This is a genomic window from Paenibacillus sp. FSL F4-0097 (assembly GCF_038593125.1).
Taxonomy (GTDB): Bacteria; Bacillota; Bacilli; order Paenibacillales; family Paenibacillaceae; genus Paenibacillus_AQ; species Paenibacillus_AQ odorifer.
Map to the genome: position 1 here is coordinate 3,344,945 of NZ_CP151965.1, position 115,343 is coordinate 3,460,287.

Below are 115,343 nucleotides of genomic sequence, written 5' to 3' on the forward strand. Positions count from 1 at the left end.
CAAGCATTTGCAGAGTAGACGAGGATTATTATCTGGTAAACAGTTCATTTGCCTATTCTCCGGGAATACCTATTTGGCACAGCAAGGATTTGGTGCATTGGAAGCAGCTTGGGTATTGTTTGACTCGTGAGAATCAGCTTCAATTTGATGAATCAGTGGTTTCCGGAGGTGTGTGGGCGCCGACTCTTCGATATTATAACGGTCGTTTTTATATGGTTACGACAAATCAGGATAGCGGAGGTCATTTCTACGTTTGGGCGGATGACCCGGCAGGTGAATGGTCGGATCCACTTTATGTGGAGCAGGAAGGTATTGATCCCTCCTTGTTTTTTGATGATGGAAAGGTTTATTTCACAAGCACAGGCTCCGAGCAAGGGATGGGGATCTACCAATGTGAGATTGATATTGAAACGGGCCATAAGCTTAGCGATACACGCTTGATCTGGACTGGCAGCGGAGGGAAATTCCCGGAGGGTCCACATCTTTACAAAATAAACGATTACTATTATTTGATGTGTGCAGAAGGTGGGACAGAATATGGACATATGGAGACTATTGCAAGAAGTAAATCGCCATATGGGCCTTATGAATCGTCTCCTCACAATCCGATTTTGACTCATCGAAGTTCAGATTACCCCATTAAAGCTACAGGACATGCCGATTTAGTTGAAGCACAGGATGGTAGCTGGTGGGCGGTATTTCTGGGGATTCGACCAGTAGGTTATCCTTACCGTCATCATCTTGGCAGAGAGACATATTTGGCTCCGGTTCAGTGGACGGAGGAGGGTTGGCCAATGATTGGGGATAACGGAGTGGTTGGATTAGAAATGGAAGCTGACCTGCCTTCACCAATGCCGTGGGAAGAAGAGCCTGAAACCGACGATTTTAATCAATCTGACCTAAGAATGAGCTGGAATTTCATTCGTAATGCTAATAAGGTGGATTGGTCATTGCAGGAACGGGGAGGGTGGCTAGCTTTACGTGGATCAGATGTGAGATTAAATGAGAAGGGAACGCCTGCTTTTATTGGCTGTAGACAGCGGCATTTGAATTGTGAAATTACCACCAAAATGGAATTTAGCCCTCTTGATGGTGACGAAGCTGGTCTTGTAGTTTTTATGGATCAGAAGTATCACTACGCAATTGGACTAACGCAGATGGAAGGTGAAAATGTTATTGCACTGCGCAGACAGGTAGGGAGCATAAGTGTTGCGGCATATTCTTCGCCTTTCGAAGGCGCAGGGGTAGAATTGAGAATCCAGGCATTACCTGAAAAATATATATTTTACTATCGAGGTGTGGATCAAATATGGCATCTGCTTGGCGAAGCCGAGACACACTTGATATCTACTGAAGTCGCAGGCGGATTTACTGGAGTATTTTTTGGTATGTATAACTACTCTCCTAATCAAACAACTGCTTATTATGATTGGTTTAGCTATCAAAAGAAATAAAAAGCGGTCGGCTACGTGTTCGTCAGAAAAAGCAGTGTTAGCTTGTGGAAAACACAAAGCAGCGATTCTCCAAGTATGGATGAATCGCTGCTTTGTGTTTTTTGGTTGTCGTTGGTTGTTTGCCTCAGCTTGTATTTATAAACCTCTTGGGCTTAAGGACTCAGAGGACGTTATTTGCGTATTTATCCCTTTTTGAGCTTAGTTTCGGACCCCATTGCAGCTATTACTTCGAAAGCGATTCAGATTGAGCGTTTTTTGAGCCAATAGCAGCTATGCGGTCCTTTAGCATCCCAAATGTGAGATATTACTGCGTTTAAGGTCCTCTGGGTCCGATAGTAATAAGCTCATTAGCGATAAACCCGATAGAATCAGCGTGTGCGCAAAGGTTACCTATACATGTTGGTGTTTAGCGGATAGTTCCCTATTATGAATGAAGCACGCTTTTATCCAATGAGCATATCTTCCTTCAAACGCTTGATGTCTGCTCTAGGTGGTGAACCGAACATCCGTGAATATTCGCGGCTGAATTGTGATGCACTTTCATAGCCAACGCGAAACGCGACATCCGCTGCATCCGCTGATTCAGATAATAAAAGGCGGCGAGCTTCCTGTAAGCGCAGATGCTTTTGAAACTGTATAGGACTCATGGCAGTTACCTCTTTGAAGTGTCTATGGAACGAAGAAATGCTCATACTGGCTGTTTCAGCAAGCTCTTCAATGCGCAAAGGTTTATCACAGTTCTCGATAATCTGTTCGATGGCCTCCCGAATGCGGTAGGTGCTGCTTCCTTCCATCGCAATCTGTGCGAGTGTAACTCCATATGGTCCCTGCAGAAGGCGGTATAGAATTTCATCAGTATAAATCGGAGCCAAAAACGGAATGTCCTTGGCATCATCCAGCAAACGTACCAATCTCAGGATCGCATCCAATAGTGATAACTCTATCTGCCCGACATACATAGCTCGCTTAGCATTTTCTTTCGGAGCGAGTTTAAATTCGGAATCATTTAGTACCTTCAATATCTGACTCTGCGTAAATTCTAGCTTAAAGCTTAAATAGGGTGCATTGGGAGAAGCTTTTATAATCTGACCGATAACCGGTAAATTCATTGATGATATTAGATAATTTGCGGGACCATACTCAAAACGGTCCTTGGCCAGTATGATCTCCTTTGTTCCTTGCGCAATGAAACATAAAGAAGGTTTGTATACTCTGTATACTGGCTCGGTCACGTTGGAGTTACGAATCACAAACAATGAGGGGATAGCGGTCTCATATACTCCATCCTGGCACGAATGATGTTCAATCAATCTGGCGAGTTCTTCTTTCCGCTCTAGTAATTCTTCAGACATGTGCTCCTCCTAATGTTTTATTCTTACTCAATTATAAAGTAAAAGCATCTTTTGTGTTAGTGCTAGTGAGAGGAATAGGCAATCATTTAAGATAATTGAGATAACGGTGTCAACTTCATACATCGCATAATTAGAACTAAGAAAGGGGTTTTGAAATTGAGCAATGTTTTGATCTTAGGCGCTAACGGTGGAATTGCTCGTCATGCGATTGATTTATTCTTGAACGAAACCGATGCTCAGTTAACTCTATATCTTCGCAACTCGGACAGATTAAGCTATATAACATCCAGCCGTGCTCGAGTAGTTGAAGGGGACGTTATGGATAGTGAGCAATTAAAAGAAGCGATGATCGGGCAAGATGTTGTTTATGCCAATCTGGCTGGTAATTTGGAAGGAATGTCTAGATCTATCGTAGAGGCAATGAATACAACTGGTCTTAAACGTTTGATTTTTATAAGCTCAATGGGCATTTACGATGAAGTTCCCGGAGAGAAGTACAGCAGTATATTGGATCCATATCGAAAATCAGTAGAAATCATTTGACTACGAAACAACTCAGAAAGGTGAACCTTTTAAAGGGAGAGAAGTGTCGCGAAAAAGTGTGGCTGCGTTAGTTGTTAAATTGGCCGAATCACCAGATATGGAAATTTGCCGCAGTTTAGGAGTTAACAAACCCAAAATCTAAAGGAGGCACAAGCTAATGGAATATATAAAACTTGGACGTACTGGTTTGGACGTATCTAGAATTTGTCTTGGCTGTATGAGTTACGGAGTACCTGAACGTGGAATGGCTCCGTGGTCGCTGAATGAGGAGCAGAGCAGACCTTTTATTAAAAGAGCACTGGAGCTTGGGATCAACTTCTTTGATACGGCTAATGTATACTCTGACGGAACTAGCGAAGAAATTGTCGGACGTGCCTTAAAAGAATTCTCTCGCCGGGATGAGGTAGTCATTGCGACAAAGGTGTTTTTCCGGATGCATCAGGGACCAAATGGGGCAGGACTTTCACGCAAAGCGATTATGACCGAAATAGACAACAGTCTAAGACGGCTGGGCACGGATTATGTGGACCTATACCAGATTCATCGTTGGGATAATGACACTCCTATCGAAGAGACCATGGAGGCACTCCATGACGTAGTAAAGGCAGGGAAAGTTAGATATATAGGAGCGTCCTCTATGTATGCATGGCAGTTCTTGCAGGCGCAGCATGTTGCTGAGCGAAATGGTTGGACTAAATTTGTCTCTATGCAAAATTACTTGAATCTACTCTACAGGGAAGAAGAACGGGAAATGTTGCCTCTTTGCCGGGAAGAAGGAATCGGTGTGATCCCATGGAGTCCGCTTGCTAAAGGCCGACTAACCCGTGATTGGAATGAACAAACAGCTCGTTCAGAGATAGACGAAGTCGGAAAGGCATTTTATGCAAAAATGGCTGAAGCTGACCGCAAGGTTGTTGAGGTAGTTGCCGAAATTGCGGCTAAGCGGGGGATTCCACGTGCACAAGTAGCGCTTGCTTGGGTTCTGCAAAAAAAGCCAGTAACATCGCCTATCATTGGTGCAACCAAACCTAATCATCTGGAGGACGCCGTTGCAGCGTTATTAGTGACGCTGGAGCCAAGTGATATAGCGAGACTAGAAGAGCCTTATGTGCCACACCCAGTTATAGGAAATCTAAGCTAGATAAAAAAGCGTGATGCCCTTTGGGATCGCGCCTTTTTTTATCTAAGTTAACTTTCATCTCTTATTTAGTGCCTTTAGAATCTTATCTTTAGTTTGGCTTAATCGTTGCTCAGCATCATGCGGGTGCAAGGGTTTGCTTAAATAGGTGAATAAGAAAACACATTCCAATCAATAAAAATGACATGTTAATTCTTCTTTAGCCAAGGTAATATGTATCCGACATGTGAGAGTGAATATAGAAAAGGAGGTGAACTCTTTATTATTAATTCCACGTTAAAGCATACGCACATGACTACTGAAATTGGTCAACCAGCTATCCTCAAGCCTAGGGAGGGTTATCCGACGGTTTCCTTCACATCGTGTGTTGACGGAAGGGTTGCCGGTGAATTGATTTTTGATAGAACGAAGCTGGTTGATAGTTTGCCTGAGACTCCTATGGTCAAAGACTCGTTAATGGAATGGACACCGTTAGGCACGGCAGAACAACTGGGTACTTATGAACTGCGAATGACCCTCAAGCAGGACGGAAAAGCTCCTCAGTATGACTCATATTATTTTACCGTGCTGGATCCAAAGAGCATCCCCGCGGGACAGAGCCCAATTGCTTTCCTTGGTAACGATGGAATGATGATGTATATCGGTGATTATCGAGGTAATCGGATCTTAGATTTTTCCAATGCGGGTTATAGGGGTGGCGGTGTTGAAATCCCGAATATCCCCGTTAAGTCGACCGTTCTACCCTTAGACGGAGACGCGACGGAACGTATTCAGGTTGCGATTGACCAGTTGGCCAAGCTCCCGCTCGATAAGAACGGATTCCGCGGAGCGATCCTGTTGAAAAAAGGCAGATATGAAATCGGAGGCACGTTATTCATTAAAGCAAGCGGGATCGTCCTTCGCGGCGAAGGTCAGGACAAAGAGGGCACAATTATCTATGGTACCGGAGCGAAACCACGAAATTTAATTGAAATTGGTGAAAATGCAGATCTTATGCTGGACAGCAACTCGAAACGGATGATTTCAGATTTGTATGTACCCTCAGGCTCGTGCACTTTCCATGTAGAAGACGGGAATGCTTATCGTGTAGGCGATCAGATCATAGTCCGCAGAATAGGTGATAAAAACTGGATTCACGAAATTGGCATGGATAACATATATAAGCGCCCGGGTGGAACCGTAACCCAATGGTCACCGTTCAATCTGGATTTTGACCGAGTCATCACTGCTATTGTAGGTAATGCGATTACGGTCGATGCCCCACTAGCGAATGCTATCGAACTTCAGTGGGGCGGCGGAGAGATCTATAAATATACAGACCATGCCCGCATTCAGCAGGTGGGGGTAGAGAATATGAGGGTAGAGTCCGATTTTGACCCGAGCATTATAGATATTAAGATGGATAACGATACAACGGATCCTTATTATGCGGACGAAAAGCATGCTGAGCGTTTTGTCGTATTCAACAGTGTGAAGAATGGCTGGGTTCGAGATGTGACGGGTTACCATCTGTCCTATTCTCTCGTTCAAATGAAGCGTTATTCCAAATGGATTACGGTTCAGGATTGTCAAATGTACGATATGATCAGTATGGTTACTGGGGGTCGCCGTTATGTCATACATCAGATGGGCCAGCTAAATCTCGCTCAACGTATTTATACAGAAACGGCGCGGCATGCTTTCACCGTCGATAGCTGGGTACCGGGGCCAAATGTATTTCTGGATGGGGAAGCTGTTAACAATTATAACACCAGTGAGCCTCATCATCGCTGGTCAGTCGGAGGCCTGTTCGATAATATCAAAGCTCCCATCTCTATTCGGGATAGGGCGTGGTTAGGCAGCGGACATGGCTGGGCAGGCGCGAATTATGTAACCTGGAATACGCAAGGAGAACTCACTTTACAGCGGCCACCAACCGCTCAAAACTACGCCATTGGCCATGTTGGTAGCAAGGTACCCGGACTGGTTCCTAACGATTATGATCCCCGGCCCCGTGAAGATGGATATTGGTGCAGTTGCGGTCAACATGTCGTCATTAATAGTCTCTACAAGCAGCAGCTGATGGAACGTTTAGGTCGAAATGCGCTCAGTAATATAAAAAAATAATTTACAGTAGGGTGCGGAATCTTCCGCATCCTTTTTAGTTTGGATCATAAAAAAACACAACCCCTAACAATCTATGCCATGGAGAGACATCAGAATCAAGAGTAGCATAAGAAGCGGAGTTACTGACGAATGATATGACCTGAAAATAGGAAAGGCCAGGTGAACAAGAGTTGAGTGAAAGAAGACGAGCGAAACAAGAGGTGGCATTACCGGCAACCATGCGGGAATCAGAACGTCTTCGATTATGGTATACAAGCCCGGCGTCAAATTGGAATGAGGCTCTTCCCATAGGAAACGGGCGCCTTGGGGCGATGGTGTCTGGTATGATCGGCCAAGATAAAATCCAGCTTAACGAAGATTCAATCTGGTACGGCGGCCCTGGACGCGCAGCTAATCCTGCAGCTCAGCCGTATTTGACGGAGATTCGGCAAATGCTGAAAGACGGCAGGCAGGCGGAGGCAGAACATTTGGCTCGAATGGCTATGACTGCTTCACCAAAATATGAACAGCCGTACCAGCCACTTGGCGATTTGATTTTGAAGTTTCTGGATTCCAGTGAGGTTATTGAAGAATACGAGCGGGAGCTCGATTTGGAGCAAGCGGTTGTTACGGTGTCGTACCGTTGTGGCGGGGTTCGCTATTACAGGCAATATTTTGTAAGTGAACCGGACGGTGTATTAGTAGTCCGATTGACAGCTGACAGACTTGGCAAGATCACGTTGGCTGCGAATCTTATGCGTCGTCCGTTCGATACCGGCTGTAGTACTGGTCCTGCAAACACAGTTCTAATGAATGGGGAATGCGGAGCGGATGGTGTTCGCTTTTGCACAGCACTAAGGGCAGTTCAACAAGGAGGCCGCCAGAGGCTCATAGGGGATTTCATCTCTATTGAGGGAGCAGACTCCGTCACCCTTATGCTGGCAGCGCAGAGTACCTTTCGTGTGGATCAACCTGAAAAAGCCTGTCTGGAGCAATTGGATCAAGCCACGGCTCAGTCTTTTGCAACTCTAATAAAGCGGCATAAGGAGGAATACAAGTCCCGGTTTGCTCGATTTTCAATCGATTTAACAAGGGATGGCGACCCGTACGCCGAGCTTCCTACCGATAAACGATTACTGCGGTTACAGCAAGCAAAAGATGAAAGAAGCAATTCCAATGAGTTTGGTGATCCAGGACTAGTTGCACTATATGTGCAGTATGGGCGCTACCTATTGCTTTCCAGTTCTCGACCAGGTACGTTGCCTGCTAATCTGCAAGGCATATGGAATGATAGCTTTACCCCGCCATGGGAATCAAAATATACAATTAATATTAACCTCCAGATGAATTACTGGCCTGCCGAAGTCCTAAATATGGCTGAATGCCATGAACCGCTGTTTGATCTGATCGAACGGATGCAGTTGAACGGTCAAGAAACGGCAAAAGAAATGTATGGCTGTCGCGGTTTTGTTGCTCATCATAACACTAACTTATGGGCGGAAACCCGACCTGAAGGCATCCTAATTACCTGTACGGTCTGGCCAATGGGTGCTGCTTGGTTATGCCTTCATTTGTGGGAACACTACCGGTTTGGACTGAACCTGTCTTTTCTCAAGGAAAGGGCCTATCCAGTGATGAAGGAAGCAGCGATTTTTCTGCTTGATTACATGGTAGAGGAGGGTGGTGTACGGATTACTGGGCCTTCGGTCTCCCCTGAAAACCGCTTCCTTCTTTCGGACGGAAGCAGCGGCAGCCTCTGTATGGGACCATCTATGGATTTGCAAATCGCATATGCAATGCTTTCCGCCTGTTCGGAAGCGGCATCAATAATTGGAGAAGCAGATACAATGTTTCTCTTTGAACTACATGAGACGCTTGAACACATTCCACAGCCGAGTGTGGGCAGTCATGGACAGATTAAGGAATGGCTGTTTGACTACGAAGAGCAAGACGCAGGTCACCGGCATATTTCTCAGTTGTTCGCATTACATCCGGGTGAACAGATTGACATGAGGCACACCCCTGAGCTTGCCGCAGCAGCCCGACGAACGCTTGAACGCCGTCTTGACGGAGGTGGAGGCCATACCGGCTGGAGCAGGGCATGGATCGTCAACTTTTATGCCCGTCTCGGTATGGGTGCGGAAGCCTACGAGCATTTACTTAATCTCTTAGCCTCCTCCACGTATTCGAATCTTTTAGACTGCCATCCACCCTTTCAAATAGACGGAAACTTTGGTGGAGCAGCAGGCGTAGCAGAAATGCTGCTGCAATCCCACCGAGGAGAACTTCGACTATTACCTGCCCTTCCTAAGGAGTGGGCTTCAGGCAGCATAAGGGGAATGAGAGCAAGAGGTGGTTTTACCGTTGATCTTTCTTGGAGCCAAGGAAAGCTTGATGAAGCGACGATTCACTCTACGTTAACCGCTGAATATCGAATTTGGTCTGCTGTTCCGCTTGATCTGCCAGAACAATCTCTTATTAGCGATGGTCAGGGATTTGAATATACTTTTTCTTCAGTTGCAGGGAAGTCCCGCAAGATTTGTGCACAATAGTCAATCGTAATAAAACACAGGCAAGCCGAAAAATCTCCATTTTGAAGACCTGGATATTGGATTAACATTAGCCATACAACAAAATCCAAACTGCAACCAAAGGAGCGATATTTATGCCACAACAAGTGCCAGCCGCATTGCCAGCGAGCAGGCCAGATCTTTCCCCATTCCAAAGAAGAATGACCAATTTGCGCAAATATAAGGCGCTATATCTCATTTCACTGCCGGGCATTATTTTTTTTATCGTATTTAAATACTTACCCTTGGCGGGTTCCATCATGGCCTTTCAAAACTACAACATATTCAAAGGTTTTACAGGCAGTCCTTGGGTTGGCCTTGATCAGTTCCGGCGGATGTTCACCTATCCAGAGTTTTTGAGAATTCTTGAAAATACTATCCTGATCGGCCTATATGATATGGTCTTTGCGTTTCCGGTTCCCATAATATTCGCCCTCCTTCTTAATGAAGTGAGAAAAGCTTTCTATAAACGGATTTTGCAGACCGTCGTTTATTTGCCCCATTTTCTCTCATGGGTCATTATTGGGGGGATTATGATCGGCATTTTGTCCCCAACGACAGGTATCGTGAACCAGATCTTAAATGCTTTTGGGCTCGACTCCGTTTATTTTCTGGGCGAGGACTCGTATATTCGTACCATCCTGGTTGGAACAGGCATATGGAAAGACAGTGGATGGGGAACTATTGTTTATTTAGCCGCACTCGCAGCTGTGAATCCCGAGCTGTATGAGGCGGCCCGGATTGACGGAGCAAATCGGTGGAAACAAACCTTATCCATTACGATCCCGACGATTTTGCCCACCATCATGATTATGTTCCTGCTTCATATCGGTAACTTCCTTGATTTTGGCTTCGAGCGAGTGTTTGTATTTATCAATTCGCTTAATGAGACCAATGGAGATATTCTCGATACGTATATATACCGAGTGGGTCTTATTGATCAGCAATACAGCTATACAACAGCTATAGGCCTCTTTAAATCGGTCGTCGGACTGTTGCTAGTCATGATCGGGAATACGCTTAGCAAAAAAGCATCAGGGGATGGACTTTACTAGAAAGGAGTCGAAGAGTAAATGAAAAATAAAGGTCGCCTGTTTGACGTTTTTAACTATATATTTCTGATGCTGGTCGGGTGCTTGATGATCTTCCCTCTGCTGCATGTGCTCGCCAAATCATTTAGCAGCACTCATGCCATTAATGCAGGCGAGGTTAAGCTATTCCCTGTAGATTGGACGCTTATGAATTATCAAGTTATTCTTGGGGATACCTCCATCTGGAGAGCTTTCATGGTAAGTATATTTATTACAGTTGTCGGAACAGTTATTAATCTGATTTTAACTGCATCACTGGCCTATCCTTTATCCAGATCCGAATATTCGATGCGCAAAGGAGTTCTGATTTTAATCCTAATTACGATGATATTTCACGCTCCGCTCATACCGAACTATATGGTCATCAAAAACTTGCACTTGATCGACTCTTTATGGGTATTAATCATCCCATCGGCCATCAGTGCATATAACCTGTTCATCATGCGTTCTTTTTTCTCAGCCCTGCCTACTGAACTGATAGACAGCGCGCGAATGGATGGAGCGGGAGAGCTGCGCACGATGTGGAGCGTCATCCTTCCTTTGTCCAAACCTGTTATGGCAACTATGGGCTTGTTCTACGCGGTATCCCATTGGAATTCTTATTCATCGGCGTTGTATTTTATCAATACACGAGCGCTTTATCCACTTCAGCTGCGGCTTCGGGAAATCGTACTGAGTAACGACCTTGGGCAAGCGGGCAGCTTATTAGAAAACGTAAATGAAGTATCTCCGGCAGGTGTGCAAATGGCAGTTATTGTCGTCTCCGTCATACCGATTATTATCGTGTATCCGTTTCTGCAAAAGTATTTTATCAAAGGGATGTTAATCGGATCTATTAAGTCTTAAATCAACCAGCTTGCATCATCCTTTAAAAGAAACAGCCATCTGCTTATCAAAATATGGTAAGATATAATCCAAACTCAAAAATGGAAGCGTTGCCAATGATCGCAACTTCAAATCAATTTCATACCACAAGACAACTGATTCTGATTCCATTCCGGAAGGGATTTGATACAAGTGCGAGTATTGATTGTAGAAGATGAGCCTGTCATTCAAAAAGGATTGGTGAAGATGGTCCAGCGTTATCCGGTCTCATTCACCGCGATTTATACAGCCGACGATGGCGAAGCAGCCTTAGAAACTATCCAAAAGCTAGAACCGCATTTAGTACTGACAGATTTGCGCATGAAGCGGATGGATGGCCTTGATTTATGTGAACGAATTCACCGTGATTACAGTCATGTCCAGGTGGCAGTCATTTCCGGGTACAATGACTTTCAATATGCTCAACGAGCAATGGCATACGGCGTTAAGCGATATTTGTTAAAGCCGGTTCTCCAGCAGGATGTGCATGATATGCTGAGAGAACTTATATCCGGAATGACAGGCAACATTATTCCTGTTCATAAATACGTGGATTGGGCCGAACAGCTGGAACAACATATCTGGCTGCTGCAACGTGATGAGACAAACCGTCTGCTTGATGACAGAGAAACATCCGGTTTATTTGAAGGGTTGAACGTCTTTAGCATGGATGCAGTCCTGAATGATTGTCTACAAATGATCGTAGATCGCTTGGAACGCCGAGGCTGGAAGCCTCAGTCCCGGTGCTGTGGAGATGTGAAAGCCGCCAATACGAAAAAAGAAACGATGTTAGCATTTGTCGCAATAATAAACGGTATACTTGCGGAGCTGCAACTTACTCGCAAAGGCAACTATAAGGACCCGGTTGAAGAAGCAAAAGCTTTCATTGATAAACATTTGGCTGAGGATGTGTCGTTAGAAGAAGTAGCCAAACGGGTGGGACTTGCCCGCACCTACTTCAGCGCATTATTCAAAAAAATGACGGGGGAAACCTTCGTACACTACCGGATCCGAAGAAGAATGGAGGAAGCGCGCAGACTTCTTGCCGTACCTACCATGACAATCAGTGATATCTCGATTCATGTAGGTTACGAGGATTATCCCCATTTTACGAAGACGTTTAAAAATCTCGTGGGTGTGTCACCTTCGGAATACCGTGCTTCGTTTGGCATTGAATAATGAGAGCAACCCTCAGCCGGAAGCTGCTATTTTATTTTACCATTGTCATCTTACTTTCCCTGTCAGCGCTGGGGATTTCCTTCTACAGCATTTCTGCCAAGCAATTGCAGGCAAGCACTGAAAACCAAATGATTCAGATCGTAAATAATGCAGTTCATCATACCAATCTCTATATTTCATCCTATCAACGGTCGACCGTGGCGCTACTAACGGATTTGAGAGTTAAAAGATATATTGACCTATCATCAGACCGTGAGGAATATGAAAATTACCGCTACACGACCGATATTCGCGATGCAATTGTCGAACCAGTATGGATTCGCAATCCCGAGATTGAAGCCTTATATATTATCGGGTATTCCGGAAATGCGCTTTATTATTATAATGGCGGTTCAGCGCCATCTTTTACACAGGAAGACACCGCTAGACAGATCAGGTATTTCAAAGAACATACAGATGTCAGTGGACAGTTGAATGTAATCAATTACAGTATCCGTGGGGATCAAACGCCGATGTTGACCTTAATCCGCAGCATTCGTGGCCTTCAGTCACCAGAGATGAAAGGATTTGTAGGCATCGAAGTCAAAGCGCAGGAGCTCTCCACGTTATGGAAAGGGATCGATCTTGGTCCCGAAAGCTATTTTTTTATTGTAGATGGCGAAGGCAGGATTCAATATCATAACGATCAAAACAAAGTAGGGACGTTGATTCCCGATAGTCTTGGCAAGCAAATTGAGTTAGCAGGAGATGCGATGTTCCGCAGCTCGGCAGAGGGAGTGGAAAAATCTTATATCAGCCGTAATGCGGAATATTCCGGTTGGCATCTGGTTGTATCCATTCCAGACACTCAGCTGCAAAAGCCGCTAATTACCATCAGGAATTATATTATTGCTGTCGCGATTTTGACATTTATGATAGCGCTGTTTCTGGCAAGCCGATTTGGTAAGTCTGTTACTACACCAATCCGTACACTGATGAAAGGAATGAGCCAGACCGAAAAAGGAAATTGGGAATTAATCTCCCTTCCGAAAAGCCAGGATGAGGTCACTGGGCTTATCGTTCGTTACAATCTGATGGTAACGCGCCTGTCAGAGCTTGTGGACACCGTGTATCAATCAGAACTGAAGAACAAGGAAGTGGAAGCCGAGCGGCAGAAGGCCGAATTCCAATCCTTACAGTTACAGATCAACCCCCATTTTTTATATAATACGCTCGAAACGGTGGTCTGCTATGCAGTAATTCAGGATTCAGATGAAATATCAGAAATTGTCGGAGCCCTGTCCTACATGCTGCATTATTCGGTGCGCACCAATCTTGAAGAGATAACCGTGGCCAATGAGCTGAAGCATGTCATCCATTATATGGTCATTATCAATCACCGGATCGGAAGGCCGTTTGATATCGATGTGCGGATAAAGCCTGAAATGCTTCTGCGCAAAATGGTCCGCCTGACCTTACAGCCACTTGTGGAAAATGTGTTCCAGCACGCTTTTCGTTATGGTGTTGAAGATCATCACACGATTACGATTGATGCTGGAGAGGATGGCGATATCTTCTGGGTCAGCATTACGGATAATGGCAGCGGGATGACCCCGGAGCGGCTTGAAGAACTTCGCCTCAAACTGAGCGAAAATCGACTCGCCGATGTGGAGGAAGGTAAAGGAAGCCCAGGCGGCATCGGTGTGCAAAATGTTCACCGCCGGATACAACTTGTCTTCGGGGAAGAATGCGGTGTTGACGTAGAGAGCAGTCCAGAATGGGGAACACGCATGATCATGAGAATGCCGATTTCCGGAAGGAAGGAACATCAAGTGCTTAACGCATAGGCGCTACTCGCCGAAGAGAACGAGGATCAAAAGGCTGTCCTGAGGTCCGAGCCGCGGACTTTTTGGGATGGCCTTTTTTTATAACGGCAACCGATCACAAAAAAACACATCCCATAATAATCCACCCCATGGGAGTGCTGATGATACAGCTTTATGATGGGTACAGGTAAACCAAATACCTTTTTATACTAATAAGGGGGATTATCCAGATGAAAAAATGGGTTAGTCTGATCCTATCCACGGCGCTTGTATCAAGTCTCGTCGCAGGATGCGGAGGCAATGAAACATCGGACGGTAACGCCGATGCAGCAGGCGAATCAAAACCGCTTAAATTTAGTATTTCGTTAAACACAAGCGGAAACGCTTACACGGAAAGTTCTAAAGACATTAACACCGATAAGTGGGTCAAGGAGTTGGAAAAACGGGCGAATGTCGATTTAGACATTAAGTTAATTCCTTTGAAGGACTTTGATTCCAAAATGGCTGTTATGTTCGCAGGCGGTGATATTCCGGATGTGGTTCAAAATGTCGGAGGGGCTACAGATAAATCGATGGCTGGATCGGTTCAGGCTGGTGTTTTTATGCCGCTAGATGATCTGCTGAAGGAGAATGCGCCTAACTTGATGAAGGTTGTCCCGCAGGAAGCATGGGATGAAGTCAGCTACGACGGAAAAATATATGGCATTCCGACTTGGCTCAGCAATCCGTCTCGACGTGCCACCTTTATCCGAACAGATTTATTGGAGAAAACCGGTCTCCCGGTACCTGTAACGATTGAAGATTTCTTGAATGTGCTACGCGCTTTTAAGAAACTCGGTGTGAGCGCGCCTTATCAGATGCGTGAGAACTTCAAATATGCAGATATCGCATTCGGTGCATATGACGCGCTTGGCTATCAGTTTACAGAGGATAATGGAGAGATCGTACCCAAATTTTATAATTCCGAGAATATGGAAAAAGCACTGAACGTATACAAAACGATGTATGACGAAGGCCTCATTCAAAAGGATTTTGCAACAATTCAGACGGCGCAGTATGGCGAAAATATTGCTGCAGGCAATGCAGGAATCTGGACAGCTAACGCGCAGAATCTACTGGATTTCCGGACCCAAATCGCCGCATCCAATCCGGAAGCGAAAGTGGATATTATCTCGTCGCCAACCGGTGACAATGGACAAAAAGGATATGGCTTGTATAGTTCGGTCAATACCTCACTGTATATCAACAATAAGGTCAGTAAAGAAAAGGCTGCCCGGATTATTCAAATGTTTGAATGGATGCAGACCCCGGAAGCCAGTAATTTCTATAGCTTTGGGATTGAAGGCGAGAATTACACGGTAAAAGACGGAAAAGTTGATTATAAGCTGCCAGAGAACAAGGCTGCCCAAGATGAAGAGAAATTCCGCACACAGCTGCGCTGGGTAGGGGACGGAACGATCAACCGCGAACGAACTGAACTGCTTACGGGTGGTAAAGATGTTTTGAAAGCATTGGATGAAACTCTGAGTAAAGAAGGCTTAGGGGGCATCGGTTTTGTACCTGATCTGGAGTCATTCAGCAAATTTCCTGATCTTGCCTCCAAACGTCCCGATCAGGCACCAAAACTGATCATAGACCATATGGTCAAAATGATTTATGGCAAAGAACCGATTAGCGATTTCCCAAAAGTCATCGAGGAATATAAGCAAAAGGGCGGCGAAGAAATCTTAAAAGAAGCAACAGAACGCTACAAAAACAATGAGGGAATCCTTAATCAGCAAAGCCGGAAATAGATAGATTCTTAGGAAGCCTCTTCATTCGAAGGGCTTCCTGCCAGTTAGGAGGGAGAACGATGAGTCAAACTTCATTGTGTGATGAAATCATGCGTCTGCCTGTAATCGATACACATACCCATCTCGTCGGCGATAAGCTAAACGCGGCTGACTTCTGGGAAATAGCCGATTATTTCTGGTTGAACCAAGAGCTTCAGTCAGCAGGATATCCGGCGGATGCGGACCAACTTTCGAAAGAGAAACGGGCTGACTCTTTTGTTAGCGCCTACCACGCTTCCCGTAATACGATGATGAATCGTGCTTTTACAGCAACCATGAAAGATCTGTACGGTATCTCCATCACAGATTCAGAGTCGGTGTTCAAAGCGGATATAACGGTTAAACAGCAAAGTCACGATCCCGGCTGGGCGCAGAACGTAGCTGACCGTCTGCATGTGCAGCGGTTTATTGTAAACCGTCCGGAACATGCCAACTTTGCACACATGAGGGAAAATGCTCTACTGATTCCTCGAATTGACTCTTGGCTGCCTGAGCTGGCAAAGAATATTGCAGATTCCTATGATCCCAGCCGGGAGGCTGCTTATGCTCAAGCGAAAAAATTTATTAGCGAGCAGCTGCAGTCTTATCAGACTATGGGCTGTCCAGGAATCATGACTACGTTGCCAGCTTTTGAAGCCAAAGCTCATGATGTTTACAATCTTAGCAACGTAACTGGACCGGATGAAATCATGATGCTGCTCTTTCATCATATTTGTTCGGAACTGCAAGCAAGAGGAATGTTCTTGCAGTTGTTTCTCGGCGTCGAACGCAGATGGTGTAATACATCAGCTGCGCCAGTTAACGATTCGCTACGGATTGTTAAACTGTACGGTTTATTCGAACGGTATTCCATTCCGTTTGAGCTGGTGGTGGCTTCGGAATTAAATAACCTGGATGTTGTGCAGGCTGCATGGAATTTCCCTAACGTTCATGTAGGCGGGATGTGGTGGTATAACTTCAGACCCAGTACCTATTTGCAGAGCATGCAGTATCGGTTAGAGGCACTCGCCCCGCTCAAGTGTTCGCTCATTGTCTCGGATGCGCGCTGTATCGAATGGACATATGGCAAGCTGCTGATCGTTAAAAAAATACTTGCGCGCTTTTTGGAAAGTCAAATAGCGGAAGGCTGGATCAGCCGGGATGAGGCGCTGGATATTGCTGCGGAATGGCTGCATGGCAGTGCTGCTAAACGTTATAGACTAACGGATGTTAAGCAATAAGCCATGGAGGGAGAAAATGACTTTTTCATTAATGGACCGAATGTTGCCTGCTCCTTTGAACGGAGGATTCCGTATGGAGGATTGGTGGGTGTGGTGCGGATCAGCTGTGCGTGGCGAGGATGGGCGTTTTCATTTATTCGCATCCCGTTGGCCGAAATGGCTGCCGATGCATCCGGGATGGTTACTTCGCTCAGAAATTGTCCGCGCATCTGCCGATAACGCGGAAGGACCCTATACGTACGAAGAAACCGTACTACCCGCAAGGGGAGCGGAATACTGGGACGGACGAAGCACCCATAATCCGCATATCCTTCGGTATGGCGATAAGTTTCTGTTGTATTATATGGGCTCAACTCATCCATTCGCTGAGCCGCAACCTAATGAAACAGTGGAACTTGACGACTATCGGGTGATTGCCGCTCGTGCCAACAAACGTGTTGGCCTAGCTGTAGCCGACAGTGTATTCGGACCATGGACAAGGATGGATGCACCTATTCTGCCTACACGTCCGGGCAGGTTCGACAGCTTCCTCACATCCAATCCGGCTCCTTGTATCCGCGAAGATGGCTCCTTGCTATTGGTATATAAAGCCCGCAAATACGAAGGCAATTCCTATGGACAGATGACGCTTGGCATTGCCGGTTCATCTAAGGACGAAGGGCCATATAGAGTAATTAACAACGCACCTCTGTTTCCACCAGAGCGGTCCCATATTGAAGATCCATTTATCTGGCGGTCCGCGGACGGGTACCAAATGATCGCCAAGGATATGGATGGCCGGATATGTGGAGAAAAGCACGGTGGGATATTTGCATCATCTACGGATGGAACCGACTGGCAGCTGGCTGATTCAACGCAATCGTATTCCCGGCGGGTTCTCTGGGAGGACGGCACTGTGCAGTGGATGGGCAGCTTTGAACGTCCGTTCCTATTATTTCAGGAAGGGGTTCCTACCCATTTATTCGCTGCAGTAGCAGATGGACCGGGAGGGTTCCGAAATGCGAAGCACACTTGGAATATGGTCATTCCACTACGGACAACGTTTTAAGAAATTGAATTTCATAAATATCATCAGTGTTAACAGGAGGAACTAAAATGGGAGAAGTACTACCAACTCAACAAACTCGCGAACTGCTGATTTCGGAGTCTACTCTGGAATGGGCGGATAGCGCATGGCAACAAATTGTAAATAAAGTGGAAAAGAATAGTAAGCGAATTGGTGTTAGTTTTCCGCATGCTTCCGTGAGCGGAGTATACGATAACATGCGTCCATCGTGGTGGACAGCAGGGTTCTGGCCGGGTATTTTGTGGCAGATTGCCGCAGAAGGTAATCATCCGGCACTGCAAGAAATCGCCGAGCAAATTGAAGAGAAATTGGATGAACCTCTTTATGCCCTTACCGTACATCATGATGCTGGTTTTATATGGACACTCTCAGCTTTGGCCAATTACCGAGTGACTGGTAATGAACGCTCCAAGCAGCGCGGGTTGATGGCTGCCGCTCAACTGGCCAGCCGCTTTAACCTGAAAGGGTCATTTATCAGAGCCTGGCATGACACGGAGAAGATAAACCGGGCGGGATGGTCCATCATTGATACTGTAATGAATCTGCCCTTATTATACTGGGCATCGGAAGTTACAGAGGATCCGCGTTTCCGGCATATCGCCGCTGCGCATGCGGAAACGGTAGTGGAGCATTTTTTACGTCCGGATGGATCAAGTTATCATATTCTGCAGTTCAACCCGGAATCAGGAGAAAAAATCGGCGCTATGGCCGGTCAGGGTTACGCGGAAGAATCCGCTTGGGCACGGGGCAGCGCATGGATGATTTACGGCCTTGCTTTGTCTTACCATTATACCGGAGAGAACAAGTTTCTATCGGGAGCTAAAAGAGCTGCGCACTTCTTCTTGGCTAATCTTCCAGAGGATCATGTACCTCACTGGGACTTCAGGGCACCTGTTGCAGGCGAAAAGCCGCGTGATACCTCTGCTGGTGCATGTGCGGCATGTGGCTTGATCGAGCTGGCAAAGATCTTACCACAGGCGGAAGCCTCTTTTTACCTCCGAGCCGCAGAACAAATCGTTCGCTCACTTTATGAGAGTTATGGGACTTGGGACATTCCGGAAGAGGAGGGATTGATTCTTTCTGGAACATCCAATCTTCCAGGGGGTGTGCACATCGATACGCCACTGATCTATGGCGATTATTTCTTCGTCGAGGCTGTATCTAAACTCCGCGGAGCCGTTCTTCAGTTATGGTAAGGGACGAAAAAACAACAGAAAACCTTCTCGATGATCCGTATAGTATACAGTCGGTCGATACTCCGATAGATAACGAGCAGGCTCGGCGTATGGAATGGTGGCAGGAAGCCAGGCTCGGCTTGTTTATTCACTGGGGCCCTTATGCCCTGCCTGCGGGTGAATGGAAGGGAAAAGAAATACAAGCTTCTTACAGTGAGCATATTATGCTACGCGCGAAGATCCCAGTTGCTGAATATGAGGAAATGGCCGCGGCGTTCAATCCATCAGCTTTTGATGCAATGAAGTGGGTGCGGACTGCCAAGCGTGCTGGCCTAAAATATATCATCTTTACAGCTAAACATCACGACGGCTTCGCGATGTATGACTCGAGTGTATCCCAATATTCGATCAGTAAGCACACCTCATTGGGCCGTGACCCCCTTCGGGAACTAATGGAGGCATGTCGTGCGGAAGAAATGGTACTCGGAATTTACTACTCCCATGCGATGGATTGGCATGATCCAGACTCTCAAGGGAATACCTGGGATTATCCACTGAATATCGGCGCTTATGATGACGTTCAAACTTGGTTAAATGATACCGATAAACACACCCGCTTTGAACGATATTTGCACAGCAAATCAATCCCTCAAGTCCGTGAGCTGCTGACGGACTACGGAAAAGTTGGTTTAATGTGGTTTGATTGCGGGGGCAAACTGACCCGTGAGCAAGGAGAAGCGTTTTTGGCGGCGGTTCATGCAATTCAGCCAGATTGTTTGGTCAATAGCAGAGTATGGAAAGCACCACTTGGAGATTATTCAAATACATCTGATAATCAACTTACGACTCGTAACCTTGGTAAGTACTGGGAGAATATTATTACGTTAAATGACTCATGGGGGTATAAGAGATCCGATCACCATTGGAAATCCCCTGTAACTATCATCCGCCAGATCATCGATGTTGTAAGCAAAAATGGGAATCTGGTTATCAATATCGGCCCAACAGCGACAGGGGAATGGGATCCAGTATCCGAATCCATTTTGCTTGAAGTAGGAGATTGGTTAAATACCAATGGGGATAGCATTTACGGTGCTGGAGAATCGCCCACAGCCAAACCGTCTTGGGGTAGATGCACTTTGAAAGGAAACACATTATATCTGCATGTTTTCGATCTTAAGAAGAGAAATAAGCTAATCGTTCCCGGTCTGAAGACCGCTGTTCAAAAGGTATTTGCTTTAGATGGAGGGGAGGAGCTGTTTTTCACAAAGCTATCTGAGCAGGATCTGGAAGTCGAACTCCCCAGCTTACCGAACTTTGCCGAAAATTCTAACAACATGCCGCTGGTCATCGCAATTGTCTGTGCAGAACCTGTAGAAGGTAATTCAGTCAAATTATTGGACTTTGGAGAAGATACCTTACTAGAATTGGGGGTATTTGAAAGCGAGATCTTTGGTCCAACCCTCCGTTACGATACAGGAAAAAAAGACCATGATAATTTGTTGGACTGGAAGGATAGAGAGGATACCACAGTTTGGCATGTCCGGACATTAGGTCCGGTAAGATTTCAAGTTAGTATCGCATATCGCAGCGAAGAAGGAGAGAATGGGGGTGGCGGAGTCTACCTCATCAAGGCTGCGGATCAAATTTTGCAAGCTAAAGTTATTTCTACCGATGAGGTTAATAATTTTCAAAGCTTTCAAGTAGGTGAACTGTATCTCCCCACGGCAGGAGAATATACGATTCAATTGCAGGCAGAGCTTATTACAGGGGGTTATTTGATGCAGCCTAGATGTTTAAAACTACTGCAACTATGATATTTTTATATTGTAATAATGAAAAAGAACTCAAATCACTTGGGTTCTTTTTTTTGTTGATTTAAGGATTGTTGTTGACATATTGCCCTTGGGTAAATATATTGTATATAAGAATAAATGTTTACCGAGGGAAACAAATTGAATCAAAGGAATCATTGTTTCTATTAGGAAATAAATTAACCGGGTGAACAGAACAGTGCTACATATGAACTTAACAGAGATAAGGAGTTTTTTTTATGATTGAAATCAGAAACCTAAACGTAGATTATTTCGGTAATTCTGCACTAGAAAATGTAAATATTGATATTCCCTTTGGGTATGCAATCGGAATTATCGGACCAAATGGTGCCGGGAAATCTACATTTATCAAGTCTTTGTTAGAGGTGATAAAGAAGAGAACAGGATCAGTTATGGTGGAGGGAAAAGATATTTCAGAGTACAAACGGAAGATCGCATATGTGCCGCAAAAGAATGACATTGATCTTTCTTTTCCAATCACGGTGAGGGATACAGTGCTGACTGGAACTTACCCAAATTTGCGAATCTTCCAGCGTCCCGGAAAAACAGAGCGGCAAAAAGTCGAGGAATGTATGGCGATGGTGGATATAAGTGATCTTGCGAATAAACAAATTAGCAATCTGTCCGGGGGACAACTCCAAAGAGTTTTTATCGCCAGGGCGCTTGCACAACAAGCAAATGTATTTTTTTTAGATGAACCTTTTGTAGGCATAGATTTAGTCAGTGAGAAAATCATTGTAAAGCTGTTAAAACAACTTCGCGAAGAAGGAAAAACCATACTCATCGTTCATCACGATTTGCATGAGGTCGAAGAATATTTTGACAAAGTCATCATTCTCAATAAGAAATTAATTGCTTTTGGTGATGTTAAAGACACCTTTACGCCAGAGAATATCCTCAGCGCCTATGGTGCCTCCTTAGGTAATCTGGTGATCAAAGGGATGGGGGCGACAGATCATGATTGATTATTTCTCAGGGGTATTAAACATTCCAATATATGCACTTAACGCGGGATTATCTGCTATCATTCTTGGAATTGTATCAGGGGTTTTAGGAAGCTTTATTGTACTTAGAAAGATGTCATTAATGGGAGATGCGTTATCACATGCGGTGTTACCCGGGGTGGCGTTATCTTATATCCTAGGCATCAACATTCTTCTTGGAGCTTCACTATTTGGACTATTAGCAGCAGTTCTCATTCAATTTATTACAAGTCGCAGCAATATTAAAAGTGACACTTCTATTGGCATTATTCTTAGCTCATTTTTTGCGCTAGGCATTGTCCTAATTACTTTCGCCAAAAGCGGGCTTGATCTAACTCACATTCTATTTGGTAATATTCTTGCCGTCCCACAGTCGGAGTTAATGCAATCCTTTATTATTATGCTTGTTGTTATTGCCATCATTTCATTGCTGTATAAAGAGCTTTTAATGAGTTCGTTTGATCCGGTTGTTTCCAAAGCCTATGGGTTAAAAACAGGGTTCTATCATTATTTATTGATGATGCTCCTATCTGTAGTTACCGTATCTTCGTTATCTCAAGTAGGAATTGTGCTTGTGATTGCAATGCTGGTTATTCCGGCTGCTACATCCTATCTCTGGACGAATAAGCTGTTCCACATGATTATCCTAGCTTCTACAATCGGCGCTGTATCCGGGATTATAGGTGTAATTGTAAGCTTTAAATTCAATTTACCTACAAGTGCGACGATTGTTCTGGTCGGCGTAAGCATGTTCGGAATTTCATTTATAATCTCACCAAAAAATAATTTTTTCAGGAAAGGGTTGAAACAAGGATGAAGACCATAAAAATACTCTATTTGACAATGTTTATCGTACTTCTTACCGCATGCTCAAAGGTTAGTGAAGGAGATGCAGACCATGATAAGCTGCAGATTGTTGCAACATACTCCATTATCGCTGATATGACCGAAAACATTGTAGGGGAGAAAGCTGAAGTTTACAGTATGGTACCCATCGGAACAGATCCGCATATGTACGATCCATTACCCAAGGATACAAGTAAGGTTTCTAGCGCAGATTTAGTGTTTTATAACGGTTTGAACCTAGAAACAGGTAAGGGGTGGTTTCAAGATCTTCTAGATGTGACTAATAAAAAGGATGTTGCTTTTGCAGTCTCAGATGAAGTATCTCCAATGTACCTAACAGAAAAAGGAAAAGAAACTCAGGTTGACCCTCATGCCTGGCTGGATATTCAGAATTCAATAAAATATGTAGATATTATCACTAAACGTGTAATCGAAAAAGATCCCGACAACAAAGAATTTTATCTTAATAATCAATCAGAATATGTTAAGAAACTGAATGAATTGGATCAATATGCAAAAGAAGCAGTCGAAAAAATTCCACAAGAGAAACGTATCCTTGTTACCAGTGAAGGAGCATTCAAATATTTTTCTAAAGCTTACGGATTTGAATCGGCTTTTATCTGGGAGATCAATACGGATAGTCAAGGAACGCCAGAACAAATGAAAAACATAATTAAGATCATTGATGAAAATCAAGTGCCTGCATTATTTCTGGAAACTAGCGTAAATCCAAAAACAATGGAAACTATCGCAAATGAAACGGGAGTACCGATACATTCTAAGATTTTCACCGATTCTTTAGCTAAGAAAGGCGAAGAGGGCGACACATACATTAAGATGATCAAATGGAATATTGATAAAGTTATAGAAGGTTTATCTCAATCCTAAATGCCTGGCTCAAAGCTTATATCAACCGACAGAAGGTTCAGTTTACAGCTGATTCCTATGTCGGTTTTTTATTGTATAAATGCTTCTATGGAGCCTCAAAATATTACGTTTACGCCTTAGGATAACCTGCTACAGGAAATATCTTCTTGTCTACTTTTCAAAAAAATCTTGGTAAGGTAGAGGCTAACACTTAATAAGAGGTGAAAAGTTGTCATGATTAAGAAACACTGTTTGTTCTGTGATGAGATTGTTTCCATTGAACCAGAAGGCGATAACGATAGATATATAGGCTGTTCTTGTTCACCAGGCGGGTTTTATAGTCTACGTAGAGACAGCTACGAACCCATTAATTCACTCCCGCATCAAAAGAAACGCGATATGCTGCATGTAGTATCGGCTTACATACGTGAGCTGACTGATTGTGATGAAAAGGTCACTATATCTGCTGATGATTTAGAGTCCATTGTAAATTCACCCAAAATACCTGTGAGCATTGAAGATAAAGGAAACCGTCTACTGCAATATTTATATAGACATTCTGAAGGCCCGGGGGAAGCGGTTGTCATTCAACCCCTCTCTAGCAGCTATAACTTGACGTATTCTCCCAATCTGCAAGAGCTGGTATATATCATAGACAAGTTGATAAGTGATCAGCTTCTGATCAGGGAAGGCATGACCTTTAAGCTTACTGAAACCGGCTGGAATGAAGCTGCGGAAAGCGCTGGAGGTAAGAAACTAAAACCTTGTCTCGTGCTCGTGTCGGATGAAGAGAATTTGTCTACAACATGGCTGGAGAAGTTATTGCCCAAAATAGAGCAGTGTGGTTTTCTTCCGCGCTTATTAACACATACGAAAACTCAGAGTGGTGAAAAATACGAGTTGGAACAAATCGCAGATAGCAAACTGATTATCGCAGATTTAACGGGACAATCCCCAGAGGTGTATTTCTCAGCGGGATATGCACTTGGTTTAAACATACCCGTATTATGGACCGTAAACAGTATTGAGGCGGATAAACTTTTTGTACAGCTTAAGGATATTCGTCCTATTGTGTGGGATTCAGCAGAAGAACTAGCAATTATACTACAGCAGAAGTTGAGTTAACCGCAAAATCATTGCCTATGACTCGATAACCTAGCTGAAATTCAAACAGGTGTCTTCTTAAATGAGGACGCCTGTTTCGTTTGGTACTGTAAGAACACTATCTAATTTTCTTAGGAAGTGATATTGTAACCGATATAAAAAAATGAGCAAATGTATGTAAATGTATGCTTCAGTTAATATTAGCTCATATTCATACTCTGGATAAGAAAGAGGGATAGAATTGTTTTCAAAAAGGCAAAAAGAAATACTTTTATATTTAATTAATTCTAATCAACCTGTCACAGCTGCATGGATTTCTAAAGAACTGAATGTTAGCGATCGAACGATCCGTAATGATTTAAAGGAACTACAAAATATATCTTCCGTATTAGGCCTGAAAATAGAATTGATTCGTGGGAAAGGCTTCGCAGCAAAAATTACTGATATAAATCTAATTCATCAGGAATTTGGTGATTTAACAAGTGATAAGATCAGTTATACTACGATTGACTTTTCTGAACAAGACAATAGGGTCTTTTATTTGTTGAACCGTTTTTTGTTGAAAAATAACTATATCAAATTAGCGACGAAACTATATTTGTGCGTTGGAAAAACAAAGTGAAATATTGGGCCACTATTAATGAAGTGAATGTGCTTGGAGGCTATTGGACTTTGGGGTTAGCTTCAAATAATATCAAGGAAGGAACCCATTCTAATCAAGGCGAAACTCCCCTCGCTGATGCAGGTGACAAATTACAATCTATCCATCATCTTATGGTTGCTTCGGCTTTAGCTAATAAACTGGCACGAACGATTAATCCTGACTTTAAGATGGGAGCTATGTTGGCATTATCAGGGATCTATCCAGCAACATGTCATCCAGATGATGTATTTGGGGCCTATGAATTCAGAAGAAAAGCGTTAATTTTCTCAGATGTAATTTTACGAGGCTATTATCCAAATTATGCCCAAGCCATTTTTGATGAATATAATTTCGAGTTAAAAACAGAGTTTGGTGATGAAGAGATCCTAAGACAGTATACTTCCGATTTTCTAGCGTTTTCTTATTACCGTACAACTGTATTTGATCGTTTTTCACCTAACACAACAACAACTGGTGGACAACAAGGTTCGCCTAACCCGTATCTTAAAGCAACACCGTGGGGTTGGCCAATCGATGCAAAAGGTCTACGTTTTGTATTAAATGAGCTATATGATCGTTATCAAAAACCTCTGTTTATTGTTGAAAATGGAATGGGCAACATAGATAAGGTTGAAGAAGATGGTAGTATCAATGATGATGAACGTATCGACTACTTAAAAAATCATATCAAAGAAATAAAAAACGCTATCGAAATTGATCATGTGGATCTGATAGGTTACACACCTTGGGGCTGCATAGACATTGTTTCTGCTGGAACGGGTGAAATGAAAAAGCGTTATGGCTTTATTCACGTCGATCTGGATGATAAAGGAAACGGGTCGTTTAAACGTTCGAAGAAAAAATCATTTTATTGGTATAAAAATGTTATCGCTACTAATGGAGAACAATTAGATTAATTATTAAATCGTAAAACGAAATGATTCATCTGGAGGCATTATCAGGAGCAGTCCTAAGCGGGACTTGCTTTTGGTAATGCTTTTTTTCACTGGATTGTTGACATGTGATCATTTGGTGTCTTATAATCAATCAGACACCAAATGGTGTCCTATTAGGTAATATTGATGGATACTCGGTGACATTACAGGAAATATTACGGAAAAGGTGGGGGTGGTTGTGAGCGACAATAGTCAAGTGAGGGATGTTTATGACGCTGTTGCGGATCCAACAAGACGAAAACTTCTTCAAATTCTGGCTGATGTTGATGAATTACCTCTGTATGAGATAACGATTCATTTTGAAATGGGTCGTACAGCCGTTTCGAAGCATTTAAATATACTTAAAGATGCTGGTCTCGTAATTGCTCGAAAGGTTGGCAGAGAGACGAGGTATCGGTTGAATGCCAATCCTTTGAAAGAAATTCAAGATTGGGTATCTTTTTATGAAGGATTCTGGAAGCAAAGAATTGATAAATTAAAACTTATATTGGAGGAATAACTATGAAACCAGATGTATCATTAGATTTTCAATTTACAAGTTCGATCGAGAAGGTATGGAATGCTTTAACGGATTCGGATACGCTTGCGAAATGGATCTGGAGTAATGATTTTAAACCCGTCGTTGGTCATAAATTTCAATTCCGTGCTGAGCCAAATGAATGGTGGGATGGAATTGTAGATAGCGAAGTACTCGTCGTGGATGAGCCTCATACGTTATCCTATACTTGGAATAGTGCGGGAGAAAGTACTACTGTTACTTGGACTGTGAGTCAAGATTCAGAGGGGAAGGTTAATCTCCATCTAGATCAATCAGGATTTAGTGAAGAGACGAAAGCCCGCCAAGGAGCCATCGAAGGTGCTAAATATGCCTGGACAAATATGGGTGGTCAGCTCGAAAAGGTATTAGCAGAATTGTAATTCAAGAATAGGGCGCTTTTCTGGAACAGGGAAAGTGCCCTTTTTAATGGAATAAATCATGGCAATACTAGATGAAGAGAATGGAGATGAGATGAGCTTACTATGAAAATAAATCAATTAATTGCGAACAATATTAACAGATTAGAAACGGTACTGCCAGTGGATGAGTCGTTAGGAATTGCTGGTTTGTCTGGATCTGGTAAAACAACTTTTTGTCAAACGATTGGGGAAGAATCAAAAAAACGTCTCGTTTCCTTATTGCCAAAAGCTGAATACCAGTATTTATTCCCCAATATTATGGAGACTAATTTCAGTGCGATCAAAATGGAAGCAATGCCCCTTGTTCTTTTTCTTGGTAGGTCATCCATATCTTCAAATCCTCGGTCAACCATTGGCACACATACAGGTGTGTTTACTGAAATCCGTGTCACTCTTGCTGAACAATATAATCTCTCTCCAGAGGTTTTTTCATTTAATAATGAATTAGGTTGGTGTCCTGATTGTAAGGGGCGTGGAACTACAAAAAATATCGAGTGTAAAAAGTGTCAAGGAAAACGCTACAATCAAGCAGCTGAACAATATAAAATTGAATTATTGGATCAAGCACAGAGTATTTCCGATCTAAACGACTTTAGCATCGAAACCATTTTTAAACTAGCAGAAAAGCTTAAGATAAGTGAGGGTAAACAACAAATCCTGAAAAATATAATCAATATGAATATTGGTTATTTAACATTAAATCGTATTATGGGTACATTGTCAGGCGGAGAATTAACACGGCTTTACTTGGCAGAATTCATGGCAACAAGTGAAAATACCGTGATTATCATTGATGAAATCTCCGTGGGTCTCGATCACCAAACCCTATTGAAGATTTTAGCGGAGATTAAACAATTGGGATATAAAAATCAAATTTGGCTCATTGACCATTCTGACACGGTGCTGGACACAGCGGATAAACACTTGTTCTTTGGACCTGGCAGTGGCAAATACGGCGGGAAAATTGTTGAGGAATCACCACGTCCTGAGCCCATCAATAAAGAACTAAATCAGGCAGCACCTGCAGAATATTATCAATTTCATGATCTTTATTGTCGTAATATTCAAATGGCTGAGATTCAGATTCCCCAAAATAGACTGGTTACTTTTACAGGTGAGTCCGGATGTGGTAAATCTACGCTGGTTAATGAATGTATGGTCAAAGATTTTCTAAAGCGTTATTCCAAAGATAAGCTGGTGATCGTAGGGCAAGATCGAAATCAGTCGATTACCAGTCGCTCGACCGTTGCCACTTTTCTTGATATTAAAAGGAAACTGACAAAATACAGTGAGGATATTGATGATATTTTTGAACGCTCGATTGAAGATATTATTGTTGAACTGCCAAATGAGGACATTGCTCATAAAAGACTAAGCTTATTGATCAAGCTTGGCCTTGGTTATTTGACGTTGGAGCGAAAAACACAGTCCTTATCCACGGGTGAATTTCAATGTGTCCATTTAGTTTCTGAGCTGTTTGCGGGCTCAAGAAATCCACATACACTTTTTATTTTTGACGAGCCTTCCAAAGGTTTATCACAAAATATTTTAAATCAATTCATTGACAGCATTAGGGACATTTTGCAGGATGAATCTGTCTCCATAATCATGATTGAACATAATTCTTATATGTTAGATAACTCTGATTTTATCGTTGATTTTGGCAAAAGACAGCTTGCACCTGTGGAGCATCTTGATGTTCTCAGTCATGATGATTATTATCGTCAACAAAACAGTGCAGATAGCGTGGCGCCTGCGCACATTTCTTCAACACTCCAGCAACAAAATGGAATTGACTATTTAAAAGAAGATCAGATCGCCTATTTTAAAAATGCAGAGAACATCTATAAAGGTGGCATCTTAAAAAGCTTATCCTCCATGGCCCGCCTGATTTATGGTGAATATCAATCGGATACGATTGCACCTGTCATCGCCATTGATCTGGAACGACACTTGTATAGTCAGTTTACTTTCCTTTATGAAATGGGTGGACTGATCAACCATATTGTGGCAACGCATCCCACTAATAAGGATACAAAAAGCTTTGATCTCTATCAATCAGACAATCATTGTCCAAGCTGTAAGGGCCGCCGTGTGATTGAAGAATTTGATTTTGATATTGTACTTCAGGACAAGAACGTCCCCTTTTGGGACGGCTCATTACATCCAGATGCGATGGAGATTCTGAAATTCTATCAATTACCAAAAATAAAATTCATCTTTGATGAGTTAAAGAATGAGCTCGGACAAGATATTAGCAAAAGTTATAATGAGATGACAGAAGCTGAAAAACACACCTTTTTATACGGGTATTGGGAAAAGTCCTTCTATGATAAAGCAGCTAAAGCCTCGAGAACTTGGGAAGGCTTTAATACCATTATCGGGAACTATATGGTCATTTCGAAATCAATTATTAAAGAGCATATTAAAGCGTCCAAAAAAATGATTACTTGTCCAATCTGTCAAGGAACGGTGTTAAATCATCATAAAAAGCTTAAATTCGGCGACACTGATATTCGCGAGATTATTGGGATGCCCCTTGATCAAGTCATTAGCACCGTTGGTGAATTACAGGTACTAGAAAAAATGAAAGCCATCGTGGGCGGAGATATGGTTTTGACAGAAGAGGTCTCTCTATTACCCAGGGAAACACAAGTCGCTCTAAAAATGCTTGAACTAGAGTTAGGAAGTTTTGCGCAATATGAAATGGTGTTACAAAATGCCTTGCCATTCTGGGACAGCATTAGCAGCAGTATCGAATCCATCAGCAGGAAAAACCAGATTACGATCTGTGATTTTGCCAATATCCACGAAACAAGAGAAAATATCATAGATAAGTGTTTCACTAATGGAAAATATAAAAAGCTGACTTATGTCTATGAAGCGTTTGGTTACAAAAAAATCGTCACCTTAATTAATAAGATTAAAGCAAGCCATCCATGTCCATTCTGTAAAGGAAAAAAAGTTATTTCGGAAGATGGACTTCATGATGGCGTATATAAATTAACGATTCCTTGTGTTAGTTGTTATGCGAGTGGCATCAATGATGAAGGGCGTAAGGAAGTCGTTGAAGGTATAGATGTGCAAACTTGGCTAACGGGTAAAGTAAGTGACGTTGTTTCTAAAAGCTTAAACATTGAGGCTGTAGCTGATATTCCAATTTTCAATCGTATTCGTGAGTTGAATAAACAAGAGATGATGGCAGTTTACCAATTTCTTGAGCAATAGAGTTTAGTTTTCTCAAAAAGACGATATAGAAAAGTAACGCATCGAGTCCATAGACCCGATGCGTTTTTTTACAATTGATTATAAAGCTTACCATCAACAGGTTCTAACCATTCTGTTTCTCCGGGTGAAATGGCTAAGTGAACAAACCAGCTGTCTTTTGTAGCACCATGCCAATGTTTTACGTTCGCTGGAATATTCACAACATCCCCGGTTTGGAGGAATTGAGCTGGTTTGCCTTCTTCTTGATACCAACCCTCACCACCGGTAACTAATAATACTTGTCCGATTTTATGGGAGTGCCAGTTATTGCGAGCTCCCGGGGCAAAGGTTACGTTCCCAATAGGCGCATTCAAAGGTGTCGCGTCAGTATAAATCATCTGCAAGTATGCATCACCTATAAAATTAGCTTCAACCTTTTGTCCGAGTGGAAAGATAGTACTGTTGCTTAGTTGCTCATTAGCCATAATAAAAAACCTCTTTCGTTTAATTTTTATAAATTTCTTTGGCAATATTAAATGCCGACCAAGCTTTAGGCCACCCTACATAAAACGAAATTAACTGCTTCAAAATGAAGTATAGACCTTAAAGTACACTTTAAGGCAAGCCATAAAAATGGATTCATACTCCGACATTTGGTTTTTTATTAGTTTAAGTATATCCTTTGGATAGAAACAAAATTAGAAATGGAGGTGGGGATCATGCCTTATTCCATTGGAGAATTTGCAGAAATCGTCGGTGTTAACAAGAGCACGCTCAGATATTACGAAATGGAAGGATTACTTACTCCACATCGAAGTGACAATAATTTACGCGAATATACAGATCAGGATATAGGTTGGGTTCAATTTTTACTTCATTTAAAAGATTCAGGAATGACGATGGCAGAATTGAAGCAATATACCGAGTGGCGGGCTATGGGGGACGAGACAATTCCTGAACGGAAAAATTTACTTGAACAGCGTAAGCAACAAGTGGAACAAGAAATTAAGGCATTGCAACAAAACTTAGATATACTGAACCGTAAAATTGTATTTTATAATGATCAACTAACGGGGAATAAATACGAATTCGTCCTTTATCACAATGAATAGATATCACATCAAGAAGAAAAGTAGATTCCTAACAAGTTAAGAGGCAGATGAACAACCTTTGATAATCAAAAGTTGTTCATCTGCCTCTTGTTCATGATTTTGTCCATTTAGCTGGATTCGTGTCATCCGGGATTACCTGATTGATAATATCTAGATAATGATTGGCTTTGTCTTCCATATATTTGACTTTAAGTTTGGCCTCTTCCAACTGAGCTGCAGCAGCGGCTTTATACTCCATTATGATTTGATAACGATCGTGGATGGTAGAATCGCCTAGTAAACACAAGTCTACATAGCTTTTAATGTCTTCTACTGACATCCCACATTGTTTGAGATATTTTACACCTGTTAGCCAATTAATGGAGTCATCATCAAAAAGACGAATGTTATTTTTGTCCCGTTGTATCGTTGGAACTAAACCCTTATCCGTATAATAACGGATGGTATGTTCAGTCAAACCCAGTAGTTTGGCAACTTCCTTCACAGTATACATTGTAATTCCTCCTTGAAAATGGATGCGAAAAGAACTCAGCATCGCTTGACTTCGTGTTACTCGAACCTGTTAGGCTAATTATTGTAATCTTAATCACAGAACATGTAAATAGGAGGATTTCATATGCAAACAGTAACTCTGAACAATGGTGTAGTGATGCCTATCCTTGGTTTTGGTGTCTATCAAATGAATGATGCTAGCGAATGCGAGCAGAGCGTTTATGAAGCTATTATGGCAGGCTATCGCCTGATTGATACTGCAGCAGCTTACCAAAATGAAGAAGCCGTCGGTAGAGCCATCAAACGCAGTGGTGTACCAAGAGAAGAAATATTTATTACTACTAAACTTTGGATTCAGGATGCCGGTTATGAGCGTACTAAGAAAGCCTTTGCCAAATCGCTCGATCGATTACAAGTGGATTATTTAGATTTATATTTAATTCATCAGCCATTTGGTGATGTATATGGTTCCTGGCGTGCTATGGAGGAATTGTACCGTAAGGGTAAGATCAAGGCGATTGGAGTCAGCAATTTTCAAATGGATCGTCTAATTGATTTGATTAGCCACAATGAAATTACACCTGCAATCAACCAGATTGAAACACATCCTTTTCAGCAGCAAATCGAAAGTGCGAATTATATGAAAGAGAAGAATGTGCAGATCGAGTCATGGGGACCTTTTGCGGAAGGACGAAACAACCTTTTCAATAATGAAGTATTAGTTTCTATCGCTGAAAAATATCAGAAATCCGTTGCTCAGGTAGTTTTACGTTGGTTAACTCAAAGAGGCGTGATTGCTATTCCAAAGTCTACGCATAAAGAACGGATCATCGAAAATTTTAATATTTTTGACTTCGAATTAAACCAAGAAGATTTAGAGACAATAGCTAAATTAGATACGAAACAGAGTGTTTTCTTCTCGCATAATGATCCCCAAATCGTAGAAGGACTCGCTAAACATAAATTTGATATTTAACATTTGTATTGCACATCCAAGGGGTGCCCTAAAAGCCATGAAAAGGCTAAGGGGCACCCTTATTTTATAAACCAGATCTAACTCCAAAACTTTATTGAGGGGATGATAATCTACTTGAGTAATCATATTGCATGATCCGGTCGAGATATTACATTCTCATTTATCCGTTTATTAATTATATTGAAGCTGTATTCGTTTAAAAAATCCCAGAGTAAAGGAGAAATTACTTTTGAGAAGAGAACTGAGGAAGGTTTTGTCTTTTTTGTTGGTTTTAGTGACAGTGGTTGGCACAGGGATTAGCTTTGATGGTAATATTGTAAACGCTTTCGGACCTAATGTCTTATATGTACCACCAGCAGATTCACCATCCTATGGGGCTTTATCACCTAGGGCAATCCAGCTTAAATATAGTGGCATCAACAATAATAAAATGTATGCTACATTTGAACAAACCTCTAATACCACACCTGTTTTCCCTATTTATGAAAGCGTTGACAATGGTGTCACTTGGAATCAGGTTGGAGAAGTGGAGGATACTCAAAACGGTTGGGGAATGTTAAATTGCCCTGAATTGTTTGAACTCCCCCAATCTTTAGGTAACATGCCTGCGGGTACTATGCTTCTTGCAGGAAATTCTGTGCCAAGCAACAAAGCAGCTACCAAGTTGGAATTATATAAAAGCAATGATTTAGGTAGAACATGGACATATGTAAGCACCATTGCTGAAGGTGGACGAAACGATATTGGTTACGATCCCATTTGGGAGCCTTTCTTTTTGGTTCACAACAACAAACTCATTGTTTATTATTCAGATGAACGTGATCCAGCCCATGCCCAGAAGTTAGTTCATCAGACTACGTTGGAGGGCACGAACTGGGGACCTGTGGTAGTTGATGTGGCATTTGCAGACAGTAAATTACGTCCAGGAATGCCTACAATCGCTAAGCTGGGCAATGGTAATTACGCAATGACCTATGAGATGGTCGGATACCCGGGCGTGCCCAATTATTTGAAAATTTCAGCAGATCCTGAGAGCTGGAATCCAACTGAAGTAGGAACTCTTGTAGGGTACGGAGGAAGTCCCTATATATCTGCTTTGGGAGATGGGAGACTCGTATTAAACGTTGCAGGAAAAAAAGAAGTGCTGATCAACTCTTCTAGAGTGGATGCATCCGGCAGCTGGGTTCCATATAATCCACCCGTAGACGCAGGGTATAACCGCCAACTACTGCCGCTTAGCAATGGCCGCTTATTTATCCCACAAGCCGGATTTTTTAGTGGGAAAAACACGGTGAAATACGGTGATATGTCCGTAGGTTACTACAAATTAATTAATGTGAAGAGTGGGAAGGCTTTAGGTGTATTGGAAGGCGGAACTGCGAATGGCAATCCGCTCGTGCAATGGAGCAGTGGGACTAATTCCTTGGATCAATATTGGCTCATTTCCACTGCGGAAAGTGGTTATGCTCCTAACGGTTACAAATCCATTGTGAATGCAAAGAGTGGTAAGGTCGCCGGAATATTAGAAGGATCAACAACAGAAGGAGCTAAAGCCGTTTTATGGACTGAAAACCATTCCGATGACCAGCAGTGGACTTTACAAGCCTCTGGTAACTACTACAAGATTGTTAACCGTAACAGTGGTCAGACGTTAGGTATAGCGCAGGGTTCTACTGAAGAGGGTACCCAAGTTATACAGCAGACTGATGCAGGCAGCACTGATCAGCTGTGGGAGTTGGTTCCAGATGAAGGACATATTATGGTGGACAGTTATCGATTAGTTAATGAGAACAGTGGTAAGGTGTTGGGTATCTATCAAGGTTCGATGGCGGATGAAGGGAAGGCGGTTCAGTGGACCAGCGGAATTTCATCCCATGACCAAAATTGGTTTGTAGTCAGCACAGCTGATGGCTATACGAAGCTGGTCAATACTAATAGTCGTAAAAACCTGGGCATTTTAGGAGGTTCATTAGCTAACGGTGCTCAAAGTGTACAATGGAATGATAACGGATCGAATGACCAGCAGTGGACTTTGGAGTCCTCAGGTGAATTTTACAATATTATTAATCGTAATAGTGGAAAAGTTCTGGCAGTAGATCAGGGTTCGACGACAGAGGGGGCAAATATTATTCAAACAAATAATACAGGTTCTGCTGGCCAGCACTGGAAACTAGTCTCGAATAGATAATTTATGTAACCAAAAGTCATCGACCTTAAATTAAGGGTGATGACTTTTTGTCGATATAAGCTTTGAATGACTAAATCGTCACCTTCAGTGTCACGGGAATGTCACTTTGGAGAGATATACTATTTCCATCGACATATGGAGGGAATTGTGAAGTTGTTATGGGAGTGAAATTACGAAAGATTCTTATTATAGGAACTATTTTGTATACACTGTTGATCTTATATTTTTTGTTTTTTGCTTTCAATAGAGTAGAGCATGCAACAAGCCAGTATGAATATACGTTTATGTTGATTCCAGAAAGTGTTCCGCTTCTTTTTCCTGATCTCTTTGACCTATCCTTTTCTTGGGTTTATGACTTTGGGAACATCGCTGCTTTTATTCCTTTTGGCGTATTATTCCCTTTGCTGTATCGTACACATTTTAAGAAGTTTATTTGTGTGTTTATCTTAACAATTTTTGTGCTGGAAAGTCTTCAAGCTTTAACTTTTTTGGGTTCCTTTGATGTAGCCGATGTCATCTCCAATACGTTAGGGGCAATGATCGGATTTTATGCATATAAGATTGGGTTTTCCCCGGAAATCACCAGGAGATCACTTTTTACTTCGGCATTATCTGTTGTTGTGCTATTGGTTGGAATCATGGGAATCTCTGAGATCATTGATTTAACTCTGAAGAAAAGTGAAAGACCTGTGCAGGGATTACAAACGTTGGAAAAGCTTACGGGAAGCATGCCTATCACGCATAATCTTCCCAGTTTCACTATCGCAGGTGAAAATATAATACCAAAAATGAATTTGTACAGCAGTGAAGGTGAAGATATTAAAAAATACACCTATACTTTGGGTGATAAAAAAGAGGTATGGTTATATTTCAGCTTTGGATTCCCGCAAAATGAAAATTCTAGCAGTGAACTAATGATTATAGCTGATGGTAACATGATCCTTCAATCCAGTGAACAATATAGTTCCCAAGCTGAACTCAACAATACGGCATTAGTTACCGTAAAAAAAATAACCTTTATCCTTAAAGGGAATGTGAAGTTATGGGATGTAGGATTTAGTGAAATGAAGCATTGGTGGGAATGAGGAACTAACCCTTCGTTAATTTTATTAACGGAGGGTTTCTTTTGCTGATCGCCTCATATACATATTCCGATATACAGCCGGGGTGAGGTTCTCGTATTTTTTGAAGGTTTTAATGAAATAGCCCGTGTCGCAAAAGCCCAAATCATCACTGACTTGATTGATCGGGGAATCCGTGGATTCCAGCAGTTGCTTAGCCCATTCAATCTTGAGTCTGGCAATGAAGATGGAGAAATTCTCTCCAGTTTCTTTAGTGAAAATACGGCTGAAATAACTGGGGCTGATATGACAAAGCTTAGCCATCTCTTTGAGGCTGAAATTCTCATTTTTGTGAGCATAAATGTAATTAAAAGCAGGCTGAAGCACAGAATTTACTGAGACGAACTTTTGTACACCATTCTTTAATTTGGTCTCGATCAAGGCCCCGGATAACTCCTGCTGTATGGATTGGATTTTTCGGTACGTACGGTCTGACTCGTCCATTGCTTCAGCAGAAGCGGGTTCTTCTATATTGGTGGTCAGAACCTTTTTGTACAAATCCACAGTAGTATGCTTTTGAATGGCTTCCTCCACGATATAGGTACTTAACTGCAGCAGCAGCTCAACACACTTTGTTACTTCATCGTAGGATAAAACAGGCAGTGCCTGGTAATCCTCTTTGAGTGCTTTAAATTTCATGTTCGTCTCCACATTCGGCGGGCGAGAGACAATTTGCTCCAGTTGTGGCACGTCAGGTTCACGAAGCTTGAGCTGTCCGGCCATAATTGCACCTAGATATTGATTATCTATAATGATCGGAATCGCGATATCTATAATATTGAAATGACATAAATAAATAAACGGTTTGTTCTGGCGAACCGCTTCAATCCCAGCGCGGGCATCACATTTTTGACAATATTGAGAGAGATGGGAGTCCTGGCGCACACCTTGACAGAATGGCTGGCAATAGCTGTGCTTGGTCACGGGAACACCCTTGTAATCAACAGTAAGAATAGCCATTTTGGTTACAAGAGATAAGGAATCCTGGAGCTTTTCCCATTTCTTCAAATCAATAATTTCTTCTAGATTGAACCGGGATTTTGACATCACAAAATTCTCCTAAGTAAGTTATAGAATCTTAATGAATATTATACAGAATAATTCAACACAATGACAAGAAAGTTCGATTTTTCACGATTATGACAAATAAATACGATAAGAAAACGCTTTAATAAGCTTTTATTGTTTCATGTTTCTTAAATTAGAGCAATCTATAATGATAACTATAAACAACTGAGGAGGAACGAAAAATGAGAAGAGCATTTATCAGTCCGACGAAATATGTACAAGGTGAGAATGAATTATTGAACTTAGGTTACTTCGTAAAAACCTTTGGTGATTCTGCTTTGTTAATTGCCCATCCAGATGATGTAACACGTGTGAAAGACAAACTGGAGTCAACTAAACAGAAATTTAATATAACTCTTGTTGAAAGCGGCTTCCACGGGGAATGCTCAAGACAAGAAGTCGCCAGATTACAAGCGCTAGCCAAGGAGCATCAATGTGCATGTACGATTGGCTTGGGTGGAGGTAAGGCGATTGATACGGCAAAATGTGTAGCTGAAGGAGAAGCACTGATTATCGTTCCAACGATAGCAGCAACTGATGCTCCGACAAGCCACTCAGCGGTGCTCTATACTCCGGAAGGTGAATTTGACGATTATGCTTATTTCAAGCAAAGCCCGAGTGTAGTCATGATTGATACAACAGTTATTGCCAATGCACCTACAAGATTTCTTGTGGCAGGCATGGGAGATGCACTTTCAACCTATTTTGAAGCAAGAGCTACTGCAAATTCGTATTCCAACGTGAATGCAGGTTTACCTTGCGGAGTTCGTGAAGGGGTTTGCGGTGAAGCTAAAGGGACAGTAACAGCGTTGGGACTTGCGAAGCTCTGCTATGAGACATTGCTTGAGAATGGATTCAAGGCGAAGCAAGCTTGCGATCTGAATATCGTAACCCCAGCTTTGGAGAATATAATTGAGACGAATATTCTTTTATCGGGTCTTGGCTTTGAAAGTGGTGGTTTGGCAGCGATTCATGCGATTCATAATGGTTTAACTGCTTTGGAAGGAACTCATCATTATTATCATGGTGAAAAGGTAGCCTTCAGCACGATTGCTCAACTGGTTCTTGAAAACGCAGACCGGACTGAATTAAAAGAAGTGTTGGACTTCTGTCTTTCGATTGGTCTCCCAGTATGCTTAGCGGATATTGGTGTTGAGCATGTAACCTATGAGGAACTGCTTGAGGTTGCTAAAAAAGCTTGTATTGCTGAGGAATCTATCCATTCGATGCCGTTCCCAATTACGGAGGATGCGGTTGCATCAGCAATTATGGCAGCCGATCAATTAGGCCGTCAATATAAATCAAGTAAGGAGCTTTAAAATGAAAAAAATCATAAACAAGCCGGAGACTCTGGTTAGAGAAATGTGTAACGGGCTTGTCTTGGCGCATCCCGAGCTGGATTTCGATCCTAAATTCAAAGTGATTTCTAAGAAAGAGATTAATCAAGATAAAGTTACCCTGATCAGTGGTGGCGGAAGCGGGCATGAGCCGGCTCATGCCGGGTTTGTAGGAACCGGGATGCTGGATGCAGCTGTATGCGGTGATGTGTTTGCTTCTCCATCCCAAATTCAGGTTTATCAAGCGATTCGCCGCACAGCCAGCACCAAAGGTTCGCTGCTTATTATCAAGAATTATAGCGGTGACATCATGAACTTTAAAAATGCGGCCCATCTAGCAACTGAAGACGGCATCGAAGTGGATTATGTCAAAGTAGACGACGACATTGCCGTTGAAGACAGCCTTTATACAGTAGGGAGAAGAGGCGTAGCCGGAACAGTGCTTGTTCATAAGGTAGCCGGAGCAGCAGCAGAAGCTGGATTGTCCTTAGCGGAAGTGAAAGAAGCGGCGCAACATACAATTGATCATGTGCGCAGCATAGGCTTCGCCTATACCTCTTGCACCGTGCCTGCCAAAGGTACTCCGACATTTCATATTGAAGAGAACGAGATGGAATACGGGGTTGGCATCCATGGAGAACCTGGAATACGCAGGGAGAAAATTGTACCCGCAGATGAATTAGCACAGCGAATGGTTACCTCTTTGCTAGACAACTTCCAAATGAATGATCAGAAGCAGGAGGAAGTAGCCGTATTAATTAATGGATTTGGCGGCACCCCGCTGCAAGAGTTATATTTGCTGAACAATTCTGTCATCCGCGAATTAACTGCTAAGAATAAACAAGTGTTTAAAGTGTTTGTTGGTAACTACATGACCAGCATTGACATGGCAGGTGCATCGGTGACGATAATGAAGCTGGATGAGACGCTGAAGAAATGGTTATCTGCGCCTTGTGATACACCAGCCTTGTCGATTAAAGGCCCCTTTGAGCCTGTGAACTATACTGAAGTAATCCAGGAAGAGAAAGCAGACAGCAATGTATCCTTTAAGAATAATACGGATGCTGCTGCAGCGGTGATTAAGAACAATCGGTTTACTTTGCAAAATATCGTCTATCTGCTCGATCAAATGAGCCAGGTTATTATTGAGAATGAAGTTCCGTTCTGTGAGCTTGACTCCCACGCTGGAGACGGAGATTTCGGGATGAGTGTAGCTAAGGGCTTTAAACAGCTGAAAGTCGAGTGGGAAGATATTTTAGCTCATCATCTCACTAATATCGGTGAGTTTCTTGACGCCTGCTCCATGGTCATTATGGAATATTGCGGCGGAGCATCCGGACCGATCTGGGGATCAGGCTTCCGCGCAGCGAGCAAAAATGTTCAACAGAAGGAAGAGCTGACCATTCAGGAGTTTGCTGATATGATGCAAGCTGTTGTCAAAGGGATTCAAGATACGGGTGAAAGATCTTTTGGCAGAGGGGCTGTTGTCGGAGACAAGACATTGATTGATGCGCTTGTACCGTTTGCAGATGCCTGGACCCAAAGTGCAGAACAAGGCGACGATATCAAAGTGGCGGCAAGTAAAGCAGCGGAAGCAGCTGTCCAAGGTTCTAAAAATACTATAGAAATCGTTGCCCGTATGGGAAGAGCCGGCACAGTAGGGGAACGCAGCATCGGTTATCCGGATGCGGGTGCTCATGCACTTGGGGTTATTTTCACAGAGCTTGCAAAAGCAATGAAATAAGAATCACACATAACCTGAATCCGAGGGATATCTACTCATGGGGTCTACTAATGAATTTTTCGGATTCAGGTTATTTTTTTTGCCCATTTTGTGTTACACATTTTGATTTGATACTTTTTTTGGGGGGGAGACCAGATGAAAAAGTTTCTGTCTACGAGATTAGCATTGAAATTTTTATGTGTCGCTTTATCCATGGTTTTGATCAGTTGTGTGGGAGCTTCTTTCTTGCAAACAGATTTCGGCAAGGTCCAGATTAGTAAGTTTAAGATTCCGTCCGATAATGGTACTTGGATTGAGGGAAATCTGTTCAGGCCTGTCTCAGCAAATGCAGAGCATAAAGTTCCACTCGTCATTACTAGTCACGGTTTTTTAAACAATAAAGAGATGCAGGATAGTACCGCAATCGAACTTTCCCGTCGGGGAATTGCTGTGATTGCAATGGATTTCTTATGGCATGGTGGCTCGAGCTCTCCTGATATGCCATTTTTCCCAACGATAATGTCAGAGAATAATGGGATGATTCCTTTAGTGGAATATGCATCATCCAGTCTTGATTATGTAGACTCTACAAAAATCGGCATTAGTGGTCATTCTATGGGTGGAATGATTACCTGGAGTACACTCCAGTATTATGGCCAACTTTATTTGGCGGAGCTCGAAGCGGCGAAAGATCCCTCTTCGGAAGACGGCGCAGTTATTACGGTAAGTGAACAAGCCAAGGCTGATGCTTCGAATAAAGTTGCATCCGCTTTCATTATTTCTCAGGTCGAACAGTCTACCGATGAGACTTTTCAAAACATCCATGCCAATGTAGGCATCAATGTTGGCAAATATGATGAAGGCGGCTCCGGATTTGCGAAGGGGAATGCCGATCTTTCGGGCGATGCCCCAGAATCACTAGCTGCTATAAATTCAGTAATGCCGGAGAATCAAAAAATAAACGCTGTGGAAATCGGCAAATATTACGGTAATGCAGCTGATCAAACCTTGCGCGTCGTGTACAATCCAGCGGAGATCCACCCTTGGCAACACTTTTCGGTGGCGAGCACTGGTTATTTAGCAGACTTTTTTACGAAAGCGTTTCAAATCAATAATCCGTTATCTGCCGGCAACCAATTATGGTTATGGAAAGAGATCTTTAACTTTATCGGCTTGTTAGGATCCTTTTTATTTATTGTCCCCTTTGCGGTATTGCTCCTCAAGCTTCCTTGTTTCAATAGTCTAATTCAACCTACTCCTGCCAAGTTACCGGAACCTAAGACCAGAAAAAGCAAAATTCTTTTTTGGGGCTCTTGGATAATGAGTTGGGTAATTTCCGCAATATCATACCTTCCGATCAGTCGCTGGAGTATTATAGCTGGACAGAATATCCTTCAGCCTCGTAGTTTATTTCCACAAACCGCCATGAACTTTATTTTAATCTGGGCGATCTTTAACGGCCTTGTGGGTCTATTGTTATTCTGGCTAACCACTCGTTTATCAGGAAAAAATTATAATGAGCACTCTGAAAGCTGGGGAATAAAAACAAATTTGAAAGAACTGCTGAAGACTTTTGCACTTGCGGTATGTATATTCACTGGATTCTATGCTTTGGTTGCATTTGCAGATTATTTCTTTCAGACAGACTTCCGCTTATGGGTACTGGCAATTAAAGTATTCACTCCGAATCAATTATTAATTGGCTTACGTTATATGCTTTTCTTCTTTATATTTTATGTTGCACAGTCAATTGCCGTGAACTCTACCACCCCAGTTGAAGGGCAGAAAGAATGGAGGGATCTGCTCATTAGCGGGACAGGCGGTGTACTTGGAATTCTAGTGCTCATTGGGGTACAATACGGAACGTTATTTTCAACAGGCGTAACTTTTTGGCAAAATCAAGATTGGCTCAGAATACTAGTCCTTTTCCCTCTCGTTTTCCAGCTTTTTATTGCAGCATATATTTCGCGTTACCTCTTTAAGTGCACAGGGAAAATATGGCTGGGAGCCATGGTGAATTGTATGATTATTGTGATGATGGGCGCAGCCAATACATTTACATTTTGAGAGATGCTTTAATCTATTCTTCTACAAAGAATATGCCTACGGCGTAAGAGGTTTAGATAGAAAAAACGTACTGCAGCTAATGCAGTACGTTTTTTGATTAAATAATAAATTCAACGATGTATTGTTGGCAAATGAGTTCATATCCCAGCGATTGATATAGAGAAATGGCTCCTACATTCTCCTCAAAAACATTCAAATATACGTTAGCTGAAATGGCATGTCCTTGGCGTGTTAGCTCTGCACAGACTTTTTTTCCATATCCATTTCTTCTCCAGGCCACATCCGTTCCGATATTTCCTAGTTCAACGTAATCCTCACTATATATGTGGTATCCTCCTACAGCAATCAGCTCGTCTTGTGCCATCACACCATAGAACGGATTCTGTAATTCTTCTTTTGAAAAAGCCATGGTTTGCAGCTCGTTCATCTTTGCTTCAATTCGCTGGAAATGAGCAGGTCCTAAGTGCATAACATGCTTGTCCGCTGTTGGTAGAACATCTTCATGAATATGTTTCATTAGAAGCAATTTTTGGGGAGGGCTGTAGAACTCAAGCTGAGAAGCAAAGACCTGCAGCTCTTGTTCGTTAATAATAAAGCTACCCACCGCATGGTTATGTAGATGTAATTCATCTTTCATGAACGCCAACATTGAGCTGAGACAAAAGGATTGCTGAACTGGATATACAGAAAAAGCATTAAACGGAAGGCCACTTAAAAAGGCTAATACTCCAAGCAACTCGCCCTGGTCAGAATACTGACCGTAATGCACTGTGTTTTGTCTGCGAAAAGTAAGGTATGAATAATATAAAAAATGCTGTTCCTTATTAATCGAGCTTAAAATAACATCCAACTCTGCTGCTGTTAATTTTCTATACATATACGACCTGCCTCCATTAACAATTGCTGTTGCTATTTCCTCTTGCCGAATTAGCACAACCTTTTCTAATATATCATAAATCAGAACTTTAATTGCTTTATTGCTGGGTTGAGCCAAGTATGATACTATTGTCCCCTTAGAAACATAAAATGAGATATGAAGGTTTTCTTGAGAGGATGATATATATTAAGGCAATCTTAGTTCGGTACTTCGGAAATCCGCAAGATCGAACCGCCATGTTCAACGCTGCTTCCTTAGTCATCGATGCTTTTATTGGTATAGGCAAGTTAATTCTTGGGTTATATCTATTGTCCGGATGGTTCATCACAAATGCACTTTATTATCTGATCCTTTGTATAGCCAAAGGACAGGTGCTTCATAAATATACATTAGCTAAAAAAGTCAGTTCAGCACAGCAAAGGTATTCACTGGAGCTTTACGTTTATAAGCGTGGCGGTGTTTTTCTTTGTCTTCTAGGGGTTTCTTATCTGTTGGTCTGCCTGCGGATTTATCTAGTCGGAGATGCTTTGGTTTATGAAGGTTACATTGTATATCTGGTAGCACTGATCGCTTTTACAAAACTTGGTTTTGCCATTCATGGAAATATTGTTAACCGTCATCTCAAAAATCCCATTATATCAACATTAAAAATGATTAGCTTTACTGATGCCTTAGTCTCCATTGTTGTCACTCAAATGGCTGTGCTTACAATGAAAGGCTCACCTCAGGCATTAAACGCCAGCGCGTTGTTTGGCATGGGATGTAGTGTTTTATTTTGTCTGGGGGGGATCTGGATGATGCTCCGTAAGACAAAGGTTCCAATGAAGGAAGTAGAATTAATTAAAAATTAGATGATATCATAACTTCCCCTTATCCCTTAGGATGAGGGGTTATTTGTATTTTTATGTCATATTATCAGCGTTGAATGCCGAAGCTTATAGAAAATTATATTTTTATGCAACCTAAACACTTCTTTTCCTACTTTATAAGTGAATGCTTAATCAAATCGAACGGAAGTGATGGAGTGGAAGATAGTGAAATCATACAATTGTATTTTGCACGTAATGAAAGGGCAGTAGAAGAAACATCGAAAAAATATAGAAATTATTGTACTCGGATCGCTCATAACATTTTGTCTAATGCTGAAGATTCGGAAGAATGTGTTAACGATACCTTTCTTGGTGCATGGGAAGCAATACCGCCGAAGTCTCCTGCAAAGCTGTCCTCTTTTCTGGGGAGAATCACACGAAATATTGCTTTGAACAAATACGATTATTACATGGCTAAAAAACGGAATAAAAAATTCGATACGATTCTTAATGAATTAAACGATTGTTTATCCTCTTCAGACAACGTTGAAACCCAATACGAGGAAGCACAAATAGCCGAATCTATAAGCAAATTTCTACACAACATTAAGGAAGATCAGCGGAATGTTTTTTTGAGGCGTTACTGGTATTCTGATTCTTTGGCCGATATTGCCGCACGCTTCTCAATCAGTGAAAGTAAAACCAAATCAATTCTTTTCAGAACACGCAAAAAACTCCAAATATATCTTCAGAAAGAGGGTTATTTCCTTTGAATAATAAAGAGCTCTTCAAAACAATCGGTTACATAGACGAAAATTTGATAGAAAAAGCCAACTCCGCGAGACGCACTAATAAAAAAACTTATGTAAAGTGGGGCTCATTCGCAGCTTGTGCTGCATTGGTGTTAGGTGTGGCCGTTTATAAATTTCCACAGACGCCGTTGCCTAATTCACCACAAATATCGCAGCAGACAGCAGTCTCGTCTCCCACAGGGGTTCGCAAAATTCTGAATTACAATGGATACCGTTATGCATTCGTAGCAGATGGCGCTCAGTTTAAGTTCACAGGTATGGAGCCTGACAAATCGCTTGGTGCATTAGAGTTTGATCTCAACCAAGAGCCCGGAAAGAAAGACGGGGATAAGAATGCGGAAAAGGATTATGCCGCTACGTTCGCAATTGGTGGAAAGCTGTATGAAATCCCAACATACCCATCCCATTTTCGTATTGCAGTTAAGGATGAGCAATATTTTTATCTAGCTGAAATTGTGGCGAAGGTAGACGATTCTGCAATGAGCGCGAAGGAGTATTTAGATCTGGCTAATCTGAAGGAGCATGCAAAAGATATCAATATTCTGAATCATGTGGGGAATGACGTGCAAAAGACTATCACTGATCATCCTATTGTTGTGTCCATTATCGAAGGTTTGTACAGCGCAAAAAAAACAGAGCTAAGCAATAAGGAATATGAAGCTCTTGCAGCGGCGCAATCCCAAGGGAAATCATATCAATTACAGTTCAACCTAAAAGACGGGACTTATATCGCCATGTATATCATTCCCGAATTAAAGGTGGTGTCTATGGGTGATGCTTATTATTATTTGCCTGATGCCTTTTTTGTTCAAACCAGCGACCTCTTTTCAGGGCTGACACAAGAGGTGCTACCGCTTTACTGAGGAGGCGGAGATAAGTGATCCTTACAAACTGTACATTGCAGGTTATCCAATATCTCGCATATAATGATCTAAATGATAATCGTTATCATTTAATAGAAGAGAAAAGGTGATCTGCTCATGATAAAACATAATATTGGGATTACGGAGTGCAGCTTACCTGCTGAGTGTATAACAGAATGACAAGTTCATCTATTCATAACATCTATAACGGGTATTTCGATGCTTTGTTTGAGGCTCCGTCTATGAGGGACACTACAGAGAGGAAACATTTTGCACAATCCAGTACCCAAGGATACGTCGATAGAGTGATCACACCCTCCGGGATCGAAATTGTTGATAGTGATTACCGTTTTGCTGATGATCGCCTAGTTCAGGTTCAATCCGAAGCAGCAATGATTGAGTTAAGCTTTTGTCTGCAGGGGAGCGGGGAAGTTCATGTTACAGATACTAGCCATGAGTTAATGCCCGATAGTTGTTCATTGCAGTTCATGCAGGATTTCCAGGCGGAATTTCACTATCGCAGTGCTGAACCTATCCGTTTATTGTCCATAGGTGTACCAGTTACACTATTTGATTCATGGATGGAGGATCAAGGCTTTTCACATGCTCGCAGCTTATCCGGACTGTTAGATTCACGTGCTTTTCGAATGTTCCGTATGCCTATTCTTCCAGAAACCACCCGATTATTGGTGCAATTGAGAGACTGTCCATATCATACCTCCATGCGCCGGTTGTACGTAGAGGGGAAGGCATTAGAACTCTTATCTGTATATTTTGACGTTTTTCTTTTTGAGCAAAAGCATATTAAACGCAGTTTGCATTTATCACGTAGTGACCGAGAAAACATTCGGAAAGCCAGGGATATCATCCTTGACCACATGGCAAACCCACCTTCGCTAATCGAATTGTCCAAGCTGGCAGGCATTAACGAATACAAATTAAAAGTTGGATTTAAGGAAGAGTACGGAACAACTGTATTTGCATATTTACGGAACAAACGTTTAGAAAAAGCATGGGAAATCATAAGTACCGGGGATATTAGTGTCAGCCAAACAGCGACGATGGTAGGTTACAACAACTTTAGTCATTTTGCCGAAGCTTTTCGGAAGCAATATGGAATTAATCCTTCAGAAGTAATTAAAAAACGATAAAAATTAAATAAATATCCGCCAAACCGTTATTCAATCCCTCTGCCGGTAGTTCTGTCCTATCAGCAGAGTGTATGATCGGACTTGCTAGAAGTGAGAATGATTATCAATAGATTGGAGAGGGTTGGAAAAAATGTTCAGTTTAAAACGGATCTCTTTTGTCGGAATCGCCTTAATCATGATGGTGATGCTGTACGGGTGTGGGAATTCAGGTCAGGAGGCTAAAGGAGATGTTGAATTACCGGTGAATCCGGTTAGAATTGCCGATGTATCCGGCTCAACGGAAGAACTTCTGGTGCTTGGATATAAACCTGTTATTACTGGGAATACAGATATGGCTAATTCATTAGAAATCACTCCTATTCTCAAAAAAGAACTGCCTGATGTAACTCCCGCTGGATGGTTTCAGACGGAAGTCAACTTAGAAGCGATCATTGCAGCAAGCCCTGATTTGATACTGGCAGGACCTACCCAAGAAAAAATCTATGATCAACTAAATATGATTGCTCCAACAGTGAGGGTGCCTTATGGCTTTAACGCTTTTAGAGAGCGATTTGCATTTGTTGCGGAGGTGCTTGATAAGAAAGCGGAAATGGAAGCGTGGTTGAAGGTCTATGATCAACGTGCTCTACTACTACATGATCAAATCACTGAGATAACCAAGGAAGAGACGTTTGCGGTAATCGAAGCTACAGAGAAAGAAATACGCATCTATTCCCGCACAGGTATTGCGGATATGATTTTTAATGATCTAGGATTACCCATCGCGCCAGGTACACCGAAGCCAGATCCATGGGGAGGGAAAGTGACAAGTCTAGAAGCACTGTCCACCTTTAATCCAGACCATATCATTTTATTATCCGATAATGACCAGAATGTTCTTGACCAAAGCAAGGTCTGGAGCAATCTGAAAGCTGTAAAATCGAATAATATATATCGTATGACAAGCAGACAAAATTATAATGAGGCTTTCTTTGCTTTAGGAAAAGAAGCATTGTTGGAGCAAATAGCCGAACAAATCAAGGAACATATCAAACAGTAAAGGATAATTTAATCTTTTCTCGAATAATCTCTGAGTTGCAATGATTATTATTTGAAGGGATGATTAAATTGAAGCAAGGGATATTAGTTTTTCTAAATGGAACTTCAAGTTCCGGAAAGACCTCCATATCGACTGAACTGATAAAACAGAAAGAGATTCCTTTTTATCATTTATCAATTGATGATTTTTTTAATAATTACAATGATTTTATTAATAATAAATTTCCAGATGAACCTACAAGAGAAATAGATCATCAAGTCGTTTCCCAAATATTGGATGATTCCATATTCTCAGTGTACCATTCGACAATTAAATTGTTATCAGAATTTGGTTTTAATGTAATAGTAGATACCGTAATCGACAACGATAAGAGGTTTAATGTGTTTCTTGATCAATTTTTCGATCACCCTACGTTATTTATAGGTGTAATATGCTCGAAAGAAGAACTCATAAGAAGAGAGCAAACAAGAGGAGATAGAATGATTGGACTAGCAGCTTCACAGTTTAGCAAAGTATATTGCTTTGAAGAATATGACCTCGAAGTAAATACGGAAGAGATGAATTCATTAGAATGTGCTGAAAAGATATTAAGTTTTATTAAGTCCAATAAGGAATACTCGGTATTTAAGAAATTAAGTAAAAGAAATGTTAGTGTTTCCTAGATGGTGTATCCAGATAACACCATATTCAAGCCTTGGGGCTATCACCCCTCGGGCTGCCGAGGGATTTCGGGATAAATACGGGATAAATCCCGGCAAGCTTGTGAAACAGTTTGCTTCTACTGTACTGTTGACTTCAAACCAAGAATCGAACCTTTAAAGAATACGGAGATAACAGTTGCAAATAACCCACCAGTCACGACTGGTGGGTTATTACATTTACATATGAAGATAAACGCAAATCCCTCAGAATTTATTCTATCTCTCGACTACTGTTTCTCCTTCAATCAACACAGGTTGATAATAAGTGTTGTTGGGAAGATCCTTTTTTCCTTGTAATTTTTTAATGACCCAATCCGCTGCATCACGGCCCATAGTTTCTTGGGGATGCGTCAAAGTGGTCAGTTTGATGTTCGCATTTTGGGCAATATAGGAGTTGTCCTGGCCAATAATTGATAATTCCTCTGGTATAGAAATGTTCAGCTGTCTGCAAGCATTGACCACTTCCAAACCAACCTCGTCGTTGTAGCAGACAATCGCAGAGAGGGTATCTCTATTTTTATTTAGGAAATCCTTCAAGTTCGTAGCTAAGGTTTGTTTGGTCTCGGTGTTGAACGAAAATATTTGCTCTGGATAGAACCGCAATTTAGCTTCTTCGAGGGCTTTGATATAACCCTTCATTCGATATTTGCCTTGTAAATCATCCATTTTTGCGATAAGTCCAATTTGAGAGTGGCCTTTGGAAATCAATTCTTTTGTTGCCAGATAACTGGACTGCACATCGTCAAGACAAAGGAAGGGGAGCTCTATTTCCTCATAAAAAGCATTAATCATAATGAGTGGAATATCTTGCTCCTTAAACGACAGATAATACGCAATATTGGGATTATACAGATTACTTTTCGTAGGTTCAATAATTAAACCATCTACACCGTAGGACAACATCATTTCGAGAGCTTTTTTTTCTTGCGCAACATCGTTATTGGTACTAGCCAATAATAGAGAATAGTTATCCTCATTCATTCGGCTTTCAATCCCCCGGATAATAGAAGGGAAGATGTAGTCAGAGATATACGTCGTAATTACACCGATCGTCTTCTTATGTGAACTCCCGCCGGTCTTTGTGCGATATTGGTTGCTGACATACGTGCCAGAACCTTTTTCGCTGCGGAGGAATCCTTCGTTGGATAGCTCTAAAATGGCTTTTCTAACAGTCTGTCTGCTAACCTCGTACAAGGACTGCAAGGCAGACTCCGTAGGAATTTGTTCGCCTACATTGTAATCTCCTGAAAGGATCTTGCTTTTTATATCCTCTATAATCACTTGATACTTTGGTTTCATGTAATTCCTCTTTCCATACTTGTTCGCTTTTTGATTCGTTCATTTCGTTAAGTTGTATGTACAAATTATAGCATGACTACGAATTAAATATAAAGGGGCTCTTTTTTTATGAAAAAATGTAAATATTTCGTACCTTTAGATCATCATAAACAAACTAAGTACGGAGTTAAATTATTATCATCTCCATATTTGTATGTATATATAACTATTTTATTGACAAATGTACGTACAAAAATTTATACTAAAGCTGTTAATTAAGAAAGCGAATTCTTTTATATTAAAAAAGCGCTGTCAGAGAGGTGACTAACGTGATATCGAATCGATTAAGCATCGAAGAAGCAATCAATAAGGGAGAAACTTCGCTAGGGATTGAATTTGGATCCACGCGTATTAAAGCAGTACTTATTGATCATAGTTTTCAAACGATCGCTTCTGGAAGTTATGAATGGGAAAATCAATTGAAAGACGGCTTTTGGACGTACAGCCTAGAAGATATTATCAAAGGTCTACAAGATGCTTATCGTGAGATGAAGCAAGAAGTTCAACAAAATTACGGAATCACCCTCCAAACCGTTGGTTCAATCGGGTTTTCTGCAATGATGCATGGATATATGGCTTTTGACGAACAGGATCAATTGCTCGTTCCGTTCCGGACTTGGCGTAATGCAACAACTGGTAAGGCAGCCAAAGAATTGACGGATGTATTTAAATTCAATATCCCGGAACGTTGGAGTATTGCTCATCTTTATCAGGCGATCTTAAACAAAGAAGAACATGTGCCGGAGATTCGGTTTGTTACGACGTTGGCAGGATACATTCATTGGTTATTGACCGGCAACAAAGCACTTGGTGTTGGGGATGCTTCAGGTATGTTCCCGATTGATGAATCCATAGGGAATTATAATGAATCCATGATACAACAGTTTGATGAGCTTATTGCTGGCAAAGGTTATTCGCTGAAGACCAGCGATCTTCTTCCTAAGGTGTATGTTGCCGGTGAGCAAGCGGGTCTATTAACCGAAGCAGGAGCCAAAATTCTGGATCCATCATTGCAATTACAAGCTGGGATTCCGCTTAGCCCTCCAGAAGGGGATGCGGGAACCGGTATGGTTGCTACCAATAGTGTAAGAAAACGTACCGGGAATGTCTCCGTAGGAACCTCTGTTTTTGCCATGATCGTATTGGAACAAGAACTTTCTAAGGTTTATCCGGAAATTGATATGGTGACTACACCAGACGGAAGTCCGGTAGGTATGGTTCATGCTAATAACTGTTCAAGTGACCTTAACGCCTGGCTCGGATTATTCCGTGAGTTCTATGAAGCAATGGGGCAAAACGTAGAAGCTGATAAATTGTACAGCGTATTGCTGAATAAGGCTTTGGAAGCAGACGCAGATGCGGGTGGATTGCTCAGTTACGGTTATTTCTCGGGTGAGAACATTACGGGGTTAGAAGAAGGCCGTCCGCTATTTGTACGTTCGCCTGAGAGCAAATTTAATCTGGCTAACTTTATGCGTGCACATTTGTTCAGCGCCTTTGGTGCTTTGAAAATTGGAATGGACATTTTGACGAAAGAAGAGAATGTAGCCATAGATAGTATTTTAGGACACGGCGGTATATTTAAGACTCCGGTTGTTGGCCAAAAAATGATGGCAGCTTCACTGAATGTTCCTGTTTCCGTAATGTCAACTGCTGGAGAAGGCGGCGCATGGGGAATGGCTATTCTTGCCTCCTACATGATGAACAAAAATCAGGAAAAAAGCTTGGAAGACTTCCTCGATCAAAAAGTGTTCAAAGATGTAAAGGGAGAAGAAATTCATCCCGATGCAACCGACATTAAAGGCTTTGAAACCTTTATCGAACGTTATAAAAAAGGTTTGGCGATTGAGCAATCCGCTGTTGATAATTTAGTCTGAAAATGGAGGGACCAAGATGTTAGAACAACTTAAAGAAGAGGTTTTTCAAGCCAATCTGGAATTGCCGAAACATGGACTTATCAAGTATACATGGGGAAATGTGAGTGCAATTGATCGCGAAAGTGGATTATTCGTAATCAAACCTAGTGGTGTAGATTATGAAACAATGAAAGCCAGCGATATGGTAGTTGTTGATCTGGATGGCAATGTGGTTGAAGGGGAGATGAGACCTTCCTCCGATACACCTACTCACGCAGTACTTTATAAACATTACTCCGAAATTGGCGGAATCGTGCATACACATTCCACTTGGGCAACTATTTGGGCACAAGCAGGACTTGACGTTCCTGTAATGGGAACTACGCACGCTGATACATTCTATGGCTCCATTCCTTGTGCGCGTTTCTTGACGCAAGAGGAAATCGATCGGGGTTACGAAGCGGAAACAGGTAATGTAATCATCGAAACCTTTGAACAACGCGGGATAGATATTATGGCGGTTCCCGGTGTTTTGCTTAAAGGCCACGGACCCTTTACTTGGGGGAAAAATGCAAAATCCGCTGTAATGAACAGCGTAGTGTTGGATGAAGTATCAAAAATGAATTTATTTGCTAGAGAGTTGAACCATTTTGCGGAAGAATTGCCACAACGTATTCTAGATAAACATTACTTGCGCAAACATGGGAAAGACGCTTATTACGGTCAAAAATAATCAAACTACAAAATGATGAAAAGAGGATGAATATGTCAACAGCAGTAGCAAAAGAATTTTGGTTTGTCGTAGGTTCGCAACATCTTTATGGGGAAGAAGCATTGGCTGAAGTTAAAGCGCACGCACAGACGATGACAGATGCTTTGAATAAAAGCGGAGTTTTGCCTTACCCACTAGTATTGCAGGATTTGGCTGTCAGCGCAGATAAAATCACCAACATTATGAAAGAAGTTAACTACCGTGACGAAGTTGCCGGTGTCATCACTTGGATGCATACTTTCTCACCTGCAAAAATGTGGATCCGCGGAACAAAAATGCTGCAAAAACCTTTGCTTCATCTAGCTACGCAATATAATGAAAGTATTCCATGGGCAACAATAGATATGGACTTCATGAATCTAAACCAAGCAGCTCATGGTGACCGTGAATATGGTTTTATTAACGCCCGTTTGAACAAACAAAACAAAGTGGTTGTAGGCTATTGGGAACGCCCTGAAGTTCAAAAGCAAATTGCAGAATGGATGGACGTAGCCGTTGCTTATAACGAAAGCTTCAATATCAAAGTTGCTCGTTTTGGTGACAACATGCGTAACGTTGGTGTAACTGAAGGAGATAAAGTTGAAGCCCAAATTCAATTTGGCTGGACGGTTGACTACTTTGGTATTGGTGACCTGGTTCAAGTCATTAATGAAGTTAAAGAAGAAGAAATCGATGGTTTGTTTGCTGAATATGCAGAGCTGTATGAATTCGACTATGGCACTAACAGCAAAGAAGCATGGGAAGCTAGCGTAAGAGTTCAAGCAAGCTATGAAATTGCTATCAAACGTTTCCTTGATCAAGGTGGCTACAATGCCTTCACCTCAAACTTCGAAGATTTACATGGAATGAAACAACTTCCAGGACTTGCTGTTCAACGTTTGATGGCACAAGGATATGGTTTTGCTGGAGAAGGAGACTGGAAGACTGCAGCTCTCGACCGCTTACTTAAAGTGATGAGCCATAACCAATCCACTGGCTTTATGGAAGATTACACCTATGAATTGACGGTTGGACAAGAATCTATTCTTCAATCCCATATGCTTGAAGTAGATCCAACTTTGGCAAGCAACAAACCAAAAATCATCGTGTCTCCACTAGGTATTGGTGGCAAAGACGATCCAGCCCGTTTAGTATTTGACGGTAAAGCAGGAGACGGTGTAGTGGTTTCCATGGCTGACTTCGGTACGCATTACAAACTTTTGATCAACGAAGTGACTGCTTTTGAACCAACTGTTCCAGCTCCAAACCTTCCAGTAGCTCGTGTGCTTTGGAATGTTAAACCAAACTTCCAAGACGGGGTAAAAGCTTGGATCGAAAATGGTGGCGGTCACCACACCGTTGTTTCTTTAACTCTTACAACAGACCAAATTATTGCTTACGCAAAACTTGTTAACTTGGAATATGTAGTAATTAAATAATAGCAAAGCTTTATTACGATTAATAGGACTCCATTCCTCGACCTTTTCGAGGAATGGAGTCCTATTGTTTTGTTCGATATACTTCAATAAATGCGATAGTTTCCACTTAGGGCTAGTAAACTAAAGAAGTACAGACAGTTATCATAATAACGACGTTGTCCAGTTCGCAAAGGTGTATCCCAAAACAAACGGACAAAATGCTCTGCCTCCGGGCCATCCGAAGCAAGCGAAGCCATGGCATTGGTCGCCAAAAGGCCTACTGGATGCAGCGCCGGTTCGTCGAATGCCTGTCCCTCAATGGTGTACCGCCGGTAATTGGAAACTTCGATATTCCTAAAAAAAGCTTGAATTCGGTTACATTGATTGACCTGCCAGCTGTCCTTTTGGAACCATACCCAGTCCAGACCGATATTAGCCGCAACCCGGTAAGCATCACTGAAAAAATGGCTGAAATCACCATGAGGCTGGGGTTCTGCCGGGGTGCCGTTAAAATTGGCATATTCGGGAGCGAGACCAGTTATAGGATGGCATGTAGTGTGTAGATATGTGCGGCTGGCTTCCGCCGCTTCTCGCCAAAATATATGGTCACCTTCATCAGCCCACAAAGCGAACAAATCATAGAAATGGGGGAGATGGTAAGATGGATCACTGAAGGTGGATTCCGGTACGAATTTAATCAGTTTCGTTTCCGCGTCCCACATTGAGTCACCAGCGCCTGTTTCAGTTTTATGTACACAAGCACGCAATATTATTCGAGCCTGCTCGGAATAATTATAAGGTGCCGGACCGTTCCCCCAACGTTTTGAGGCAAAAAACAAAGCCATGGCGAAAAACTCTTCCCCGTCCGGTGCGGGTCCTTGTGAAATTCTTGTACCGTCAGGCTTGCAGTGCCAAGCAAAGTAATCGGCATAACGGCCTTCTTTGTGCTGCATAAACGTCTTAGAGAAGTTCCATAAACGATCAAACTCATCTTTTTTATTCATTTGAACAGCCATCATCATCCCGTAGGACATTCCTTCAGACCTAACATCCAGATTACCTGTATCCAGAATATAGCTTTTATCCTCGTCCAGCGGATAGTAGATTCGTACGTTCGGATCTCCGTAAAACAAATCACTCCAAGTTTCTTCGAGTTTAGCGTTGATTTCATCTTCAGAAAAGCCAAACTCCTTAAATAAATTGCGATATTTCCCCGTATAAAAAGCACCTTGTTGTGTCATTGGCATGATATTTCCCCTCCTGTGCACTCCAGCATGCACTCCATTTCAATAAAAACTAAGGATGGATGGTTTGAATGGTGCCATCATCGTTGTATTTCAGCTCCGTATATTTTACAGATCGCTTGTTGTCAGCACCACCAGATAAAGAACTATCATGATAAAATAAATACCACTTCTCTTTAAACTGAACAATAGAATGGTGTGTTGTCCAGCCCAGGACGGGTGTAAGTATTTTTCCTTGATATACAAAAGGCCCAAGCGGATCTTTACTGATAGCGTATACAATATTATGGGTAGTTCCCGTGGAATAAGAAAGATAATAATAACCGTTATATTTATGAACCCATGGACCTTCAAAATATCTTCTCTCTTCATCTCCAGCAAGAATCGCATTTCCGTTCGTATCGATGATGGATATTTCTCTAGGCGCACCTTCAAAGCTCAGCATGTCCTCGCTCAGCTCCGCTACGATAGGTCCAAGAGCTGGTGCCGTTTCAGCCGGTCCCTCGGCATTCGCAACAAATGAGCCGGTTTGCCATTTTTCAAGTTGACCGCCCCAAAGACCCCCAAAGTATATATATGATTTGCCATTATCATCAACGAAAACAGCGGGATCAATGCTATAACTGCCGGGAATGTAGTTCGGTTCAGGTGTAAAGGGTCCGGAAGGTGAAGTTGAGGTGGCAACCCCGATTCGGAAAATATCATCATGGTCTCGGGCTGGGAAAAACAAATAGTAGGTATTGTTTTTGTATGCTGCATCCGGAGCCCACATTTGCTGTTTAGCCCATGAAACATCCTTCACATGAAGTACTTCACCGTGGTCGATACAAGGGGAGCCATCTCCATCAATAGACAGAACATGGTAATCCTCCATATTATATTGATCACCGTTGTCATTAGAGATCATATCGTGATCCAGGTCATGAGAGGGATAAATATAAATCTTGCCTTCAAATACATGAGCAGAAGGATCCGCAGTATAAATATGAGTTACGAGAGGTTCATTGGGTTGCACTGGCTTTGTCAAGTCATTTCCTCCTATAAAGTTAATCGCTTACAAAGTTAATGGTATAAGAACTTTAGGACTCTGTATATATAGCAACTATAGTTTATACCCCACAAAGTTTAGATGTTGCTTCTTGACCTTGCAGACCCTTTCCCATTTATGCTGCCTCGCAATATTTTCTCTAGATAATCTGGTACAATAGAAATCTCCAAGCTTTGACCTTACAAATACATTGAGGTGGGATTAACATAAGGGAATATAAATCATAATTTTACACAAGAATGAATGTTAGAGCGAAAGTCACCAAGTATTCTACATTATATTTATTAAAAGATGAGGTCAGCTTAATGCAAAAAATTCAAAATTCTAGAATCTACTTTATAGGTATACATGTGCTTTTGTTAATCTTATTGTTCACCTCTTTGTATGCTTATTCCCCCTGGATTCGCATTAAAGTAAAGGAAATTATCATGCCTGCGGATAAAGTATATACAATCGCTCACCGTGGTGCTTCAGGATATGCTCCTGAGAATACAATACCTGCATTCGAACTAGCTATTGATATGAAGACCGATTATATCGAGTTAGACATTCAGTTAACAAAAGATCATGTTCCTGTTGTTATTCATGATGGGACCGTAAATCGCACCACGAATGCTAAAGGGTATGTAAAGGATTTTACTTTAGAGCAGATCTCAAAATTAGACGCGGGATCATGGTTTAATGAACAATATCCCATGTTCGCTAGAGATAAATATGTAGATTTACGTATTCCGACACTAAAAGAGGTATTTGAAAGGTTCGGAAAAGAAGTGGACTATATGATTGAGATTAAAGATCCCACGTCGAATTCGAACATCGAGGCATTGTTAAATGAAGAAATCTTAAATTATGATCTGTCGGCTCATGTTGCTATACATTCATTTAGTGAAGCGAGTTTACGTAGATTCCATTCCATAAATCCAGCAGTCCCTCTTTATCAAATTGTATGGTATGATTTTCCTGTTTATAAAATATCAGAATCCTATGTGAATAGATTAAAAACTTATGCGGTAGGCATAAGTCCTAACTTTCAAAAAATAAATGCGGCATATGTCGCGCAGGCAAAAAATTCAGGGCTAAAGGTGTTTCCATATACTGTGAATTATCAAGTGAATATGGATAAAGCCGTAATTTGGGGTGTAGATGGTGTACATACAAATTTCCCTGACCGCTTTAGCGAAGTAATTAAGAATAATAAAAGGTAAAGGGATGTGAAATCACCCTTTTCTGGACATAAATAAAGCTGCCGAGACTTTCTCGACAGCCGAAGAACCTTTATCCGAAGGTTCTTTTTTTACGGAAAAATAAAATATTTTTGATTCTTCGTATTACTGAAGAAGTCTTTTCTCGTGAAATTGTAGATGAAGCTCCCGTACTTGTTCTGCAAGATCCGGTACAGGGCCATCTACGAACGCATCGTGAATAACCTCTTGAATCCTTAAATTACGGACGGGTGATGCTGCAATTCCCATATCATTTAACCACGCCGATAATTGCTTCGAGGAACTGGCATATACAATTCGTCCTAAACGAACCCAACCGTGTGCCGCTGCACACATAGGGCAATGTTCTCCGGAGGTATACACTGTTGCCTGCTTACGTTCTTCCAGTGTCATATTCTGAGCTGCCCAGCGGGCTAAAGCGAATTCGGGATGCTGAGTATGGTCACCGCTACCTACATGGTTGCGGTCTTCCGCCAGCACTTCTCCACTTGCTGATACAAGGACTGAACCAAAGGGTTCGTCCCCAGCTTCTAGTGCAATTCGGGCAAGTTCAATACAACGCTTGAGATGTTTGATATCCGTGTCGTTTATCATGATAGTAGAACCTCCTGGATTTTAATTTATAGATAAGTTTCATGAATAGTAGGCCTGAGCCTGTTTGTTCACCACATTCTTCTATGTTAGCATGTAAAGTATTCGATGAAAAATATATCATGCAATATCAAGCTAGGGAGGATATATAAAAATGAAGCACCCATTTGTATTGAACGCCGTATGGAACGGTGGCCGTAACAGTGACGGAACTATTGAAGCTGGACAGCTTAAGACTCAAATCTCCATTCCGAAGGAAATGGGAGGACCCGGTGTAGGAACGAATCCGGATGAGATGCTTTTGGGAGCAGCAGCAACCTGTTATCTCATTACACTTGCAGCAATGCTGGAGCGGGCAGGGCTTACGACTTCAGAGCTGACGTTAACCTCAGAGGCGACGGTCGATGTAACGAATAACATTTTTACATATGAAGCCATCAAACATTCACCCCTAATCACCCTTACCAAAGATGCGTCACAGGACGATATCGATAAAACCATCCGTATTGCCCATAAAGCAGAAGGCTCCTGCATGATCTCCAGAGCCGTTGCAGGAAATGTAGAAATCACGACAGAGCCAACGGTGCTGACTGCAAGCCTATAAAATTGAGTCCTAGGTAATCAGAGAGGAGACGTTAACTTTGAATGTTGAGTTATATAAGGATTTGATCAAGGATGATCGCGGAAATTATTACGTAGCTGTACAAAAAGAGGGCAATGAGCTGACTTTGGTAAACGCAATGCTAGAGCGGTCTTACCAAGAGCTGTGGGAGTTTAATGAAGCTTTCAAAAAGAAGTACGCGGAATACGAGCATCAGTTCATCGGCAAAATGATTATGGATAAGCTGCGGCACGATGTTGTTTTTGCCTCCAAAGAAGACGGCCATGGCCGAATGTATGATCTGGCCGCGGTTGCAGTTGATTACAAGCTTATTTTTATCGATATGATCGAATTTTACCGAAACCCTCGAGTAGGACTTAATCATGACAAGAACATCCATTAAGCTTAGTGTATTAGATCTCGTACCTGTTTTTAATACGGTGGATGCTATTACCGCATTGGGACAAGCAGTGAAGCTGGCTCAGACAGCAGAAAGACTGGGATATTCTCGTTATTGGGTTGCTGAACATCATGATATGCCGGGATTAGCATGTACCTCTACGGAGGTGCTTTTATCGCATATTGGAGCGAAAACAGCACACATTCGCCTTGGCTCAGGGGCTTTATTGCTGCCACATTATAAGCCGCTAAAGGTGGTGGAAGCATTTCATTTGCTGGCCAGTTTGTACCCGGGACGCATCGACCTTGGATTAGGCAGAGCTCCCGGCGGTACTGCTGAAGTAAGTTTAGCACTGAGTGGAAATTTTCTCGAAAATGTTTGGAAAATGCCAGAACTGCTTAAAGGCGTCACTGAATTATTACAGGGCAACTATTCCTATGAAGGACGTTCAATAACCGCCCGGCCGGTCCCACCCGTATCTCCAGAGCTATGGCTGCTGGGTACAAACAAGAAAAGCGCGGCATATGCTGCCGAGTTTGGAGCAGGTTATGTGTTCGGCCAGTTCATGAGCGATGTAGCAGGGGAGGAGGTTTTGCAAGCTTACCGTGAAACATTTACTCCTTCTTCACTTTCTCCTGAACCGCGGGCCATGGTTGCTGTTGGCGTCATTTGCGCCGAGACTGAGGAAGAGGCAGAGCGATTGGCCTCATCTGGTACGGCATTATTCCAACAAGAAGGTTCTGCCGAAGCGAAGTCTGAGCCCTTGGAACGCAAGCTGCTGGTAGGTACTCCGGAAAGTGTTAAAGGTAAGTTGGAACGGTTATCTCTTTTGTATGGAGTTAATGAATTCATTATCGTTACCATGATTCCAGATTATGAGAAACGATTGCATTCGTTCGAACTGCTTGCCCAAGCGTGCTGGAGTTCTTAATAAAGGAGGTCCATATGTATGAAGTCTCATACCTCTGATCAAATTAAAATCCCACCAGGATTTTGGGCTGGATTAAGTCAATTAGGGATAACTGCACAAGATGTAGCCAGCAAAGCAAATCTTCCACTTAGCCATCTCAGAGAGTCAGAAGTCACCACTGCTCAATATTTCGCAGTCTGGCAGGCATATAACGATCTCATTGGGGATACTGCCGAAGGAATCATTAAGCTTGCAACCGTCTTTGAAACCACACAATATCCGCCGACGGTTTTAGCAACATACCATGCTAAGGACTATCGCGATGCTCTTAACCGAATGGTACGATACAAACAAATGTGCCCTCCTAAAAGCTTGCGTATTACCGAGGAAGGCGAGCTATGTACAATCGAATTGGAATGGCAGCATCCCGGGCATTCTGGTCCACCGCTGCTGCTCGGCCTCACTTTGGCATTTCTTCTAGAACTCGGACGGCGAGGCACAGGTCTACCTTTGACAGCACAGCTTGTCGAGTTTTCACAGCCTATAGGAAATGTAAAGATTCTTGAAGCTTATTTCGGCTGCCGAATTCAGATAGATGCTCAATATAATCGTTTGACGTTGCGTCGAAATGATTTGAATCATCCTTTTATCTCGTACAACGAAGAGCTGCTGGAGATTCTGACTCCCGTTTTGGACCGGACGCTTGCTGAACAGAAGGGCACACGCTCTATAACCGAGAGGGTCAAATGGATCATGAAACGCAGCTTCAGCGGAGGACGCCCTGACATTCAAGCTGTTGCGAAGGTATTAAGTATGAGTGACCGTACCTTGCAACGCAGGCTTACTGAAGAAAACACAAGCTTCAAGCAATTGCTGACACAAGCTAGACATGAGCAAGCACGAGAGTATCTGGCAGATCCTTCGCTTGATATTAAAGAAGTGGCTTTCTTGATTGGATATGAAGACCAGAACTCGTTCTACCGTGCCTTTCGTCTTTGGGAAGGTGATACTCCTTCAAATTGGCGTAATGAACATTTAGGTTTAAACACGATACCCTCTTCATAAAGACAGTATTTTCAGAGTTTTATCATTGGCGTGTTAAACAAGAACTTTGGCGCAATCCGCTAGTTACTGAACAACCCCGGTACGATAATATAATCCTAGCCGGCACACAGGACTGTTCTTAAAATGACAACTACTCAGCACGCCGGGATAAAAGGAGAAATGTAATATGGATATGGGATTAAATAATAAAACAGCTTTAATTACAGGATCAACAAAAGGTATTGGTAAAGCAATCGCCATTGAACTCGCTAAAGAAGGAGTTAATGTACTAATTAATGGACGGAATTATGATCAGGTAGAACAGACTGTAAATGAAATAAAGTCGAATTTCCCGGCTACCTCTCCACAAAATGCTACAGCGGATATTGTGGATATTGCGCAAAGAGAAGCCTTATTCGAAAAATACCCTAATATAGATGTTTTAGTTAATAATATGGGTATCTATGAAATTATGAAATATGAGGACGTTGACGACGAAATATTTGAAAAATACATCCGTACTAATGTCCTTGCTGCGAATGGATTAACAAAATTCTATTTACCTAAAATGTTACAAAAAGATTATGGCCGAGTTCTCTTTATTGCTAGTGAAGAAGCCATTATGCCTTCAGGCCAAATGCCTCAATATGCAATGACCAAATCAATGTTATTATCATTGTCAAAAAGCTTATCTAAGTTAACGATAGGAACTGAAGTTACAGTCAATACAATCATGCCAGGACCAACACTTTCTGAAAATGTGCATCAAATTATTGATGGGATATACTCCAATGAAGATATGACTTTTTCAGAAAAAGAAAGAAAATTCATGACTACAAATCTTCCTCAATCTGAAATACAACGATTTACTAAACCTTTTGAAATAGGCAGACTAGCAGCATTTGTATGCAGTCCTTATGCCTCTGCATTTAAAGGTTCTCCAATTCGCATGGATGGGGGAATGGTGCCGACTATTTTTTAAGCTTACTCTAAAAGGATATAGATAACGATACAAAAAAGCCACTCCTTATGATAAGCTCCCATCATAGTAGACAGTAGAAAAAACAAAAACTTCTACTGCTACAATGATGGGAGTTTTTCTAATGTCTAATAGAAGTCCAACATCTTTAAAAGTAAAATTACATGTCGTAGGGCTGTGCCTTGAGCACAAGTCAAATCCAAACTATGAGGCAAAGCAGCTAGGTCTTAGTTCACACACAGTTAGAGAATGGATTAGGAAATATAAAGCAGATGGTTTGGACGGGTTGAGGGAATCGAGAACATGGAAATCATACCCAAAGGAATTGAAGCTTGCTGCTGTTAACGAAGTGTTGTCTGGTCGTTGCTCCGTTGAAGAGGTGACAAACAAGCATTATATTTCAAGCAGAAGTGTTTTGACAAAATGGATTACCAAGTATACTAATGAGATAGAATTGAAACCTACACATACAGGAAAAGGACTATCTCATATGAACCAAGGACGTAAAACAACTTTCGAAGAACGCATTGAAATTGCACAATATACCATCGCTAATGGATTGGATTATCAGAAAGCGATTGAAAAGTACGGAGTATCTTATCAGCAAGTTTACGCATGGGTTCGGAAATATCAAGTTGGCCGCGAGGAGGCTCTTCAGGACAATCGCGGTCGCAAAAAGCCTGTAGAAGAACTAGATGAGCATGACCGCCTTAAACTACGGATTAAAGAGCTAGAAGCGCGAAATGAATACCTAGAGATGGAGAATGACTTCGCAAAAAAGTTGGCGGAGATCAAGCGACGAAATACACGCTAACCCTCGTTCGACAAGTAAACTTGTATCAAGCGATTCAAGAACTGAACAAAGAAAAAGGTCACGCAATTACGAAGTTGTGTGCGTTAGCTGGGGTTGCTCGATCTGCCTATTACAAGTGGTTAAAATGGAAACCCTCTTGCATAGAACTTGAAACTCGTGCGTTAGCGAAAGAAGTAAAGCTACGATATGACAAGCGAAAAGGGATTCTTGGCTATCGTCAAATGCGCACGCAATTAAACCGAAAGCTCAAAAAGCAGTACAACAAAAAGCGTTATTACCGAATTATGTGTGCTCTTGGGCTTAAAGCAGTCATTCGCAGAAAACGAGCGAGTTATGTGAAAGCTACGGAGATCCATGTAGTTGAAAATGTAATGAACCGTAACTTTGATGCCAATTCTCCTAATTCAAAATGGTGTACAGATGTGACTGAACTGAAGTACGGGAATGGGCGCAAAGCCTATTTGAGCGCTATTATTGATGTATATGATAATTCCATTGTCTCATGGGTATTAAGCCATTCCAACAACAATAAACTCGTGATGGATACGTTGAAGAGGGCTTACGCGAAGAATCCTGGCGTATCCCCTCTTTTACAAAGCGACAGAGGCTTCCAGTACACGTCTCATGAGTACAACCGACTTCATGTAAAATACGGATTTAAGAAAAGCATGTCTCGTGTGAGTCGGTGTTTGGACAACCAACCTATTGAGCGTTTTTGGGGTACATACAAGTCAGAAAGCTATTATCTTACAAAGTATGACACCTATGATGATGTCCTCACAGAGGTTAGCAAATATATTCACTACTACAATAATTACCGCTACACAGAGTGTTTGGATGGCTTGTCACCTAGCGAATACCGACGAGCTGCATAACGAAGATACCTCAGTTCTGGCAATACGAACTGAGGTATCTAAACTAACTATTTTTGTTTTTTACACTGTCCACTTGACAGGGAGCACTTCATTATGGAGCGGCTTTTTTGCTTGAAAAGTTATCACTGTCCTCTGGTACAACAAAGGATACCAAGGTGCCTTCTCCAGGCTTACTCTGGATCGAGAGACCTTGACCATATAATTGACTTAACCTCCGATGGGTGTTGGCCAGCCCGATGCCACCTTTGCCTTCCATCATTGGCTTCAGCAGTAAAGAGAGGGTCCCGGAATCCATACCTTGCCCATTATCCTCCACCTCAATCTTTACAGCGTTGTGCAGACGGATAATACGTATTTCAACAGTCCCACCCTGTTGGCGCTTAAGTATACCGTGCTTAACAGCATTTTCTACCAACGGTTGGATGGATAGAGGAGGAATTAAGATGTCAATATTCGGATCTACCTTCCAGATAACAGATATCCTTTCTGCAAATCGAGTCTGTTCAATATAAAGATAAGATTCTACCAATTCCAGTTCATGGGAGAGGTTCACGAGCTCTCCGATATTTAAAAAGTCAAAACTGATTCTTAAGAAAGAAGTAAACGCACCAATGAGCTCCTGCATTTTTTTAGTATCCAAATCACTGAGTGCGGCAATAGAGTTCAACGTATTGAATAAAAAATGCGGTTGTATCTGTGCTTGTAGATAGGCTGCTTCTATCCGCACCCGTTCATTGAAGGATAGCTTCATTGCAGTTAAAGCCCGAATACGATATTTAAGCTCCACTGCGTCCACAGGTTTTGTGACATAATCATTGGCACCGGACAAAAATCCAGTATAAATATCCTCAGGCTGACTACGGGCAGTAAGCAGTAGAATCGGAAGCTCATATAAGGAGTAACGAGTACGAACCTTCTGTGTTAATTCGTATCCCGACATCTGTGGCATCATAACATCGCCAATAAGTAAGTCCCAGTTCCTTTTATCCAACAATTCCAATGCTTCATGGGCTGAGTTCACGGTAGTTATGATATAAGGTTCGGTTTCAAGAATACCCTTTAGTACATTCAGATTGACAGGATCATCATCTACCACCAGAATATTTACCTTAATCTCTGTAAAAAGCGGCGGAATTTTTTCAGAGTGATTACTTGGCTGATGTTCGGAAATTCCCCACTCAGCCATCTGTCTATGAATCTCATCTGCCATATACGAAACTGTAGGTTCCGTCTGTTTTATTATCTGTTCGCTGTAAGAATCGGCAAGAGAGAGTGTGAAACTAAAAGTTGAACCTTTACCAAGCTCTGATTGAATGCTTAGGCTGCTTCCATGCAGTTCTACCAGCTGCCGGCATATGCTTAATCCCAGCCCAATTCCACGCCCGTCATTTATTCCGTGAGGGCCTTGCTCATAGGGTAGAAATATCCGTGCCATAGTCTCTTCAGTCATGCCTACTCCGGTATCTGTCACATAGATAAGAACCTGTCCGTCCTGTTCCTCAGCCTTAACAGTTACAAGTCCTGCTTCGGTGTATTTGAGCGCGTTGTGCACCAGATTTAATAAAACCTGCACCAGTCTTTTCTCGTCCGCACGAACTGGCGGCATAGCTTCCGGGATATCCATAGATAGCTGTACTGGCTTACCTTCAATCATATATTGAAGCATACTAATCACACCGGGAACTACCGATTGAACCGAAATAGGTTCCTGTTGTAAAATAACACGATGCTCCTGAAGACGGACCACATCCAGTAGATCACCAAGCATATGAGACATACGGCGGCTGATTGTAATCAGCAGTTCCATATCTTGACGGCTACTTTCGTAAAGTCTGTCCTTTTCTTTTGTGACAATATTTTGCGCGATATTCATGATTCCGTGAAGCGGTGTACGCAGCTCATGTGAGGTATTAGCGAGAAACTGGTCCTTAAGTTTGTCTGCTTTTTTCAGCTGCTCATTTAGTTCCATGTTCTCTTTAGCATTTTGAAAATACTTTTTAAACCAATAAGCTGAGAAGCCCACGATGGCTGCGATAATATCCAAAGGATAATAGACAATTGAATAGTGTCCGTTACTATCCCACAAATTCCATAACAAATTAGAAACGATCGCCGCACCTGATAACAGCAGAAAAACAACATCTTTATCATCTTGCTTTTTGAACAATAAGCGCCCTAAGCTATAGAGCAACCAAATGAAGGGAATATACTGGAACACTTGAATGATTCCCAAATGAATGGATGTGCTGACTAAATAAGCAGGGACAATAAATATAAACAAGGTATAAAGGAAAAGACACCATGTGTAAGCACGTAACCACTTGTTGACTTTGGCACCTGAGGTGAATTTCCTGAAAACAAGCAGAATAAAAAGGTTTTGCCATAAGAAGGCGATCAAACGGATTTTTAAGGACCAAGTATAATTAATCGGCAGTAATGAAAGCACTAAGTTGTCATTTCGAGCTAAAAGGATTACAGCTACAGATAAGGTCATTAACCCTACAAGAAACAGAGCACGTTCTTTAGGATTAAATAAGTACAGAATACAGGCATAAAGCCCATGCAGTAGTAAGATAATTGCTGTAAGCATTTGAAATCCGACAGTGTAAAAGTATGTCCGGTCAATGAGTTCCTGAGAGCCAAAGAAAATAGGGCCTTTTATACCGCCCTTATAGGGGTGATCAAAGTTAGCTACGTGAATAAATACATCTATCACTGTGGTGTTTTTTGAAAAATAAGCTGCTGTATATGAGGTGGTTTTGGGTACATATGTATCGGCATCAAGAGCTATTACCCCATTATTGAGAATAGGAGTGCCGTTAATCTCCACACTGGAAGCGGAATAAATTTGTTTGATCCAGAAAGAGACAGGTTGCTGAAGCGGGTCTACCAAAATTCGCAGACGATACGTACCATAACCATAAGAAGAATTCTGATCGCTTCCCATAACATGGCTCCAATTTCCAGGAACTTGAAGCGAGTGGGATAGCTTTGGTATAGTAGAAGTCTTCGATGAAACGAATTGCGAAGGATAGAAGCTCCATTCACCATCCAGCCTGAATAAGTTAGCCTGCTCCAGATCCTGGCCGCGTAAATCCAGTACCCCATTGTTAATCACAGGTACAGTGTCGGAAACCTTAAATATACTCAACCAAATGCAGCGTAGGCCAAAGAGAATGCTTATAAAAAGTAGAATGATAGCTAATTTGTTTAGGATAGTTTTATTTTTCATGAGAACATTATAGCAAATAATTCTAATCTAGAATCTAAAATGAAGATTATTTACATAAGAAGGAGAAGTAGTGAGCAACGGACACTGCGTGGGGCTAAGAGGAATGTTCTCCACATGGAAGAAGCATGATGTATCTCCTTGAACATTTGCGTACTCGAATACACGAACACTCGAACACACGAACATACGAACACACGAACACACGAACACACGAACACACGAACACTCGGATACTTGATTGGTGCTTCTCTGTTGGGCGTCTGGATTACCGAATGTGCTATTTGGCTGCTGGTTTGGCGTTTGTGTTACCTAATTTGTGACTATGCTGCTGGTTTGGCGTTTGTGATACCGGATGTGCGACTATGCTGCTTGTTGTGCGTATTGTATTCCCACACGCTATCTTCACCATGAGCGATCGGACTCAGATGCAGCTATTCGGCTGAATTTTGACTTTTAAGAAGTGTTTCGGACCCCAGAGGCGTTATTTGTTCCAAACATGCGTGATATGAGGGCTTTTCGAGCCAATAGCGACTATAGAGTCCGATAGGTTCTCAAATGAGCCGAATTATGGTTAATAGCGACTATAGGGTCCGATAGACTTCACTCCTGCTTCTAATGCCATTTGTTATATGCTTGGCTTCTCGTTTATTGTGAATGTGATTTTGAATACCCCGTTAGTACTAACCTTCGGTGTAATGACTGGAGGTTAACGGTGGATTCTCCTTAATCCTAAAGGGTATATTATTAGAAAATTCAATGCAGACAGGAATGTAGATACGATGATTAAAGGTTTCGGAGGAATATTCTGGAGAACTAAGAATCTTGAAGCTACAAAAAAATGGTACAGTGAGGTGTTGAAGCTTGACATTGAGAATTGGAATGGGACTGTGATAAAACCTCAAGTGGGAAATGAGACTATTTTTTCTTTCTTTACCGAGGATGACAGTTATTTTCCAATAGAACAACAAGTGATGTTGAATTTCCAAGTGCATGATCTAAACGAGACGATTAAGCATTTTGAACAGATTGGTGTACCTCTTGCAAAGAAAATAGAGATTAGTGAATTTGGAAAGTTTATTTGGATTGAAGACCCAGAAGGTCGACTGATCGAGCTTTGGGAGAAATAAGGAGTTGCAGGTTATTATTAAGCTACCGGTGCGTTAATTTAATAATATAGCTAATTAACTTCTATCATCTTAGGTGCGGCGCTTGCGCTGCATGCATGGCTAACAGAATACTATTCTCACCCAAATAGGGAGCATACCATCTAGGTGTACTCCCTGTTTCATTGAAGGAACTGGAAAATTAGTGCAACATTTCACCTATTAATAAAGTCAATAAAGATGTTATGAAATAAAATCATAAGAGCAGGTGGTAAATTGAATCTTCGTTTAATCACGTTAATATGTTTATTTACATTCGCGTTCTTTATTGCAAATGGACAAGATGCTAAAGCTTTATCCTGTGTCGAGATAGGAAGTCCCCAAGAAGCCCTAGAGGTCTACGGTGGAGCTATTTATGGTGAAGTAAAACAAATAAAGGTTGATTTGAAACAAGAAGGATTTGCGGGGCCAAAAGAGAAAATCAGATATATATTAGTGGATGTTGAACGAAGTTGGAATACTGAAGTTGACTCTCAAATTATTGTGGGAACAGACTACACTTGGGGTTTTGATTTTAAGGAAGGTAATAAATACTTAATATACATTAGCGAAGTGGATGGCGTAACAAGCAGTAGTCCATGCAGTTCAACCATTGAAATGAATAACCTTAACCAAGCAACAGAACTATTCGGTGAAGGACTTCGACCCAAACAGCAAGTACACATAGAATACAAGATGTGGTTAATGTTTGAGCAGGATACTGATTTGTATATCGTAATTGCAATAGTACTAGTAGTGATTTCAGTCATTTACCTGAGAGCTATTGCACTAACGGTTAGGATAGTTCAAATAAAATTAAGAAAAAGATAGCTGAACTAATTACTATTTCATTCATAACATGTGAGGTGCGAGTTGAACTTAGTAGAAATGATCATAAAAAGATTTAACCTTAATGTATTAAGTATAGATAATGTTCCTGAGTCCTTTAGTTCACAAGTATACAAGCTGAATCTTACTAATGGAGAAACGGTGTATGCGAAGATCCCTTATAACAGGGATAAGCTATATCGCGAATATCGTATGCTTGAAATGTTGAGAGAGGTATTACCGGTTCCAAAAGTGTTAGACTTCTGGAGTGGGGATGACTTAATCTCTGGTGCATTACTTTTATCTGAGATTAAAGGTATACCATGTACAGGTGCTATTGACGATGAATTAGCATTTCAAATTGGGTTACTTCACGCAAACCTGCATGAAGTTAAAATGCCGGGATATGGTGTGGAAGGATTAGACGGTTTTCAATTTTCTAATCAGAACAATTGGAGACTTTATATAAGAAATAGCTTTGAAAAATTTATAGAACCTTGCAAGGAAGTCCTTGAGAGAGGACTTTTCGAAAAATGTATTAATTACTTTGAGGGTGCTTTCTCAGTTTTACCTCCTCCTGATGGCCCGTGTGTTGTTCATATGGATTTTCGACAAGGTAATATACTAACAAATAATAATATGGTTGTTGGAATTATTGATTTTGAGAGTGCACGGGGTGGATCCTCTGAAATTGATTTCACAAAAATTAACCGATATGTTTGGGAAGTGAATCCTCAAAGTAGAATTTCGTATAAAAAGGGATATTCAACAATTCGTCCTCTAATGGATTTGGAAACAATACTACCCTTTTATAATTTTTACGATGCTTTTAGTGCTGTTGTCTGGTGTAAAAATAGAGGGATTGAAAAGAACAGGGCGTTCCTAAAGGAAAGTATTTCTGTATTGCAGAAATCCGTAGGTTGTTGAAATTACGGGACACGTTAGTTTGCGAAGGATATTCCTTGTTTTACGGAGGAGATGATAATCTGAAACTATTTATTGATTGGCTAAACCGCAATCGAATACGTCGATGCGAAGCCTGCAACACTGAGCTTAATATTTATTCATATTTCTCCGATGAATCGCAGATTTTGTACTGTGTTGCATGCAATAAGTATTATATTAGGGCGGACAAAAGCTCTCCCATATTTAAGTATGAAGTTTCCGAGGGGCTTTTAAAGATATGGGAAATGGACCCTTATCATAGTTATTATACAGGGATTCCAATTAGCGAAGCATACGAGCCGAAGTGGATTAAATTTCTCCGTAAAATATTAAGATAACAGGAAACGATAGTTAAATAACGAGTTAAGACGACGAGCTACCTGCATTATGGGTAACTTTGTTACGTTAGCGGACATGATAGTGAATAAAGGATAGAATGATAGAGAAGGGCGAAGATTAGATTGGTAGTAGCTGTCGAATTGTAATGTTGCAACGATGAATATAATAGCCCAAGAAGATTTTCGTCCAGCTGGTTGAACTTACTCCAGCTGGTGCAGAAATATTGGGTGCTATCTACGAACAATATCCTGAGTGGAACCAGCATCTAATAACTAAACTTGTACTTGTACCAGAGCAATGGGATAAGATAGCAGACTCTATTGACAATTTCATGCTAACTTTTGAAAAAAACAGAAAATCGAAATGGGGAGTGTGTTTATGGAAAATATATACAACAAATTACATACCGCAGAAATACTGAGCCGTATCGAGAATTTAAGTCCAAATTCTAAACCGCAATGGGGAAAAATGAATGTTGCTCAAATGTTGGCTCACTGTTCTGCATTTCAAGACATCGCAATTGGAAACTCCTTTCCCCCTAGAAATTGGCTAGGAATGCTAATAGGAAGTTTTATAAAATCTATTTTTTATAATGACAAGCCGGTACCACACAATATGTCAACAATTCCGACCATACTTATTTTAGATGACAGAGATTTTGGGAAAGAAAAAGAAATACTGAAACAAAAGATTTTAATTTTTCAAAGTAACGGTCCGGAAAAATGTTCATCCCATCCACATCCTTTTTTCGGAAAATTCACTCCGGAGCAATGGGGTAAAGGGATTTATAAACATCTAGACCATCATTTAAGACAATTTGGTGGTTAGTATTTTTGCGCAATGAACAATAATATATTATTGACATAAAATCCCTATTACTTTATATTGTATCTAATTACATTGCAATCAAATGCGACGAAGAGGACAAGTAAATCCGGAAATGTCGATCAGAGAACTGCCGGTTGGTGCGAGGCAGTGGACACCCGAATCGAACAATCGCCTCAGAGCTGGCTCCCGAAATCATAGTAGGCGGGCCCGGGATTCTGCCGTTACAAAGAAGCATCGTTGTTGGACGATGGCAGAGAGGGTGTATTCACGAATACACTAATCAGGGTGGTAACGCGGAATCTACTCCGTCCCTAATGGGACGGAGTTTTTTGCGTTCATATAAATAAATAAGGAGGAGTAACGATGTTCCAAAAAATCAATGTTTCCGATCGCATACTAAGCCAGGATATGTTTATTGCTGATGAGGTTCAATACAACCTGATTCACCTTATTTGCGAGTCGAAGAGTTCTAGATGCTTAAAAGATTCTGGTGAAACAATGATCTATGCCCAGTCAACGGGACATAACGCATGGCTTTGGAGTTCTAAGGAGATTGCCGAGGATAAGAAGATCGTTCTCTACGAAGAACTTATAGAATTCCTTAAAGGGACAACATTATCGGGAGTATCTGGAGAACCAAAAACAACAGAACGTTTTGCACAGCTGTATTCTCAGGCAAATAATCTTCAATATGAGTCCACGATGACTATAGAATCTTATTTCTGTACAGATCCAAAGAAACCTTTGAACGTAAAGGGCATAATGCAACAAGCAACGAGAAAAAATGTGGCCATTGTAGCAGAATTTTTGGCGGGTTTCTCAGAGGGGGCTTATGGGATTACGGTGAACCCAGAAACTAAAATTCTAGATGCCAAGAGGATGATTGAGACAGGTGACTTGTATTTATGGTTTGTAGACGATAAACCTGTATCGATGGCGTACATTGCACATCGGTCGGCAAGATATTCTAGATTAAATGCGGTATACACACCTCCGTCTTGCCGGAAAAAAGGTTATGCAAGTGCACTAGTAGCAGAGTTATGTTCTGTTCTTTTATCGGAGGATTTAGTGCCCATGCTTTATGCTGATTTAAAGAATCCTGACTCCAATAAGGTTTATCGAAATATTGGTTTTGTGGAAAGCGGAAAGATTGTTGACATCAAGTTCAAATAGGCACGAAAGGGCTACCGCAAGGTAGTCCTTTTTCTATGATCAATATGTTACTTGGCATTACTTTTATACAATTTAACATAGTTTGTAAGTTCAGCTATCGCGAAAAATTGCTTCGTTAATTGAGAATTCAATTTTTGTAAGGCAAGCTGAAAGGATACCTCCACTTTTTTGTAGTTATGTGTTTCTATTTCATTCAAAAGCTGTTTCATATTCTCGATATAATAAACAGTTTTCCTTAAACTGCTGATAAGAATAATTTTTCTTAATTCCGTTAAAGTGAAGACTCTGTAGCCATTATCTTTGTTCCTATTCGAAGAGATTAGCCCTTCTTGTTCCCAATGCCGAATAGCTGATGGATTAACTCCTGCCATTTGTGCAACTTCACCAATCGTCATTGAATCTGTTACAGTTAAATCTTTGTATTTTGATAAATCAACATCCCGAAACATGCGTAAAACTTCCTCTAACCTTTCTTTTTCCACTTGGGTCTTATGTTGCTCTTGATTGATTGCCCAAAGAGCAGACTCCATCTGCTGGCCTTTAATCTTCCTCATCACATCGTACACAACCGGAATTTCATATCCCTGCAATAATGCCCGAATGGTAATAAAAGCTTGCACATGGATGGAAGTGTAACATCTGCGGTTGCTGGCGGTCCTTGGTACATCTGGAATTAAACCTTGATCTTCGTATCTCCTTAAAGTAGTGGTACTCACATTTAATTGCTTAGCTATCAGTGTAGGTGTATATATCTCTTCCATAATCATCATCGCCCCAAAACATTAAAGTTGAACCTTCAAGTGCTACAACAATATTAAATCGAATTTAGGCAGATATATCAAGGGAGGTAGAGGGATAAACCGAAAGATTGCATGAATGTTATATGATACTTTTATAGAACACAAAGGAGTGAGTTCATTGAAAAAGATAATACAATTAGCAAACCAATCAGAAATAGAAGTAGGTATGGCAGGGCTTCCAGATCGTCCAACCATCATGTTACCCATCGCTAAAAAATCTGTGTACAATCAAGAAGCAGAAAACTTAAAGCTATGGGGAGTAGATCCCGAATTAGGTAAACATTTTGTTGAAGGATTAGCGGACACTTTTCAAGTGCTTTATTTCGATTATGAAGGTCATCTATTTCAACATCCAGTGGAAAATCTAACAGCAGATCATATTGTGAAGGATCTACTCCACATTGCGGATGAAATGAATGTTACAAGCTTTAGTTACTACGGTTATTCCTGGCTTGCGTTGATTGGATTGCAAATGGCTATAAGAACAGATCGCTTGGAGAGTTTGGTAATGGGAGGTTTTCCACCCTGTAATGGCCCCTATCAAGAAATGAGGGTTGTGACCCATAAAACACATACACAAGCTTTGAGTAACCAAAATGAATCTGTAGAAAGCCCAACAGGATCGGAGAATCCAAACGAAATGGATTGGGACAATATAAAGGTTACCATAGATACCCATGTTGCAGCACAATTTGTCTCTCTATACCAGAGCCTCACAGCCTTTGATGATCGCAGTATTCAACATTTGCTTAATCTCCCAAAACTAGCTTTTGCAGGTGGAAATGATACGATCGTTTACGGTGAAAATTTCGGGAGCGTTACCGTTGACATCGTCGGGTTGTTAAAAAAGAATAAGGAGCAGTTGGCGGATTTAGGCTGGGATGTTGAAATCCTTTCGGGAGCCCAGATGGACCATACAAAAGCTATGCAGCCAGCAGTAGTTGTACCACTGATTAAGCCATGGTATATGAACGTGTTACTAAAAAATACTGGATTGTAATTGTGGCAGATACAAAAATCCAGTGAATTAGGTATCCCAAAAGAACAATACTTTTTAGGGTAAAATCTTTAATTTGAAGAGATTAAATAGTAAACGATCTATGATAAGATTCCATATGTAATCGCTTACATTAATATATATGGAAGGAAGTGGTGTTGCGAATCTGCCCCAACAAGAAATTGCTCGACTACTAGAAATACAGACAAGCAGTATGTAGGTATGTAGTGACAAAAAAATTTCAGGAGGTAGATTATGTTTAAATTTAACAAGAAAATCGTGACTGTAATTATGGCCGCTTCAATGAGTTTCAGCTTGTTTGCAGCAACCTCAAGTGCAGCGACAGACTATTGGCAAAATTGGACCGATGGTGGCGGGACAGTAAATGCTACTAATGGATCTGGTGGGAATTACAGTGTTACATGGTCAAATACTGGTAACTTTGTTGTTGGTAAAGGTTGGAATACTGGATCCCCATCTAGAACAATAAACTACAATGCAGGCGTCTGGGCACCATCCGGCAATGGGTATTTAACTCTTTATGGGTGGACGAGAAACTCCCTCATAGAATATTACGTCGTTGATAGTTGGGGCACTTATAGACCTACTGGAACTTATAAAGGTACCGTGACCAGTGATGGAGGCACATACGATATATATACGACTACGAGAACGAACGCCCCTTCTATTGATGGTACGGCAACCTTCACACAGTTTTGGAGTGTAAGACAATCCAAGCGAGCAACGGGAAGCAATGTCGCGATCACTTTTGCCAACCATGTTAATGCTTGGAAAAGTTACGGAATGAATCTGGGCAGCAGTTGGTCTTACCAGGTATTAGCGACAGAAGGATATCAAAGTAGCGGTAGCTCAAACGTAACAGTCTGGTAATAACAGGTTTTCTATAAGTAATCACTATCATTGCTAAGGTTGTCGGTCCACAGCCGGCAGCCTTAGATCATTCAGCAAATGATACTTAACTACATACCAGTGGTTGGAAAGGAGATATATCCATGAGAAAACTATTAATCTCTCTTTTAATAGTAGTTGCTATCAGCGCTTGTTCGCAAGAAAAGCCTGAACAGAAGGATACTTATGTATTGGTTAAAGGTGGAAATTTTATTAACACAAATTCCAACTACAAAAGTACAACTATATCAAATTTCTATATCGGCCAATATGAAGTTACTCAAAAAGAGTGGGTTGAAATAATGGGAAGTAACCCTTCAGCATTCAAAGGCGACAACTTGCCAGTAGAAATGGTTAACTGGTATGACGTAATAGATTACTGTAATAAAAGAAGTATAAAAGAGGGGTTCAAACCCTATTACAATATAGATAAAAATAAAAAAGATCCGAATAATAAGAGTGATAACGATACTTTAAAATGGACAGTAACGCTCAATGTTGGAGCTAATGGTTACCGATTGCCTACTGAAGCAGAGTGGGAATATGCTGCAAGTGGAGGACAGTTTAGCAAAAGTTACACCTACAGTGGAAGCAATAAAGCAGATGAAGTAGCATGGTATTGGCAAAACGCTGGAGACAAATACTTATCAGGAGATTGGAACTGGCCGATCATAGATAACAACCACAACAAAACAAAATCTATTGGTGGCAAAAAACCTAATGAGCTAGGTCTTTACGATATGTCAGGGAATGTTAGGGAATGGTGTTGGAACTGGTACGGAGATATAGATAGTAAGAGCGGTTCTTTCCGGGTTGTAAAGGGTGGCGGGTGGATCGGCGGCATTAACAACAACGAGATTTCATTTCGGGGAAAGTTCGAAGCGAATTGTATGGGTCCTGATCAAGGTTTTCGAGTGATTCGTGGTAAGTAGATGGGAACAAGACATACCAAGTCTAATCGAAAAAAGCTGAAAAGGGGTTGATTAATAAACAAGCTTTGCGCTCGAATATAATCAAACCCCAATATGTATGTTGCTACATTTCTTCGATCATTTGGATTAATTTTGACAACGCACTAGAAAAAACCGCGTTCCGGCGATACACAAACCATACCTGCAAATCTCGATATCCTTCAGGCAGACGGTGGGAAGTAATTACTCCCGCCTCTTCGGCCTTAGAGATCGAAGATTGGGGTAGCATAGACACGCCGAGTCCAGCGGAAACCCCACTTAGAATTACATCTAACGTTCCGTATTCCATAATCTTATAAGAGCTCATTCCGCTTTCATTTAGGAAACTCTCAGCTTTGGCACGATGTGTACATCCGACGTCGAAAAACAACATTGGCTTTGTAAGCAATTCGCGCATATCGCTCTTACCTGGTTGTGAGATAAGCACCAGCTCCTCTTCGAAAGCAACTACATGTTCTATATCAGGCTGGTCAATGGGTCCATAAACAAAGGCTCCATCTAGTTGGTAATCAAGCACTTTTTGTAAGAGTTTATGCGTTTCTCCCGTTATAAGCGATAGATTAACATCGGGATATCGTAAGTGATATTCGGTTAGCAGAGGCGTTAGATGAGTAGCCGCTGTTGTTTCGATGGAACCTAAACGGAGCGGACCAGTAGGGTGCTCAGAGTACTGTGTGGTTATTACAGCCTCGTCCATTAGTAATAATATTTTGTCTGTATATGCCAGTAAGTTCTCACCTGCCGGCGTTAACGTCATCCCTCGATTGGATCGGCGAAATAGGGGGATTTTCAGCTGAGCTTCTAGATACTGAATCCGGTTTGTCACATTTGACTGGACATAATTTAAGACTTGAGCAGCCTTCGTTATACTACCCTCGCGAGCAACCGCTTGAAATATTCTCAAATCTCCACTTTCCATTTCCTTTGCACCTTCTTGGTATGATGATTTATGATAGTCACCTTCAGTTTTGATCATTTTACTGGATTACACCCACTATGTAAAATTTATTATAGATTCATTAATAACAACTTGAGGAAGGGGCTTGGATGATGAAAGCCATTGTACATGCTGGAGAAGGTGGCCTGAAGGGCTTGAACTATAAAGAGATTATGGATAAAAGACCGGGGATTGGAGAAGTGAAGGTTAGGTTAAAGGCTGCAGGGCTGAACCACAGGGACTTGTTTATCATGGATGACAGAACAAAACAGGATACTCCTTTGATTATCGGCTCTGATGGCGCGGGGAGAATTGAAGCAATAGGTGAAGGTGTACTTGATCATAATGTTGGTGAAGATGTCATCATTAATCCGTGCATCGGATGGGAATATGCCGACAATGTTCCTAACGTTCCAGCCATTGTAGGGGGACCTTCAGAGGGTACATTCGCTGAGTCAATCATCATTCCAGCGCAAAATGCCGTCAGCAAGCCAGCTTACCTGTCATGGGAAGAAGCCGGCGTGCTGCCCTTATCAGCCTTAACAGCCTATCGGGCGCTGTTTACTAGAGGCCGCTTAAAGAAAGGTGAACACGTTCTTATACCTGGCATTGGTGGTGGGGTTGCGACATATGCCATGATGATGGCTTCAGCGGTGGGTGCACGTATCAGTGTCACTTCACGCAGTGAATCGAAAAGACTAGCTGCACTCGCTCATGGAGCTGACCATGCTTTTGACAGTCATAGCAATTGGAAGGAAAGCATGAATGGAGACACCGTTCATCTCATCCTCGACAGCATTGGGCCTGCGACGTTCCCGCATTACTTTGATATTATTAAACCCAATGGACGTATTGTCACATTTGGTGCAAGCTCAGGAGAACGAATGGAAATCCCGACGCGAGCCATATTTTTCCCGCAAATTAGTATTATAGGTACCTCAATGGGAAGTAGTGAAGAGTTTGCGGATATGCTTCAGTTTATGGAACATCATTCGATTCGACCTATCATTGATCGAGTGTATCCTTTACAAGACACAGTTCAGGCATTTCACCGAATGCAGCAGGGAGAACAATTTGGTAATATTGCGATAAGAATAGAATGAGCTGAGTCCCTTATAACTGGAATTCAAATGCCAAATATATCGATTTCGGAGACAGGAAACCACTTCTTCGAAGCCACATCTTTAAAAAACACTTGAATAGTGTAGGTGCCCTTTGTATTAAAGGAATATGTATACTCGTTGGTTTTGAACCAAAAGTTTTCTTCGCTGTTCTTAATTTGTTGAGCATCAATGGTTTCTGTTTTGTCCGCAGGATCGGTGATCACAACCTTAATATCTGAAATTTCTGCTTTTAAATGATCCACCTGTAATAGAGTAGAAAATGCAAAACGTGACGGGCTTTTTACTTTACCAAAAATCTCTCCATTATTATCGAGCATAACCATGTTTATATTAGGCTTGTAGATTCGAACCGTTTTACCTGATTCATCCAAGGCGAATAGTGCAAATAAATCTTTAGACAACTGTTCAGTCGTCAAGGAAATCGAACCTTCGGACAATATTGCGGGCTGTTTTTGAAGCACATTATTCAAATATAATGATACTTCAGATGAGCCAGCTGCAGCATAAATCACGGTTCCCGGTAAAATCATGATGCAAAATCCTAAAAGAATCAGCTTCCTTATTTTTCTCAATGATTTTCCCTCCTATAGAGCTTTATGTTAATTATACCCATAAGATGGAAGATAGTTTCTTTTACACCATTAATAAAATATAAGAAGGTCAGTAGAGGGAACTACCCTAACCTGATCTTCTTGGTGTTAAATGAAAGAGTTATTTTTTCTCAGGAGCCAGGATAAGAATGTAACAAAACATTGTGGCATAAAAATAGCATTGGGACTAGATTTCATTTGACAGAGGAGATGTGTTTGGTAAAATTATACATAGGTTTTATTAATAGGAGGTTAGCAATGGATATCGCCATTGAGTTAATTGAAAGTATGTTAGTCAAATTTAGATCGGAAAAGAAATGGACGCTCCAAGCAATCGAGCAATGTACCCAAGAGGATATTACATGGTCCCCAACCGTGGAAAGTAACAGTATTGCAAATTTGGTTGCTCATATTAGCGGGGCAGTACATTCACGAATTGAAACTATCCTTTTAGATATTCCGGATACTAGAGATAGGGAGAGGGAGTTTGAAAGAGGCCTAGAAATGACAAAAGAACAAGCCATAACCATGACCAGGGATGCTTTTGATATTATCATCCAATATCTTGAACGGCTCCAATCTAACCCGGAGTTATTGATGTCACAACCCTTTCTTAATTTACCACCACTTACATATAGCCAAGTAAATAACGAGACTACTGCTCTTAATCTCATGATAGCGATGGTGAGAGAAGTCCATTATCATACAGGCCAAATCATTTATGCAGCAAAAATAAGAAAGGGACAGCTTGTATGGCAATGATAGTTTAACTAGAGGAACGATACATACAATAACAAAGGACTGCCAAGAGGCAGTCCTTTGTTCACTCTAACTAGAATCCCCTTACACTGCTAGGTGTTACTTTTTTATGCTTTTTGAAGGTTCGGCTGAAATAGTAGATATCGCTGAAGCCAGTAGTGGTAGCGATTTCAGAAATCGTTAGCTGGGTATGGCGGAGCAAATAATCTGCACGGTCTAAACGGACAGCATTTACATATTCCGATATCGTATGCCCAGTGAGTTCCTTAAAGAGACGACTGAAATGGAAGCGGCTTAGCCCCGTTAGCGCCGCAAGTTCGTCAACTTGAATCGGTTCTTGGTAATGGGTATCGATATATCGCAAAACAGGTGCGAAGCGTTCAACGGTCTGAATACGCCTCTCTTGCTCAGCTTGTGAGAGTACGGTGACGATATGTCTGCGCAACAACAGCGTTAACAGGCGGTATAGCTCGGACTTGACGGCCAGCTCGTAACCAAATTCGCGACGTTCCAGTTCCCGAATAATCGCCAAAGCACAGTCAGTAATATGCTGATCCCCCCGGATATGGTTACGTAACAGCAGCTGGTTCCGCTGAATCGGGGCGATGAACTTGGTTTCGGCAGCGTCGCTTACCGCACTATGCAGCAAAGAAGTATCTGCAATAATCGCATAATACAATAAATCAGAAGAAGCGCTTACCCCATAATGCAGCTCGTTGCTGTTCACAGCAACTAAATCGCCAGCCCGAACGTTGATCGGTGTTCGTCCGCACTCAAAAACAGCCTCACCACTTTCAATAAATATAAACTCAAGATGCTCATGCCAATGATGTGGGAACAACATAACTCCTTCTTGGTGGAAACGCTGGGTATGTACTTTAATCGGAAACTCGGGATCCGGCATGTCCATGGGTTCCTGTAGATGTTTATCATAGTCCAACATTTATAGACTGCACCTCCTATAGCACAATTGTACAAATGAAACCGCAAGGCTCTGCATGGTGTTTAGGGTTGAAATCATTATAATACGAATCATAACCTATGCAAAATAAAGGAGAGAGTGTTAATGGATAAGATCAAAATTGGCGTAATAGGTACGGGCTCTATCTCCGGCATGCACTTAAGTGCTTATCGGAATAATCCGCAGACAACCATATATGCGGTATGTGATCTGAATGAAGAGCGTGCACGCGAAGTTGCTACAGAATATAACGTCGAGAAGGTATACACGGATTATCGTGAATTACTGGCCAATTCTGAAATAGATGCAGTCAGCATCTGCACATGGAACAACTCTCATGCCGAGATCAGTATCGCGGCGCTTGAGGCAGGCAAGCATGTGCTTGTGGAAAAGCCGCTTTGCCGTACGGTTGAAGAAGCGCTTCAGGTACAGCAAGCAGTGGAAAAGAGCGGCAAGATTTTGCAAGTAGGCTTTGTACGACGTTATGACTCCAATGCCCAGCTCCTTCAGACGTTGGTGGAACAAGGAGAATTCGGCGAAATCTATTATGCAAAAGCAACGACGTTCCGGAGACTAGGCAATCCCGGCGGCTGGTTCAGTGATATTGAACGCTCCGGCGGCGGACCGCTGATCGATATTGGTGTCCATGTGATTGATCTATGCTGGTATTTGATGGGCCGTCCGAATCCAGTATCGGTAAGTGCTAATACCTACCGGAAGCTCGGCAATCGTTCTAATATTAAGAATCTCTCATTCTATAAAGCCGCCGATTACGACGCAGCGAACAATACGGTGGAAGATTTAGCGAATGCACTGATTCGCTTTGAGAATGGAGCTTCGCTAATGGTCGATGTCAGCTTTACACTGCATGCCAAAGAAGACGAGCGTTCGGTACGCCTGTATGGTGACAAGGGTGGTTTTGAAATTGATCCTGAGATAGTCATTGTTAAAGAACAGGCGGATACGATCGTCAATACCTATCCGCAGACCGATAATAAGGGGTTTGAGTTCAACAGTGCATTCCAGAATGAAATTAATCATTTTGCTAGCAACATCAGTACCGGCTCTACACCAATTAGTCCTGTGCAAGACGGCGTTACAATCATGAAGATACTCGGCGCGATCTATGAATCCGCAGCCAAAGGTGAAGAGGTGAAACTATGAAGTTAGGAATTAGCACTTACAGTCTGCATTCGGCTTTTTCAACGGGTGAGCTCACGCTTGAAGGAGTCATTGAGACGATCGCCGATCTGGGCGCAGAACATGCGGAGATTGTACCTTTGGGTATCAATTTGGTTGAAAATCCTGAGCTAATTGATCAGATTGTACGAACAGCAGCGGGTCGTGGACTAGAGTTATCCAATTATGCTATCGGGGCGAACTTTGCCGGGCTGGAGACAGCGGAAATGCAGCGGGAAGTCGAGCGGGTAAAGCGGGAAGTAGACGTGTGCGCGGCATTAGGCATTCAGCGGATGCGGCATGATGTAGCCTCCTCAAACGATCTATCCATCACGCATTTTTTGGAAGAGCTTCCACGTTTGGCTGAAGCCTGCCGAGAAATTGCTGATTATGCCGCAGGTTTAGGCATTACGACCAGTGTGGAGAATCATGGATACTTTATTCAGCACAGCGATCGTGTACAGGCGCTGGTTCATGCGGTGGGTAGAGACAACTTCCGTACAACACTCGACATTGGGAACTTCCTGTGCGCAGATGAGAACCCGCTAATAGCTGTACCTAACAACATCAAGCTTGCTTCAATGGTGCATTTCAAAGATTTCTATATTCGTCCGCAAGACCGCCAGCCTGGCGAAGGTTGGTTCCAATCCTCCGGTGGGAACTGGTTGAGAGGTGCCATCGTTGGTCAAGGAGACATCGATATGCCGAGTGTAATTCGAATCGTTAAGGAAAGCGGTTACGATGGATATATCTCTGTAGAATTTGAGGGAATGGAAGAGTGCCGTAAGGGAACAAGACTGGGGCTGGAATACATCAAGCGGGTTTGGAACCAAATCTAATTCATTATACTGGAGGATTATGCCATGGTTAAACCAATTATCACTAATAAAATCGGTGTTATCGTAGACAGCTTTCAGGTTGGAGTGAAAGAGGGATTGCGCAAGGCAAAAGAAGCTGGGGCAGATGGAGTTCAGATTTATGCGGTACAAGGCGAATTTGATCCCGCTACTCTCTCTCAGTCAGCACGCCGTGAATGGAAGGATTACATTGCTTCGCTAGGTTTAGAAATCTCTGCCATCGTTGGAGATTTAGGCGGACATGGCTTTCAGGACCCTGCCCAGAACCGTGCCAAAATTGAAAAGTCCAAGCGCATTATGGAGCTGGCCAAGGAGCTAGGTACAGATATCGTAACTACACATATCGGTATTGTTCCTTCTAACCCTGCCAGTAAAATCTATGAAACCATGCACATTGCCTGTGAGGAACTTAGCAGATATGCACATGAGATGAATTCTTATTTTGCGATTGAGACTGGGCCAGAACCCGCTGCACGTCTGAAGACGTTCCTCGACGGTCTGGGTTCCAGAGGGGTTTCCGTTAATTTTGATCCGGCCAATATGGTCATGGTGACTGGTGATGATCCGGTGCAAGGTGTTCATACTCTAAAAGACTACATTGTACACACCCATGCTAAAGATGGTCTCAAGCTTGCCGATATCGATCCACGCGATGTTTACGGTCAATATGGTTATGAAGCACCAGCATTAGACCATGAGAAAATCGCTGAAATGGCCGAGACCGGCTCGGCATTCCGTGAAGTTCCGCTCGGAGCGGGTTCTGTTGATTGGAACAACTATCTGCAAGCACTGAACGACATCGGTTATACAGGATTCCTGACCATAGAACGGGAAGTTGGCACTAATCCGGAGGAAGATATCCGCCAGGCTGTGAATTTTTTAAAGGGTTTTCGGGTCTGAACACGGTAGTGATAAAGAATAAATAGTTCATCCAAACAGTCCCTGTGAAAAAAGATCCTACATCCATTGGGACTGTTTGTGTTATAGATTGTGCGGGAAAGACCTAGGACGGTAATGTTCTGAATTTGGAAAGAAGGTGTGACGATGACAGCAGAACGTTTGCTCCTCCGCCGGGCGAAAGTCCTGAATGGAGCGGAAGTGGACATTGTCATAGCTGATGGCAACGTAGTCCAGATTGTTCCCCGAGGCACCGCCGAAGACCATGGTTTCAAGGTCGTGGAAGCCAATGGGGCGTATGTCTCTAGCGGCTGGATCGACTTGCATGTACATGCGTTTGCAGAATTGAATCCGTATGGAGACGAGATCGATGAAATCGGAATCAAATGTGGCGTGACTACGCTCGTGGACGCAGGTAGCTGCGGAGCGGAGCGTATTGGTGAGCTGGCAGAGGCGGGGAAAAAGTCGGCAACGCAACTGCTTGCTTTTCTTAACATTTCAAAGATTGGCCTGATGCGAATTGACGAGTTGTCCCAACTAGAGTGGATTGATCATGAAAAGGTGCTTCAGGCGGTAGTTGCTTATCCTGAATTTATCGTAGGCTTGAAGGCCAGAATCAGCAAAAGCGTAGTGGGTGACAATGGCATTCAACCGCTTCAACATGCACTGGAGCTTTCGGAAAAGACCGGGCTGCCGCTGATGGTACATATAGGCTCCGCACCGCCGGATATCCGTGAGGTTTTACCGCTACTTCAACGCAACGACGTGATAACCCATTATCTAAATGGTAAAAGCAACAATTTGTTCGATAAGGAGAATCGACCGCTCCAAGTGCTGAGAGATGCTATTGAGCGTGGAGTTCACTTGGATGTGGGACATGGTACGGCTAGCTTCTCGTTCGCTGTGGCCGAGGCGGCCAAACAAAACGGTATTGATCCGGATACGATCAGCACAGACATATACAGAGGCAACCGTATCAATGGTCCCGTCTACTCCATGGCGAATCTGTTGAACAAATTCCTTGCACTGGGATATTCCCTTGAAGATACAATTGCACGGGTGACAAGCAGAGCAGCCCAGTGGCTGGGACGCCCGGAACTTGGGGAGATTCGGATCAATAACAAGGCGAATCTGACCCTTTTTCGTGTGACGGATAAGAAGATTGAACTGGTAGATTCTGAGGGGGAACGCCGGGTAGCACAGCAAACCATTCAAGCAATAGGAGTGATCATAGGTGACAAATACATGGAATGCGAAATACGGCCTGAAAAGAGTTATTAATGCAAGCGGCCGGATGAGCATCCTCGGGGTATCGGCACCGACCGATACGGTGATGGAAGCTATGCGTCAAGGCGGACAGAGTTATGTGGAAATCGCCGATTTGGTGGATAAAGCGGGGGATTATGTTGCACGTCATACAGGTTCTGAAGCAGCGGTGATCGTGAACTCGGCTTCCAGTGGAATTGCTTTATCCGTGGCGGCGCTGGTAACCCGCGGTAATATTCGTACAAGTCTACGGCTCCATCAGGATAGCATTTTTAGAAATGAAATTGTGATGTTAAAAGGTCATAACGTACAATACGGTGCACCAGTGGAAACCATGGTTTATCTCGGCGGCGGTAAAGTGGTGGAAGCAGGTTATGCCAATGAAGGACGGGCGGAGCATTTGGCTGCTGCGATCTCGGATCAGACTGCGGCTATCTTGTATGTCAAATCTCATCATGCCGTTCAGAAGAATATGATCTCTGTAGAGGAAGCTTGGGCTGTGGCTCAAACTCATAACGTCCCGCTTATTGTAGATGCTGCAGCGGAAGAGGATCTGCAGAAATACGTGCAAATATCCGATCTGGTCATTTATAGTGGCTCCAAAGCCATAGAAGGTCCAACATCCGGACTTGTGGCGGGAAAACGTCTTTATATTGAATGGCTAAAAGTGCAGCTTCACGGCATTGGACGCAGCATGAAGGTTGGTAAGGAAACATCCTTCGGCCTGATGCAAGCGTTGGATGAATATGCTCACAAACAGGATACAAGCGAAAAGGAAAAAGCTACGCTCCAATTGCTGATGCCGCTCGATGGGCTTCCCGGAATTCGGGTAACTATCGTGCAGGATGAAGCAGGCCGGGCGATTTACCGTGGACGCATCCATGTGGACCCGAATCAGTGCGCAATAACAGCACTTGAGCTGTCCCAGCAGCTTCAACAAGGTGAAGTGGCTATTTACACTAGAGACTATGGGGTAAGGCAAGGTTATTTTGATATTGACCCGCGTCCGCTAATGGGTGATGACATAGAAATGATTACAGCGAGGATAAGGGAATTGACAGGAGGGGCAAGCAATGTCTGAAATTAACAAGCGGTTCTATAAAGGTCGGGTGGCCTTAAACGTATTGGCTAAGGATATAGAAAATGCCAAAGAGGTGTTTGCTGCTGCCGAAGGTTATGTACTGGTCGGTGTATTGTCCAAAGACTATGCAACGGTAGAAGAAGCCGTGCAGGCGATGGAGGCATATGGGCGGGAAATTGACGGTGCGGTATCAATAGGACTAGGTGCGGGTGATAATCGGCAAGCTGCTGTTGTTGCAGAGATTGTCAAATCCTATGCTGGCAGCCACATTAATCAGGTATTCCCAGCAGTTGGTGCGACCCGTGCTAACCTTGGAGCGAAAGATAGTTGGATTAACAGCATGATCGCACCAACGGGACAACCTGGTTTTGTGAATATCTCCACCGGCCCGGCCAGTGCGGCACAATCTGTACCCGCTGTAATTCCCGTAAATGCGGCGATTGCATTGGTTCGGGATATGGGCGGAAATGCTTTAAAGTATTTTCCGATGCAGGGGCTGAGCCGTAAAGCGGAGCTAATCGCTGTGGCCAAAGCCTGTGCGGAAGAGGGTTTTGCGCTGGAGCCGACCGGCGGTATCGATCTGGACAACTTTGAAGAGATCTTGTCTATTATATTGGAAGCGGGAGTGCCGCAGGTGATTCCCCATGTCTATACATCGATCATCGATCCGCAGAGCGGAAGAACGAGAGTGGCGGACATACAACAGCTGTATCGGACGATGAAAAAGCTGGCAGATCAATATGCCTAAACATATCGCCGCTTTTGGTGAAATAATGATGCGGCTACAGGTACCGGGCTTTGAACTGTTATCTCAGGGTAACCTGCTGAAGTATTCGTTCTCCGGCACCGGAGTCAATGTACTGTCCGCATTGTCCCGATACGGACATCGGGGGACTTTGGTGTCCAGACTGCCTGCGAATCCTATTGGTGACGCAGCAACAGCCTATCTTCGGCGACTGGGCATCCAGCCGGAGCATATCCAACGCGGGGGCTCAAGTATAGGGATGTACTTTCTTGAAAACGGATTCGGGGCTCGCCCCTCCCGAGTGACTTATTCCGGTCGCCCGGAGAGCAGCTTCAATACTGCTCCTCCGGGTACTTATCCATTCGCAGAGCTGGCAGACCTCGCGGATGCTGTTCATTTCTGCGGGATAACACTGGCAATGAACGATGATGTGCGAAAAGCGATGAAAACTTATGCAAAAACGGTTAAGCAACACGGTGGCCTTGTCGTTTTTGACTGCAATTACCGCCCATCGCTTTGGGGAGAGAGAGGCTATGAGCTGGCGCGTTTCCATTACGAAGACATGCTGCATTTGGCCGACATCGTGCTGATGAATGAAAAAGACGCAATGCTTATCCTTGGTATGAAGCCCGAGGGAACTTCAAGGGAAGAACAACTCCAGGAGCTAATTCCCGCAGTAGCTTCACGTTACAGTCTATGTACGATAGCAGGAACGCATCGGTCCATCCATGAAGATAACCGCCATTCGTTGCGCGGTTATATCTTCAAATCCGGTCGCTTCGCATATTCCGAGACCTTAAGCTTTCCGGTGCTTGATAGAGTCGGGGCTGGAGATGCATATGCCAGTGGTATAATTCACGGAGAGCTGGAAGGTTTTGATCCTCAGCATACTGTAGCCTTTGCGGCCATGGCCGGTATGCTAGCCCACACAGTAGAAGGAGATTCTCCGCTGGCCACCGAGCAAGAAGTTATTGGTGTGCTGACAGGTGCTGTAAGAGATATATTGAGATAAAGAAGAAGCTGCCTTACAGGAGAACATGCCTGTGCGGTGGCTTTTTTTATCGCTACAGACACTGTAACTTTGCTCAGATCAAGAATCTGATCCAATGGCTACAGGCTAGATTTGGCTTATTTAGGTCTTTTTAAATAGGTGTAAAATCTCATTTTTTGCAACTTTATCCTCTAACCGGCGTCAAAGAAGAGAGAATAAGAAGGGGGAGCCTATATGAAAAAGTTAAATCTACTAGCCCTTTTAGCAGTTATTTCAATAATCTTTGTTGGATGTGTCAATACAGGGGATAAAGATAAAGCGAATCAAACGCTAATCGATCTGAGTTCTGTGGACTCCATTACAATCCATGATGATATCGGCGGATTAATAACCATAAAGGACCAAAAGCTAATAGAACGTTTCAATAAAGCTATACATACTGCTGAGTATGACAACGCGAAGCTTGATATTGCAGCACCTGAATATGAGGCTACTGTTGAATTGAAGAATAAAGAAAACGAAAAGTTCTCATTCTGGATTATGGGCAAGAATAATGGTCTTTTCACCAAATCAGGACAAAATGGGCATTACAAGTTATCCGAAACGGATAAGGCTGCTTTGCTTAACTTATTTGAATCAAATGATCAGCATGTAGAATCCGATAATCTAAAGATCGATGAGACCATCAAGCGAATCACATTAGCAAACTCTCTAGCACATGGTTCAGTGAATGCTAACATAAAGGATGAATACACAGATCATGAAACCATAGATACTTTCGTCCGAGCCATCCGTACCGCTGAACAAATACCAGGGAATTTAAATACCGCAACGCCTAACTACGATATCGTTCTAATTTCAGATAATAATAAATATGCCTTTCATTTATGGATTAACGAGACAAGCGAGCAAGGCATGTTAATGAATGTGAACGAAACGGATACAGGCTACACAATTACTAAGGAATCAACTGCTGAGTTAAAAAAAATTCTGTTCTCGGAAGCAAAATTTAATGGTTTGGAGTTTAATACAGAACGGAACTCTATTGGAGATCTGGTGGCCAAACCGATGGACCTATCCGAAAATAACTATCTATTAAATGGTGGAGCAGTAGTTGAACTGCAAGGGATCTCTTATCATACCATTCATCTTTTCTATGGCGACCACAATGCTGTCAACGCTTTGTTAGCCCATGATCCTGCTACGGATGAGGTGAAGGTGAAATGGAGCGACGAACTCAACGATTCCAATAATCGATGGAATAACGCTTTTATGAGCAACTATAATATGCTAATCCCGCTGGATGAGGATCATCTATTATTTCTGGAATCGGATGTGACGAAAAAAGCCGGGCAATATCATTTGTCCTCATATAATGTTGTTACAGGAAAGATTGAACGACTTCGGGAAAACTTCTGGCCGCTTTCTGATGATTATGATTACATTTATAAATTTCAATGGAAAGCTGATGAGCAAAAATTGTTTATGCAGAGTTATCTCGGCAATGTATGGATCTTTGATCTGAAAACAGGAAAGGACGATGTCCATCTTCTGAAATATCGCGTAATCCCACATTCGACGACCGGGGCGCCATCCCTGTTCCTCTCACCAACTTTTAAGAGATTTGTACATGATGATGAGAGCGGCGAATTAACCTTTTACGATAATAAAGGAGTTTCGCTACGTACTGTACCGTTACCACAAGAGCAATATGTACCTTCTGAGAAAATAAAGTGGAACCCGGCGGGCACGATTGCCTGGATGGATACAGCAGAAATCAACGAAAACCGAATTCTTGACATCGATATCGATTATCTGAAAATAGCTGCACAAAAAATTAATTTTTATAATCAGGATGGTCTTTCCATCGGATCCATTAAGACTGAAGGCAATCATGAAGATACGGCTATTGAAGTTGTGGGGTGGATGGACGCTAATGTAGCCGTGATAAAATCCTATACTGTAGAACTTATGCACAAGGATAATATAGGGCTTAATGTTAAGGGTGTTTCTTATTATCTCTATGATGTAAAAAAGAAGCAGAAGGGGGCAAGCTTTTCGTCCATCCCTTCCAGTGCTACCGTTACTACAGATCTTCGAATGGGCGATGCCGATAATACGGGCGAAATCACTGTGAGTTTTAAAGAAATTACTTATAAAAAAGAAAAATAAATAAGCCTCGGGAGTTCGCCGTAACGATCACACAAGATCATTGGGTAAGCTTTCCGAGGCTTCTTTTTATATTAAAAGACAAATATTTAAGAATTCTCGAATTCTATATTTGTCCCGCTGTAGAACGGACGGAGGACAGCAGGTCTAGTCGGAAGCTTTGTACCAAGGTGTCACCGTTCATAAGATCGGTCTCATACGCACGATTAAAGCCTAAGCGCTGGTACAGTTTGATGGCTGAAGACATCATTTCCGAGGTGTGCAGGTTCAAGGTGGTGGCACCCAACTGTAGTGATCTCCGTGCAGCATCGCGAATCAGAAGGGTTGCAACGCCAAGACCACGAGCGGATGGAGATACGGCTAGCAGACGTAGGATAGGGGAGTGAATCCCGAGCTCCGGTTTCCCGTAAGCCGTTTCCGAGGAACTGAACAAGAGTGCGCTACCAACGATTTTCTTGTCGATTTCAGCGATGATCCGAACGAGCGGGGTATCACCATGAACGGAATCAAGAAGCGATTTCCGATACTCCAGCCACAACGGCTCAGGCATGATCTCCGAATATTGGTGGTATGCATCTAACAGCAAATCGGCGATAGCATTTCGATCTTTATTCTCAGCTTCACGGATAATGATCTTTTGTGACATGTTTTCGCTATCCCCTTTCAGACAAATGTAATGTTCATTCGAATGAAATTATTATACATGATAAATCCTAGTGGAATAAGAGGGGTTTCATAATTCTGATTTAGGAATAGAAAAGTTCTATATGAAATAAACATGACTTTCAGTTCAAAATCCGATTGATTTACACGGAATTAATTGTTGACAAAAAATAGGGTGATGACTAAGATATAAACAAAATCTATAGGGTAGCATCGCTTTAATTCATTGTTTTTACATCGGAATAGTAAAATTAATAAAAGCATAGGGGGATTAGGGATGAACATTGAAAATATTGAGGCTTTTGTCTACATCAACCATTATGGAAGCTTCAATAAAGCGGCCGAAGTTCTATATATCTCACAGCCGACAGTAACGGCCCGGATTCAATCGCTAGAAAGGGAACTGGATTGCAAAGTGTTTGATCGGTTGGGCAAGCAGATTAACCTTACGGATAAAGGTAAACAGTTTCTTCCCTATGCCCAGCAGATTCTCCAGATCTATCAGAACGGTAAATATCAGGTTCAGGCTAAGGGACACATTCCAAATGAACTGAGAATCGGCAGTACGGTCTCGGTTTCCAATTATTTAATGCCCCATCTGATGCTCCATTTAAAGCGCAGGTATCCTCATATCACGATCAAGCTGATAACAGCTTCTACGGAAGTATTGACTGAAAAGTTGAAATCGAAAGAGCTTGATTTGGCTTTTATACGTAAGGTCGTAAATCCGGCAATTCAAACCTTTCCTTTCTGTGAGGACCCCATCTCACTGTATGTACATGAGGGACACCGCTTTGCTAAAGCACAGCGGGCTTCACTGGAGGATATCCGCCAGGAGACGTTGGTTTTTTTTGAATGTGGCTCTTTAGATTGGATGCGGCTGCATCGTGTATTTGAGAGCATGGAACAGCCACCGAAGATTGAATATCAGGTAGATAACCTGGAGACAGCCAAAAAGCTGGTATTGAAAAAAGCAGGCATCTGTTTCCTTCCCGCCCTCAGTGTGCAAGAGGAAGTGGCGACGGGGTCGCTGATCCGGGTGGATATTGCGGAGACGGAAGGCATCTCCTTACGAACCAGCTTGATTTCGCTAAATGGAGAGAACGCAGAATTCATCGAAACCTTGCTTGAACTGGGGATTGGTAAAGTCGGAGATCGACTAATTGTATAGATGTATTAAAAAACTCTATTAGCGCATGGACACATGCAGTGATAAAGTTAATTGCATATAATCACGACTAATTCGATAGGGATTATAAAATTAATTTTCGAAAGGCTGGAGGGCATGTGATGAGTGAGGTATACAGGCTGGCAGAACTGAAGGATGCGGAGCAATTGCTGGATGTTACATATCGTGCTTATCAGCTGATTCGTGAACTTGGGCTGCATTGGCCGGCGGCCACAGCCGACTTGGCGCTTATTGAAGACAATATAGCTACGAATGAGTGTTATGTGCTTGAAGTTGACGGAACGATAGTTGCGACCATAACCCTTTCAAAGGAAGAAGAGATTAAGAAGATTAGCCCACTGCCTTTTATTAAATGGTTTGCTGCTCATCCAGATTACAGTAACAGAGGTTATGGTGGAAAACTTTTGGATTGGGTGGAAGAGAACATTATTGCTGGACAGTTAGGTTCGGCTGCAGTCACGCTGGCAACGGCGAAGAAACATCCGTGGTTGGTTCAAATGTATGAACGCCGGGGGTACGAACGGTTTTTAGAACTGGATCAGCAGAACGGTGACGGCATTATGTATCTGCTGAAAAAAACACTTACAGACAAACCACAGTTCATTCAAAGGGGATAAAACAATGAAAAAGTCCATTTCACTAGTATTTGCTTCGATATTGACACTGGCGATTGCCGGCTGCGGAAACAACAGTAACAGTGCTAGCAGCAATCAGAATGGAAATACAGCAGAAGCTGCGGCACCGGCAAAGGATTCGGCTAAGGTAACTAAGATCATTGTGGGCACGGGTACTGCTTTTCCGAAAGTCTGCTTCATAGATGAGAACGGCAAACTCACCGGATTTGATGTGGAACTGCTCAAAGAAATCGATAAGCAGCTTCCAGAATATGAATTCGAATTTCAAACCATGGATTTCAGCAATCTGCTGCTGAGCCTGGAAACCAAAAAAATCGATTTGGTCGCCCATGTCATGGAGAAAAATCCGGAACGGGAGCTGAAATACTCTTTTAACAAAGAAGCCTATGCCCACTGGAGAAACCGCATTGTAGTGGCAAAGGATAATAATTCAATCCAATCGCTTGATGATCTCAAAGGGAAAAAGGTGCTTGTAGGTGCAACGAGTGCACAAGCACAAATACTCGAGAACTACAATAAAGAGAATGACAATGCGATTGATATCGTGTATCAGAATGGTGCAGCGAATGATACCGTCGCACAGATTAGTACTGGTCGTGTGGACGCAACGCTGGCTGCAGATTTTGTCCTGCCGATCATTGATCCGCAGAATCAGCTAAAAGCAACGGGCGACGAGCTGTCCTCCGCGGACATTCTCTATGTTTTCCGTAAGGATGATGCCGATTCACAAAAGCTGTCAGATGCGATTGACAGTGCGATTAAAGAGCTGAAGACAGACGGCACACTAGGCAAGCTTAGTACGGAATGGTTGGGTGCGGATGTTACAGCGGATTCGGTTAAATGATTGAGCCGGTGAGCACGGGAAGGGAGGGAATATATGGGCGCACAGTTTGATATCAGCTTTGTATTTTCGTTTTTGCCTAAGTTACTAGAGACTTTAAGCACCACGCTTCTGATTGTCGCCTGTTCTCTACTGACAGGAATTCTTGTCGGCTTTCTCGTAGCTCTGCCAAGACTTTATAAAGTGCCTGTGTTAAAAACCATCTCCGAAATCTATATTTCTTTTTTTCGGGGAACTCCGATTCTTATCCAGCTCTTCTTGTTTTATTATGGTCTGCCCGAAATTATGAAGCTGGTTCATGTCGATATGACCCGGACTCCCGTGCTTGTTTTTGTGATACTTACTTACGGGCTGCATACGGGGGCATACATGTCCGAAATGATCCGGGCTTCTGTAATGGCGGTGGATAAGGGGCAGGTAGAGGCTGCTTATGCTACAGGAATGACGGGGGTTCAAGCCTTTACGCGAATCGTGCTGCCGCAGGCGCTCGGAATCGCAGTTCCGGTATTCTCCAATCTGGTGATTGCTCTACTGAAAGATACGTCATTGGCCTTTACTCTTGGGGTGATGGAAATGTCAGGTAAAGCACAGACGCTAGGCAGCTTAACTCAGCATTTTATTGAAACGTATATCGCGCTTGCGCTAATCTATCTGGTCATCAGCTTTACAATCGAGAAACTGCTGCTTATAGCAGAACGCCGGCTGCTGCGGCATGAGAAACGGAATACACCGGAGAAAAAATCGTTCAAAATCAACAAAAGCTGGTCCTACCGCCGCATCATTGCTGAACTTGGACCGGGTAAAGGAGGTAGCGGATTATGAAGCTGGACCCATCTTTTATCTGGACTGCTCTGGTGCAAATTTTAAGTGCAATTCCTGTGACCTTATCTATTACTGTTGTCTCAGTACTCATTGGATTTGTGATTGGTGTGGCTGTAGCGTTGATCCGGATATACAGAATTCCGCTGCTGTATCCGCTGGCTGTCGGTTATGTTACGTTCATCCGCGGGACACCGATGCTGACACATCTTTTGCTCATCTATTTTGGGCTTCCCGTATTAATCGATGGTCTGGCGGTACAGTTCGGCTGGAGCTTCAGGTCGGTATCGATTCCCATGATCGGTTTTGCCTATATTTCGTTCTCAATTACAGCGGGAGCCTATATGTCCGAAGTCGTCCGTTCAGGTCTGCTTGCGGTGGATCGCGGTCAGCTGGAAGCGGCCCATTCTATCGGCATGACCACGCCCCAGGCACTGCGGCGGATTGTTTTTCCTCAGGCGCTGGCGGCGAGTCTGCCCAATCTGTCAAATTCGGTAATTGGTATGCTGCATGGATCTACCCTTGCTTTTACCGTTTCGGTGGTGGATATCAATGCTAAGGCGCAAATTGTTGCTTCAACGAACTGGAAGTTTTTTGAGGCTTATCTGGCGGCAGCACTGATTTTCTGGGGACTTACGTTCCTGATCGAACGCGTGACGTCGCTGATTGAAAAAAGAATTAATCTGTACAATCGAGGTGGAGTAGCATGATCAAGCTTGCGCAAATTTCGAAGTCATTCGGTCGGAATCAGGTGCTCAACAATATAGATTTAACGGTGACGAAGGGCGAGGTTGTCGTCATTCTCGGTCCCAGCGGCTCAGGCAAAACGACACTTTTACGCTGTGTGAATTATCTGGAGAAGCCAAGCAGCGGAGAGATCGCCATCGGCGATTTCAAAGTGAACTGCAAGCACGCCCGTAAAAAGGAGATTCATCTGCTCCGGCAAAAAACGGCAATGGTGTTCCAGCAGTACAATTTATTCCGCCATAAAACCGCGCTGGAGAACGTGATGGAGGGACTGTTGATTGTCAAAAAGCTTCTGAAGGAAGAAGCGAAAAAGCGGAGTATTGCTCTACTTGAAAAGGTTGGTCTTGGCAGCAAGCTGGACGCCTATCCAAGTCAGCTGTCCGGAGGCCAGCAGCAGCGGGTTGGCATTGCCCGTGCCTTGGCACTCGAGCCGGAGGTTATATTGTTCGACGAACCCACATCGGCGTTGGACCCAGATTTAGTGGGTGAGGTGCTGGCCGTCATCCGTAAAATTGCCAAGGAAGGCATCACAATGATTGTGGTGACTCATGAAATGGGCTTTGCTCGTGATGTGGCGAATCATGTGGTTTTTATGGACGGAGGCGTCATTGTTGAAGAAGGGACTCCGGCAGAGCTGTTTAACCATCCGCGCGAAGAAAGAACGAGGCAGTTCCTGAAGCGGATCACACCTGAATTTAACTATTCCATATAGGAGGAAAAACAATGGCTATTACAATCAGCGTACTTGATCAAAGTCCGATCTATCCGGGAGAAACGCCGGAGGAAGCATTCCAGCATACAGTCAAGCTGGCACAACTGTCCGAAGAGCTTGGATTCCACCGGTTCTGGGTTTCAGAGCATCATGACTCCGAGCAGGTAGCCGGCTCTTCCCCGGAAGTACTTATCTCACATCTTCTGGCTAAAACAGAGCGAATCCGCATTGGCTCCGGTGGCATCATGCTCCAGCATTACAGCCCGTATAAGGTAGCGGAGAACTTCAATGTGCTGTCTACACTGGCTCCTGGACGAGTGGATCTCGGTGTGGGACGTGCTCCCGGTGGACTCCCGCGCAGCACACAGGCACTGCAGCAGGGAAAAGCTGAAACCCCAGACCTGACGGGCAAAATCATCGAGCTGGAAAAGTATGTACATAACCGCCTCGAAGAAAACCATCCGCTGGCAGGGTTGAAGGCAGGTCCCCTTCCTGGTATTCCTCCCGAGTTGTATGTCCTTGGTGCGAGTGTAAGCAGCGCGGAAATTGCCGCTGAACTGGGGTTACCGTACGTATTCTCCCTGTTTATTAACAGCGATAAGGCGGTAGCGCTGGATGCCATTCGTGCTTACCGCAGCGGTTTTGCTTCTTCACAGGGCAGACAACCGCAAGCGATTATCGCTTTATCGTTAGTGGTGGCTGAGACTGAGGAGGGAGCGAAAGAACTGGCAGGTGCGCATAAGCTGATCCGGATTCAACTGGCGAGCGGGAAGAAGCTGACAGTAGGGACCTTGGAACAGGCGGGAGAATTTGCCCGCCAGAGCAATGAAGCCTACACGATTGAAGAGCTGGAACCGGAGATTACCAAAGGAACTAAATCATCTGTCCGTGAACAGTTGTTGGAACTTTCAGAGGCATCCGGTGTCGAGGAGTTCATCATAACGACGAATGTACAGCCCTTTGACAAACGGCTCCGATCCTTTGAGCTATTGAGCGAAGCAATCGCTGAAGTGGCGGCAGAGGCATAAAGCGGGCGGGCTCGGTATCACACAGGAAATCGTGTAAAGGAGGGTGACTGTATATGACAAGTAAAGCTAAAGAGTTAAGTGCGGAAGCGCTTGAAGAAGAATTAATCGGGATACGCCGTCATCTGCACCGGCACCCGGAACTGTCCAATGAAGAATATGGCACAACAGAATATATCATTTCCCTGCTGGAGCGGGCAGGAGTCAGGATCGTAGAATACGGTCTGTCTACCGGCGTGATCGCAGAGATTGGCGGCAAAAAGCCTGGTTTGGTCATCGCACTGCGCGCAGATATTGATGCCTTGCCAATCCAGGAGGAAAGCGGAGTATCCTTTGCTTCATTATATCCCGGCAAAATGCATGCCTGCGGGCATGATTTCCATACGGCTGCCTTGATTGGTGCCGCCTTTCAATTGAAACAGCGAGAGCAGCAATTACAGGGAACGGTGCGCCTGTTATTCCAACCAGCGGAGGAGAAGGCGCAGGGTGCACAGCGAATCATTGCTAGCGGGGCACTAGAAGACGTCCGGGCAGTGATCGGGCTGCATAACAAGCCAGACCTGCCAGTCGGAACCATCGGTATTAAGGGTGGTCCTTTAATGGCAGCAGCTGACGGGTTTGTGATTGAAGTGCAGGGTGGCAGTTCTCATGCTGCCGTTCCGGAAGCTGGCATAGACCCGATTGTAGCGGCTTCGCATATTGTGACGGCATTCCAGTCCATTGTAAGTCGCAATGTCAGTCCACTGCAGAGTGCGGTGGTCAGTGTGACGCAGATTCACAGCGGCAATTCATGGAACATTATCCCCGAAAAAGCCGTGCTTGAAGGGACGATCCGCACCTTTGATGAAACGGTGCGCAGCAAAGTGCTGAACCGGTTTCAGGAAGTGGCGGTCGGTGTAGCAGCGGCTCTTGGAGCAGAAGCTACCGTTCGCTGGATAGAAGGGCCACCTCCGGTTATCAACGACCCCTCCCTAGCAGCGCTTGGAGTTGAATCGGTCGAAGCTCTTGGTTACCGAGAGATTCAGCCAGAGCTTTCTCTGGCTGGAGAGGATTTCGCCTTCTATCAGCGCGTGGTACCCGGACTGTTCGTTTTTGTTGGTACTGAAGGAAGCCAGGAATGGCATCATCCGGCCTTCAATCTGGATGAACGTGCACTCCCTGTGGCAGCACGTTTCCTTGCGGATGTAGCTGTTCGTTCCCTAGTGCAGTACAGTCCCGATGGAGGTGCAGAATTATAGCTGAATATAACAGTTACGATGTAATTATCGTCGGCGCAGGCTCGATGGGCATGAGCGCCGGTTACTATCTTGCGAGGCGCGGAGTGAAGACGCTGCTAATTGATGCCTTTGATCCTCCACATACACAGGGAAGCCATCACGGGGAAACCCGGCTGATCCGGCACGCTTACAGTGGTGATCCCGCTTACATTGATTTGGCTCTGCGGGCAGATCGTTTATGGAAAGAAGCCGAGCAGTTGAGCGGAATAGAACTGCTTGTCCGCTCGGGCGTATTGAATCTAGCAGATAGTGCAGTGTATTCCTTCAGCGGTCGTCTCGCGGAAGCGAAGAAACGGAAGGTGCAGGTTCAGCATCTGGATGCCGGAGAGATCCGGCGGCGCTGGCCGGGATTGAACATTCCAGAAACATTCGCAGCAATGTATGAACCAGATGCCGGGTATTTGTACAGCGAGCGCTGTATCTCCGCCTACCGCCAGCTTGCCCTTGGACAGGGTGCGGAGCTGTTGACGAACACTTCGGTAGTAAACATCACCGCCCGCGAAGGCAGTGTGACAGTTCATACAACAAACGGCGATTATCACGGAGCGTCAGCTATCCTTAGTGCCGGAGCCTGGTTTGGTGCGTTGGCGCCTTTTGTGCATTTGCCAATCAAGGCGATCCGCAAAGTTGTGGGCTGGTTTGAGAGCTCACCTGCTTTTGCAGCCGGTAACTTCCCTGGCTTCACGCTAGGGGCTGAGGAAGGTGGCTATTATGGCTTTCCCAGCATTGATGGAACCGGTCTGAAGATCGGCCGGCACGATACGGGGCTGGAATGGAAACCAGGCACACTACTTGCTCCCTTTGGCAGTGAAGCCAGCGATGAGCAAGACCTTCGTAGAGTACTGGAGTCTTATATGCCGGGTGCAGCTGGCCGATTACTTAAAGGTTCTGTATGCAAATATGAGCATACGCCTGATGAAGATTTCATTATTGACCGCCATCCGCTCCACTCCAATGTGCTGGTAGCCGGAGGGTTCTCAGGGCATGGTTTTAAATTTTCTAGTGTTGTAGGTGAAATACTTGCTGATATGGCGACAAGTGGAGCTACCAACCACAACATCCAACCTTTTTCGTTATCACGTTTTGCACCTGATCATTCGCAAGCAGGCTTTATATTGGAGGGGATTTAATGAGCAAAGTTCAAATCAGTAATTTTTTAAGTACTTACAACCAGCTGGTGCATGCAACTGCAGGGTTAACAGAGGAACAGCTGAAATGGAAGGCGGAACCAACAAGTTGGAGTGTCACTGAGGTGCTGGCTCATCTAGCTGATCACAGCATTGTGGTTTCGTTCCGCATCCGTGATATTCTCGCTGCTACAACTGCGCAGCTGCCAGTCTTCAATCAGGACGCTTGGGTCAGCGGCCAGTACGCCAACAGTGGTTATGCTTCCGATAGCCTGGAGTTGTTCCGCAGCCTGCTTTATTATAACAGTCTATTGTTTGAACGGCTCAGCGCAGAGGATTGGGAGAAAAGCGGGATTAACTTCAAGGGGGAGATCGTGAAAATTTTCGATATCGTCCATAGCTTCACCGCACATGTGGAAAGGCATCTTGGCCAGATCGAGCGAATCAAGCAGGGCGTTGCCAATGCATCGTTCGTGCAATAAATGCTTATAAAGTGAGTTTTGCACAAAGTAAAACCTGGGAATCGTATGCTCACAAAACTTTTAGGAGGAATGAACATGACCAAACCAAAACAACTGAAGCTAGGCGCACTGCTGCATGGAGTAGGAGGCAGCACGTCGATGTGGCGCCATCCTGATGCTAAGCCGGATGCAAGTGTAAACTTTGAATTATACAAAGCGTGGGTACAGAAGGCAGAAGAAGGCAAGCTGGATCTGATCTTCATCGCAGACGGTTTGTACATTAATGAAAAGTCTATTCCGCATTTCCTTAACCGGTTTGAGCCGCTGACCATCCTTAGCGCACTCGCCGCCGTCAGCACCAACATCGGTCTGGTTGGTACCCTGTCCACCTCCTACAGTGAACCGTTTACTGTCGCGCGTCAATTCGGCTCACTGGATGTAATCAGCGGAGGCCGGGCCGGCTGGAATGTGGTGACTTCACCGCTGGAAGGCTCTGCCTCTAATTACAGCAAAAAAGAGCATCCTGACCATGGCAAGCGCTACCGCATTGCTACCGAATATTTGCAGGTGACGCGCGGATTATGGGATTCCTGGGAAGATGATGCGTTTGTCCGAGACAAGGAATCAGGTGTATTCTTTGATCCGCAAAAAATGCATACCCTGGACCATCAAGGTGAGTTCTTCTCCGTGAAGGGACCGCTCAATATTGCTCGTTCGAAGCAGGGGCAGCCAGTCGTGTTTCAGGCAGGTTCCTCAGAAGTTGGTAAAAATTACGCCTCAAAGGAAGCGGATGCTATCTTCACTGGCCACGAAACGCTAGAAGATGCCCAGGCATTCTATAGCGATGTTAAGACACGGGTAGCTTCATTTGACCGGGATCCGAATGAGGTGCTGATCTTTCCTGGCATTGCACCAATCATTGGCGACACACCAGAGGAAGCAGAGCGCAAATATCAGGAGGTTGCTGGTCTCGTGACGATTGAGAATGCACTGAACTATTTGGGCAGATTCTTCGAGCATCATGATTTCTCGCAATATCCGCTGGATGCACCGTTCCCTGAGCTTGGCGAGTTGGGGCGCAATAGTTTTCAGAGCGGCACGGATAAAATCAAAAAGGACGCGAAGGAGAGAGGCTTAACACTAAGACAGGTCGCCTTACAATCCGCTACCCCGCGTAGCAGCTTTATTGGCACACCTGAGCAAGTGGCGGATCAGATTCAAACCTGGTTTGAGGGTGGAGGAGCAGACGGATTTATGATCACAGCTGCTGTTCCTAACGGACTGGAGGAATTCGTCGATCGGGTAGTGCCGATTCTGCAAGAGCGGGGTCTGTTCCGCACTGAATACGAAAGTAGCACCCTGCGTGGAAATCTCGGTATTCCATTGCCTGAGAACCGCTATTCCAAGGCATCTCAACCGGCAGGGCATAAAGCCATACATTAACAATAATATTAATTTGAATTTCAATATTTAGCTTTCGTCATAAAAAATGTAACGCAGCCGTTTAAGGCTGCGTTTATTTGCGTGCGCGCGGAGCTTGTCTATCAACGTAAGCGCTTTAAATATCCAATCAGAGCAATAGATAACCAATCACTGTTATATAGGCAGGGTTCCCGCTGCAGCTTATGATAGAAATATCAAGGAGGGATGTAAATTGTACGCTAAGTTCTACAAGTACCGATGGCAATATTTAATGATTCTTCCGGGAGTTCTGTTGCTATTTCTGTTCAGCTATATTCCGATGGCAGGGATTCAGGTCGCCTTCCGCGACTTTCAGATTGGCACCTCGATCTGGAATAGCGTATGGGTGGGATTAGACAACTTTTCTTTCCTGCAAGATCCCCAGTTTTTAACTGTTGTCAAAAACACGTTATATATATCCGTGCTTAAGTTCATCTTCGGATTCCCGGCACCGATTCTGCTGGCGCTGGTGATTAACGAGGTAACCCGGCCTGTATTTAAACGATTCGTGCAATCGGTCAGCTATTTGCCACATTTTTTCTCATGGATTGTAGTCGCTTACATCCTGCAGTCTTTTCTGACTTTGGATGGTGGGCTGGTCAATCAGTTCATCGAGAAAGCAGGTGGTGATCCCGTATTTTTTCTAGGTTCCACGGAGTGGTTCCGGCCCATGGTTATATTAAGCGGCTTGTGGAAAGAGACCGGCTGGAACACGATTCTCTATCTGGCTGCGATCACAACGATTGATCCGCAATTGTATGAGTCCGCCAAAGTAGAGGGTGCAGGAAAGCTAGCCCAGATTCGGCATATCACCTTCCCGGGTATTCTACCGACAATATCGATTGTGCTAATTCTGAGTATCCCAAGCCTGATTTCAGTAGGGATGGATCAGATTTATCCGCTGATGAATTCTGCTAATCAAGGGGTCGCGGATGTACTGGATACGTATATCATCCGCAACGGATTGCAGCAGGGATATTTTGGGATGGCGACCGCAGTAGGACTGTTATCCTCAGTGATCAGCTTGATATTGGTTGTTTCGACTAATCAGTTATCCAGAAAAATAAATGGTGAAGGATTATGGTGATGGCATATGAAGCTCAGCAGAGGTGAAAAAATAGCTCAATACGTCATCGTCATAGTACTGGCCGGTCTGTGCTTGTCTGTACTATATCCATTCCTGTACATGCTGGCAATCTCACTGAATGACGGTGCAAGTGCAGCCAAAGGTGGCGTGTATCTATGGCCCAAGAATTTCACATTAATAAATTATGAGATCGTATTAGGAAATGAAATTATCCGGCAGTCTTATCTAATTACAATCGCTAGGACAGTCATTGGCACATTCGCAGGACTTATCGTCACACTTCTGGTGGCATTTGGCTTGTCCTACCGCGGTCTTCCCTTAAGAAGCACGATACTAGGCTATATTCTTTTAACCATGTTATTCAGTGGAGGACTGGTTCCTTTCTATATTCAGCTTAATAATCTCGGGCTTATCAACACGTTCTGGGTGTATATTTTCCCCGGGCTGTTCTCGGTCTGGAACATGTTTGTCATGCTGAAGTTTATACAGGGAATCCCTGAAGCTCTGGTAGAATCCGCTGAACTAGATGGAGCCGGTCCTGTTCGTACTCTGATTCAGATTATTATTCCACTCTCTCAACCTATGCTTGCAGCGCTGGGACTGTTTACCGCAGTGGGACACTGGAATGATTGGTTCGCCGGTGCTTTCTTCGTCACGAAGCAGAATCTGATTCCGGTGCAGACCTTCCTGCAGCAATTGCTCGCTGCTCAGGATTTATCCGCTGTCCTTGGCTCGAATACCAACCAGGAAGCTTTGGCGAGGAGCTCACAAATGCAGAATATTACGCTGATGTCGATTAAGATGGCAGTCGTTATGGTGAGTGCAATCCCCATCCTGTGCGTGTATCCGTTCCTGCAGAAATATTTTGTGAAAGGAGTTCTTGTAGGGTCAGTAAAAGGTTGATCTACAATAATAGAACAGGGGGAATTAAACAATGATGATCAAAAAAACGGGTCTAGTCGCCTTGGCTGCAGCAACCTTACTGATGTCTATTGCCGGATGCTCCGGATCAGGTGGGAATACTGCGAACAAGCCTGGAAGTGACAATGAAACGTCAAATAACCAGCCCGCCAGTGGCTCGACTTCCTTTAATCTCTGGCTCGGATGGACGGCAACCATCAATAATGATAGTTTGGTCCAGAAATATTGGCGTGAACAGGAGCCTGGAGTAAATGTGAAGCTGGAAACCACTCAAGGCGACGCGATGACTGCACTTAATTTGAAGATAAACACTGGCGGCTTTGAGGATGCAGCTATCTTCAGCCGAAACGAAACGGTCAAAAGCGCGATGAACCGGTCGAAACAGCTTATGCCGCTAGAGCAGTATTTCGACATGCCTGACAAATATCCAGGACTTGCGTCTATTCCAAAGCAGTATCTGGAACTTATGAAGGATAATGAGGGCCATATCTGGTCCATACCTACCTGGTTTGACCAAAACCCGGAAGATCCGTGGCCAGGTTGGGCATCTCAAGCCTGGATTGTCAGAAGTGATGTGCTGGAGAAAACAGGTATGACCAAAGAGGACTTAGCAACGTTAGAAGGAGTTGAGACCTTCCTTCGGAAAGCTGCAGAAGAGAAGGATGCTTCCGGCAAATCGCTGATTCCTCTATCATTCCTGATGGACACTAGTGATAATCTGGGCTGGAGCGATGAAAACGCAATTTTGACAGCATTTGGGGTGACTACAGCAGGTAATGGCGTTGACAAACGCGGCGATGATTTTGTATTCGCTTACGACGATCCCAATTATAAAGCAGCTTATCAATGGATGAACAAGATGTACCAGGAGAAGTTGATCGATCCAGAGGTCGTTACCAGCAAAAAAGAACAGTATACAGAAAAGAACAAATCAGGTCGTATTGCCTTCAATGTCGGCAGCTTCTGGAACATTCCTGCCTCAGCCTGGGAGACATTGGACGGCCCAACAGAGCCAGGGTGGTTTTACGAAGCGATCCCTTTTCCTAAAGTGGATGGTGTAGAGAAAGTCGGAATTAATCAGGTTACCAATCCGAATCCAGGCTATGATGTCTATGTTAGTGAAAAAACTAAAAATCTGGAAGCTATTCTGAAATTCTTCGATTATACCTTGCAGCCGAAACCCGAACAGCAGCAGGTCATTAATGAAGGACCGGCGGGATTATACTGGGATTGGATTGATCAACCGTTGGGCAAATGGAAATTCACAGACGAAACCTACAAGACGAGCCGCAATTCCGGAGACACCGCACAAAAAGCTAAAGTCACCCCGGAGCTTTACATGACTGCCTCTTACAGCAATGAATGGTACCCATGGTGGAACACAGAGGATGCAGGAAAAGCCGGAGCTGCTAAGACAATTAAGTTCACAGAAGCTATCGGCAAAATGGGAACGATCCGCGTGGCAGAGCCTTATGATCTATTCCAGATGAAACAGGGCGGCGCATGGGAGAAATATTCACCGGAGATCGAAAATATCCGCAAGGAATATCGAGCCAAGCTTTTAATGGCCAAAGACGAGGGGCAATTCGAGAAGAATTGGAGCGATTTCCAAGCAGCACTAGAGAAGCGTGGGCACTGGAGTGAAGTCAAGCAGGAGTGGCTGGATACGTACAAGGAGGAAGTAACCGCCTTGCAATAGACAACCGTGATGCTCTTTCAGTCACGGATCTTAAACGATAAAAAAATTAATGGAGCACCTCTCACTTGGAGGGGGCTCCCTTTGCACTTCATGGGGGGAATCTATGATTAAACAACAAATAGAGAAATGGATCATCCGTATGACCCGTTCTATGAACCTGAGGAGTAAGATTGTATTATTCTACGGACTAATTGTATTTCTCCCCACCGTACTGCTGGCTGCAGGTGCAGGGTACATGATGCTACATACGGTGCGGGCCAATTATATGCTGACGATCAGGGAAGCCGTTCGGCAAAGTGCGCAGAGTATTGAATTCAGGAAGCAAAGCTATGATCTGCTGGCTACCCGGACGGCTACGGATGGTGAGCTGATCTCTAGATTAGCCAGGGACTATGCGGATATCGATGAACAATTGGGTACGGTCAATTATGTGGACCGTTCCTTCCTGCTCACCAGTAAATACTTGCCAGGTATTGAGAATTTCCGGATCTATCATACCAACGATACACTAGTGCAAGATGGAGGGCTTCTGTGGAAGCCGGAAAAACGGAGCCTTTCGGGAATTCGAGAGCGGGAATGGTATACGAAAATGCTTCGCACAACAGACAATCTGGTATGGACTAATGCAGCGGACGACAGGACTAAGCTAGTAGTATCCCATAAAATTCTGAACGCATATGGAGATGTTTACGGGATTGTGTACCTGTTACTGAACTATAACGGTGTCTTCATGGAATCGTTCGAGCATCCTTTTGAAGGGGCCGGAGAATTGTATATTGTTGACGACAACGAACGAATTATTGCATCCTCGGAGCCCTCTGAAATTGGCAGCCGGTTATCCTCATCCTCCTTAGGTCAGTACTGGAATAACTCGTTGGAAACATCGGCTACAAAAAGCGGGATGATGCTGATCACTCAGGAGATTAAGTCTGGCTGGACGGTTGCCGCGCTTGTGCATCTTGACAGACTGGAGGAGCAGTCTACGCGGATTATGTACTATATCGGAGCAGGTATTGCATTTTTCCTGCTGTTGTCCATCTTTCTAATCATGATTGTACTTAAAAATGTGATTTGGCGGATCCGCAAGCTGGGCACCCGAATGACAGATATCTCACAGGGCTATTTCGAAGTTACAGTGAGAAACCGTGACAACGATGAGCTGGGTGAGCTTGAGGTATTGTTCAATTCCATGTCTGGCCGTTTGAGAAAACTGGTCGAAGAACATACAGAGGCCATGCTCAAAGAGCGGGAGCAATCATTCAGGGCGTTGCAGGCACAGATTAACCCTCATTTCATTTATAATTCGCTAAGTCTGATCCGTTGGCGGGCATTAGATCAGCAGGACGAATTGCAAATCCGAACCATAGATGCGCTGACGACATTCTATCGGCTGGCACTCAATAACCGGGTTAATGTGACGCTGATCCGTGACGAAATTGAGCATCTTAAGGCGTATATCGAAATTCAGCAGCTGCGTTATCCCGGTCAGGTATCCGTAGAGTGGCTGGTAGAGCCTGACGTTCTTGACTTGTACAGCATTAAGCTGATCCTACAGCCTACGGTCGAGAACTGTTATCTGCACGGGGGCATCACAACTAGAACTCATGCTTTTATACAAATTACGATCAAACGAGTGGAGAATACGGTGCAGTTTCAGATTTTTGATAATGGAAAAGGGATTGGCAGTGAGAAGCTGGAACAGATCCGTACCGGCAGCTACACGGGTACGCAAAACGGATTCGGGATGAACAATATCCGTGAACGTCTTGCATTGTATTTTGGCACAGAGGGCGGCTTTGAGATTGACAGTGTAGAAGACGAATGGACTTGTGTAACCATTGATATCCCTGTTTGCAAGGAAAGTCCTGAGATAAAAAAGGGGGATGGAGCTTAATGCGGGCATTAATTGTCGACGACGAGCCTATGCAGATTCAAGGGCTTCTTCGTCATATTGGCTGGAAAGCTCTGGGGTATGAGGAACCGTTAACTGCATTATCTGGTGAAGAAGCACTAACAATCCTAGGAGAAACTCTTGTGGATGTGCTGATCGCTGACGTCTCGATGCCCGGTATGACAGGGATCGAACTGCTCGCAAGATGCAGAGCGGATTATCCGTTACTCCAGTCTTTACAGACTGTGATGATCAGTGGATATGACGAGTTTGAATTTGTGCAGGAGGCTATACATCTGGGAGCTAAAGCTTACGTTCTGAAGCCCATCAAGACGGAAGAACTCGAAATGAAACTGGCTGCGTTCAGAGAAGTAGTTGAGAAGAAAAAACAGATTGAACAGGAAACCACTGTACTTAGGGAGAAAGTAACAGAGAGCTATGAGGTGCTGCAGGAACGTTTCGTCAAAGATATGGTCGAAGGCTGGATCCACAGTGATGAGCTGCTCGAATCCTGGCGGCGTCTGCTGGATCTGCCTAATGGGGAATGGCAGGCAACATTATTCCTGTTCGGATATGACCGCAGGTTTCTAGATAATCCGCATGATGCCAAGGATCGGATCCTGCTTAGCGAAGGGCTATTGAACTGCGTTAAGACTGGTCTATCTGGCTTCTCCGGTACCTATATAGGGAAGACAGGAGCGGATGAATTGGCCGTCATTGTGCTGAACGCAACGCCATTGATGCGGGCAAGACTTGAGAAGCAGCTTGCGTTTATCCAAGATATCCTAAGAGAGCAGTATAAAGCCTCCGTCTCGGTCGGAATCAGCAGAGAGTGTTTGTTCTGGACGGAAATACCGTTGCTGTATAAGGAAGTAAGGCATATGATGACCGGTGCCAGGCTGGCCGGCTACGGACAAATCCTCTATTTCAACCGGAACTTGATGAATGAATATCATGATTTCCGGTTGCGTGAAGAATACATTCCGGAAATCGTTAAGCTACTGGACAGAGGAGAGAGCGATAAAGCTTCCGCATATTTCAATCATGCTTTCGAAGTGTTACTTGCGCGAGAGCCTGTATCCTTTTCCTATGTGCAGGCTTTCGGAATGGGTTTGCTTAGCGAACTAGCCAGAAAACTGAAGCGTATACATGAAAAGGATACAGAGATGAACATCCTCATGTGGCAGCGGCTGATCGACTGTACAGGCGTAGATGAAGTCAGGAAGGTCGTACTGGAATATTTGGCGCAATATGCTAAGCTTAATCAAAGAGAGCAGGTCGCTCAGCAGCATAACCTTATCCAGCGGGTCGCCCGCCAACTGGAGGAGCATCTGCATGAGAACATGACTGTAAAGCAGCTTGCTGAGCAGTTTCACTTGAATCACAGCTATTTAAGTGTTCTCTTCAAGAAAGAAATGGGCCGTACGATTTCCGACTTCGTGCAGGAAGCGCGTATGAACAAAGCCAAGGAACTACTTCGTGACCCCAATATTAAGGTCTACGAGGTTGCCGAGCAAGTGGGCTTTCAAACCGCGGCTTATTTTACCTTCCTTTTTAAGAAAACAACCGGCACTACACCTCAGGAGTTCAGAGATTATCATTATTAGGAGTGATATTTTGCAGACAAAGATCAGCCTGAAAGGCGAATGGAAGTTGCAATTGGATGAGGGAAATCAAGGACTGACATTGCCTTTTACAGATGTTATCACACTGCCGGGAACAACGTCCTACGCACGCAAAGGTTCGAAGAACGAGGATGTTTTAGTAAGCGCATTAACGGATGAGTATTTGTTTGAAGGGCAAGTCTGGTATTCAAAAGAGGTCGTCATTCCGGAAGAACTAGCCGGCAAAGTCTGCTTCCTATATTTGGAACGCACGAGGCTGACGACTCTATGGCTGGACAATCAGGAAATAGGCAGCCGTAACAGTCTGAACACCCCACATATATACGAGTTGCCGCAGCTTCAACCTGGGAATCATACGCTCACCATCCGTGTGGACAATACGGGTTACCCAACCAAAGGTGGACATTTAACGTCGCAGGATACCCAGACTAACTGGAATGGGATTACCGGACGTATGGAGCTTCAGTTCTACGGTGAGTCACGGCTCAGCGGCATCCGGCTCGATCCGGATCTCTCAGCCCGCTCAGTCCGAATCACGGCAACCTTGGACAGCAGGAACGAATCTATATTTACAGTGTCTGCGCAGAGCTTCAACAGCGACAATACACATGCTGTGGACGAGCGGGAGTACCCAGTCTCACCGGGTCGTTTTTCCGTCAACTATGAGCTTGGTCAAGACGCGCTGCTCTGGAGTGAAGGCGCTCCCAATCTTTATAACATAAACCTTGTTTTGAAAGACAGCGATGGATATATAATGGACCGACAGGAGCTCGTTTTTGGATTGAAGGAATTCCGGGCAGAGGGCGATAAGTTTACAATCAACGGAGAAAAAACCTTCCTCCGCGGCAAACATGACGGCCTGATCTTCCCGCTAACCGGTTATGCCCCGACTGACGTCGAGGAATGGGTAAGAATCCTGGGCATCTCCAAGTCTTACGGCATCAATCATTATCGCTTTCATACCTGCTGTCCGCCGGAAGCTGCTTTCACCGCAGCGGATATGCTCGGTATCTACATGCAACCAGAGCTTCCATTCTGGGGAACAATCACAGAAGAAACCGACGAGGGACATAATCAAGCGGAGCAGGACTATCTGATCAGCGAAGGCTATGCCATACTTCAGGCTTTTGGCAATCACCCCTCCTTCGTGATGATGTCGCTTGGCAACGAGCTATGGGGCAGCAAAGCCAAGATTGATTCCTTCCTAAAGGACTATAAAGCATTTGATAACCGGATTCTCTATACACAGGGGTCCAATAACCACCAATGGGTGCCAGAAATTCTGGAACATGACGATTTCTTCAGCGGCGTGCGCTTCTCCAGAGATCGGCTGTTCAGAGGTTCCTATGCGATGTGTGATGCTCCATTAGGTCATGTCCAGATCGATCTGCCAGGCACGATGAAAGACTATGACGATCAGATCGTCCCTCAGGATTTCTTCAACGGAGAGGGGATGGAAGCTGCCGCTGGCGGAGAGATTCAGATCCAGTATGGTACGGAAGCCAAGACGGTGAAGGCTGGAGACGCTTCCGCAGAATGGATACCGCACATTCCGGTAATCTCGCATGAGATCGGACAGTATGCTACCTATCCTAATTATGAGGAAATCGATAAATACAACGGTCCGCTCAAAGCTGAGAATTTCAAAATTTTCCGTGAACGACTGGAAAGTAAAGGGTTGGGTCATTTGGCCGCCAAATATTTTGAATCCTCGGGGCAACTGGCAGTAGCTTGCTACAAAGAGGAACTTGAGGCGGCATTCCGCTCCCGGCGGCTTGCGGGCTTCCAACTGCTTGATTTGCAGGATTTCAGTGGCCAGGGAACGGCGCTGGTGGGTGTCCTCGACGCCTTTATGGATTCCAAAGGAGTGATAAGTCCTGAGGACTGGCGAACTTTTTGTAATGATGCCGTTCTGTTGGCAAGATTCCCTAAGTATAACTATGTCTCTGGTGAATCGTTCGATGCCCATGTTGAACTGAGCTGTTTCCGCAGTGGTATGCCGAGTGCATTTGAATTGCATTGGGAGCTTACCGCGGATAATGGTATTCTCGCCGCAGGTTCAACCGAGGTGGACGTACCTGCAGGAACGAATTATATCGATATCTGCGATCTGGCAATAAAACTACCTGAAGTTGACCGTATGAGTACTATCGTATTGTCCCTCTCCATACAGGGAACAGATATCCGTAAGAGTTACAACCTGTGGATTTATCCAGTGAAGAGTGGCAACATGCTGGAAGGTGTCCATGTCTTCGACAAGCTGTCTGATGATGCGCTTGCATTGCTGGAGCAAGGTGAGAATGTGCTGCTTATGCCGAAACCGGAATCTCTCCAAAATGCCGTTGAAGGTTATTACTGCACAGATTTCTGGTGTTATCCAATGTTCCGCTCGATCTCAGAGAGCATGAACCGGCCAGTACCCATTGGTACTATGGGGCTGTTGATTGATAACAAGCACCCGGTGCTTCGTGAGTTCCCGAGCGAGGAATATTCTACCTATCCCTGGTGGAGTATTGTTGAGAATTCGAAATCGCTCATCATGGATGCAGCTGACCGCGATTGGAATCCCGTTGTGCAGACTATCGATAATTTTGAACGCAATCATAAGCTGAGTTTCCTAGTGGAATGCAGTGTAGGAGCAGGCAACCTGCTGATATGCGCATTGGATGCTGATAAGGTTAGCGATACGCCGGAAGGCAGACAGTTCTTATTCAGTCTTGCGGGTTATATGAAATCAGATGATTTCAAGCCACAGTACAAGGCGAATGTTGCAGAACTTCTTGAGCTGATCCAATAGGCAGAGGCAGGCGATTGCTAAGGTTACCTGTCAAATTTCATATGGATGAATAGTCCAATGGGGCTACAGTGAAAACTACGTTCTCCACTTGAGTAAAACAGACTGTCGCATCGTAAAAAACTGAAGAGCAGCGATTCTCTTAATGAAGAGAGATTCGCTGCTCTTAGTTTTTTGCTGCTTTTAGTTTATTGGTAGCCGCCAGCTTCAACAGTGTCATCGTTATCTGAGCCTCTGAGGGTTTCGGACTCAGATGACACTATTTTCTGATTTTCAGCCTTGTGAACAACATTTCGGACTCCAGTGACGCTATTGCTTATAAAGAGGTTCATATGTGGTATATTTCATGCAAATAGTGGCTATGAAGACCGTTAGCCTACCAAAAGTGCAATAATACTGCATTTAGCGTCATCTATGTCCGATAGGTGGTGCTACATTGTTGCAATAGTTCTTAAAACTTCTATCGAACAAAAAGTAAAGGAGTTCACCAAGCAGCCTTTCGCGGCTGAAGGGAACTCCTTTTTTCGCGTTCGACGTATTACACGTATTGGTAAAGCACGGGAGTCAGAGGCTCCGAAACAAAACAAGCCTTAAAAAGTCACCTCTATAGATGATTGCTGATAACCCTCACTCCAGCCTAGAGGGGTTGTTTGTGTTTATCAGCAACTGAGCAGTTTTACAAACGATTTCACAGGGTTGGAGACCTTTGAAAACATTAACCCGGTGCTATCATTGGTAATGAAGCTGCACACCTAAAGTTGTAAGCGCATTAACGAATGGCGCCAGAGCCGCTCATCGTCAGGAACAGCGCCAAATTTAGCAGGGTTTGGGGGAACGGGAGAAGACATGAATGAAATTCTATTGAACGATTTGAAGTGGGAAGTCAAAGGGTATTGGCCCTGGGTTCCGCTAAAGGGCACCAGTATGGAGCTGGGACAGGAATTGATGGGGGTTACGGACTGGATGCCTGCCACTGTGCCGGGTGGAGTTCACTATGATCTCTTCAGACAGGGCTGGATTACCAACCCTTATCAAGAGTTAAATAGCCTGAGTTGTGAATGGGTGGAGAACCGCTGGTGGGTTTACCGTACGACCTTGAAGCAGCCTGAGCTGAGAGCAGCCAGAGTTGAACTGGTCTTTCAGGGACTGGACTATGAAGCCTCGGTATACGCTGATCATTTACTGCTGGGTGAACATAAAGGTATGTTCGAGCCGGCTGTATTTGATGTTACAGACCTGCTCTCCGGGCGGGAAAGCCTTGAAATTTCAGTGCTGTTGAAGCAGGCGCCAGATGAAATGGGGCAAATCGGCAAAACCTCGGCTACCTTCACGCAGAAGAGCCGTTTTAATTATAAATGGGATTTCTCTACCCGGTTGGTCAATGTCGGAATCTGGGATGATGTGGTATTGAGGGTACATCAACAGTGCTCTTGGGATGATGTGTCGATCACTACAGATGCGGAGTTTGGCGAGAACGATAGAAATCAGATCTCGTCTGGTCGAATCACCATTCAAGCAGGAATCAAGCGAATGGCTGGCTCTGAAGATGATGGGACACTGACAGCGAGCATCACCTGTACTGATCCGGAGGGGAATCTGCTGCTGGTTCAATCGCGACCAGTTCGAGCTGGAGAGCTTCTGAACGCGGAGCTGGAAATACCCGAACCTGAGCTATGGTACCCAAACGGTTATGGAAAGCAGCCACTGTACAATCTTGAACTAAAGCTACTGGATGAAGCTGGAACGGAATTGGATACCCAGAGCTTTCAAACGGGCATTCGCAAGCTCGATTATATCCACAATGTAGACAGTCCAGACAACGCCCTACCATATACAGTGGTGATTAACGGAAGCAAGATCTATATGAAAGGGGTAAATATGACCCCTCTGGACCATCTCTACGGGAATGTAACGGTTGAACAATATCAACTGATGATTCGTCTGATGAAAGCAGCTCATATTAATCTCGTTCGGGTATGGGGCGGTGGAATCATTGAGAAAAAGGCTTTTTACGACTTATGTGATGTAAACGGCATTATGGTCTGGCAGGAGTTCATTCAGTCCAGTTCAGGTATTGACAATATCCCTTCGAAGCAGCCGGAGTTTTTGGAGCTGCTTCACAAGACTGCCTGCACAGCGCTCTGTGACAAACGCAATCATGTATCGCTAACGGTATGGAGCGGCGGCAATGAATTAATGAGTGAGCCAAATAAGCCTTCCGACAGCAGCGATTCCAATCTGGCGATGTTGAAAGAACTGGTAGAACAGTATGATCCGCAGCGACTCTTCCTACCGACCTCAGCTTCCGGCCCGGTAGAATATATTACGGATGCAAAAGGTCAGGGGCATGATGTGCACGGTTACTGGAAGTATATGGGAAACCCTTATCACTACGAGTTATATGGCAGCAACGATAATCTGCTGCACAGCGAATTTGGGGTGGACGGTCTGAGTTCTCTCAAAAGTCTGGAGAAATTTCTGAGTGAGACCAACCGGCGACCGGTTTCTATGGAGAACAACGCGATATGGAGACATCACGGGGAGTGGTGGGATACGCTGAGCCGTGAAGAAGAAATGTTCGGCAGCATGACAGATTTGGAGCAGTTCTCTGCCTGCAGCCAGTGGATACAGGCGGAAGGAATCCGGTTCGTGCTGGAGGCTAACCGCCGCCGTAAGTTCCGAAACAGCGGCAGCATTGTCTGGCAATTCAACGAGCCGTGGCCGAATGTGTCCTGCACTAACCTTGTCGATTATTACGGTGAAACGAAGATGGCCTACCATTGGGTGAAATCTGCCTTCCGTCCGCTACATGTTTCGCTGGACTACCGCAGTCTACTGCTTACACCAAGCACCGGATTTCAGGGAGATGTATACGTGCATGGAGGAAATGGACACAGGGTAGAAGTCGACGCGGAAGTCTTCGATGCAGTCGGACGGTGCATCTATCAGCAATCATTTGAGGCAGAGGGAAACAAAGATCAGGCTGTCGGCGCTGGGGTGCTGAATTTCAACGTGCCAGAGCATGACGATGCTTTATATTTCGTCAGATTGTCCTACCAGGACGGCGATGAAGCACCACAGCAGAATTTATATGTATTCTCTACCAATAAAAAGCATCCATATGCTCCCGCGCTTGCACTTATAGGAGGCAATCTTGAGGTGCGTCAGGAGAGTTTATGGCAGCCGACGGGTGCTCAGGAGAAGAGCCAGCAGGCCCGTTTTACAGTCCGAAATACCGGTAGTGAAGTTTTGCTGCATGTACATGCAGAGGAAAGGGGAGACCGCTACTGGATGGAAGCGGATGAGCAGTTCCATACCCTCTTTCCGGGTGAGACCAAAACAGTAACGGTTACTTGCACTCCTAAACTCTCAGGAGGATTCCTGTCTGGGGAAAATTATAGGATCACAGATGGCTTGCCAGAAATTAGATTCATGTCGTTCCTAACAGCACAGAGCAGAATGATACAGGTTGGAGGAGAAAAAAATCGTGAGTAAAACATTGTGTTTTGTACCGGAGGCATATGTTCCGCTAAGTCGGTTTATTCAAGCCGAGGGATCTACACCTGTCGCTATACCTGTTAGCAGAGCAGTGGCTGATTACTTAAGGCTGCACAACGCTCCACTGCTGCTTGCTTGCTTGCGAGGCGGCGAAGTAGCTTATCAGAAAGCGAATTGGTCAACCCTCCATGAAGACATTGTTGAAGCTGAAGCAGCAGAAGAGATCTCCGAGAAAGAGGAGGGGGTATTTGTATTAGTCAGTCCTTTGCTGACCAATATGCTTCCTGTAGTGTCTCACTGGGATAATAGCGTTGCTGAGGGAAAAGGAGGCTTCCGTTATGGCGGAACAGATGGCATAGGGACATTGCGGATGGACGAAGCCGGGGAAAAGGTTGTTTCCGAGCATGCGCGGCTCTACAATAGCGACCCAGATAGCCCTTATGTATACAATACGGAAGATCATCAGCTGTTCGGAGGCAACGAGGGGAATAAGAATCTTAAAACTCCGCAATTCGAGCATTATATCGGTGACCGCTACAGTCTCTATGCTGTAGATGATCTAGTTGCAGTTTCCCTGAGCGACCGCATCCTTAAGACCTTCGGATTTCCGGTGGTTTTCCGCAATGCATCCACAGACAATGCTGCACTTTTAAGCAATGCGCCTGTATTTCAGCTCATCAGCGGCAGTCTGCTAGTTATAGAGAATGACCAGCATAGCCTTGCTTCCTATATTCTGCCGCCCTTCTGGAGTGCGGCAAATGTTAAGGGATATCCACTGTTGTTCAATGGTTATTATGATGCCAATGAGAATACCTTCAGCACGGTAGGTCCCTCATTTCTGGAAATCATCGGCAAGACTCTGGCCAGCACCGGCAAAGGCGTTGTCGGCATTCTGTGGAACGGAGGAGGATATATCGGCAGCCGTTCCTTGCAAGGCTCCATCTATGCTGG

General features: G+C 43.4%; 98 protein-coding genes, 1 pseudogene and 1 other annotated feature (2 of these 100 running past the window's edge). Of the genes and pseudogenes, 84 read left to right on the top strand and 15 right to left on the bottom strand.

Annotated elements, in window-relative coordinates:
* Positions 1 to 1,454, top strand: partial view of a glycoside hydrolase family 43 protein gene (locus MHH86_RS15105; protein ID WP_076144151.1) — the 3' portion only. 43 nt of this gene lie to the left of the window's left edge; 1,454 of the gene's 1,497 nt are visible here — the last part of the coding sequence; the start codon falls outside the window, past its left edge; the stop codon is at positions 1,452 to 1,454.
* Between the two features lie 443 nt (positions 1,455 to 1,897).
* Here MHH86_RS15105 and MHH86_RS15110 read toward each other — a convergent pair whose 3' ends face one another.
* Positions 1,898 to 2,806, bottom strand: coding sequence for an AraC family transcriptional regulator (locus MHH86_RS15110; RefSeq protein WP_076144149.1), 909 nt, complete (start codon positions 2,804 to 2,806; stop codon positions 1,898 to 1,900).
* A 156-nt stretch (positions 2,807 to 2,962) separates the two neighbouring features.
* Between MHH86_RS15110 and MHH86_RS15115 the strand changes: the two are divergent.
* The 22 genes and pseudogenes from MHH86_RS15115 (at position 2,963) to MHH86_RS15220 (ending at position 30,793) form a co-directional block, all read left to right on the top strand.
* Positions 2,963 to 3,491: pseudogene (locus MHH86_RS15115) on the top strand (NAD(P)H-binding protein).
* 15 nt (positions 3,492 to 3,506) lie between these two features.
* On the top strand, positions 3,507 to 4,490 hold the full coding sequence (locus MHH86_RS15120; RefSeq protein WP_038570987.1) for an aldo/keto reductase: 984 nt from the start codon (positions 3,507 to 3,509) through the stop codon (positions 4,488 to 4,490).
* A gap of 288 nt (positions 4,491 to 4,778) precedes the next feature.
* Complete coding sequence (locus tag MHH86_RS15125; protein WP_143767718.1) at positions 4,779 to 6,593, top strand: hypothetical protein; 1,815 nt, start codon at positions 4,779 to 4,781, stop codon at positions 6,591 to 6,593.
* Positions 6,594 to 6,763: 170 nt separating this feature from the next.
* Positions 6,764 to 9,124 carry a glycoside hydrolase family 95 protein gene (locus MHH86_RS15130; protein ID WP_244886486.1) on the top strand — a complete coding sequence of 787 codons (2,361 nt, stop codon included), beginning with the start codon at positions 6,764 to 6,766 and terminating at the stop codon, positions 9,122 to 9,124.
* A 179-nt stretch (positions 9,125 to 9,303) separates the two neighbouring features.
* On the top strand, positions 9,304 to 10,197 hold the full coding sequence (locus tag MHH86_RS15135) for an ABC transporter permease subunit (protein ID WP_051491014.1): 894 nt from the start codon (positions 9,304 to 9,306) through the stop codon (positions 10,195 to 10,197).
* An 18-nt stretch (positions 10,198 to 10,215) separates the two neighbouring features.
* A complete protein-coding gene (locus MHH86_RS15140; protein WP_038570993.1) occupies positions 10,216 to 11,079 on the top strand; it encodes a carbohydrate ABC transporter permease in 864 nt (287 codons plus the stop codon).
* Between the two features lie 171 nt (positions 11,080 to 11,250).
* Positions 11,251 to 12,276 (top strand): response regulator, encoded by a 1,026-nt coding sequence (locus MHH86_RS15145; RefSeq protein WP_076099254.1) that lies wholly within the window; start codon positions 11,251 to 11,253, stop codon positions 12,274 to 12,276.
* The gene (locus tag MHH86_RS15150; protein ID WP_076144147.1) at positions 12,276 to 14,102 is read left to right on the top strand and encodes a sensor histidine kinase; all 1,827 of its coding nucleotides are present in this window, start codon (positions 12,276 to 12,278) and stop codon (positions 14,100 to 14,102) included. Before MHH86_RS15145 ends, MHH86_RS15150 begins: the two co-directional genes overlap by 1 nt.
* A gap of 209 nt (positions 14,103 to 14,311) precedes the next feature.
* Complete coding sequence (locus tag MHH86_RS15155; protein WP_076144146.1) at positions 14,312 to 15,874, top strand: extracellular solute-binding protein; 1,563 nt, start codon at positions 14,312 to 14,314, stop codon at positions 15,872 to 15,874.
* A gap of 59 nt (positions 15,875 to 15,933) precedes the next feature.
* Complete coding sequence (locus MHH86_RS15160; RefSeq protein WP_076144144.1) at positions 15,934 to 17,133, top strand: hypothetical protein; 1,200 nt, start codon at positions 15,934 to 15,936, stop codon at positions 17,131 to 17,133.
* 16 nt (positions 17,134 to 17,149) lie between these two features.
* Positions 17,150 to 18,181, top strand: a complete 1,032-nt coding sequence (locus MHH86_RS15165) for a glycoside hydrolase family protein (protein WP_176462524.1) — start codon at positions 17,150 to 17,152, stop codon at positions 18,179 to 18,181.
* Between the two features lie 47 nt (positions 18,182 to 18,228).
* Positions 18,229 to 19,395 carry a glycoside hydrolase family 88 protein gene (locus MHH86_RS15170; protein WP_076144143.1) on the top strand — a complete coding sequence of 389 codons (1,167 nt, stop codon included), beginning with the start codon at positions 18,229 to 18,231 and terminating at the stop codon, positions 19,393 to 19,395.
* A complete protein-coding gene (locus MHH86_RS15175; protein WP_076144141.1) occupies positions 19,389 to 21,191 on the top strand; it encodes an alpha-L-fucosidase in 1,803 nt (600 codons plus the stop codon). Before MHH86_RS15170 ends, MHH86_RS15175 begins: the two co-directional genes overlap by 7 nt.
* A 239-nt stretch (positions 21,192 to 21,430) precedes the next feature.
* The gene (locus tag MHH86_RS15180; protein WP_280513481.1) at positions 21,431 to 22,174 is read left to right on the top strand and encodes a metal ABC transporter ATP-binding protein; all 744 of its coding nucleotides are present in this window, start codon (positions 21,431 to 21,433) and stop codon (positions 22,172 to 22,174) included.
* A complete protein-coding gene (locus tag MHH86_RS15185; protein ID WP_076099248.1) occupies positions 22,167 to 23,009 on the top strand; it encodes a metal ABC transporter permease in 843 nt (280 codons plus the stop codon). Before MHH86_RS15180 ends, MHH86_RS15185 begins: the two co-directional genes overlap by 8 nt.
* The gene (locus MHH86_RS15190; RefSeq protein WP_076144139.1) at positions 23,006 to 23,926 is read left to right on the top strand and encodes a metal ABC transporter substrate-binding protein; all 921 of its coding nucleotides are present in this window, start codon (positions 23,006 to 23,008) and stop codon (positions 23,924 to 23,926) included. Before MHH86_RS15185 ends, MHH86_RS15190 begins: the two co-directional genes overlap by 4 nt.
* 213 nt (positions 23,927 to 24,139) lie before the next feature.
* Positions 24,140 to 25,030, top strand: coding sequence for a hypothetical protein (locus tag MHH86_RS15195; protein WP_076144137.1), 891 nt, complete (start codon positions 24,140 to 24,142; stop codon positions 25,028 to 25,030).
* Positions 25,031 to 25,250: 220 nt separating this feature from the next.
* The gene (locus MHH86_RS15200) at positions 25,251 to 25,631 is read left to right on the top strand and encodes a helix-turn-helix domain-containing protein (RefSeq protein ID WP_076316254.1); all 381 of its coding nucleotides are present in this window, start codon (positions 25,251 to 25,253) and stop codon (positions 25,629 to 25,631) included.
* Positions 25,610 to 26,569, top strand: coding sequence for a family 1 glycosylhydrolase (locus MHH86_RS15205; RefSeq protein ID WP_256717301.1), 960 nt, complete (start codon positions 25,610 to 25,612; stop codon positions 26,567 to 26,569). The genes MHH86_RS15200 and MHH86_RS15205 overlap by 22 nt, the downstream gene beginning before the upstream one ends.
* A gap of 217 nt (positions 26,570 to 26,786) precedes the next feature.
* Positions 26,787 to 27,107, top strand: a complete 321-nt coding sequence (locus tag MHH86_RS15210) for a metalloregulator ArsR/SmtB family transcription factor (protein ID WP_038571021.1) — start codon at positions 26,787 to 26,789, stop codon at positions 27,105 to 27,107.
* 2 nt (positions 27,108 to 27,109) lie between these two features.
* Complete coding sequence (locus tag MHH86_RS15215) at positions 27,110 to 27,526, top strand: SRPBCC domain-containing protein (RefSeq protein ID WP_036677852.1); 417 nt, start codon at positions 27,110 to 27,112, stop codon at positions 27,524 to 27,526.
* 102 nt (positions 27,527 to 27,628) lie between these two features.
* Complete coding sequence (locus MHH86_RS15220; RefSeq protein WP_076316255.1) at positions 27,629 to 30,793, top strand: ATP-binding cassette domain-containing protein; 3,165 nt, start codon at positions 27,629 to 27,631, stop codon at positions 30,791 to 30,793.
* A gap of 68 nt (positions 30,794 to 30,861) precedes the next feature.
* Here MHH86_RS15220 and MHH86_RS15225 read toward each other — a convergent pair whose 3' ends face one another.
* Positions 30,862 to 31,257: a cupin domain-containing protein gene (locus MHH86_RS15225; RefSeq protein WP_036677849.1), complete on the bottom strand. Its 396-nt coding sequence runs from the start codon at positions 31,255 to 31,257 to the stop codon at positions 30,862 to 30,864.
* A gap of 234 nt (positions 31,258 to 31,491) precedes the next feature.
* Between MHH86_RS15225 and MHH86_RS15230 the strand changes: the two genes are divergently transcribed.
* Positions 31,492 to 31,884: a MerR family transcriptional regulator gene (locus MHH86_RS15230; RefSeq protein ID WP_036677848.1), complete on the top strand. Its 393-nt coding sequence runs from the start codon at positions 31,492 to 31,494 to the stop codon at positions 31,882 to 31,884.
* A 91-nt stretch (positions 31,885 to 31,975) separates the two neighbouring features.
* Here MHH86_RS15230 and MHH86_RS15235 read toward each other — a convergent pair whose 3' ends face one another.
* Positions 31,976 to 32,377 carry a MerR family transcriptional regulator gene (locus tag MHH86_RS15235; RefSeq protein WP_036677847.1) on the bottom strand — a complete coding sequence of 134 codons (402 nt, stop codon included), beginning with the start codon at positions 32,375 to 32,377 and terminating at the stop codon, positions 31,976 to 31,978.
* A gap of 123 nt (positions 32,378 to 32,500) precedes the next feature.
* Here MHH86_RS15235 and MHH86_RS15240 point away from each other — a divergent pair, with 123 nt between their 5' ends.
* From MHH86_RS15240 to MHH86_RS15250, 3 genes are all read left to right on the top strand, one after another.
* Entirely contained in the window at positions 32,501 to 33,352 is an 852-nt protein-coding gene (locus tag MHH86_RS15240) for an aldo/keto reductase (protein ID WP_036677846.1), read from the top strand.
* A 229-nt stretch (positions 33,353 to 33,581) separates the two neighbouring features.
* Positions 33,582 to 35,540 carry an RICIN domain-containing protein gene (locus MHH86_RS15245; protein WP_076316256.1) on the top strand — a complete coding sequence of 653 codons (1,959 nt, stop codon included), beginning with the start codon at positions 33,582 to 33,584 and terminating at the stop codon, positions 35,538 to 35,540.
* A 158-nt stretch (positions 35,541 to 35,698) separates the two neighbouring features.
* The gene (locus MHH86_RS15250; protein WP_076316257.1) at positions 35,699 to 36,625 is read left to right on the top strand and encodes a VanZ family protein; all 927 of its coding nucleotides are present in this window, start codon (positions 35,699 to 35,701) and stop codon (positions 36,623 to 36,625) included.
* A 24-nt stretch (positions 36,626 to 36,649) separates the two neighbouring features.
* Here MHH86_RS15250 and MHH86_RS15255 read toward each other — a convergent pair whose 3' ends face one another.
* Positions 36,650 to 37,708, bottom strand: a complete 1,059-nt coding sequence (locus MHH86_RS15255; RefSeq protein WP_076217596.1) for a PocR ligand-binding domain-containing protein — start codon at positions 37,706 to 37,708, stop codon at positions 36,650 to 36,652.
* Between the two features lie 203 nt (positions 37,709 to 37,911).
* Between MHH86_RS15255 and MHH86_RS15260 the strand changes: the two genes are divergently transcribed.
* The 3 genes from MHH86_RS15260 (at position 37,912) to MHH86_RS15270 (ending at position 42,856) form a co-directional block, all read left to right on the top strand.
* Positions 37,912 to 39,048 (top strand): glycerol dehydrogenase, encoded by a 1,137-nt coding sequence (locus tag MHH86_RS15260; RefSeq protein ID WP_076099237.1) that lies wholly within the window; start codon positions 37,912 to 37,914, stop codon positions 39,046 to 39,048.
* 1 nt (position 39,049) lies between these two features.
* On the top strand, positions 39,050 to 40,810 hold the full coding sequence (gene dhaK, locus MHH86_RS15265; RefSeq protein WP_076099236.1) for a dihydroxyacetone kinase subunit DhaK: 1,761 nt from the start codon (positions 39,050 to 39,052) through the stop codon (positions 40,808 to 40,810).
* A gap of 135 nt (positions 40,811 to 40,945) precedes the next feature.
* Entirely contained in the window at positions 40,946 to 42,856 is a 1,911-nt protein-coding gene (locus MHH86_RS15270) for an alpha/beta fold hydrolase (RefSeq protein WP_051490971.1), read from the top strand.
* A 97-nt stretch (positions 42,857 to 42,953) separates the two neighbouring features.
* Here the strand turns inward: MHH86_RS15270 and MHH86_RS15275 are convergent, their stop codons facing one another.
* Positions 42,954 to 43,733 carry a GNAT family N-acetyltransferase gene (locus MHH86_RS15275; protein WP_036677469.1) on the bottom strand — a complete coding sequence of 260 codons (780 nt, stop codon included), beginning with the start codon at positions 43,731 to 43,733 and terminating at the stop codon, positions 42,954 to 42,956.
* Between the two features lie 149 nt (positions 43,734 to 43,882).
* Between MHH86_RS15275 and MHH86_RS15280 the strand changes: the two genes are divergently transcribed.
* From MHH86_RS15280 to MHH86_RS15305, 6 genes are all read left to right on the top strand, one after another.
* Complete coding sequence (locus MHH86_RS15280; protein ID WP_076184599.1) at positions 43,883 to 44,584, top strand: hypothetical protein; 702 nt, start codon at positions 43,883 to 43,885, stop codon at positions 44,582 to 44,584.
* Positions 44,585 to 44,658: 74 nt separating this feature from the next.
* Positions 44,659 to 45,315, top strand: coding sequence for a sigma-70 family RNA polymerase sigma factor (locus tag MHH86_RS15285; RefSeq protein WP_249267686.1), 657 nt, complete (start codon positions 44,659 to 44,661; stop codon positions 45,313 to 45,315).
* Positions 45,312 to 46,217 carry a hypothetical protein gene (locus MHH86_RS15290; RefSeq protein ID WP_256717302.1) on the top strand — a complete coding sequence of 302 codons (906 nt, stop codon included), beginning with the start codon at positions 45,312 to 45,314 and terminating at the stop codon, positions 46,215 to 46,217. The genes MHH86_RS15285 and MHH86_RS15290 overlap by 4 nt, the downstream gene beginning before the upstream one ends.
* Before the next feature lie 176 nt (positions 46,218 to 46,393).
* Positions 46,394 to 47,368, top strand: coding sequence for an AraC family transcriptional regulator (locus tag MHH86_RS15295; RefSeq protein WP_076316258.1), 975 nt, complete (start codon positions 46,394 to 46,396; stop codon positions 47,366 to 47,368).
* Between the two features lie 130 nt (positions 47,369 to 47,498).
* Entirely contained in the window at positions 47,499 to 48,407 is a 909-nt protein-coding gene (locus tag MHH86_RS15300) for an ABC transporter substrate-binding protein (protein ID WP_076222488.1), read from the top strand.
* 68 nt (positions 48,408 to 48,475) lie between these two features.
* Positions 48,476 to 49,069 (top strand): AAA family ATPase, encoded by a 594-nt coding sequence (locus MHH86_RS15305; RefSeq protein WP_038571047.1) that lies wholly within the window; start codon positions 48,476 to 48,478, stop codon positions 49,067 to 49,069.
* Positions 49,070 to 49,324: 255 nt separating this feature from the next.
* Here MHH86_RS15305 and MHH86_RS15310 read toward each other — a convergent pair whose 3' ends face one another.
* Positions 49,325 to 50,407 carry a GntR family transcriptional regulator gene (locus tag MHH86_RS15310; protein ID WP_036677364.1) on the bottom strand — a complete coding sequence of 361 codons (1,083 nt, stop codon included), beginning with the start codon at positions 50,405 to 50,407 and terminating at the stop codon, positions 49,325 to 49,327.
* A 308-nt stretch (positions 50,408 to 50,715) separates the two neighbouring features.
* Between MHH86_RS15310 and MHH86_RS15315 the strand changes: the two genes are divergently transcribed.
* The 3 genes from MHH86_RS15315 to araA are packed head-to-tail and all read left to right on the top strand — an operon-like array spanning position 50,716 to position 54,492.
* Positions 50,716 to 52,323: an FGGY-family carbohydrate kinase gene (locus tag MHH86_RS15315; protein ID WP_076317329.1), complete on the top strand. Its 1,608-nt coding sequence runs from the start codon at positions 50,716 to 50,718 to the stop codon at positions 52,321 to 52,323.
* A gap of 16 nt (positions 52,324 to 52,339) precedes the next feature.
* On the top strand, positions 52,340 to 53,035 hold the full coding sequence (locus tag MHH86_RS15320; RefSeq protein WP_036677359.1) for an L-ribulose-5-phosphate 4-epimerase: 696 nt from the start codon (positions 52,340 to 52,342) through the stop codon (positions 53,033 to 53,035).
* Between the two features lie 32 nt (positions 53,036 to 53,067).
* Positions 53,068 to 54,492 (top strand): L-arabinose isomerase, encoded by a 1,425-nt coding sequence (gene araA, locus MHH86_RS15325; protein WP_038571054.1) that lies wholly within the window; start codon positions 53,068 to 53,070, stop codon positions 54,490 to 54,492.
* Positions 54,493 to 54,575: 83 nt separating this feature from the next.
* Here the strand turns inward: araA and MHH86_RS15330 are convergent, their stop codons facing one another.
* On the bottom strand, positions 54,576 to 55,718 hold the full coding sequence (locus MHH86_RS15330) for a glycosyl hydrolase family 8 (protein ID WP_076141219.1): 1,143 nt from the start codon (positions 55,716 to 55,718) through the stop codon (positions 54,576 to 54,578).
* Between the two features lie 49 nt (positions 55,719 to 55,767).
* Complete coding sequence (locus MHH86_RS15335) at positions 55,768 to 56,742, bottom strand: glycoside hydrolase family 43 protein (RefSeq protein WP_076141220.1); 975 nt, start codon at positions 56,740 to 56,742, stop codon at positions 55,768 to 55,770.
* Between the two features lie 260 nt (positions 56,743 to 57,002).
* Between MHH86_RS15335 and MHH86_RS15340 the strand changes: the two genes are divergently transcribed.
* Positions 57,003 to 57,968, top strand: a complete 966-nt coding sequence (locus MHH86_RS15340) for a glycerophosphodiester phosphodiesterase (protein WP_080742497.1) — start codon at positions 57,003 to 57,005, stop codon at positions 57,966 to 57,968.
* A gap of 123 nt (positions 57,969 to 58,091) precedes the next feature.
* On the opposite strand, the gene MHH86_RS15345 is transcribed toward MHH86_RS15340, so the two are convergent.
* On the bottom strand, positions 58,092 to 58,580 hold the full coding sequence (locus MHH86_RS15345; RefSeq protein ID WP_076105706.1) for a nucleoside deaminase: 489 nt from the start codon (positions 58,578 to 58,580) through the stop codon (positions 58,092 to 58,094).
* Positions 58,581 to 58,731: 151 nt separating this feature from the next.
* Here MHH86_RS15345 and MHH86_RS15350 point away from each other — a divergent pair, with 151 nt between their 5' ends.
* From MHH86_RS15350 to MHH86_RS15380, 7 genes are all read left to right on the top strand, one after another.
* On the top strand, positions 58,732 to 59,181 hold the full coding sequence (locus MHH86_RS15350) for an OsmC family protein (RefSeq protein WP_076105707.1): 450 nt from the start codon (positions 58,732 to 58,734) through the stop codon (positions 59,179 to 59,181).
* Positions 59,182 to 59,218: 37 nt separating this feature from the next.
* Positions 59,219 to 59,581 (top strand): hypothetical protein, encoded by a 363-nt coding sequence (locus MHH86_RS15355; protein ID WP_076141221.1) that lies wholly within the window; start codon positions 59,219 to 59,221, stop codon positions 59,579 to 59,581.
* Complete coding sequence (locus MHH86_RS15360; protein WP_076099231.1) at positions 59,562 to 60,509, top strand: LLM class flavin-dependent oxidoreductase; 948 nt, start codon at positions 59,562 to 59,564, stop codon at positions 60,507 to 60,509. Before MHH86_RS15355 ends, MHH86_RS15360 begins: the two co-directional genes overlap by 20 nt.
* A gap of 18 nt (positions 60,510 to 60,527) precedes the next feature.
* Positions 60,528 to 61,553, top strand: a complete 1,026-nt coding sequence (locus MHH86_RS15365; protein ID WP_342479772.1) for a helix-turn-helix domain-containing protein — start codon at positions 60,528 to 60,530, stop codon at positions 61,551 to 61,553.
* A gap of 166 nt (positions 61,554 to 61,719) precedes the next feature.
* The gene (locus MHH86_RS15370; protein ID WP_076317330.1) at positions 61,720 to 62,514 is read left to right on the top strand and encodes an SDR family oxidoreductase; all 795 of its coding nucleotides are present in this window, start codon (positions 61,720 to 61,722) and stop codon (positions 62,512 to 62,514) included.
* Positions 62,515 to 62,635: 121 nt separating this feature from the next.
* Positions 62,636 to 63,325 carry a helix-turn-helix domain-containing protein gene (locus MHH86_RS15375; protein ID WP_036683516.1) on the top strand — a complete coding sequence of 230 codons (690 nt, stop codon included), beginning with the start codon at positions 62,636 to 62,638 and terminating at the stop codon, positions 63,323 to 63,325.
* A 20-nt stretch (positions 63,326 to 63,345) separates the two neighbouring features.
* A complete protein-coding gene (locus MHH86_RS15380; RefSeq protein WP_081383579.1) occupies positions 63,346 to 64,200 on the top strand; it encodes an IS3 family transposase in 855 nt (284 codons plus the stop codon).
* A 91-nt stretch (positions 64,201 to 64,291) separates the two neighbouring features.
* Here the strand turns inward: MHH86_RS15380 and MHH86_RS15385 are convergent, their stop codons facing one another.
* Complete coding sequence (locus tag MHH86_RS15385) at positions 64,292 to 67,318, bottom strand: ATP-binding protein (RefSeq protein WP_342479773.1); 3,027 nt, start codon at positions 67,316 to 67,318, stop codon at positions 64,292 to 64,294.
* A gap of 893 nt (positions 67,319 to 68,211) precedes the next feature.
* Here MHH86_RS15385 and MHH86_RS15390 point away from each other — a divergent pair.
* The 5 genes from MHH86_RS15390 (at position 68,212) to MHH86_RS15410 (ending at position 72,687) form a co-directional block, all read left to right on the top strand.
* Positions 68,212 to 68,559: a VOC family protein gene (locus MHH86_RS15390; RefSeq protein ID WP_076125591.1), complete on the top strand. Its 348-nt coding sequence runs from the start codon at positions 68,212 to 68,214 to the stop codon at positions 68,557 to 68,559.
* Positions 68,560 to 68,811: 252 nt separating this feature from the next.
* Positions 68,812 to 69,405 carry a hypothetical protein gene (locus tag MHH86_RS15395; RefSeq protein ID WP_076317050.1) on the top strand — a complete coding sequence of 198 codons (594 nt, stop codon included), beginning with the start codon at positions 68,812 to 68,814 and terminating at the stop codon, positions 69,403 to 69,405.
* A gap of 42 nt (positions 69,406 to 69,447) precedes the next feature.
* Positions 69,448 to 70,329 (top strand): phosphotransferase, encoded by an 882-nt coding sequence (locus MHH86_RS15400; protein WP_036677327.1) that lies wholly within the window; start codon positions 69,448 to 69,450, stop codon positions 70,327 to 70,329.
* A 735-nt stretch (positions 70,330 to 71,064) separates the two neighbouring features.
* Positions 71,065 to 71,514 (top strand): DUF1569 domain-containing protein, encoded by a 450-nt coding sequence (locus MHH86_RS15405; RefSeq protein WP_036677324.1) that lies wholly within the window; start codon positions 71,065 to 71,067, stop codon positions 71,512 to 71,514.
* 78 nt (positions 71,515 to 71,592) lie between these two features.
* Positions 71,593 to 71,830 (top strand) — a binding site (T-box leader).
* Positions 71,831 to 71,877: 47 nt separating this feature from the next.
* On the top strand, positions 71,878 to 72,687 hold the full coding sequence (locus tag MHH86_RS15410; protein WP_036677321.1) for a GNAT family N-acetyltransferase: 810 nt from the start codon (positions 71,878 to 71,880) through the stop codon (positions 72,685 to 72,687).
* A gap of 47 nt (positions 72,688 to 72,734) precedes the next feature.
* On the opposite strand, the gene MHH86_RS15415 is transcribed toward MHH86_RS15410, so the two are convergent.
* Positions 72,735 to 73,448: a MerR family DNA-binding transcriptional regulator gene (locus tag MHH86_RS15415; protein WP_036677320.1), complete on the bottom strand. Its 714-nt coding sequence runs from the start codon at positions 73,446 to 73,448 to the stop codon at positions 72,735 to 72,737.
* A gap of 157 nt (positions 73,449 to 73,605) precedes the next feature.
* On the opposite strand from MHH86_RS15415, the gene MHH86_RS15420 reads away from it, so the two are divergent.
* From MHH86_RS15420 to MHH86_RS15430, 3 genes are all read left to right on the top strand, one after another.
* Positions 73,606 to 74,487, top strand: a complete 882-nt coding sequence (locus MHH86_RS15420; protein ID WP_076317049.1) for an alpha/beta hydrolase — start codon at positions 73,606 to 73,608, stop codon at positions 74,485 to 74,487.
* Between the two features lie 252 nt (positions 74,488 to 74,739).
* Positions 74,740 to 75,375 (top strand): glycoside hydrolase family 11 protein, encoded by a 636-nt coding sequence (locus MHH86_RS15425; RefSeq protein WP_036677315.1) that lies wholly within the window; start codon positions 74,740 to 74,742, stop codon positions 75,373 to 75,375.
* Between the two features lie 122 nt (positions 75,376 to 75,497).
* Positions 75,498 to 76,325: an SUMF1/EgtB/PvdO family nonheme iron enzyme gene (locus MHH86_RS15430; RefSeq protein WP_076222472.1), complete on the top strand. Its 828-nt coding sequence runs from the start codon at positions 75,498 to 75,500 to the stop codon at positions 76,323 to 76,325.
* Positions 76,326 to 76,428: 103 nt separating this feature from the next.
* Here the strand turns inward: MHH86_RS15430 and MHH86_RS15435 are convergent, their stop codons facing one another.
* Positions 76,429 to 77,283: a LysR family transcriptional regulator gene (locus tag MHH86_RS15435; protein WP_076222668.1), complete on the bottom strand. Its 855-nt coding sequence runs from the start codon at positions 77,281 to 77,283 to the stop codon at positions 76,429 to 76,431.
* A gap of 131 nt (positions 77,284 to 77,414) precedes the next feature.
* Between MHH86_RS15435 and MHH86_RS15440 the strand changes: the two genes are divergently transcribed.
* A complete protein-coding gene (locus MHH86_RS15440) occupies positions 77,415 to 78,404 on the top strand; it encodes a zinc-binding dehydrogenase (protein WP_076317052.1) in 990 nt (329 codons plus the stop codon).
* A 23-nt stretch (positions 78,405 to 78,427) separates the two neighbouring features.
* On the opposite strand, the gene MHH86_RS15445 is transcribed toward MHH86_RS15440, so the two are convergent.
* Entirely contained in the window at positions 78,428 to 78,997 is a 570-nt protein-coding gene (locus MHH86_RS15445; RefSeq protein WP_076317048.1) for a hypothetical protein, read from the bottom strand.
* A gap of 276 nt (positions 78,998 to 79,273) precedes the next feature.
* On the opposite strand from MHH86_RS15445, the gene MHH86_RS15450 reads away from it, so the two are divergent.
* Entirely contained in the window at positions 79,274 to 79,777 is a 504-nt protein-coding gene (locus tag MHH86_RS15450) for a DUF1572 family protein (protein WP_036677310.1), read from the top strand.
* Positions 79,778 to 79,847: 70 nt separating this feature from the next.
* On the opposite strand, the gene MHH86_RS15455 is transcribed toward MHH86_RS15450, so the two are convergent.
* Positions 79,848 to 80,717, bottom strand: coding sequence for an AraC family transcriptional regulator (locus tag MHH86_RS15455; RefSeq protein WP_076125575.1), 870 nt, complete (start codon positions 80,715 to 80,717; stop codon positions 79,848 to 79,850).
* A 123-nt stretch (positions 80,718 to 80,840) separates the two neighbouring features.
* On the opposite strand from MHH86_RS15455, the gene MHH86_RS15460 reads away from it, so the two are divergent.
* The 8 genes from MHH86_RS15460 to MHH86_RS15495 all read left to right on the top strand — a co-directional run bounded on the left by MHH86_RS15460 (position 80,841) and on the right by MHH86_RS15495 (position 89,923).
* Positions 80,841 to 81,899 carry a Gfo/Idh/MocA family oxidoreductase gene (locus MHH86_RS15460; RefSeq protein ID WP_076125574.1) on the top strand — a complete coding sequence of 353 codons (1,059 nt, stop codon included), beginning with the start codon at positions 80,841 to 80,843 and terminating at the stop codon, positions 81,897 to 81,899.
* Complete coding sequence (locus tag MHH86_RS15465) at positions 81,896 to 82,753, top strand: sugar phosphate isomerase/epimerase family protein (RefSeq protein ID WP_076125572.1); 858 nt, start codon at positions 81,896 to 81,898, stop codon at positions 82,751 to 82,753. Before MHH86_RS15460 ends, MHH86_RS15465 begins: the two co-directional genes overlap by 4 nt.
* 24 nt (positions 82,754 to 82,777) lie before the next feature.
* Positions 82,778 to 83,671, top strand: coding sequence for a sugar phosphate isomerase/epimerase family protein (locus tag MHH86_RS15470; RefSeq protein ID WP_076317047.1), 894 nt, complete (start codon positions 82,778 to 82,780; stop codon positions 83,669 to 83,671).
* Between the two features lie 144 nt (positions 83,672 to 83,815).
* Entirely contained in the window at positions 83,816 to 84,949 is a 1,134-nt protein-coding gene (locus MHH86_RS15475) for an amidohydrolase/deacetylase family metallohydrolase (RefSeq protein ID WP_076317046.1), read from the top strand.
* On the top strand, positions 84,903 to 86,015 hold the full coding sequence (locus MHH86_RS15480; protein WP_076125569.1) for a DgaE family pyridoxal phosphate-dependent ammonia lyase: 1,113 nt from the start codon (positions 84,903 to 84,905) through the stop codon (positions 86,013 to 86,015). Before MHH86_RS15475 ends, MHH86_RS15480 begins: the two co-directional genes overlap by 47 nt.
* On the top strand, positions 86,008 to 86,763 hold the full coding sequence (locus tag MHH86_RS15485) for a KDGP aldolase family protein (protein WP_076184626.1): 756 nt from the start codon (positions 86,008 to 86,010) through the stop codon (positions 86,761 to 86,763). Before MHH86_RS15480 ends, MHH86_RS15485 begins: the two co-directional genes overlap by 8 nt.
* The gene (locus MHH86_RS15490; RefSeq protein ID WP_076317045.1) at positions 86,756 to 87,772 is read left to right on the top strand and encodes a sugar kinase; all 1,017 of its coding nucleotides are present in this window, start codon (positions 86,756 to 86,758) and stop codon (positions 87,770 to 87,772) included. The genes MHH86_RS15485 and MHH86_RS15490 overlap by 8 nt, the downstream gene beginning before the upstream one ends.
* Before the next feature lie 213 nt (positions 87,773 to 87,985).
* Positions 87,986 to 89,923, top strand: a complete 1,938-nt coding sequence (locus tag MHH86_RS15495; protein WP_076317044.1) for a hypothetical protein — start codon at positions 87,986 to 87,988, stop codon at positions 89,921 to 89,923.
* A gap of 103 nt (positions 89,924 to 90,026) precedes the next feature.
* Here MHH86_RS15495 and MHH86_RS15500 read toward each other — a convergent pair whose 3' ends face one another.
* Entirely contained in the window at positions 90,027 to 90,566 is a 540-nt protein-coding gene (locus tag MHH86_RS15500) for a GNAT family N-acetyltransferase (RefSeq protein ID WP_076317043.1), read from the bottom strand.
* 294 nt (positions 90,567 to 90,860) lie between these two features.
* On the opposite strand from MHH86_RS15500, the gene MHH86_RS15505 reads away from it, so the two are divergent.
* The 19 genes from MHH86_RS15505 to MHH86_RS15595 all read left to right on the top strand — a co-directional run.
* Positions 90,861 to 91,754 carry a LysR family transcriptional regulator gene (locus MHH86_RS15505; protein ID WP_076222459.1) on the top strand — a complete coding sequence of 298 codons (894 nt, stop codon included), beginning with the start codon at positions 90,861 to 90,863 and terminating at the stop codon, positions 91,752 to 91,754.
* Positions 91,755 to 91,873: 119 nt separating this feature from the next.
* Positions 91,874 to 92,389 (top strand): GNAT family N-acetyltransferase, encoded by a 516-nt coding sequence (locus MHH86_RS15510; protein ID WP_036677287.1) that lies wholly within the window; start codon positions 91,874 to 91,876, stop codon positions 92,387 to 92,389.
* 4 nt (positions 92,390 to 92,393) lie between these two features.
* The gene (locus MHH86_RS15515; protein ID WP_038571128.1) at positions 92,394 to 93,251 is read left to right on the top strand and encodes a transporter substrate-binding domain-containing protein; all 858 of its coding nucleotides are present in this window, start codon (positions 92,394 to 92,396) and stop codon (positions 93,249 to 93,251) included.
* 33 nt (positions 93,252 to 93,284) lie between these two features.
* Positions 93,285 to 94,070: an amino acid ABC transporter permease gene (locus MHH86_RS15520; RefSeq protein ID WP_038571132.1), complete on the top strand. Its 786-nt coding sequence runs from the start codon at positions 93,285 to 93,287 to the stop codon at positions 94,068 to 94,070.
* Positions 94,067 to 94,777, top strand: coding sequence for an amino acid ABC transporter permease (locus MHH86_RS15525; protein ID WP_036677282.1), 711 nt, complete (start codon positions 94,067 to 94,069; stop codon positions 94,775 to 94,777). Before MHH86_RS15520 ends, MHH86_RS15525 begins: the two co-directional genes overlap by 4 nt.
* The gene (locus tag MHH86_RS15530) at positions 94,774 to 95,526 is read left to right on the top strand and encodes an amino acid ABC transporter ATP-binding protein (protein ID WP_076317042.1); all 753 of its coding nucleotides are present in this window, start codon (positions 94,774 to 94,776) and stop codon (positions 95,524 to 95,526) included. The genes MHH86_RS15525 and MHH86_RS15530 overlap by 4 nt, the downstream gene beginning before the upstream one ends.
* A gap of 11 nt (positions 95,527 to 95,537) precedes the next feature.
* Positions 95,538 to 96,554, top strand: a complete 1,017-nt coding sequence (locus tag MHH86_RS15535; protein WP_036677277.1) for an LLM class flavin-dependent oxidoreductase — start codon at positions 95,538 to 95,540, stop codon at positions 96,552 to 96,554.
* A gap of 53 nt (positions 96,555 to 96,607) precedes the next feature.
* Positions 96,608 to 97,789 (top strand): amidohydrolase, encoded by a 1,182-nt coding sequence (locus MHH86_RS15540; RefSeq protein WP_036677275.1) that lies wholly within the window; start codon positions 96,608 to 96,610, stop codon positions 97,787 to 97,789.
* Positions 97,786 to 98,958, top strand: a complete 1,173-nt coding sequence (solA, locus tag MHH86_RS15545) for an N-methyl-L-tryptophan oxidase (protein WP_076317041.1) — start codon at positions 97,786 to 97,788, stop codon at positions 98,956 to 98,958. Before MHH86_RS15540 ends, solA begins: the two co-directional genes overlap by 4 nt.
* Positions 98,958 to 99,437 (top strand): DinB family protein, encoded by a 480-nt coding sequence (locus MHH86_RS15550; RefSeq protein ID WP_076141226.1) that lies wholly within the window; start codon positions 98,958 to 98,960, stop codon positions 99,435 to 99,437. The genes solA and MHH86_RS15550 overlap by 1 nt, the downstream gene beginning before the upstream one ends.
* Before the next feature lie 75 nt (positions 99,438 to 99,512).
* Positions 99,513 to 100,859 carry an LLM class flavin-dependent oxidoreductase gene (locus MHH86_RS15555; protein ID WP_076317040.1) on the top strand — a complete coding sequence of 449 codons (1,347 nt, stop codon included), beginning with the start codon at positions 99,513 to 99,515 and terminating at the stop codon, positions 100,857 to 100,859.
* 211 nt (positions 100,860 to 101,070) lie between these two features.
* Entirely contained in the window at positions 101,071 to 101,964 is an 894-nt protein-coding gene (locus tag MHH86_RS15560) for an ABC transporter permease subunit (RefSeq protein ID WP_051490965.1), read from the top strand.
* 6 nt (positions 101,965 to 101,970) lie between these two features.
* Complete coding sequence (locus MHH86_RS15565; RefSeq protein ID WP_036677267.1) at positions 101,971 to 102,867, top strand: carbohydrate ABC transporter permease; 897 nt, start codon at positions 101,971 to 101,973, stop codon at positions 102,865 to 102,867.
* Between the two features lie 31 nt (positions 102,868 to 102,898).
* Entirely contained in the window at positions 102,899 to 104,584 is a 1,686-nt protein-coding gene (locus MHH86_RS15570) for a hypothetical protein (RefSeq protein ID WP_036677265.1), read from the top strand.
* 103 nt (positions 104,585 to 104,687) lie between these two features.
* Positions 104,688 to 106,478 carry a sensor histidine kinase gene (locus MHH86_RS15575; protein WP_076099203.1) on the top strand — a complete coding sequence of 597 codons (1,791 nt, stop codon included), beginning with the start codon at positions 104,688 to 104,690 and terminating at the stop codon, positions 106,476 to 106,478.
* Entirely contained in the window at positions 106,478 to 108,082 is a 1,605-nt protein-coding gene (locus MHH86_RS15580) for a helix-turn-helix domain-containing protein (RefSeq protein WP_076141227.1), read from the top strand. The genes MHH86_RS15575 and MHH86_RS15580 overlap by 1 nt, the downstream gene beginning before the upstream one ends.
* A 10-nt stretch (positions 108,083 to 108,092) precedes the next feature.
* Positions 108,093 to 110,897 (top strand): glycoside hydrolase family 2 TIM barrel-domain containing protein, encoded by a 2,805-nt coding sequence (locus MHH86_RS15585; RefSeq protein WP_076317039.1) that lies wholly within the window; start codon positions 108,093 to 108,095, stop codon positions 110,895 to 110,897.
* An 843-nt stretch (positions 110,898 to 111,740) separates the two neighbouring features.
* On the top strand, positions 111,741 to 114,389 hold the full coding sequence (locus tag MHH86_RS15590; RefSeq protein ID WP_036677255.1) for a glycoside hydrolase family 2 TIM barrel-domain containing protein: 2,649 nt from the start codon (positions 111,741 to 111,743) through the stop codon (positions 114,387 to 114,389).
* Positions 114,382 to 115,343, top strand: partial view of a hypothetical protein gene (locus tag MHH86_RS15595; protein WP_076141231.1) — the 5' portion only. It continues 1,144 nt past the right edge of the window; 962 of the gene's 2,106 nt are visible here — the first part of the coding sequence; it begins with the start codon at positions 114,382 to 114,384; its stop codon lies beyond the right edge, outside the window. The genes MHH86_RS15590 and MHH86_RS15595 overlap by 8 nt, the downstream gene beginning before the upstream one ends.

Bases quoted from the DNA above. Each gene is read 5' to 3' on its own strand.
- MHH86_RS15110 (WP_076144149.1), bottom strand. From the start codon at position 2,806: ATGTCTGAAGAATTACTAGAGCGGAAAGAAGAACTCGCCAGATTGATT.
- MHH86_RS15120 (WP_038570987.1), top strand. From the start codon at position 3,507: ATGGAATATATAAAACTTGGACGTACTGGTTTGGACGTATCTAGAATT.
- MHH86_RS15125 (WP_143767718.1), top strand. From the start codon at position 4,779: ATGACTACTGAAATTGGTCAACCAGCTATCCTCAAGCCTAGGGAGGGT.
- MHH86_RS15135 (WP_051491014.1), top strand. From the start codon at position 9,304: ATGACCAATTTGCGCAAATATAAGGCGCTATATCTCATTTCACTGCCG.
- MHH86_RS15140 (WP_038570993.1), top strand. From the start codon at position 10,216: ATGAAAAATAAAGGTCGCCTGTTTGACGTTTTTAACTATATATTTCTG.
- MHH86_RS15150 (WP_076144147.1), top strand. From the start codon at position 12,276: ATGAGAGCAACCCTCAGCCGGAAGCTGCTATTTTATTTTACCATTGTC.
- MHH86_RS15155 (WP_076144146.1), top strand. From the start codon at position 14,312: ATGAAAAAATGGGTTAGTCTGATCCTATCCACGGCGCTTGTATCAAGT.
- MHH86_RS15160 (WP_076144144.1), top strand. From the start codon at position 15,934: ATGAGTCAAACTTCATTGTGTGATGAAATCATGCGTCTGCCTGTAATC.
- MHH86_RS15165 (WP_176462524.1), top strand. From the start codon at position 17,150: ATGACTTTTTCATTAATGGACCGAATGTTGCCTGCTCCTTTGAACGGA.
- MHH86_RS15170 (WP_076144143.1), top strand. From the start codon at position 18,229: ATGGGAGAAGTACTACCAACTCAACAAACTCGCGAACTGCTGATTTCG.
- MHH86_RS15175 (WP_076144141.1), top strand. From the start codon at position 19,389: ATGGTAAGGGACGAAAAAACAACAGAAAACCTTCTCGATGATCCGTAT.
- MHH86_RS15185 (WP_076099248.1), top strand. From the start codon at position 22,167: ATGATTGATTATTTCTCAGGGGTATTAAACATTCCAATATATGCACTT.
- MHH86_RS15190 (WP_076144139.1), top strand. From the start codon at position 23,006: ATGAAGACCATAAAAATACTCTATTTGACAATGTTTATCGTACTTCTT.
- MHH86_RS15195 (WP_076144137.1), top strand. From the start codon at position 24,140: ATGATTAAGAAACACTGTTTGTTCTGTGATGAGATTGTTTCCATTGAA.
- MHH86_RS15215 (WP_036677852.1), top strand. From the start codon at position 27,110: ATGAAACCAGATGTATCATTAGATTTTCAATTTACAAGTTCGATCGAG.
- MHH86_RS15220 (WP_076316255.1), top strand. From the start codon at position 27,629: ATGAAAATAAATCAATTAATTGCGAACAATATTAACAGATTAGAAACG.
- MHH86_RS15225 (WP_036677849.1), bottom strand. From the start codon at position 31,257: ATGGCTAATGAGCAACTAAGCAACAGTACTATCTTTCCACTCGGACAA.
- MHH86_RS15230 (WP_036677848.1), top strand. From the start codon at position 31,492: ATGCCTTATTCCATTGGAGAATTTGCAGAAATCGTCGGTGTTAACAAG.
- MHH86_RS15235 (WP_036677847.1), bottom strand. From the start codon at position 32,377: ATGTATACTGTGAAGGAAGTTGCCAAACTACTGGGTTTGACTGAACAT.
- MHH86_RS15240 (WP_036677846.1), top strand. From the start codon at position 32,501: ATGCAAACAGTAACTCTGAACAATGGTGTAGTGATGCCTATCCTTGGT.
- MHH86_RS15250 (WP_076316257.1), top strand. From the start codon at position 35,699: ATGGGAGTGAAATTACGAAAGATTCTTATTATAGGAACTATTTTGTAT.
- MHH86_RS15255 (WP_076217596.1), bottom strand. From the start codon at position 37,708: ATGTCAAAATCCCGGTTCAATCTAGAAGAAATTATTGATTTGAAGAAA.
- MHH86_RS15260 (WP_076099237.1), top strand. From the start codon at position 37,912: ATGAGAAGAGCATTTATCAGTCCGACGAAATATGTACAAGGTGAGAAT.
- dhaK (WP_076099236.1), top strand. From the start codon at position 39,050: ATGAAAAAAATCATAAACAAGCCGGAGACTCTGGTTAGAGAAATGTGT.
- MHH86_RS15270 (WP_051490971.1), top strand. From the start codon at position 40,946: ATGAAAAAGTTTCTGTCTACGAGATTAGCATTGAAATTTTTATGTGTC.
- MHH86_RS15275 (WP_036677469.1), bottom strand. From the start codon at position 43,733: ATGTATAGAAAATTAACAGCAGCAGAGTTGGATGTTATTTTAAGCTCG.
- MHH86_RS15280 (WP_076184599.1), top strand. From the start codon at position 43,883: ATGAGATATGAAGGTTTTCTTGAGAGGATGATATATATTAAGGCAATC.
- MHH86_RS15285 (WP_249267686.1), top strand. From the start codon at position 44,659: ATGCCGAAGCTTATAGAAAATTATATTTTTATGCAACCTAAACACTTC.
- MHH86_RS15295 (WP_076316258.1), top strand. From the start codon at position 46,394: ATGACAAGTTCATCTATTCATAACATCTATAACGGGTATTTCGATGCT.
- MHH86_RS15300 (WP_076222488.1), top strand. From the start codon at position 47,499: ATGTTCAGTTTAAAACGGATCTCTTTTGTCGGAATCGCCTTAATCATG.
- MHH86_RS15310 (WP_036677364.1), bottom strand. From the start codon at position 50,407: ATGAAACCAAAGTATCAAGTGATTATAGAGGATATAAAAAGCAAGATC.
- MHH86_RS15320 (WP_036677359.1), top strand. From the start codon at position 52,340: ATGTTAGAACAACTTAAAGAAGAGGTTTTTCAAGCCAATCTGGAATTG.
- araA (WP_038571054.1), top strand. From the start codon at position 53,068: ATGTCAACAGCAGTAGCAAAAGAATTTTGGTTTGTCGTAGGTTCGCAA.
- MHH86_RS15330 (WP_076141219.1), bottom strand. From the start codon at position 55,718: ATGCCAATGACACAACAAGGTGCTTTTTATACGGGGAAATATCGCAAT.
- MHH86_RS15340 (WP_080742497.1), top strand. From the start codon at position 57,003: ATGAATGTTAGAGCGAAAGTCACCAAGTATTCTACATTATATTTATTA.
- MHH86_RS15345 (WP_076105706.1), bottom strand. From the start codon at position 58,580: ATGATAAACGACACGGATATCAAACATCTCAAGCGTTGTATTGAACTT.
- MHH86_RS15350 (WP_076105707.1), top strand. From the start codon at position 58,732: ATGAAGCACCCATTTGTATTGAACGCCGTATGGAACGGTGGCCGTAAC.
- MHH86_RS15360 (WP_076099231.1), top strand. From the start codon at position 59,562: ATGACAAGAACATCCATTAAGCTTAGTGTATTAGATCTCGTACCTGTT.
- MHH86_RS15365 (WP_342479772.1), top strand. From the start codon at position 60,528: ATGAAGTCTCATACCTCTGATCAAATTAAAATCCCACCAGGATTTTGG.
- MHH86_RS15370 (WP_076317330.1), top strand. From the start codon at position 61,720: ATGGATATGGGATTAAATAATAAAACAGCTTTAATTACAGGATCAACA.
- MHH86_RS15375 (WP_036683516.1), top strand. From the start codon at position 62,636: ATGTCTAATAGAAGTCCAACATCTTTAAAAGTAAAATTACATGTCGTA.
- MHH86_RS15390 (WP_076125591.1), top strand. From the start codon at position 68,212: ATGATTAAAGGTTTCGGAGGAATATTCTGGAGAACTAAGAATCTTGAA.
- MHH86_RS15405 (WP_036677324.1), top strand. From the start codon at position 71,065: ATGGAAAATATATACAACAAATTACATACCGCAGAAATACTGAGCCGT.
- MHH86_RS15410 (WP_036677321.1), top strand. From the start codon at position 71,878: ATGTTCCAAAAAATCAATGTTTCCGATCGCATACTAAGCCAGGATATG.
- MHH86_RS15415 (WP_036677320.1), bottom strand. From the start codon at position 73,448: ATGGAAGAGATATATACACCTACACTGATAGCTAAGCAATTAAATGTG.
- MHH86_RS15425 (WP_036677315.1), top strand. From the start codon at position 74,740: ATGTTTAAATTTAACAAGAAAATCGTGACTGTAATTATGGCCGCTTCA.
- MHH86_RS15430 (WP_076222472.1), top strand. From the start codon at position 75,498: ATGAGAAAACTATTAATCTCTCTTTTAATAGTAGTTGCTATCAGCGCT.
- MHH86_RS15435 (WP_076222668.1), bottom strand. From the start codon at position 77,283: ATGGAAAGTGGAGATTTGAGAATATTTCAAGCGGTTGCTCGCGAGGGT.
- MHH86_RS15440 (WP_076317052.1), top strand. From the start codon at position 77,415: ATGAAAGCCATTGTACATGCTGGAGAAGGTGGCCTGAAGGGCTTGAAC.
- MHH86_RS15450 (WP_036677310.1), top strand. From the start codon at position 79,274: ATGGATATCGCCATTGAGTTAATTGAAAGTATGTTAGTCAAATTTAGA.
- MHH86_RS15455 (WP_076125575.1), bottom strand. From the start codon at position 80,717: ATGTTGGACTATGATAAACATCTACAGGAACCCATGGACATGCCGGAT.
- MHH86_RS15460 (WP_076125574.1), top strand. From the start codon at position 80,841: ATGGATAAGATCAAAATTGGCGTAATAGGTACGGGCTCTATCTCCGGC.
- MHH86_RS15465 (WP_076125572.1), top strand. From the start codon at position 81,896: ATGAAGTTAGGAATTAGCACTTACAGTCTGCATTCGGCTTTTTCAACG.
- MHH86_RS15470 (WP_076317047.1), top strand. From the start codon at position 82,778: ATGGTTAAACCAATTATCACTAATAAAATCGGTGTTATCGTAGACAGC.
- MHH86_RS15475 (WP_076317046.1), top strand. From the start codon at position 83,816: ATGACAGCAGAACGTTTGCTCCTCCGCCGGGCGAAAGTCCTGAATGGA.
- MHH86_RS15485 (WP_076184626.1), top strand. From the start codon at position 86,008: ATGTCTGAAATTAACAAGCGGTTCTATAAAGGTCGGGTGGCCTTAAAC.
- MHH86_RS15490 (WP_076317045.1), top strand. From the start codon at position 86,756: ATGCCTAAACATATCGCCGCTTTTGGTGAAATAATGATGCGGCTACAG.
- MHH86_RS15495 (WP_076317044.1), top strand. From the start codon at position 87,986: ATGAAAAAGTTAAATCTACTAGCCCTTTTAGCAGTTATTTCAATAATC.
- MHH86_RS15500 (WP_076317043.1), bottom strand. From the start codon at position 90,566: ATGTCACAAAAGATCATTATCCGTGAAGCTGAGAATAAAGATCGAAAT.
- MHH86_RS15505 (WP_076222459.1), top strand. From the start codon at position 90,861: ATGAACATTGAAAATATTGAGGCTTTTGTCTACATCAACCATTATGGA.
- MHH86_RS15510 (WP_036677287.1), top strand. From the start codon at position 91,874: ATGAGTGAGGTATACAGGCTGGCAGAACTGAAGGATGCGGAGCAATTG.
- MHH86_RS15515 (WP_038571128.1), top strand. From the start codon at position 92,394: ATGAAAAAGTCCATTTCACTAGTATTTGCTTCGATATTGACACTGGCG.
- MHH86_RS15520 (WP_038571132.1), top strand. From the start codon at position 93,285: ATGGGCGCACAGTTTGATATCAGCTTTGTATTTTCGTTTTTGCCTAAG.
- MHH86_RS15525 (WP_036677282.1), top strand. From the start codon at position 94,067: ATGAAGCTGGACCCATCTTTTATCTGGACTGCTCTGGTGCAAATTTTA.
- MHH86_RS15530 (WP_076317042.1), top strand. From the start codon at position 94,774: ATGATCAAGCTTGCGCAAATTTCGAAGTCATTCGGTCGGAATCAGGTG.
- MHH86_RS15535 (WP_036677277.1), top strand. From the start codon at position 95,538: ATGGCTATTACAATCAGCGTACTTGATCAAAGTCCGATCTATCCGGGA.
- MHH86_RS15540 (WP_036677275.1), top strand. From the start codon at position 96,608: ATGACAAGTAAAGCTAAAGAGTTAAGTGCGGAAGCGCTTGAAGAAGAA.
- MHH86_RS15550 (WP_076141226.1), top strand. From the start codon at position 98,958: ATGAGCAAAGTTCAAATCAGTAATTTTTTAAGTACTTACAACCAGCTG.
- MHH86_RS15555 (WP_076317040.1), top strand. From the start codon at position 99,513: ATGACCAAACCAAAACAACTGAAGCTAGGCGCACTGCTGCATGGAGTA.
- MHH86_RS15565 (WP_036677267.1), top strand. From the start codon at position 101,971: ATGAAGCTCAGCAGAGGTGAAAAAATAGCTCAATACGTCATCGTCATA.
- MHH86_RS15570 (WP_036677265.1), top strand. From the start codon at position 102,899: ATGATGATCAAAAAAACGGGTCTAGTCGCCTTGGCTGCAGCAACCTTA.
- MHH86_RS15575 (WP_076099203.1), top strand. From the start codon at position 104,688: ATGATTAAACAACAAATAGAGAAATGGATCATCCGTATGACCCGTTCT.
- MHH86_RS15580 (WP_076141227.1), top strand. From the start codon at position 106,478: ATGCGGGCATTAATTGTCGACGACGAGCCTATGCAGATTCAAGGGCTT.
- MHH86_RS15590 (WP_036677255.1), top strand. From the start codon at position 111,741: ATGAATGAAATTCTATTGAACGATTTGAAGTGGGAAGTCAAAGGGTAT.